The following is a 113383-nucleotide window of genomic DNA, read 5'->3' on the forward strand; positions in this document are numbered from 1 at the left end:
GACAGCGGTCCTGGAGGACCGCCGCCGGGCGAAGGACCGGGTCGAGGCCGAGCACGTACTGGAGGCGGTGTCGGAGCGGGCTTCCAGCGCCACGTAAACTTCCAGACATGGCGAGGAAGGAAAACGCAGACACTGCTGCGAACCCGGGGCGACTGAAGCAGATCGCCCTTACCTACAAGATGACCCGACGGGCCGACTCCAAGGTCGGACTTGTCCTCGCGGGTGTGGGAATCGTCACCTTCGGTGTCTTCCTCGCGATCGGCTTCTGGCTCGGCCACCCCGTGTACCTGGGCATCCTGGGCTTCATCCTGGCGTTCCTCGCGATGGCGATCGTCTTCGGCCGCCGCGCCGAGCGCGCCGCCTTCGGGCAGATGGAGGGCCAGCCGGGCGCGGCGGCGGCCGTGCTGGAGAACGTGGGCCGGGGCTGGACCACCACCCCGGCGGTGGCCATGAACCGCAGCCAGGACGTCGTCCACCGGGCCGTCGGCAAGGCCGGCATCGTGCTGGTGGCGGAGGGCAACCCGAACCGCGTGAAGAGCCTGCTGGCGGCCGAGAAGAAGAAGATGGCGCGCATCGTGGTGGACGTGCCGGTGCACGACATCATCGTGGGCGACGGCGAGGGCCAGGTGCCGTTGAAGAAGGTCCGCACCACCATGCTGAAGCTGCCGCGGGTGCTGGCGGGCCCGCAGGTGACGGCGGCGAACGACCGGCTGCGGGCGATGGGCGACCTGATGAGCAACATGCCGCTGCCCAAGGGGCCGATGCCGAAGGGGATGCGCATGCCGCGCGGCGGAAAGATGCGCTGAGGCCCGGAGGACGGCGCCGTCACGAGCGCTTGGACACGAACGGCTGAGGGGCGGCGGGATCTCTTCCCGCCGCCCCTCAGCCGTTCGCCCAGGTCCACTGTCCAAACCGTTCACCGGCAACAGCCGTACACGGGGGTACCGGCACCGTGCACCGGCTCGGCTTCCCTCAGCCGCGCACCTGCACGGCACGGGCGAGCCGGTCGTGAAGGCCGCGTCCGTCGCGGTCCCAGACCAGGGCGGGCAGGGCCAGGCAGAGCAGGACCGTACGGACGAGGACGCGGACGGGGCCGAGCCTGCCGCCCTCCTCGGCGACGACGCGCAGCCCGAACAGCCGCTTGCCGGGAGTGAAACCGGCCGTACCGACGGTGAGCAGGCTCATGACGAACAGTACGCCGAGGGCCCAGTTGCCCGACGCCTGCCAGTCACGCCCCGCGAGCAGCCCGTATGCGATCAGCATGCAGATGGCCCAGTCGACGAAGAGGGCCCCGAAGCGCCGGCCGAGCGGGGCGACGGAGCCGGGGCCGTGTTGGGGCAGACCGAGGCGTTCACCCCGGTAGCCGAAGTCCACGCCCATGTTCTCGGCGGCGGCACGCGGCCCCGAGAGCCACGATCCGATTGCTTCCCTGTTGTCCACCCGTCCACGGTACTGCGCACCGCTTTGCCCGTCGGGCACGGGGTGCGAGCCTGGAGGGAAGGGGCACGGCGGAGGCGGCGGAACCGGCGCCCCCGCTCAACCCGTGGGGCCCCGTGGGCCCCCGTGGAGGCCCCCCGGAGGGAACCGGGCACGGCTGCGCGCCCCGGCGCGCGCCCGGGTCGGTTAACTTCGGCGAAACAAATGGGTCATGCTTGAGAAATCCCCGGTCCCTATGGTCGGCTCCAGCGTGTGCCACCGCACTGGCCGCACGACCGAGCGACAACCCCCGCCCCTCCCCGGGTCGGGAGGAGGAGGAGCTGGATGTTCCAGAACGCCGACGAAGCCAAGAAGTTCATCGCGGACGAGGACGTCAAGTTCGTCGACGTCCGCTTCTGCGACCTCCCGGGCGTGATGCAGCACTTCACGATCCCGGCCAAGGCGTTCGACCCGGCCGACGAGCTGGCCTTCGACGGCTCGTCGATCCGTGGTTTCCAGGCCATTCACGAGTCGGACATGGCGCTGCGCGCGGACCTGTCGACCGCGAGGGTCGACCCCTTCCGCCGTGACAAGACGCTGAACATCAACTTCTTCATCCACGACCCGATCACGGGCGAGCAGTACAGCCGTGACCCGCGCAACATCGCCAAGAAGGCCGAGGCGTACCTGGCCTCCACCGGCATCGCGGACACGGCGTTCTTCGGCCCGGAGGCCGAGTTCTACGTCTTCGACAGCGTGCGCTTCAACACCACCGCGAACGAGGGCTTCTACCACATCGACTCCGAGGCCGGCGCCTGGAACACCGGTGCTCTGGAGGACAACCGGGGCTACAAGGTCCGCTACAAGGGCGGCTACTTCCCGGCCCCGCCGGTCGACCACTTCGCCGACCTGCGCGCGGAGATCTCCCTGGAGCTGGAGAAGTCGGGCCTCGAGGTCGAGCGCCAGCACCACGAGGTCGGCACGGCCGGCCAGGCGGAGATCAACTACAAGTTCAACACGCTGCTCGCCGCGGCCGACGACCTGATGCTGTTCAAGTACATCGTGAAGAACGTCGCCTGGCGCAACGGCAAGACCGCGACCTTCATGCCCAAGCCGATCTTCGGTGACAACGGCTCCGGCATGCACGTCCACCAGTCCCTGTGGCAGGGCGGTTCCCCGCTCTTCTACGACGAGCAGGGCTACGCGGGCCTCTCCGACACCGCCCGCTACTACATCGGCGGCATCCTCAAGCACGCCCCGTCGCTGCTGGCCTTCACCAACCCGACGGTGAACTCCTACCACCGCCTGGTCCCCGGCTTCGAGGCCCCGGTCAACCTGGTGTACTCGCAGCGCAACCGCTCGGCCGCGATGCGTATCCCGATCACGGGCTCGAACCCGAAGGCGAAGCGCGTCGAGTTCCGCGCCCCCGACCCGTCCTCGAACCCGTACCTGGCCTTCTCGGCGCTCCTGCTGGCCGGCCTGGACGGCATCAAGAACAAGATCGAGCCGGCCGAGCCGATCGACAAGGACCTCTACGAGCTCGCCCCGGAGGAGCACGCGGGCGTCCCCCAGGTCCCGACCTCCCTCCCGGCCGTCCTGGACGCCCTGGAGGCGGACAACGAGTACCTCCAGGCGGGCGGCGTCTTCACGGCCGACCTGATCGAGACCTGGATCGACTACAAGCGCACGAAGGAAATCGCCCCGATCCAGCTCCGCCCGCACCCGCACGAGTTCGAGCTGTACTTCGACATCTAAAAGGCGAGGTCGGGCGACCTGGGCCGCGGCCCTGGACGTCGGGTATGTCCGACCAGATGCCTGGTGGTGTCGGAATCAGCGGCGAGGGCCGCTGCCCCGGATCGGGGCAGCGGCCCTCGCGGTCGTGAACCGTCCGCGCAGGGCCTCCGTAAGCGGCCGCGTTCCCCCTCACCCCGGCGCCGTCGCCGCGTCGGCGACGAGTCGGCCCCCGGACATCGGGACGCGCTCCCAGGGGGACGAGCTTCGGACAGGACCGTGCGATTCAGCCAGAATTCGGTTGCACCGTTTACCAGACCTTTAATTACAGGGCAGAATCTGGCACATGCCGAGCAGGCATAAGTCCATCAAATATCCGGGGGGATTGATGAGGCATCGTAAAATTCTGGCTCGTTCTGCCGTCGTTGCCGGAGCGTTCGGCTTGACGATAGCGGGCGCCGGGCAGGCCCAGGCACTCGCCTACGACGGCACTGACCCTTCTGCAACCGGCTGCTCCTCCAGCAGTCGCACCGTGGCTTCCGCCCCGCTGAAGAATCGCGTCACCGGTAGCACCGTCGCCACGATCGAACTGCGCTTCAGTTCTTCGTGCAAGACCGCATGGGCAAGACTGACGCTCGTCAGCGGATCACAGTGGGACTGCGGCGACCCGGCCGCCGGCTACGCGTGTTCCAAGGCGAAGATCGTTCGCAACAACGACGGCCGGACCTACAACTGCACCATTTACGAGGGCCAAACTCAGTGCTACACACCGCAGGTCTACGACTACGACCCGAACACCTCGTACGCACAGGGTGAACTGGACCTGGTGACCGGCGGCGTGGTCGTGCGCACCGCCTCTTACTGAGGCATACGCACCTTTGCGTTGCGGCGCCCCCTCCAGCGAACGATTTCAACGTTCTCACTTCCAGACCCGGGAAGCCATGTCGTGATAAGACGCAATCGGATTCTGAGTCGTCTGGCAATTGTCGGGGGTTCAATCGCCCTGCTTTTCGCCCATTCCGGATCGGCGCAAGCTCACGCTTATGACGGGACGGACCCGTCTGCAACCGGCTGCTCCTCCAGCGGTCGCACCGTCGCCTCCGCGGCCTTGACCAACCGCCCCGGCAACAGCCTCGGCACGATCGAGTTGCGCTTCAGTTCTTCCTGCAAGACCGCGTGGGCGCGTATCACGCTGCGGCTGCAGCAGTGGGACTGCGGCAGCGCCGCAGGCCTTGCGTGTTCCAAGGCGTGGGTAGTACGCAACAACGACGGCCGCACATACAGTTGCACCGTTTACACGGGCCAAACTCAGTGCTACACACCACAGGTCTACGACTACGACCCGAACACCTCGTACGCACGGGGCCTGTCCGATGCGGCAACGGGCGTGGCGGACGTTCGGACCTCGTCCTACTGAAGCTTGCCCCCACAGAGCGCCGTCGGCCGCGCTGTTCCCCTCCGGGAAGGCGCGGCCGACGGCCGTTCATATGCGCCGCGCGTTCAGCTCGTGGCGTGGCGCACTGGAAGGGGTACGGAAGGGCGCTGGCGCGTCGGCGGGGCGGCGGTCTACTTGGACTCGATCCGTCCGAGCGCGTCGGGGCCGGTCGTCAGCGCGGCGGACGTCTCCTTCCAGGCGGGATCACCGGGGTAGAGCTCGGTGCGGAGGTACGCCCAGGTGAGCCGCTGGACCGCGGACACCCGCTCGGGGCTCTCGTCGGTGGTCTCGGCCACGTCGTATCCCGAGACGCCGCCGAGCCCGTGCTCCGCGTCGAACAGGGTGAGCAGCGACTTGGGGCCCGGGGAGAGGACGTACGGATCGGTGTGCCACTCCCAGCCGTTGACCGACAGGTGAGCGGAATCGTCCTTGTCGCCGGCGACCACGAGCGTGGGCGTCGTCATCTCCGAGAAGTCCGTGGTCAGGAAGAAGGGGAAGCTCTCGGCGGTGGAGCTGTTGAGGGCGTCGCCGCCTCGGCCGGGCGCGGCGAGCAGGACGCCCGCCCTGATCCGGGGCTCGGCCAGGTTCACTTCCGTTCCGTCGTCCGGGTCGGTGAGCCGGGCGCCCAGCAGCAGGCTCGCGGTGTGCCCGCCCATCGAGTGCCCGGCCACGGCCACCCTGCTCCGGTCCAGACGCCCGAGGAGCTGTGGGACGGCGGCCTCGATGGCGTCGAGGCGGTCCAGGACGTGCGTCATGTCCTCGGCCCGTGATCGCCAGTGCAGGGGTCCGCCGGGGGTGCCGGGGGCCAGGCTCAGCGTCCTCGAACTCAGGTGGGTGGGCTGGATCACGACGAAGCCGTGGGCCGCCCAGAAGTGGGCGAGGGGGGCGTAACCGTTCAGCGAGGAGAGGTGGTTCGAGTAGCCCTGGCCGTGGGAGAGGAGAATGACCGGGAGATCACTGCCGGTCACGGGCGCGGAGACGCGTACCTCCAGGTCCACGGCTCGGCCGGGAACCGACAGCACCACCGGGCTGACGGAGAGGACGGGGGCGGGCGAGGCGAAGAGGTCGGCGGGGCATGTCGGGGTCGATTCACTCATGTTGCGAAGTCCATTCACTGGCCCTCTGCCGGCGGTCTCGTGCGTGCCGAGGGCGGGGCAGGCCGTCAGTAGCGTCCGGCTCCGGCTAAGCTTCAAGCGGAGCGTCGTTCCGATTAATATACGGAGCACTGTTCCGCTTTGTCAACGGTCATCGGAAGGAGAGCGTGGTGCCCACGACAAGCAGCTCCGGGGAGGGGCGGCCGGCCCGGAGCACCCGGACCAAGCGGGCCGACGCGCAGCGCAACCAGCAGGCACTGCTCACCGCCGCCGCCGCGGTGTTCGTCACGTCCGGCGTCGACGCGCCGATCCGGGAGATCGCGGCCAGAGCGGGGGTCGGAATGGGGACGATCTACCGCCACTTCCCGACGCGGGCGGATCTCGTCGTCGCCGTCTACCGCCACCAGGTCGAGGCCTGCGCCGAGGCCGGTCCGGCCCTGCTGGCCGACGCCGGCTCCCCGCTCGCGGCACTCCGGCAGTGGGTCGACCTCTTCGTCGACTTCCTGGTCACGAAGCACGGACTCGCCAACGCGATGCAGTCGGACAGCAGCGGCTTCGAGGCGCTGCACACCTACTTCCTCGACCGCTTGGTGCCCGTCTGCGCGCAACTGCTCGATGCCGCGGCCGAGGCCGGCGAGATCACGGCCGGTACGCGGCCCTACGAACTGATGCGCGGCATCGGCAACCTCTGTATCGGACGGGACAGCGATCCCCGCTACGATCCCCGCCGACTGGTCGAGTTGCTCCTCCAGGGGCTGCGGCAACCGCGGTCGTCCTGACGCCGGGGAGCGGGAAGCAGCTCGGGCCCGAACCGGCGAACCGGTTCGGGCCCAATGAGCTGTGCCTTGCGTGATCAGGCGAGGTCGAACCGGTCGAGGTTCATCACCTTGTCCCACGCCGCGACGAAGTCGTGCGCGAACTTCTCCTTCGCGTCATCGCTCGCGTAGACCTCCGCGAGCGCGCGCAGCTCGGAGTTCGAGCCGAAGAGGAGGTCGATCCGGCTGCCGGTCCACTTGACCTCGCCCGTCGAGGCGTCGGTGCCCTCGAACGTGTTCGCGTCCCCGGGCGTGGCCCGCCATGTCGTGCCCAGGTCCAGCAGGTTGACGAAGAAGTCGTTGGTCAGCACGCCGGGCGTCTCGGTGAAGACGCCGAGCGGCGTCTTCTGGTGGTTCGCGCCCAGCACGCGCAGGCCACCGACCAGAACGGTCATCTCGGGAGCGCTCAGGGTCAGCAGGTTCGCCCGGTCGAGCAGCAGGTACTCGGCCGGGAGCCGGTTGCCCTTCCCGAGGTAGTTGCGGAACCCGTCGGCGGTCGGTTCGAGCGCGGCGAACGACTCCGCGTCGGTCTCCTCCTGCGAGGCGTCCACGCGTCCCGGCGCGAACGGCACCTCGAGGTCGAACCCGGCTTCCCCGGCGGCCTTCTCGATCGCCGCGCCTCCGGCGAGCACGATCAGGTCGGCGAGGGAGATCCGCTTGCCGTCCGTCCGGCCGGCGTTGAAGGACTCCTGGACGCCCTCCAGGGTGCGCAGCACCGCCGCCAGCTCGTCGGGCTCGTTGACCTCCCAGCCGCGCTGCGGTTCGAGGCGGATACGAGCGCCGTTGGCGCCCCCGCGCTTGTCGCTGCCGCGGAACGACGAGGCCGAGGCCCACGCGGTGGACACGAGCTGGGACACCGACAGGCCCGAGGTGAGGATCCGCTCCTTGAGGGAGGCGATGTCCTCGGCGTCGACGAGCTCATGGCTCCGCTCGGGCAGCGGGTCCTGCCACAGCAGCACCTCGTCCGGGACCTCCGGGCCGAGGTAGCGCGCGACCGGGCCCATGTCGCGGTGGGTCAGCTTGAACCACGCGCGCGCGAAGGCGTCCGCGAACTCGTCCTGGTTCTCCGCGAAGCGCCGCGAGATCCGCTCGTAGACCGGGTCGAACCGGAGCGCGAGGTCGGTCGTCAGCATGGTGGGGGCGTGGCTCTTGGCCGGGTCGTGTGCGTCGGGGACGGTGCCCGCCCCGGCGCCGTCCTTCGGCCGCCACTGGTGTGCGCCGGCCGGGCTCTTGAACAGTTCCCACTCGTAGCCGAACAGGATCTGGAAGAAGCTGTTGTCCCAGGTCGTCGGCGTGTTGGTCCAGATGCCCTCGAGGCCGCTGGTGATCGCGTCGCCGCCCTTGCCGGTGCCGTAGGAGCTGCTCCAGCCGAGCCCCTGCCGCTCGAGCGGGGCGGCCTCCGGGTCGGGGCCCACGTGGTCCGCGGGGCCCGCGCCGTGGGTCTTGCCGAAGGTGTGACCGCCCGCGACCAGGGCGACCGTCTCCTCGTCGTTCATCGCCATCCGGCGGAAGGTCTCGCGGATGTCGCGCGCCGCGGCGAGCGGGTCCGGGGTGCCGTTCGGGCCCTCCGGGTTGACGTAGATGAGCCCCATCTGGACGGCGCCGAGCGGACTTTCCAGTTCCCGGTCGCCGGTGTAGCGCTCGTCGCCCAGCCACGTCCGCTCGGGACCCCAGTAGACGTCCTCCTCGGGCTCCCAGACGTCCTCACGGCCGCCGGCGTACCCGAAGGTCTCGAACCCCATCGACTCCAGGGCGACGTTGCCGGCGAGAACCAGCAGGTCGGCCCACGAGAGCCGCTGTCCGTACTTCTTCTTGACCGGCCACAGCAGCCGACGGGCCTTGTCGAGGTTCGCGTTGTCCGGCCAGCTGTTGAGCGGGGCGAAGCGCTGCTGGCCGGCCCCGGCGCCGCCGCGGCCGTCGCTGATCCGGTAGGTCCCCGCGCTGTGCCACGCCATCCGGATGATGAACGGGCCGTAGTGGCCGAAGTCGGCCGGCCACCAGTCCTGCGAGGTGGTCAGCACCTCCGCGATGTCCCGCTTCACGGCCGGGAGGTCGAGGGTCTTGAACGCCTCGGCGTAGTCGAACTCCTCGCCGAGCGGATTGGCCACAGCGGGGTTCTTGGCGAGGATCTTCAGGTTCAGCCGCTCGGGCCACCACTGCTGGTTCCCGCCGCCCTGAGTCGGGTGTGCGGCGCGCCCGTGCGCCACCGGGCAGCCGCCCGCGTCCTCCGTCTTCGCGTCTACGACGATCGCCTCATGGTTCTCAGACATGGGATCCTTCCGGACTCGGCGCGGAGCACGGACCAGGAACCACACCCAACGTGGCTTTTCTCCCGCTGCGTCCTGCCCGTGTCCTGCCCCTTGGCTGTAACTGGAGCCGATACTACGATGGACGAAGTCCAAGTCAATACGACAACCACCTCCGGAATTTCTTTCGCAGGGGACTGTCGGACGATGGTGAAGGCTGGTGGCCATGAGTGACCTGCTGGCACGGCTTCGCGACCGTGGCTGGCGGCTGACCGCCCAGCGCCGGGTCGTCGCCGAGGTGCTCGACGGCGAGCACGTCCACCTCACCGCGGACGACGTGCTCGAGCGCGCCACCGCCCGGCTGCCGGAGATCTCCCGCGCGACCGTCTACAACACGCTGGGCGAACTGGTCCTGCTCGGCGAGGTGATCGAGGTGGCCACCGACGGCCGCGCCAAGCGCTACGACCCGAACGCCCACCGGCCGCACCACCACCTGGTGTGCTCCCGCTGCGGCACCATCCGTGACGTGCGTCCGGACGGCGACCCGCTGGCCGATCTGCCCGCCGGCGAGCGGTTCGGCTTCACCCTCTCCGGCGTCGAGATGACGTACCGGGGCGTGTGTCCCGACTGCGCGGGCGGCTGACCCGGAGGCGGCGGCCGGGTGTCTTCCGGCCCGTACCCCTGACGCGAGCCGGACTCGAGCGGGACGAGAGACGCTCCCTGTATGGTCAGCAAGAGTGGCGAGTCCCCGACAGTCGATGTCAGCCGGAACGCGGACAGTCTCAAGCGAGAGATCACCACCCTCCAGGCACTGGGCATTTCGTTCCACCAGATCGTGGGTGGTGGTGTGGTCACGCTCACCGGGGTCGCCATCGCGATCACCGGCGGCGGTGTGCCGATCGCCTATCTGCTCGCCGCGTTCGCGATCCTTCTCGTCTCGGTCCCGATGGCGACGCTCGGCGCCACGATGCCGGTGCTGGGCGGCAACTACACGTATGCGACGCGGCTGATACATCCGCTCGTCGGGTTCGCGAACCTGTGGCTGTTCCTGTTGAACATCACGACGATGAGTCTGTACGGCCTCTCCGCCGGCATCTATCTGCAGAGCCTCGACCCCTGGTTCGACCCGACCGTCGTCGCGATCACGATGATCACCGTCTTCGCCGTCGCGAACTTCTTCGGCGCGGCGTTCTCCTCCCGGGTCGGCATCCTCCTGGCGGTCGTCATGCTGGTCGCGTTCGGCGCCTTCATCGTGATGGGGCTGGCCGACGTGCGATGGGACGACCTGCCGCCGGCGCTTCCGGACGGCCTGTCCGGTCTCCTCCAGGCGGCGGCGCTCCTCACGTTCGCCACGGGGGGCGCGAGCGTCGTGGCCGAGCTGGGCCGCGAGATGAAGACCCCCGGCCGGTCCATCCCGATCGCCGTGATCGGCGGCACGCTCTTCGCCGGCGTGCTGTACGTGCTCATCGCCGTTCCGGCCGTCGGCGTGCTGCCGATCGACGATGTCGCCGGGCAGCCGCTGTCGATCGTCGCCAAGACGTTCATGCCGGGCGGCTGGTGGCACTTCTTCCTCGTCGGCGGGGCCGTGCTCGCGGTCGTCGGCACCATGAACGCGTCGTTGCTGTGGGGCTCGAAGGGCATTCTCGCGGCGGTCGACGACGGATGGTTCCCCCGGGGCGTCGGCGCGGTCAACAAGCGCTTCGGCACCCCGCACTGGCTGCTGCTGATCCTCTACGTCCTCGGCGTGGTGCCGGCCTTCGCCGGCATCGAGATGAGTGTGATCGCGTCGGCCGCGTCCTTCATCGGCCAGGCCGCGCTCATCGTCACCGTGATCGCGTCCGTCCGGGTCCGATACCTGCGCCCCGACCTGTACGCGGTCTCGCCGTTCAGGGTCGCGGCCTGGCTGCACTGGACGCTCGCGGTCGTCGGTGTCGGGTTCCTCCTGTACCAGATGTATCTCCTCCAGCAGAACTTCACCCGGGGCGTGTGGATCGCGGCCATCACCTGGATCGCCGCGGGCGCGGCGTGGGGGCTGGTCCGGTACGGGAAGGTGAAACGCGTCGCCGCCGCACGGGCCGCGGGACGGGCACTCGACGGCCCGGAGGCCGCGGGGGCGGGGCCCGCGGGGGCGGAGACCGCCGGAGCGGGGCTCGCCGTCGAGCCCGACGCGTCCCGCCGTCGGGTCTGAGGGACCGCCCGCCCGGCCCGACCCGCTCAGCATGCCCCGGGGGCGGCCCGCGGCATTTCTCCCGGGCTCCCGTGCTCCCGGGCTCCCGTGCCGTTCCAGGGCCTGCCGGCAGAACCGCTCAGGCCGGCGCGACGACGCCGAGCCAAGCGTTGCCCGGTGGAGGTACGAAGAAGTATCCGCCCCCGGTGGTGAGCATGTACGGGGCCATGGCCTCACCCGCGAGCCGCTTCTGCACCGCCTCGAAGCCCGTGGCCAAGTCGCGTTGGAAGCAGGAGAAGACCAGTCCGGTGTCACCGTCGCCCCGGTCGTAGCTGTAGCCGCGCCGTACGAGGGGCGGCGGGTTGCGCCGGTCGGGGGCGGCGAGGCGTACGTGCGAGTCGAGCGGCGTGAGGCGGCCTTGGGGGTCGACCGCGAAGTTCGGTTGCTCGTCCTTCGGCGTCCCGTCGAGCCAGCGCCCGTCACGGCGGCGGCCGATGATGCGCTCCTGTTCCTGCACGGAGTCTTTGTCCCACAGTTCGGTGGCGAGTCGGATGATCCGCACGACCTGATAACTCCCGCCCACGGCCCACTCAGGCTCCCCCTGTCCGGCCCGCACGAGGGCGCGATCGGCTGTCCGGCGTTCGTCCGGCGGGTTGCCGAAGCCTTCGGTGAAATGGAACGGATTACGAGCCAGCCCCCGGCCGTCCTCGACCCGGTTGTCGCCCCGGAACCCTTCGATCCGCCACCGCACACGCCACCCGCGCACGTCGGACACGAGTCTGTCGGCCGCCGCCCGCACCTGCTCGGCCCGTTCCCCGGAGACCTGCACCAGCACATCACCGTGCGACTGGGCCGGGTCCAGCAGATCCCCCGCGAACGAGGGCATCGGCCCGAGTTGCGCCGGCCGCACGGTGGAGTTCACGAACACCCCCGCGCCCAGCCCCACCGCCGCGCTCACCCCACCACCCCTCACTCGGCCGACCGCTCCCATCAGCTCCCGAAGCCGGGTCCCGGCCGACCCTGCTTGTACGGCCCGGTCAACCGCGACCATGACAACCCGCCCCGCAGGCACCGCGCCGTGCAAGGGCTCAGGTAAGCGAGCGCGTTCCGGCGCGGCACGCCGCTTCTCACGGGTGCCCATCGTATAGACGACACCGCCGGCCCCCAACACGGCCGTCGAGGAAGCAATGAAGACAGTCCTACGCCCTATGCCCTCTTTACCCATCATCCACCAAAGGCCCGTTCGATTTACAGGAAGCCCTGTGACCGTAATCCAATCTCTCCAGGGCGATCAAGCTCTGCGACTGCACCTCACGAAGGTCTGAGATATCTCCCAACATTGCGCCAATAACATGGGCAGCCTGATCGCGGTCAAAACCTGGCGATAACTCTGCCACCTGCCAGCGTGTTCCCAGGCGATTCACCGGCGTCCCATCTAAGCCAAAGAACAGACTTAAGGACCGCGAGAATTACCCACGTCGGCGTTACGCGATCCCAGATCCCGAACTCCGCACTCGTATGGCCACGCCTTCGGCGGCCAAGACGACGACTGACGGCCCATCTGCCGCAGCCGTCGTCTGCTGACGTTGCCGTCAGCCTTCCGTCAAACCTCAACTGGGCTCCTCCAGAATATATTTGGAGGAGCCCAGACTTTCTGTGTCAGGAATCGCCATCAGAAAGGATCACCGCGGCGAGAACACTCTCGCCGCCAGCCTCACCATAAAGCATCACATCCATTTTTCCAGCCTGCACATGACTCAGCTCAAGCTCACTTGACTGTGCGCCATTGAAGGCAGACAGCAAGTCTGCCACAAGCCGAGTCACCTCACGGTCATCACGAGCCTCTGCCCTTCTGAGGCGATTCTCGAAGATGCGAATCAACTGCGCCCTGGAAGCGGTGCTCTCATGCAGGATGATTACACCGTACTCATCAACCGCTGCGGCAAGATGAACCATTCCCAGCCTGGTCGCCTCAGCGGAGATAAAGCTCTCATTCATCGACCTGCTCCAGGTAGGTGCCACGAGCCCCTGTTGATGCTGATTTCAGCACCCTCGATAATCCCTTCCACTAAAAGCTCACTCTCACCGTAAATATCCTGCGGACCCTTAATTAGACGATCCTGTATGTACGCGCGGCGATGGCGCATAACAATCCCCGGGCCATTGCCTAGTTCGGCGGCATCCAAGGCCACGCCTTCGTAATCGTCCGTCCAGGATGTGAAAGGGCTATCAAGGTTGCCACCATTGTGCGACGCGGCATCAGCGTCTCCACCGCGCGGCACAGCTCGCCCTTCGAGAGCATCGTCATACTTGGAATGCCCCCAATCTATTCCGCGATAGACGTACTCCCCGGCCTCTTCGCCACAGTTGTGAGCGAGAATCGATGTAGCCCCCGCCAGCACATAGTACGTGTGCAGACCGTCAACAGTTAGGTTGTTGACTGAGGCCGCCCCGGTACGGTGACCAATCGCAGTGATCTGCGTCCAGGTCCCGGCGCTGGTGCGGAGCCATTGGCCTGGCTGGAGTTTTCCGGCCTCGACCCATTCGCCGAGGTCGGGAACCCAGAAAGGGTGCCCTTCCGTTGCGGTGATCTTCGCGGGTTTTCCGCCTTGGTCTGTGTCAAGGGCGATGTCGACCAGGGCTTTCTCGCCGGTGCCCTTGATGAGGGCGGTGACCGCGCGCGGACCGCTCTCGCCCGTTTCCGGGTCGGTCGCCGCGACCTTGTGACCGACACGGACGTCCTTGATGGGCTTCCGGGTGCCGTCGGCCATCAGGACGGGGGTGTCAGCGGTGAAGCTGTTGGTGACCCTGCACATCGGTGCCCGAGCCCCGAGGGCTCCTTCGAGGCAGCCCATCAGTGCCGCGCCGCCGACCTGGCCCCAGTTGACCTTTCGTCCGGACAGACGCTGGCTGCCCCAGTCGATCAGGCCGCCCAGACCACCGCCGACCGCGCAGCCGATCAGCATCGGGTTCGTACCGGCCGGGTCGGTGTACGTCGTCGGTGAACTCAGCGCGTACTCATACAGGTTGGCGCCACCCGCGTAGCCGATCGGGTCCTGGGAGATGAAGCGGCCCGTCTCCGGGTCGTAGTAGCGGCTGCGGTAGTAGAGCAGACCCGTGCCGTCGTTCTCGCGGCCCGTGAAGGTGTACTGGTTCGACGACTCCACACCCGAAGCGGTCGGGGCACCGTACGGGTCATAGGTGTAGCGGGTGGCGATGCTGCCGTCCGGGTCCGCCAGGCCCACCACCGTGCCGAGCGCGTCGGTCAGGTAGACCTGGGTCTTGCCGTTCTCCGTGCGGGTCAGGTACTGGTCCAGGCCCGACGTGGCGACCGTCGCCGTCGTCTCGCCCGCACCGGACTGTTCCACCAGTGGGTTCGAGCCGTCGGTGAGGAACTTCCGTGTCTGTCCCCTCAGCGTGGTCGCGCTACGCGTGCCCAGCGGGTCGTAGGTGAAGGTCCCGCTCCCGCCTCCGGTCCCGCCGCCGGCCGTCTCGGTCAGGCCCTTCAGCCGGCCACGCGCATCCCAGTCATAGGTCCGCCGGCCGTCGGAGGTCAGCTGCCCCTCGTCGTCGTAGGTGAAGGAGCGGCCGTTGAAAGAGGTCAGGCGGTTGTCCTTGTCGTAGACCGCACCGTCCTCGGCTCCCGGGAGGGCAACGCTCGCGAGGCTGCCCGACAGGCCGGTCTGCAAGCCGCGTTCATCGCGTGTGTACGACAGGTCCCCGACCGCTGCACCGGAGCGGGTGAAGACAATGCCCTTGGTCGTCCCCGTCTTGTCGTAGTCGGTGGTGCGGGTGAAGCCGCCGGGCAGCGACGCGGTCTTCTCCCGGCCCACCTCGTCCAGGCCGAAGGTGACCGCCCGGCCGTCGGCGGTGATGGAGGTGAGGACGCCGGAGGTGTCGTAGCCGTACACCGTCGTCGTCCCGGCCGCCGTCATTTCCTTACGGCGGTCCGCCGCGTCGTAGTCGTAGCCGATCGTGCCGGTCGGTCCCGCGACCGTGCGGATGCGGTCGTAGGAGTCGTACGTGAAGGACTGTGTGCCCGACGTCGTGTCACTCAGACTCTTGAGCAGGTCCACGGCGTCGTACGTGTACGTGGTGACGGACTCGGCCTGGCCCGCCAGGTCGACACCGAATTTCGCGTTCTTCGCCCTGCCCAGCAGGTCGTACTCGGACGTCGCGACCTGTCCGGACCGGCTGGTCACCTTCGTCAACCGCCCTGCCGGGTCATATCCGAACATCGCCTTGGCACCCAGCGGATCAGTGGCCGATGCGGGGCGGTCCGCGTTGTCGTAGGCCCATGTGGTGGTGTTACCGCGGGCGTCGGTGAGTGCGGTGACGTTGCCGTTGGGGTCGTGTTCCACCGTCAGTGTCCGGCCCAGAGGGTCGGTCACCTCTCGTGTCTGGTTGAGGCGGTCGTATGCGACGGTTGTCCGTGCGCCCGCCTCGTCCGTCATGACTGTCGGCCGACCCGCCGCGTCGAGGAACTGTTCGCTCGTTCCGCCCTCGGCGTCCCTGACCTCGGTCGGCTCCCCGTGCTCGTAGGTGAAGGACGTCACCGCACCCGACGCGTCCGTGACCGTATCGACCTGCCCGTCATCGGTGTGCGTGAGCGTGGTGACCCGGCCCTCAGGATCCGTCACCATACTCAGATCGCCGTCGGCGTCATAGCGGAGCGTGGTGGCCTTACCCATGGGGTCGGTCAGCGCGGTCGGCTGATCGTAGGGGCCGTCGTAGACGACCGTGCCGGTCGAGCGAGCCTGTGCGGTGCCCGCGAGTTCCTTCGCCGACGTCACGTAACCGTGGGTGTCGTACGTCAACTCAGTACGGCGGCGGTACGGATCGGTGACGGCGTCGATACGGTGATAGGGCCCGCGCTGGTAGACCGTCTTGCGCGCCAGGCTCGTGCCGTACGCCTGCGTGTCGGACGTCCCGTAGCCGTCCGCGTCGAACTCGACCCGCCGTACCGAACCGCCCGGCTGGGTGACGTTCACCGCCGTGACCCTGCCCTTGCCGGAACCGGTCAGCGCGTAGTCGAAGGCGTACGTCGCGCCCTCGGTGAGCTTCTGATCCTTGACCCGACCGTTGGCGTCGAAGGTATTCGACATGTATGTGATGCCACGCGCGTCGACCGCTGTGCTGACCCGGTTGGATGTGCCGTCATAGGTGTACCGGCTCACCTTGCCCATCGGGTCCGTCACGGTCGCGAGCCGTCCAGCGGTGTCATACGTGTACGACGTGGTCCGGCCGGCGTTGTCCCGAGCGGATATGACGCGGTGCTCGGTGTCGTACCCCAACGCGATCCACCGCCCGCCCGGCGTGCTGATCCGGGTGATCTCCCCGCGTTTGCCTTCCAGACGGGTGAGCTTGACGGTGTTGCCGTGCCGGTCGCGGATCTCCTTGAGCGGGGAGTACTGGGGGAAAACCCACACCGTTCCGTCACGGAAGGTCATTTCCCAGCCGCCGCTGAACCCCTTCCACACGATCTTCGCGCCGCGGAAGGCAGTGGGGGTGTCGAGGGGTTCGAAGACGGCGTCCGTGTAACCCTTGCCCGCCGAGGTGCGCACGAAGTGCGTCCTGCCGCCACCCGGCAAGTACAGGTCGACTTCCTCCCAGTTCTTCTTCGAATGCAGGAAGGCGTTGTAGGACAGATCGCGACCGATGCCGAACGCCCGCTTCTGCGAGTCGCCCTGCCAGTAGGTGCGGGTGATGTCGGCCGAGCCGCGAGAGTCCTCGACCGCCAGGTCGGTACGCGAGTCCGTCAGCATCCCCGTCGTCAGCTCGACGGGATCACCGGACAGCCAGTCGATGGCGTCCTTTGAGCCAGGAGTCGTCCCAGGGCAGCATGTCGTCGATGTTGAACATCGCGCCGTGGAAGGCCCAGACGCGTGTCTTGGCGTCCGGCACGACCTGCCGACCGTCCGCCGACACCTGGCCGTGCCCGTAGACGTACCAGCCCTTGTCCTTCGGGTCGTAGTCCATGAACTGCACACGCGTGCCCGGGGCTTCGCGCGTGTAGTTCGGGTAGATGATCCGGGCACCCCTGGGGAACACGTACGTCCCACCGGGCTGCACGGTGAAGAACACCGGCACGACACCGTCGTCAGGCAGCGGGAACGGCGAGCGGTCGAGCGGGATCGCGGTAATGCCCAGCTCGGTGACCGGTCGGCCCTTGTCGTCGCGAACAACCGACCCCTTGGGAATGCGCACCTCCAGCCCAGGAATCTTCGGCGTTTTCAGCACCACCTCCGTCTTCGTGGGGGCGCCGAAACGCACGGTGTGCCGGGTGTCCAGCGGGGTCATCCACACGGGGAAGCCGAGGTCGACCGTCCGGCCCGCCCTTGGGTGGACGCGGATATCGAACCGCCCGTACCGCCGCCGCTCCGTGTCAGCACTGGCGCCGTCCACCACGAGGGTGGTCGCAGTGACCGGTATGCCGCTGAGCAGGAACCTGCCTCGCGCGTCGGTGCGAGCCGACTTCACACCCACGGAGACGGTGACTCGGGGCAGCGGCCGGCCGTCGAGCTTGAGGACCCGTCCGGTGAGCGCGGTGGTCCCGGGCGGTGCGCGCAGCGCGGGCGGGGCCTTGGGGGCAGGGCCCCGTCGAGTGAGCCAGTCGTGGCCGGACAGGCTTCCCCGGTCGGGCTGCCAGGCGTCGGGGCCGGTCGGTACGGCGCCGGGGGCCGCGGGCGACGCCTTTGGGGAGTGCTTCTCCGCACTCGCCCTGTCCGCCGATTCGTCCGCGGTCGTCGGTGCCCTGTCCGCCGCCGTCTTCGCCCCTCGTGCCGGCACCGTCGGTGTCAGGTCCAGACTGTACGTCCCGGTCTTCAGTGAGTTGGGATCGACCGTGAGGGTGTATGTGCCGTCCGCGGGAAGTACGGCCAGGGCGTACGAGACCGCGGTCGCGCTCATCGTGCGACCGTCGACCAGCCACTTGCTGTCCGGGCCGAACACGGACAACTGCCAGGCGGCCGGGGGCTTTTCCAGGCCGAGGGTGAGCTTCTGGCCCTTGGTGCCGGTGAACGTGTAGTGCGCGTTCTGGCCGGCCGTGGCGATCGTGACGCTCTTACGGATGCCGCTCGTCGTCAGTGCGCCGCCGTTCACGTCCGGGAGGAGCGTGGCCCTGGTCGTGCCGGTGACGGGTTCCTTGGGGCGTACCAGCAGGCGGTGGGCGCCCGCGGCCAGGGGCGCGCGCAGGTCGGCGTCGAAGGCCGACTTGCTCAGCGAACCGAGGTCTTCCTCCGTACCGCCGGGCGCTTGGTGGATCACGTCCGACGACTTGGCGAAGGTTGTCCCGTCGAAGACGACGGCCGCGCCGGAGCCCGCCGCGGCGTTGACCGTGAACTCCAGTTGCTGCCCGGGGCGGGTGATCTTGCCGGTGACGGACGGCGTGCTCGCCGACAACGCGCCGGCGTTCACCGGCTTCGACAGCCACAGCATCAGAGCGCCCGTCGCGGCCTTGGACGGTTCGAGGACGAGTGTGTAACGCGCACCGACCGTCAGGCCCGTCAGGTAGTACGACTCCGTCGACTTGGCCGACGCTCGGCCGACGAGCGTTCCGGTGTCGCTGTCCTTCCCGTCCGGTCCGATCAGCCGGATCTCCGTCGACTCGGTGACCGTGTTCGCGGTCAACGCCAGCCCGAGCGTGGCGCTGTCCGGCGCGGTGAACCGGGCCCGTACCCGCTGTCCCGCGCGGGCCGGCGTCACCGCCTGCTCGGCGCCGTCGACCGTCACAGTGGGCTGGATGTCGGCGGACAGGGTCAGGTTCAGCGTGCCCACCGCCCCCCGGTAGGCGTCCAGGACGACCGTGTACGTGCCGGTCTCCGGCAGGGCGGCCAGCGGGACCGTGGCCGAGGCGCCCGACGAGACGTTCGCCCCGTCCACGACCTTCGCACCGGACGGCGCGGTCACGGTCACGTCGATGAACTCGGTGAACGTGTTGCCGGTGAAGCCGAGGGAGAGGTTGGCCCCCGCCTGTGCCTGGAAGCCGGTCTCCGCGTTCTGTCCGGCCCGGGTGACCGTGACGGCCGTCGGGGCGGCGCTGGTGGTCAGCGGGGCAAGTGCTACGGGTCCGGCCAGAGTGAGGGCCATCGTGCCGGTGGCGTTGCCGTCGCCGGGGCGCACGACGAGTGTGTACGTGCCGGTGGCGGGCAGGGTCGGGCCGTCCCATTGCGCGGACTCGGACAACGGAGCGCTGAAAGAGTCGAGGAGAGCGCCGTCCGGCTTACGGACCTCGATCCGGGTCGACGTACCGAGGCCGCTCGCCGTGGCGCTGAGGGACACCCGCTGCCCGGCCTGGCCCTCGAAACGGGCCCGGCCGTCCTGCCCCGGTCTGCTGAGGGCCAGTTCAGCCGTGGGGCCGGTCGTGGTGAGCGCTCCGGCGTCGGCGTAGTGCGAACCGGTCACCTTCACGGCACCGAGGGCCGCGTTGTCCGGATCGAGTTCCAGGGTGTACTCGCCGGATTGTGTGAGGGCGTCGATGTCCAGCCCGTTCGCCTTCCCTGCCCCCACCCGGACCGTGTCGACCTTGGCACCGCTCGGGTCATAGAGGCGGGCGTAGACCGCGTCGGGCAGCGCCGCCGCGTCAATGCCCAGGCTCAGCGAATCGCCCAGCGTTCCCGGGAAGGTGAACACGTGGTCCTGCCCCACCCGGGTGATGCGTGCCTCGGCCGTCGGACCCATGAGGTCCAGCGCCGCGACAGTCGGATTCGACACGGTCACCTTCACCGAGCCGATGTTGCCGCTCCCTGGGTCGATGATCAGTGCGTACTGGCCGCTGACCGGTACGTCCGCCACTTCCCAGTCGGCCAAGGCACCGCTGAAGGCGCCGGAGAACAGGCGTTTTCCCTGCGGGTCCATCAGTCGTGCGGTCGCCTGCGCGTTGAACGTCGACTCGGTGAAACCGAAGGTGAGGTCGTCCCCCGCGTCCGCCTCGAAAAGAACCTGTGCCTGGTTGCCCGGTGTGGTGACCGAGACCGTCGGCGGGGTCTCGTCCGTCACGGACGTCTCCTCGGACGTCTCGATCACGCCGTCCCCGGTCCCGGCGCGCACCTGGAAGCTCGCATCCGACGTGGCGCGACCATCCGATGTGCTCACCTCGACGGGCCCGGACACCGCCCCGGCCGGGACTTGGACGGTCAGCGCGGTGGCCGACCGCGCGACGACCTCCGCCACGATCCCACCGCCGAACCGTACAGCGTTGTCAGCGGAGGCGGCGCCAAAGCCGGAACCGGCAGGAACGAGTGAGAGGACCGACAGGTCGGTGGAGGGGAATCAGTCGACACCGAGCCGGTTGCCCGCCTCGTCGTAGCGGTAAGCAGCGACGGAAACGGCCTGTCCGGCCGGACGCCGCGTCCGGCCGGACAGGCCGTTTCCGTCGTGCGTGGGTTCCCGCCCCTGGGGTGCGCCGCGGGGAGAGTTCAGGCCGCCCGGGCAAGTTCGGCGCGGCCGAACAAGAGGGCGTAGCCCTGCGGGAGTTGAGCGAGGATGCGGGCCAGGAGGTCCGGACCGGCGAGGTCTCCGACCGGCGCGAGGACGGCTCCGACGTCCCAGCGGGTGGTCGCGAGTGTGCCGTCGGTGCGGGAGGCGAGGTCCTTCACGAAGGACCAGCCGGTGACGGGTTCGACGACCGGGATCTGGGCGGTGAGAACGAGCGCGGCCTCGACGGGGAGGCGGGCCGCGAGTTCGACCCGTTCGTCGCCGGTGAGCTGCCGGCCGAGCGCGGCCAGCACCGCGCGCACGGCCGTCTCGGCCCGTTCACGCGTGGGGTACGCGCCTTCGTACCGCACTTTCTCCAGCAGCTGCTCGAACGTCATGACCTGGAACGGCCTGGCCTCCGCGGAACGGCTCGGTGCGGGCTGGGTGACCATCGGTGACGCGATCGCCTTTCTCTTCCTGTCTTCGTTTGTTCCGGCACGGGTGCCGGCTCTTCTCTTGTTTCCGGCATGGGTGCCGACGCCCGTCCGGGCCCGGGGCGCCCCGGGCCCGGACCGGAGGTCAGGCCTTCAGCTGCTCGCGCCGGGGCTGCCCGCCGACGGCGATCTTGCGTGGCTTGGCGCGCTCGGCGACGGGGATGCGCAAGGTCAGGACTCCCGCGTCGTAGTCGGCACTGATGCGCTCCGTGTCCAGGGTGTCGGACAGCAGGAGCCGGCGCGAGAAGACACCCAGAGGCCGCTCCGAGACCTCATGCCGCACGTCGTCGGCCGTGGCGACCGGGCGGCGCTCGGCCTTGACCGTCAGCGCGTTCCGCTCGACGTCGATGTCGATCGCGTCCGGGGAGACGCCGGGCACATCGAGCACGATCACGTACTCCTCGCCCTCACGGTAGGCGTCCATCGGCATCGCGGCCGGCCGGGACCAGGTGCCCGTCGTGCCCATGAACTGGTGGGCGATCCGGTCGAACTCGCGGAAGGGATCGGTGCGCATCAGCATCGGGAAACACCTCCAGTGCGTCGGATTCAGGCAGTTGCTGCCTATGCGCTTCTCCTGAACACCGTTGTAACATGTCATCGAGGTGATGACAAGCGAGATGTCATTCGATGGATGACACGCCCCGGGCGCCGCGGTACTTTGGGGCGGCGTTTCGGGCGACACTCGGACGACACCTGACGGAGGAGGTTCCATGACCGGAGCGGACCAGCCGGCCCGGCCGCACAGGACCGGCCTCACCCCCGCGTCCTTCTTCGCGGCGGCGGCGGCCCTGAGCACCATCGACGACGCCGTGCGCACGGCCCAGAACGTGCGGGACGGCGAGCCCTTCGACGGGGACGCGGACGGGCACTCAGGTGCCGGCCCGGTCTCCGGTGGCGCGCCGGCCTCCCGTGCCCGGCTCTCCGGCCGCCGGGGCGACGGCCAGGACGGCCCGGACGGCGCCGGACGGACCAGTACCGAGCAGGCACTGGCCGCGCTGCTCCTGCTGCGCGAGGTACGGGACCAGCTCGCCGACTGGGAGCCGAGGCTGATCGAGGCGGCCCGCGACGCGGGCGCGAGCTGGGCGGAGCTCGCGCACCCGCTCGGCGTCGCCAGCCGCCAGGCCGCCGAGCGCCGCTATCTGCGCGTACGCCCCGGGTCCCCCGGCTCCACCGGCGAGGAGCGGGTGCGAGCCACCCGCGACCGTCGGGCCGCCGACCGTACCGTCTCGGCCTGGGCCCGGGGCAACGCCGCGGATCTGCGCCGGCTCGCCGGGCAGATCACCGCGCTCACCGACCTGCCTCCGGACGCCGAGGTTCCGCTGGCCCGTCTCACCCGCGCGCTCGGCGCCGACGACGCCGCCGGTCTCGTCGGGCCGCTGGCCGGCACGTACACGTACCTGGCGGCCCGCCATCCCGACCTCGCGAACCGCGTGGACACCGTCACCCGTCACACCGGCCGGCTGCGTGAGGGCGGCGCCAGGCGTACGACGGGGGGCACCGGCGGCGGGTGAGCGTGAGTGGGGCCGCCCTGCGCCGGGCCGGACGGGGCCGGGACCGGGGACGGTCAGATACGGCCGTGGGTGAGCCGGGTGAGGGGGCCGGTGAGCGGGCCGGCCTTCGCCTTGGCCGTGTGGCGGCCCGCCGCGAACGCCGCTCCCGCCACGCCCACCAGACCTGCTCCCGCCCCGGCCGCGATGGCCTTGCGGTGCTTGAGGACCGCCCAGGTGGCGCCGGCCGTGGTGGCGACCTTGCCGGTCGCGGCCACGGCGGCCTGGCGGCCGCTCTCGATGCCGACGGCCGCCGCCCGTCCCGCGCGCCTGGTCGCCGTGGAGGCCGACCGAGCGCCGGACTCGGCCGCCTCACGGGCGTCGTGCGCGGCCGACTCCGCCGCCGCCTTCTCCTCCTTGGCCGTGGACTGCGCCGTCCGAGCGGCCTGCCGCCCCTTGGCGGTCATCGCCCTGGAATCCGTCGTCTTCGCGTTCTTGCGCTCTTCAGTACTCATATTGATCGCCTTGCCTCTCGACTCTCCTCGAAACACCGCGTGTTCAGTCCGGCCAGCCGGATCAGTCCGAACGCGGCAACAGTGAACCCAGTGGCCCCAGGTCCAGATTGAGATCGTTCATCGTCAGTCCGTACCGCTCGCACAGTTCGGACATCCGGTCCTGGAGGATCATGAGCGTCATCCCGATCCGCTCTTCCTGATCCTCCGTCAGGTCGCCTTGGTCGACGCGGTGCAGGGCCGTGCGCTCCATGAGCTGGCGCAGCAGTTCCACAATGGTCAACACCAGCTTGATCAGGTCGCGTTCGACCGTGTCCGGGTCCGTCCTCAGCCGCCGCGCGACCTCGCTGTCGGGGCGCGGTTCGCCAGGACCGGCCGGTACCAGGTCGAAGGCCCGGGCCGCCGCCCGGGCCGCCTCGGCGAACGCCTCGGACGACTCCGGTGGTCCCGGCGGCTCCGACGGTGCCGGCGGCTCCGGGGAACCCGTCGGCCGGGGTGGCTCGTGTCGCGCGCTCACGTTCTTCCCGCTCCTTGTCCCTCTTCGTCCCTCTTCGTCCGTCCTCACCACGGCGCGGGGTCGTCCGGAGTGATCGAGTGGATGACCGCCCGCAGATTGATCCGCACCAGGTCCACGTCGGCCACGGACAGCACCAGGTCCCCGGTGAGGACCGCGCCGCCGGTCAGCAGGCGGTCCAGGATGTCGATGAGGGCGACCTGGCGACCCGCCAGGTCGCCCAGACCCGGCAGGGACTCCTCCCCGTCGCCGGTCGGCCACGGGTCGCGGGGCACCGTGGTGTCACGGGGCACCGTGGTGTCACGGGGCGACGGCTCGTCGCCGATCACGTCGTACCGCCCGAGTGGGGCGGCGTCGCGAAGGAGTACGGGACCCAGGGCCCCGTGATCTCCACGCGTACGCCCGGGGCCGCGTCGGACAGCCCGGCCAGGGCCCGGCGGAACGCCCGTACCCGCTCCGCGGGGACCAGATACGCGTCGTTGGCGATGTTCTCGCCGGCCCCGGAGGCCAGTTCGCCCTGCTGCGGGCGGTGCGCGACCCGGCCGCGTACGAGACCTGCGAGCCGTTCCGGCACCTGTGCCGCCACGGCACCGGCGGCCCGGTAGATGTCCCGCCGGTCACGCCGCTGGGTCCTGCGCCGTTGCAGGTACGCGCGTCCGGGGCCGGCCGCCGGATCCGCCGCCGCCACGTCGGGCTCGGGGCTCCGCGCGGTCGCCGCCGACGGGTCCGCGTACACCTTGACGCCCAGCTCGACCTGGCCTTCGAGGGACGAGAGCAGCGCGCCGAGATCGCCCGACCGTTCGCGGAGCATCTCCGCCACACGCGTGTCGTCCAGATACACCGTGGCCAGCCGCATGGGGAGCACGGTCGTGCTCGCGTACGCCGCCTCGACCGTCGCGTGGTGCGTACGAGCGAGGGCTTCCAGCTCCGCGAGGTCCTCCATCCGCGCCCTCATTCCGTCGGCGCCGTACGCGTCGGCCGGGAGGGAGGACACCAGAGCCGCGAGTCCGTCGGCGCCGACCGTACGGAGCGGGCTCCCCGCCTGCCCGACCAGCCGCCGGGCGGCCTCGTCGAGCGGGGTACCGGCCCGGCCGATGGCGTAGACGTAGGTGACGTGTCCCGGGTCGGCGGCCGGGTCCGTGGCGGGGGCGGCAGCCGGACCCGTGGCCGGATCGGCGGCCGGGCCCGTGACCGCATCGGTGTCGCTCATCACTCGGCCCCCTCCTCCTTCTTCCGGTCCCCGACGGATCCGCTCGGCAGCCCGGCCGCCGCCCGCAGTTCGGCGAGTTCGGCCCGGAGCCGCTCGTTCTCCTCCGCCAGCGTGCGGCCCCCGCCATTCGTGGTCGCGGTCGCGGACGGGGCCGCGGCCGGGGGCCGGGCACGGGAGGAGAGGGAGGGGTCGTGCTCCCACCAGTCGATGCCCATCTCCTTGGCCTTGTCGACGGACGCCACCAACAGACGGAGTTTGATCGTCAGAAGTTCGATGTCGAGCAGATTGATCTGGATGTCGCCCGCGATCACGACGCCCTTGTCGAGAACGCGCTCCAGGATGTCGGCGAGATTGGCCGAGGACCCCTGGCCGCCGCCGTACGGGGGCGGCGACGGCGCGGCGGTGGGGCCCATACGGCCGGCCAGTGAATCGGACACGTGATCAGCCTTCTCTGTGCGCGGAAGAGGTGCGGGGAAGCGGGACGCGGAAAGGGGGCGCGGAAGCGGCACGGGGAGCGGGGCGGGGCACAGAGCGTGCGGGCCGGGCCGATGCCCTACGCGTCAGCCACGGGCGGCGGCCGGTGTACGGCGACGGGGGCGGCGGGCCGTGTGCTCGTCGTCCGGTTCCACGTCTTCCGGTTCCACGTCTTCCGGTTCCACGTCGTCCGGTTCCACGTCGTCCGGTTCTTCGTCGGACGCGTCGTCGTCGACCACTTCGTCGTCGTCCACTTCGTCGTCGTCCAGTTCCTCGTCGACGGGTTCCTCGTCGGCCGCGTCGTATCGTTCGTCGTCCTCCGCGTCATACCGTTCCGGCTCGTCGTCCTCGTACCGGTCGTCCTCGTCCTCGTACCGGTCGTCTTCGTCGTCACGGGGAGGTTCGCGGTCCTCGGACCCGTCCCCGTCCCCCGGCCCGTGCTCGTCCTGGGACTCCTCCGCCACGGCGTCGTCGTGACCGACCACGACCTCGCCGTCCCTGATCTCGCCGCGCCAGCCGTCGGTGGCCTCGCCGCGCATCATGATGAACTTCCGGTAGAGCTTGAGATCCAGCCGGGCACGGCGGCCCTGGGCACGCCAGATGTTGCCCGTCTTCTCGAACAGGCCCTTGGGGAAGTATTCGAGGACCAGCAGCACCCGGGTCAGGTTGTCCGTAATGGCATGGAAGGTCACCACGCCCTTCACGGTGCCCTTGGCTCCCTCGGTGGTCCAGGAGATCCGCTCGTCCGGCACCTGCTCGGTTACGTTGGCCTGCCAGCTTCGGGTGGACTTGGCGACCTTCACCTTCCAGTTGCTGGTGGTGTCGTCGGCCGTCTCGACGCTGACGACTCCCTTGGCGAAGGTGCTGAACTCCTGGAACGCCGTCCACTGGTCGTACGCCTCCCGGACGGGCACGCCGACGTCGATGTCCTCGACGATCGTCACGCTCTTGGACTTGCCGCCGCCACCCTTGCGGCCCTTGCCGAACAGGCCCTTGACCGCGTCCGTGACCGAGTGTTTGGCCTTGTCCTTGACCGTGCCCACCACCTGGTCCTTGACGGTGTGCTTGAGCGTCCCCGCGATGTCCCCACCACCCCGGGAGGGATCACCGAGCTTGCTGACGCTCTCGCCGAGCTTGCCGCCGAGCGTGGTGACGGCGTGCTGGGCGCGGGCCTCGAGGTAGTTCCGCAGCTCCGTCTTGAGCCGCTCGGTGGCCGGGCTCCCGGCCACCTCGTCCTTCATCCTGCCGAGGGCCGACTCAGCCATGACCGCCTCCCTGTCGTGCCGTGCGCCGCGCTCCTGACGTCGCCTTCCGGGCCCCCGATGTGGCCTTGCCGGTGCCCGACGCCGCCTTCGCGGTGCCGGACTTCCTGCTCGCGGACCGTGGTTTCGACGCGGCCTTGGCCGGCGCCGCCTTGGCCGTGGACCTCTTGGGCGCCGACCTCGAAGATGCCTTGGCTCCTCGTTCACGCCTCGGCTCGGCCTCCGCCCCGACGTCGGTTTCCTCGACGTCGGTTTCCTCGACGTCGTCCTTCGAGCGGTCCGCCGCGCCGTCGCTGTCCTCCGCCGGCTCCTCGGAGTCCTCGGCGCCCTCGTCCTCTCCGCCCGTGGCCCGCCGCAGGCGCCGGCCCGGTTCGCCCAGGTCGAGCGTCCGCTCGTGCAGGGAGTCGGCCAGGCCGGACACGCGCCGGGTCAGCGCGGAGGTCGCGGCGGACTTCGTCGCGTCCACGAGTTCCCTGCGCGCCTGGTCGTTGAGCGAACTCAGGAACGGCGAGTCGGCCACCAGCCGCCCCAGCTGCCGCGGGTCCACGCTCAGCTTCCGGCCCGCGAGGAACATGCCCAGCCCGATGGCCAGCTTGGCCTTCTTCGTCCGGCCCAGGGCATAGCCGCCGACCAGGGCCACTCCTATCTTCGCGTTCGTCATCATCGGTCGTGCACCTCTCTCACACCTCATCGCTCAGATACTCGGGACCTCTTGGGGCCCGTGCTCACCCCCTGCGCGCTCACCCCCGCCGGCGCTGGTACTCCACACACCACTCCAGTCGGTCCAGCAGCTCGTCCTCGCGGCGGTCGAACTCTTCCCCGGTCACTCGCCCGTCCAGCAACTGCCGTTCCAGTTCGGCGAGTTCGGCACGTACGTGTTCGGGGTCATAGGCCTCACGCTCCGCGGTGGCGAGCACCTGGTCGAGCACCCACACCGTGCCCCGCACGGGTGCGAGCGGAAGGGTGAGGATCTGGGTGACGATGCCCATGGGAACTCTCCGTACGGATCGGCTCGGCGTCGGCCACGGTCCCGTCGGCCTCGACGCAGACGGCGGCGTCGACGTCGGCGCGGCGCACTCAGACGAAGCTGTACGGCGGCAGCGGACCGTGCAGCCGGACGGTGTAGGCATCACCGCGCCGCTCGGCCACCTCGTGCACCGCCTCCGAGAAGGCCGCGGCCTCCTCACGCTTGACGAGGAACGAGGCGTTCAGGAAGTGGTCCTTGGCCGGCTCGCCCACGGAAGTGCGCACCGCGGCCGGGGAGAGCGCGTTCACCAGCTCCTTGCCGTCGCTCTCCTGCCTCGCCAGGACCTCCTGCGAGATCAGCTCGCCGAGCGCCAGCTTCTCCTGCTGGGCGGCGGGGTTCCGGCGGGTCAGGTCGTTGAGCCTGCGGACCTCCGGGGACTCGGTCACGACCTCCCGCAGCAGGTCGTCCTCGTCGCGCGAGACCTTCAGGTTGTACTCGAGGCAGCCGCCCACCTCTTCGAGACGTGCGACGTAGAGGTCGCGGTGCTCCTCCAGGGCCGCGACCACCTGCTCGTCGTCGTGGCCCACCAGGCCGAACCGCATCGGCAGCGCGGCACCGTCGGCCAGCAGGCGTTCCTGCACGCTCTGGTGGGCGGCCACGTCCCGGCGCTTGGCCCGCAGGCCGGCGGGGGCCTCACTGACCACGGCGCTGAGTTCCTTGGAACTGACGGTACGCAGTTTCGCGGCGGGCTCCCCCACCCCGTGCACCCCGTCCAGGCGCAGCGGGTGATCGGCCGCGGTGATGGCGTAGACGTACGTGGGCATGGTGACTACTCCTCCCCGCGGCGTGCGGCGCGGCGACTGCTGGACGAAGAGGCCGAGGACGACGACTTGCGCGCCGGACGCTCCTGTTTCTCCTCGGAGTCCTCACGGCCCTTCTGCAAGGAGTCGGTGAACGCCTCGACGGCCCCCGTCAGGGCTCCTTTCGACTTTCCTTTGGCGCCGTTCTCCGTCACCTCTCCGACGATGTCGGTGAGTTGAGTCGGCGCCTTGCGGCCCGATTCCAGGTCCAGCCGGTTGCAGGCCTCCGCGAATCGCAGGTAGGTGTCGACGCTGGCGACGACGACCCGGACATCGATCTTGAGGATTTCGATGCCGACCAGGGAAACCCGAACAAAGGCATCGATGACGAGCCCCCTGTCGAGTATCAGTTCAAGGACGTCGTAGAGATTTCCCGAACCGCTTCCGCTGTTCGGCGCGTTGGACTGCTGAACGACACTCACGACCAGTCATTCCTTTCTTTTCGCGGCTCTTGGCCTCTCTTGAAACTTCTTTTGGACTGCTGCTCGGTTCTGGTCAACGACTCGGCCATCGGTTCACCGGTCGATCTGGCCCTTCGCGTACCGCCGCGTGCGCTCGTACCCCATGAGTTGCCCCCGCGGGTCGAGATCGACGTGGTAAGAGGCCATCACGCTCGCGGTGTCCGGGATCCGCTCGATCTCCACCACTTCCACGTCGGCCGTCCAGCCGTCGTCGGTGGCCCTGAGCGCCGATACGGCGCCGCGTTCGCTCCCGAGCAGTTCCGCGAGCTGTCCGGACGCGTGCCGCATGGCGGCTGCGGCGCTGATCCGCTCCGGCTCGGGCGTACCGTCCCCGCTCTCCTTGGTCGCCATTTCCGTCCCGTCACTCGCGTTTCGTGGAAAATTCCCGGCCAGACGTACGATTGGCATGCGTCACGCATGCGTACGCCTTCCGGCGCCTTTCGGCGGCTGAGGACCGAGTGCCCCTGTTGTCCGCACGTATGCGCGACACGTATGCGTAACGGTCGGCCTGCCGGAAGACGACCGAAAAGGGGCAGGCCACGCGCGTTCCGGAAGCGGAGGTGTTTCGTGCGCGCGAGCGCGGGAATGCGCGGCAATCACGGCAATCGACCGAAGATCGACCGAAGATCGACCGGAGACCGACAGCGACGAACGAGCGCCGGAACAACGTCGGCGATCGGCACCACAGTCGCGCGACCGTCGATAGGAGGCAGCCCGCCATGCAACTCTCACTCCTGCAACCGATCACCGACCGCCCGGGGCCGTGGGCGTCCGTGTACGCCGACGTCTCCCACACCACCGAGGACGCGGCCAAGCAGCGGGAGCTGTCGGCGAACGACATGGTCTCCAGGCTCACCGCGCTCGGTGCGGACCGCGCCACCCGCGACGCCGTCCACGAGGCCCTGGCCGCCGCGCCCCCGCGCGGTGAGCCGGGCGCGCGGGCGGGCCGCGCGCTGTTCGCCACGGACGGCGAGGTCGTCCTCGACGCCCCGCTCCCGGGGCCGCCCGCCGCACCGTTCGCCACCTGGTCACCGGTGGCCCGGGTGGCCCCGCTGGTCGAAGCGACCGGTGGCCGCTCCCCCTGCCTCGTCGCCTTCGTCGACCGCACCGGCGCGGACTTCACCCTGCGCGACGACACGGGCGGGGACCAGCCGGCCGGCGGCGTCGAGGGCGAGACCTGGCCGGTCCACCGCACCGCCACGGCCGACTGGTCCGAGCGGCACTTCCAGACCAAGGTCGAGAACACCTGGGAGCGCAACGCCGGCGAGATCGCGCGGGCCGCCCAGGAGGCGTACGAGAACAGCGGGGCGGCCGTGCTGCTCCTGGCGGGCGATCCCCGTGAACGCCGTTCCGTGTACGACAAGCTGCCCAAGCCGCTCCGCTCGGTGACGTACGAGAGCGAGCACGGCGGACGCGCGGCCGGCGCGGACAGCGTGCTCCTGGAGCGTGACATCGCGCAGGTCCGCGCCGTCCACGAGCGCGAGCGCACCGCCGAGGTCATGGGCCGCTTCCACGCCGGGGAGGGGCCGCGGACCGACGGCGGCGGTACGCCGTACGCCGCGTCCGGCGTACCGGCCCTGGTGGAGGCGGCGCGGGAACACCGTATCGACACGCTGCTCATCGCCCCGCACGCGGCGGACGCGAACCGGGAGGTCTGGGTCGGCCCCCGGGCGGACCAGGTGGCGTCGCGCAGTTCGGAGGTGCCGTACCTGGGTGAGGTCAGGCCCGCGTCGGCGCGCGCGGACGACGCGCTGCTGCGCGCGGCGGCGGCGTCCGGCGCGGAGACGGTGGTGGTACGCGATCCCGAGGACGCCCCGGCGGGCGGCCTCGGAGCGATCCTGCGCTGGAACCACTGACCTCTTGCCCTGCCGGCCGCCCTACCGCCCCTGGGTGTTCAGGGCCGGGAGCGGTGCAGCTCGAACCGCGCGATCCGGGTCCGCTCCCGCGTGGCGAGGACGCGCAGCCGCCAATGACGGGCCGTCACCGGTGCCGACAGCAGCAGGACCCGGCTCGCACCGATCGTCCCGGTCTCCGCGACACGCGTCCAGCCGCCGTCCGTCTCGGCCTCGACGACGGCCTGCTCCACCTGCTGCCCGTGGCGGATGTCCTCCGCGAGGCGGACACGGTCCACCGTGCGGGGCGTGCCCAGGTCCAGGGTCAGCGTCCCGCGCGCCCCCGTGACCGGGTCCGGAGCGGTCCACGAGGTGTCCGGGTCGCCGTCGACGGCCCGGCCCGGCCCGGCCACCGGCCGTCGCACCGGGCCGGGCGCCCCAGCGCCAGGTCCTCGGGCAGTTCGCGGCGCAGCCGGGCGTCGAAGGCGCTCAGCACGGCAACGTCGGCCTCGTGCAACAGGCGTCAGCGGGCGGCGGAACGTTTGCCGGGGCCACGGGGCTCCGAGCCCCACCCCTCGGCCGTGGTCGTGGCCCGCTTGATCGTCCAGACCGCCGGGGCGCGCTGGTCCGGCGGGTACTGGAGGAGCCGGCCGCTCTCGTCCAGGTGCACGGCCATGCGCGTGATGGCGTTGGTGAGGCGGTATCCGCCGGGGACCGTCGTCAGCTGCCAGCGCTGGAGCGTGTTCGCGGCCGAGCAGGTCTCCCACGTGACCGGACTCCCCGGTTCCAGCGGGGTGTTGAGAGTGAGCCGGCCGCTCCGGGTCTCCGCGCACCGGCCGGTGGCGGCGTCGGTGAGCGTGGCGTAGCCGTCGGCCGTACGGGCGATCCGCCAGTTCCCGGCGGGCAGCCGGCCCGCTGCGTCGCGCAGGGTGTACGTCCCGTCCGCCACCGGGACCCGGGTCAGGTCGCTCGCGCCCGGCGCCTGCCCCACGGCCCGCGCGCGGGCGGCGAAGCCGTCGTGATCCGGGTCGGGCCGCGGGGCGCCCCAGGTGGTCTGGGCGATGAAGCGGAGCGGCAGGAACATCGAGGCGGCGACCTCGTTCTCCGTCTCGCCCCGCCCGTTGTCGGGCCAGAGGCTGATCTTCGCCCCGGTGATGCCCTCCGTGGAGGTGAGCCGTTCCCCCTCGAAGACGCGCGGGTCCCAGCGCTGCTCGTACAGCGACCGGGTGTTCATGTGGAAGCCGCCGCGCACCAGGTAGAGGGAGTAGGCGGCGTTCATCACCGGGTAGCCCTGGGCGACGAGTTCACCGGGGCGGGTCGGCACGGACAGCCAGTGCTCGACGGTCGTACCCGCCGCGACGGGGAGGGTGTTGTCGCCGGTGAGACCGTCGTTCCAGATGCGCAGCCGCTTCCCGTTCCGCTCGGCGTAGGCGTGGACGCGGTTGACGAAGTCGATGAAGGCGTCCTGCGGGGTGGCGTCCGGACCGTACGTCCGGCGCGCGTACGCGAGGACGTGCGGGTACTTCGCGAAGTCCGAGCCGAGCATGTACTCGTCGGCACCCATGTGCCAGACCGGTGCGGTGAACACCTCGGCGTACTCGTCCATGAGGCTGGTGTAGTACGAGAGGGCCGCGGGGCTGGTGACGTCGAGGCGGGAGGGCTGGGGCACTCCGTCGGAGTCGGTGAGCTGGAGGTCCGGGCGGTCCTTGATCCAGGGGTCCATGTGGCCCGGCGAGTTGATCTCGGGAACGATCGTGACGTGGTACTTCTCGCCGAGCGCGACGAGCCGGCGGATCTCGTCCTTCGTGTAGTAGCCCCAGGTGTTGGCCTCCGGGTGCCGGTCGCTCTTCACCTTCAGCTCCAGCAGCAGCTGGTTGAGCTTGACGTAGGCCATGTCCCGTACGAGGTTCTCCAGCCACTCCGGGGTGATGTGGATGTAGCAGGCGCACACGCCCACGCCTCGCTCCGGGTAGGCGGGGACGTCCACGGTGCGGCCGGCGGGTATGACGCCGACGGCGGGCCGGGCGGTGCTCGGGGCGGTGCTCGGCGCGCCGGGAGGGGCGCCGGCAGGGGCGCCGGCAGGGGCAGCGCTCGGGGCGGTGGCCCCGTCGGCCGCGCGCAGCAGCTGGAGCAGGGTACGGGTGCCGTAGAACGCGCCGGTGGCGGTGGCCGCGGTGATACGGACCCGGTCGGTGACGCGCAGTTCGTACCCTTCGCGCCCGAGCGTCCCCGCGTGCTCGGAGACGGCACTCTCGGAGGCCGCACGCTCCGGGACGACACGCTCGGGGGCGGTGGCGAGCACGATGTCGCCCGGGCGGTCCGTGCCGCCGGTGCTCGATACGACGGGCACGGTGCCCCGGCCCTCGGCCAGCAGGTCACCGGCGAGGGTGACGGCGGTCCGCCGGGCGGTGGTGTCGCGCGCGCCGACGACGAGACGCGTGGCTCTGGTGAACGTGAAACCGTCTCCCTCCCCCGGCGTCCAGTTGGTCAGGGCCGGGACGGTGAGCGGGGCGGAGGACACCGACGCCGTTGACGCCGGGGCAACAGGCGGGGCAGGCGCGGCAGGCGCGGCAGGCGCGGCAGGCGCGTCGGACAGCGCCGGTGCTGCGGGTGCCGCCACCGCGACCAGGAGGAACGCCGCCGCCAGAGCCCCGAGCGCACGCCGTCTTCGCAGCGCCCCCGGTCCTCGGGCCTCTGCCCAGTGAGACATGAACACCGCACCGCGCCGCGTCACCCGGGCACCTCCAGAGGATCAAGTCATCCGATGGCTGTCCGGTAGGGAGCTTTCACCCCGGCGCGCGTTCCGAATCCGGCGGCGGCGAAAAGTCCATGCGCCCGTCGGAAAGTCCAGTCGTGGCAGGGCCGTTGACCCGTAACGCGTACGCGTTACGGGTCAACGGCGGCAACCGGTCAGAAACCCGCCAGGATCATCAGCGGCCGTACTTGATCAGGGCACGCACCATGCGGCAGGTCGTGTCGGACGGCGGGTGGATCCCGACCCGCGCCGCCGTGCTCCGTATCCGGCGGTTGTGCGCCCGCGCCGGGTCGTACACGCCCGAGTCCAGCAGGGCGATGGCGAGGCGCATGGCCTTCAGGCGGCGGTTGTGGGTCTCGTACCACTCGCGCGGCCGCCCGGCGGGCAGCGGACGGCGGGTGATGTGCGGATGCGTCTCGAAGGGCTTCGTCGTGATCGTGGCAACGGCCATCTGCGACCTCCCGGCATACTGGCTGGACTCTCACGAACTGCCTCCATTTTACTGCCCCGCACTGACAATCGCCCCTGGCCAGAGGCGCTTTTGGGGGATGTCGACGGCAGCCGGCGGAGGGCGTGGACGGTACGGTGGGCGACATGGAGATCTGGATCAATCCCGCGTGTTCCAAGTGCCGTGGCGCGCTGAGCCTGCTGGACGAGGAAGGCGCCTCATACACCGTCCGCCGGTACCTGGAGGACGTGCCGTCCGAGGACGAGATCCGCGCGGTCCTCGGCCGGCTCGGACTGGAGCCCTGGGACATCACACGGACCGGCGAGGCGGAGGCGAAGGAACTGGGGCTCAAGGGCTGGGCGCGGGACGCCGGTTCGCGGGACCGCTGGATCACCGCGCTGGCCGGCCACCCGAAGCTCATCCAGCGCCCGATCATCACGGCGGACGACGGCACGGCGGTCGTGGCACGCACGGACGACGCGGTACGGGACGCCCTCGGCCGGTCGTCGTGACGGACTCGGGGTCCCCGGCCTCGGGGGCGAGGCCCTGGGCGGACAACTCCCCTGTCCGGTCCGCAGATTGTGCCGCGTGGATTGAGCAGAAGCGCCGGGCGGCACGTATGGGACGGCACACGTAACCCAGCCGGCCCCGTCACCTACGAGGCCGGGGACAGGAGCCCCCCACACGTGTCCCGCAAGAAGACCCTCAGCCGCACGAAGATGTTCTCCCTGGTCGTGGGAGCCGCCGCACTGGCGGGAGCCACCGCGGTGGTGATGACCGGTACGAGCCAGGCGTCAGTGGCCTGCGACGGCCTGGCCACGGCGCTGGGCAACAACGAGGCGTTCATCGCGGACCAGCGCGCGAACCCGGACCCGCAGTCGGAGGCCCGGATCGCCAACCGGACGGCGGTCGTCGAGGAGATCAAACGGAAGCAGGCGGCGTCCGGCTGCGCGGTCGGCGAAGGAGCGGCGGCAGACGCCGGGGCGGGCACGGAGACCGGCGCCGGCTCCGGTGCCGAGGAGGCGGAAGCCGGAGCCGGGGACACGGGAGCCGGTACGGGACCCGGCAACGGAACCGGGGCCGACACCGGGACCGGCACCGGTGATGTCGTCTGCGCCGGTTCCACCGTCACCCTCTCCGGTGAGGCGGGCGCCCCCGCGGCGTCCAGTAACCAGTTGCCCATAGGCTCCACGATCCGTGTGACCAACCTCGACAACGACAAGTCGACGACGGTGAAGATCACATCGGTGTCCGGAAGTTGCACGCTGCTGAACGACGCCGCCTTCGAAGAGGTCCGCGAACCCGGCAAGTTCCTGATCCGTAACGCCAAGATCGAACAGATCCGGAGCGTCGACGGCTGATGTGCTCCCGGGACGGGCCGAGGTTGGGCGTCCCCCGCGGGACGGTTTCGTGTCCTGCGTTGCGATACGCGCGCCCGCGGACACGACAACGCATCCGGCCGCCCGCCTTCCAGCTCCCCCGTCACAGCGGCCACGCCGGCATGGCCCGGGCGGCGGCGGACCCGTGTACGCGGGCCGCGCCGCCGACCTCATGGGGCGGCTGCGCCGGCCGGCGTTTCCGGGCCGGTGGCCACCGCGGCCGTCTGCCGCTCCGCCTCCGCCAGGATCTCCGTCAGCCGCAGTCCGAACCGTACGTCGCACGCGTGCGGCCGGCCCGTGGCCGCCGACTCCAGCAGCGCGTCCACGGCGGCTCCGAAGGACGCGACCGGGTCCCCCCACCGCTCGGGCAGCACGGCGGTGCCCTGCTCGCCGCGGATCTCCAGTCCGGCCCCCGCGCCCGCCGGGGGCGTGCTCAGGCTCAGCGCCGCCGAGCTGGCCGCGCCGCCCTCGTGCCGCAGGACCAGGTGGGTGAGGTCGGAGCCGGTGCGCACGGCCGTCACCTCCGTCACCTCGCCGAGCAGCGGGATCAGCGCGGACAGGGCGTGCGGTCCGACGTCCCACAGCCCGCCCTTCTCCCGGCGCCAGGGCGACCCGGCGTACGCGCCGCCGTTCGCGCCCGGGCCGTACAGCGCCCCGAGCCAGTGCGCGTGGGCCGTGAACCAGCCGCCCCGGGTGGCGTGTTCCGTCACCCACTCCGCCGTCCCGGCGGCGAACCGCAGCGTGCAGAAGACCACCGACGCCACCCCGGCCCCGGCCGCCGCGTCCGCCACGGCGCGGGCGCCCGGCACGGTGGTGGCGACCGGCTTGTCCAGCAGCAGATGGCAGCCGGCCGCCGCGGCCCGTGCCGCCAGCGGCGCCTGGACGTCCGGCGGCAGGGCGAACGCCACGGCGTCGCACGCGGCGAACAACGCGTCCAGCCCGTCCTCGCCCGAGTGGGCGTCCGTGCCGTGGGCCGCGGCGAGCGCGGTGGCCGCCTCGGGCCTGCGCCCCCAGACGCCGCCGAATTCGATCCCGGGGTGCGCGGCGAGGGCGGGCGCCTGCGTGCGCTCCGCCCAGGGGCCGGTGCCGAGGAGTCCGATACGTGGCTTGGTCATGCGGATCAGTCTGCCCGGCCGTGTCGCCGATGAGACCCCGCGTACCAGAGGCAACCCGCCGGGCGTCCCGACGAGAAGGGCCTGCGAGGAGGTCCTGCGAGCAGCCCCGAGTAACACGTGGTTCACGGGCGGGCAATGGCGGGGAAACGGTGCGTTGGGAAGCTCGCACGCATATCTGCCGTACCCGCACCCCCGCACCCGCGGGAAAGCCCGCCGTACCCGCGACATGCTGCACCCACGAAGGATGAGGCCCCGTGACGTTCAAGGCTGAGTACATCTGGATCGACGGTACCGAGCCGACGGCCAAGCTGCGCTCGAAGACGAAGATCCTCAGTGCCGGGGCCGCACTGCCCATCTGGGGTTTCGACGGTTCCAGCACCAACCAGGCCGAGGGCCACGCCTCCGACCGCGTGCTCAAGCCCGTCTTCTCCTGTCCCGACCCGATCCGTGGCGGCGACGACGTCCTCGTCCTGTGCGAGGTCCTGAACATCGACATGACGCCGCACGCGTCCAACACGCGCGCCGCGCTCACCGAGGTGGCCGAGCGGTTCAAGGCCCAGGAGCCGGTCTTCGGGATCGAGCAGGAGTACACGTTCTTCAAGGGCAGCAGGCCGCTGGGCTTCCCGGAGGGCGGCTTCCCGGCGGCCCAGGGCGGCTACTACTGCGGTGTCGGCTCCGACGAGATCTTCGGCCGTGACGTCGTCGAGGCGCACCTGGAGAACTGCCTCCAGGCGGGTCTCGGCCTCTCCGGCATCAACGCCGAGGTCATGCCGGGCCAGTGGGAGTTCCAGGTCGGACCGCTGTCTCCGCTGGAGGTCGCGGACCAGCTGTGGGTCGCCCGCTGGCTGCTCTACCGCACGGCCGAGGACTTCGGCGTCTCCGCCACGCTCGACCCGAAGCCGGTGAAGGGCGACTGGAACGGCGCGGGCGCGCACACCAACTTCTCGACGAAGGCGATGCGCGAGGGGTACGAGGCGATCATCACCGCGTGCGAATCGCTGGGCGAGGGCTCGAAGCCGCTCGACCACGTCAAGAACTACGGCGCGGGCATCGACGACCGGCTGACCGGCCTGCACGAGACCGCCCCGTGGAACGAGTACAGCTACGGCGTCTCCGACCGCGGCGCGTCGGTCCGTATCCCGTGGCAGGTGGAGAAGGACGGCAAGGGCTACATCGAGGACCGCCGTCCGAACGCCAACGTCGACCCGTACGTCGTCACGCGGCTGATCGTCGACACCTGCTGCACCGCGCTGGAGAAGGCCGGCCAGGTCTGATCCGACACGGCCGGGCCCCGGGGGGCGGCACGAACGGGCCGGACCGCGTGTCCTCGAGGACTCGACGACCGGAGCTCCGCAGCTCCGCCGCCTGTCGCTCCGTTGTTCCAAGGCACCGAGGCTCCATGGCGAAGGGCGGCCACCGTTCGGTGGCCGCCCTTCGCCATGCCTCCCCGCCGTGATCCCCGGTCCACGCACACCGTGTCCGCTCGCGAGGGGCACCGTACCGACCGGCGAAAGGGTCTGCCCCGCCCATGGGTATCTGCTTCAATGGAGCCATGGTCGGCTTCCAGCACCCCACGACGGACCGCGGTCGCTTCGACCTCGAACCGTTCTGGCCGTCCCGGCAGGACCATGACTTCGACCGGGTGTGTCGCCGCGTGAGGAACGCGTCGGCCCTCTAAAGCCTCTCCGGCCTTCGGCCGCCGCGCATGACGTACGTCACGTCCTTCTGTCGACTCGACGACTCCTCCGCGCGAAAGAGCTGACCTCTCATGGTGAACACCCGTCCCTTCTCCGCCGCGACCGCCTCCACCGCGTCCGCGACCGCGACCTCGGTGAACCAGCAGGAAACCGGCGCGCCCGGCCGGCGCCAGCGACTCCGGGCCGTCGACCGCGACGAGACCGTGCCGGCTTCCGCCCCGGTCCCCGATCCGTCCGCCGTACCGGGTGGTGTCCCGGTCGGCCAGGTGGTGGACCTGCTGCCCCCGGGCGCCACGTGGCTGCCCGCACCGCAGCACACGCTGCCCTCCCTGCCGGGGCACCCGCCGATGGTGGGATACCTCGTGCTCGTACCGGCCGACCAGCACGCGGCGGTGCAGGCCGCCGCCGTACAGGCCACCGCCGTGCCGTATGTCACCGGCCCCGGCTCCCGAGCCGGGGGCGGCGCGGGGACCGGCCCCGGGGGCGGCACCGGTCCTGTACGGGTCGACGACGCACGGCGCACGGCCGCCGTGGGTGACCGGCAACTCGACCTCACCTACCTGGAGTTCGAACTGCTCTCGCACCTGGTGGCGCACCCCCACCGGGTGCACACCCGCGACCAGTTGGTGACCACGGTCTGGGGCTACGGTCACGTGGGCGACGGGCGGACCGTCGATGTGCATGTCGCCCGGCTGCGCCGCAAGCTGGGGGCCGAGCACCGGCACACGATCCGTACGGTGCGGCGGGTCGGATACAAGTACGTGCCCTGACCGGGCCGCCACCGGTTGTGTGCGGGGGTGCCGCTACGGCTCTACGCCGCCGGTGCCGCCTCCCGTACTGGTACCGGTACCGGCAGGGGCACCGGCCGTGGCAGCCGTACGGGCCGCCCGGGTGCGGGCGAGCAGGCCCGCCGCGCCGTCCAGGGCGAGGAACACGAGCAGGCTGACGCCCAGCAGCGGCAGGAACCAGCCGGTCAACGCCGTGGCCGCCGCGAGCGGGAGCAGGACCGTCAGCGGCACCCGCCGCCAGGCCCCGCGCGGTATCGCCCGGCCCGCGCCCAGCCTCCGCTCCTTGGTGGGCCTGCGCAGCCACCACATGCGGTAGCCCCAGACGATGATGAGGATCAGCGCGAGCGCGAGCGCGCCGAGGGCCACCTGGTTGGGCAGCCCCAGGAGGAGCCCCATGTGCGCGTCGATGCCGAAACGGGTCAGCTTCGCCAGCAACGGGTAGTCGGCGAAGCGCAGTTCGTCCATGATCATGCCACTGGCCGGATCCACGGAGACCGAGTCGAGCCGGACCGGGAACTGCTGGTCCGTCTGCGCGACGACATAGCCACTGTCCTTCTGGGGCATGGTCACCGCGATCGGCCCGTCCAGCCCGGCCTGCCGGGCGGCGACGACCACGAGGTCGATGCCGATGTCCTTGGCCTCCATGCCCTCCATATGGTCCATGCCGGGCATGTCCTCCATGCCGGTCATGCCTTCGTGCCCCTCGTGGCCGCCGCCACTTCCGGTCTCGCTGCCACTGTTGGTGTCACCGCCGCGCCCTTCGAGGGTGGCGGAGACGACCGGGGTGCCGCTGCCGAGCTGGTCCTTGATGGCGGTGACATTCTCGCCCGCGTACTTCGACCAGGTCAGCCCGGTGGCCGACAGCAGCACGAGCCCGGTCACCGCCCACATCCCGAGCGCGCCGTGCAGGGACAGCGTCCGGCGGCGGCCGGTGGCGCCGGACTCGGGGAGGAGCAGGGCACGTCTGGAGGCCCGCCTGCGCCCCAGCCAGAGCAGCAGCCCGCCGAGCGCCACCACCCAGAGCCAGCTCGCGGCGAGCTCGCTGTAGACCCGGCCCGGCTCGCCGAGGTGCAGATGGCGGTGCAGTTCGGACAGCCAGGTGCGCAGCGGGAGGGCGGCCGAGGTGCCGTAACTGGTGAGCGTGCCGCGCACCTCGGCGGTGTACGGGTCGACGAAGACGGCGAGCGACTTGCCCTCCTCGACGCCGGGGCCGCTCATCAGGACGCGGGTCGTCGCGGCGGCCTCGCCGGGTATGCGCACGGAGGTGATCGTGCCGTCCGGGAAGGCGGTTCTGGCGGCGTTGAGCTGGTCGCGGAGCGGGAGCGCGCGGTCGCCCACGGGTGCGCGCAGCTCGTGGCGGTAGACCACCTTCTCCGCCTGGAAGGAGAACGCGTAGAGGAAACCGCTGACGGCCGCCGTCAGGAGCAACGGTGCGATCAGCAGGCCGGCGTAGAAGTGGAGCCGCAGCACGAGCGGGCGAAGGGCCGCCCAGCCGGTGGCGCCGGTCGGGGAGCCGGTGGCGCCGGTCGCGGGCCCGGTCGTCCCGCGCGGGCTGGTTCGAGCGGGCTCGGCGGGCTCAGCGGGCTCAGCGGGCTCAGCGGGCGCGGCACGCTTCGCGGGCCCGGTGTCGGACGCGGTGTCGGACGCGGTGTCGGGCTCGGGTTCCTGTACGGGGTCGTCAATGGCCATGTCGTCTGTCCTAGGAGTCGGGTGGGCCGAAGGCATGAGGAGATCGACCCCTCGCCATCCGCCTCCTCCGGCCTCAGACGGCTGTGACGGCGACGGCTCCCGGGGCCGTGGCACGTGGGGTACGCCACGCGGGCGGACCGCGTCGCGACAGCGCGTGCGCGAGGACGACGCCACGGATGTGGTGCGCGGCGCCGACGGTCCCGCGGCCGGGCCGTGGCGAGGGGAACGCGACGGCCGGGCGCACGGCGGTGAACAGCAGCCGGAGCGGCGCGAAGGCGAGGGCGCCGACGGCCCTGGCGAGGGCGAGGAGCGCCGCCTCGCCCCGGGCGAGCCACCATGCGCAGACAACGGCGGCCAGGAGGTGCGCGACGACCATGCCTGTCGTGGCGGGCGAACCGCCGAGGACCGGCATCGCACCGGGAGCGGCCCCGCCGACGGCCTCGGCACCGCCCACGGTGGTGCCCGTGCCCGCTCCCGCCCCCGCTCCCATGAGCGCGTCGGCGTGCGGGCCGTGCCCCGGTGTGCTGCCGTTCGTGCCGCCGTACGGTCCGTACGGCGGCACGAACGGCAGCACACCGGAGAAGAGCACGTGCAGGGCGCCCTGGACCGTGAGCATCCCCGCACCGATGGACCAGGTGCCCCGGGGCCGACGGCCGGCGGACCACGCGGCGACGCCTGTCATTCCGAACGCCGCCCACAGGCTCGCCGCCGGGATCTCACCCCCGGATGTGTACGAATGCCCCAGAGCCGCCACGGTCACGCAGACCGCCGCGAAGGCCGCGGCCCGTAGGGCGCGCAACGGCGACCGGGCGTCTGTCATGGTCAGCACATGGTGCCATCGCGAGGGGGCCACTGGGCAGGTCCCTGAAGTTCCCGATTCTTCCGGCCGCGAATCCGGCTGTCCCCGCGGCCTTCCGGCGGGCAGAGTCGATCGCATGAAGCTCCTCATTCTCGGAGGTACGGAGTTCGTGGGCCGCGCGCTCACGGAAGCGGCGCTCGGACGTGGCTGGCAGGTGACTCTCTTCCACCGCGGCCGGCACGAGCCACCGGCCGGCGCGGCCGTGCTGCGCGGTGACCGCACCGCGCCGGACGGACTGGCGGCCCTCGCCGACGGCTCGTGGGACGCCGTGATCGACACCTGGTCGGCCGCGCCGGCCGCCGTGCACGCGGCGGCCCGGGCGCTGGCGGGGCGTGCCGGCGGCTACGCGTACATCTCCAGCCGCTCGGTCTACGCCTACCCGTCACCGGCCGGGCTTCCGGAGGACGGCCCGCTGGTGGCGGGCGCGTCGCCGGTGGCCGAGCAGGTCGACTACGCGATCGACAAGCGGGGCGGCGAGCTGGCCGCCGAGGGGGCCTTCGGAGACCGCGCGCTGCTGGTGCGCGCGGGCCTGATCCTCGGCCCCTGGGAGAACGTCGGCCGGCTGCCCTGGTGGCTGGGGCGGATCGCCCGGGGCGGCCCCGTGCCGGCACCGGGGCCGCGGGACAACCCGCTTCAGTACATCGACGTGCGGGATCTCGCGGAGTGGACCCTGGACGCGGTACGGGACGGCCTGGGCGGCCCGTACAACCTGGTGGGCCCGCCGGGGCACACGACGATGGAAGAGCTCCTCGACGCGTGCGTCCGCGCCACCGGGGCCGACGCGGAGCTGCGCTGGACGGACCCGGCCACGATCCTGGGCGCGGGCATCGAACCCTGGACGGACCTCCCGATCTGGCTGCCGCCGGGCGAGCTGCACGACGCCCTGTGCGGCGCGGACGTCTCCAAAGCCCTGGCCACGGGCCTGCGCTGCCGCCCGGTGGCGGACACGGTCGCGGACACGTGGGCCTGGCTCACCTCGATCGGCGGACAGGCCCCGCAGCGCCCGGACCGCCCGCCGCCGGGCCTGTCCCCCGAGTTGGAGGCGAGGGTCCTGGCGGAGTGACCGGCCCCGCGCCGTTGCCCACGGTCACCCACCGCGGGCAACGGCGCCCCGCCCGTTCTCCGTATCAGCCGTGGGACGGGCGGCCCTGCCTCGGTATCGCCGCTGTCACGGCGGCGAGCGGCGGCGCCAGGGCGGCCCGAAGCGTCGTCACTCCTCGCTGCCACACGCCGTTCCCGCCGTCCGCCTCCTCCCACAGCTCGCGCAGCTCGGACTCCTCCGCGACCACTCGGTCCAGCGCCCGTACCGCCAGGCTCCTCAGCTCCTCCGGGAAGCGCGGCAGCGGCTCGTCCGGTCCGTACACCGTCTCCACGGGTGGACCACCGGGGCACTGCTCGGCGACCAGCGCCGCCGCCGCGACCGCCACCTCCGCGATGTCGGCGTCGAGATACCCGGCCGCGCCGACGGCGGCCCCGGCCAGCGCCTCGCGCACCAGTTCCGTACGCCGCTCGGGCGTCGCCTCGTCCAGCTCCGCGGCGAAGTCCGCCGCCGTGTCGTTGTCGAAGTGGCCGGTGTCCCACGTACCCATGCCTGCCCCCTGCTCACACCGCGTCCCCGCGCGGACGCCGCGCCCTGCTCGTCGGTCGTCTCCGATCGTGCCAGGCACCACTGACAATCCACCGCGCGGCCTCATCGGGCGGCCCGCGGGGCGGCCTCACCGGCGGTGCGCCGCGGACCGCCGGAGCGCTCGGGGCGGCCGGCGGTGAGCGGGTGGTCTCGAAGCGGGCGATGCCGCCGATGCCGCCGATGCCACTGACACCCTCGATGGCATTCATGCGCGATATGGCCGGGAAAACGCCGGATGCGTGGGGCCGACCCGATTCGTCGATGGAGATTTCTATGAATTCCCCGAGCGGCTGAACACTCCGCGCGCGGGTCCCGTAAGGAACGGTGCGCTTCGCTTCTCCCCCTGCCGCGATTTTCCTGTAACCGGCAACGAAGCTTGAGGAGTTAGTTCCATGGCACGCACATCGAGAAAACGCTCAAAACTGGCAAACCGGGCGATCGCTGCCTCGGCTGCCTTGCTCCTGGGCGGGGGCGGACTGGTCGCGGCCAACGTCTACGCGTCCGCGGGCGAGGGCAAGTCGAACCAGGCAGGCACGAAGGCCCAGAACGTGGCGCAGGCGTCGACCATCGTCTGCCCGGACGTGGCCAACGAGAAGAAGCTGGAGAACGTCCCGGAGGCGGCCAGGGCCGAGGTCGACCGTGAGCTGGCGAAGATGGACAGCCAGATCACCGAGGCGTACAAGCGGTTCGCGGACGAGAAGAGGGCGATCGCCCTGGACTCCAGTTACGCGAACAACGCCATCCTCGGTCCGCTGAAGGACAGGCGGGTGGCCGCCCTGGACCGCATCTCGATCGCGATGGGCCGGGTCGGCGAGCGGCCGCGGGGCCTGGAGTCCCTCGCGCCCTGCAGAATGCAGAACGGCGACGTCCTGGACGGCGGCGGCCAGGGCAACGGCGGCAATGGCCAGAACGGCCAGAACGGCGGCCAGGGCAACGGTCAGAACGGCGGTCAGAATGGCGGTCAGGGCAACGGCCAGAACGGCGGCCAGGGTGACGGTCAGAACGGCGGCCAGAATGGTGGCCAGAATGGCGACGGACAGCAAGGCGGAGGCCAGGCCGGCAACGGCCCCGAAGCGAGCGACTTCGTGGACATCACGACCGTCCAGCCCAACGCCCAGCCCGCGAACACCGGAAAGGGCAACGGCGGTCAGCGCGGCCGGGGCAACGGCGGCGGTGGAAACGGTGGCGGCGGCAACGGCTCGGCCGGCACGTTCAGCTCCGACTGCGGCGTCAACGAGAACAGCCTGCACAACTCGGACAACGTCATCGTCGCCCCGGGTGTGACCAACGGCGCCCACCACATGCACGACTACATCGGCAACCAGTCCAACAACGCGTTCGCCAGCGACAACGATCTGGCGGGCGCGCAGACGTCCTGCCAGAACCAGGGCGACAAGTCCTCCTACTTCTGGCCCGTGATCCGTCTCCAGAACGGTGAGCAGGAGGCCGACGCCAACGCGGACGGCGGCGGCAAGGAAGGCAACGTCGGGCCGATCCAGCAGCCCACCGAGGTGACCAACGTCTTCGTCGGCAACCCGAACTCCAAGGTTGTCGCGATGCCCAAGCTCCTGCGCATCATCACCGGTGACGCCAAGGCCCTCACCAACGGCGACGCCAACGCCAACGCGTCGTGGAGCTGCACCGGGTTCGAGGACCGCCAGCTCAAGGACAAGTACCCGATCTGCCCCGAGGGCAGCCAGGTCGTGCGCACCTTCAAGTTCCAGAGCTGCTGGGACGGTCAGAACATCGACAGCGCCAACCACCGTACGCACGTGGCGTTCGCCGACAACAACGGCAACTGCGGCAACGGCTTCCAGGCCATCCCGCAGCTCCAGCAGCGGATCGTCTACGACGTCCCGCCGGGCCCCGGCTTCGCCGTGGACTCCTTCCCGGAGCAGCTGCACAAGCCCATCACCGACCACGGTGACTTCATCAACGTCTTCGACGAGAACGTGATGAACCAGATGGTGGAGTGCATCAACAACGGTCAGAAGTGCTGACGTACCGGCCGACCGACTGAGCCGGACGCACCAGGGGCCACACCCGCACCGCGCGGGTGTGGCCCTTCTCCATGGCCGCGCGGGCACGGCGTACGGAGAGGGACCACACCCGCATCGCGCGGCCGGCCCACGCGGCCGGCCCACGGGCTCGCGCGGTCAGCTTGCGGCGTGACCGGAGTGTCCCTTGCCGCCGTCCTTGTCGCTCCCGTCCCCGCCGCCCGGCGCCGCGGTGTGCGACGTGCCGTTCTCCACGTCCCCGCCGATCCGGCCGCGCAGGGTCGCGACCGTCGCGTCATCGCCCACCGCGACCCACTTCCGGCCGACCAGGTAGGTGCCGCCGTAGTCCTTGGCCCCGTTGATCCACTCGCGCTGGCCCCGGTCCGTGGCGAAGGTCACCAGCACATACCGCCCGTCCTTCGTCTTGCAGAGGGCCTGCCGCAGTTCCTCCTCGTCCGTCTGCATCTGCGGTTCGCACTTGGCCTGGGACGCTATCTCTTCGAGGCTGCCACTCGCCGTCTTCGGCATCTGAGGGGTCTTCTCCTCGCTCGCACAGCCCGCCGTCAGCGTGAGAGTCAGGGCGAGGGCCGCGGTGACCACGAGGGGTCGTTCGGTACGCATAGGGCCATCGTGCCGCGTGGGCAGGGTGGTTCGCCGGGGAACGGCGTGATACGGCAGGAGCACCCCCTGCGCTCTGTGAACGCCACCCGGCCCCCAGCCCCCGGCCCCCGGCCTTCCGACCTCCGAGGTGACCATCGGACCAATCGCTCGTTCTGCTCCATGTGCCCCCGGATCACGCCGTCCCCGCATCCACCGTCGCCCCGGCTGCCGCTTCGACCGCGCCGATCGGTGTCGAACAGGCCGAGGCCGCCCTGGTCGAGCACTATCCCCGGCTCACCCGGATCGCCTATCTCGTCCTGCCGCCGTCCCTGGGCCGCAACCGACGCGTCCTGACGGCGCACGCCATCGTCCAGCGTTCCCTGCCGCGCGGGCGTGCGGTGCCTTCGGCGGCCACCCTCGCCGCCACCCCACGCGACCACCAACCGCCCGACACCGCCTACGTCTTCGTACGGGAACGGGTCCTGCGCCGGGCACTGGCCGCCGGGCGGCCGGGGCACCGCCTCGCCCGACGGCTGCGCGTCGCCCCCTCGCCACCGCTCCCCCGGGTCCTGGGGCTGCGGCTGTTCCCCCGGTCGGGCGGAGCGGACGAACTCGCCCTGGACCGACGGCTGTCCGCGCTGTCCGGTCCGGCCCGCGCGGTGCTCGTCCTGCGTGTGCTGGAGGGTCTGTCCGACGCCGAGGTACGCCACGCCCTGGCGGCGGCCGACTCGGCCGTGGACGTGGCGACGGCGCTCGGTGAGGCGGACCGCGCCCGCCTCACCACCCCGGGCACCGCGGACGCTCCCGGCACCGCAGGCGCTCCCGGCACCGCGGACGCCGCCCGGGACGCCCCGGGGAACGGCGCCCCCCGTGCGGACATGGCCGTCCTGCTGCGGTCGTCCGAGTTCGACCCCTGTTCCCTCCAGGCCGGCCCCACCGACCTGATGAGCCGCCGCCGTCGCGCCAGGGCCACGGTGGCCGCCGCCGTGGCCCTCCTCCTGTGCGGGGCTTTCCTCGTACGGCCGGACGACGGCTGGGGCCCGGACGGCGCGGCGGCACCGGCGTACGCGCCGAACCCGGCGGCCCGCTCGGCGCTCGACCCGGCCGAGGTGCGGCGCGTCGCGCCCACGGCGTGGCGGACCGCGGTCCGTACCGACTTCTCCGTCTGGCCCGCCCGGGGGCGGCTGGCGGACGACCGCGCGCTGCTGCGGCGGGCGCTGGCGGTCTGGGCCGGGCCCGGCGCCTCGGTCCACGTCTCCACGGCCCCCGCGACACCGTCGGGGCCGCCGATGGGGCCGCCGCAACTGCTGTACGCGGGAACGGTCGACGCGGCCCGGGTGGTGCTCCTGTACGACGGGCTGCGGATCGTACGGTACGCCGAGGCCGCGGACGGGCGAGAGCTGGCGGCCCTGGACTTCGCCCGGGTCGACGGCGCGGGCGAGGCCGACTCGGCGGCGCTGATCGTGGCCCGCTCCGACAGCAACGTCCGGTATCTGACCGCGCCGTGGGTGAGCGCCACGTCCGTACGCGACCTCCTCGATCCGCGCGCCCCGGCGCGTGCGCTGCGCAGGGACGCGGACGGGGTGACCGATCCGCTGGCGAGCCCGGCGATGGCCCGGGACTGCCGGACCTGGGACACGCTGGAGGTGCGGGGCGGGAGCCGCGACGAACGCGCGGGGCGGACAGAGAAGACGGAGAAGACGGAAAAGGCGAAGACGCGGGAGGAGGCGGGGAAGGAGCCGACGGCGGGAAAGGCGGAGAGAGCGGAGAGCACTGCCCGGCTGTTCACGGATCTGGGTGAACTGACCCCGGCGAGGTTGACGTCGGGGCCGCCCTCGGCGCCCCAGGACCTACCGGGCGAGAAGGAGGCCGACGCGGACCGCGCCGCCTGGGCGCGGACCGCCTGTCTGCTGCCCGCCGTACGGATGCACGGCGTACGGTCCGTGAACTCCTGGCGGTACGCGACACAGCCCCTGCCCGAGGCCAACGGCACGGCCGACTGGCTGTGCACCCGCGCCGAGACCTGGCGGGGCCCGGGCGGCCGGGTCCTGGCCCAGTTCCAGGCCCCGGCGCGACGGCCCACCGAGCCGGGCGCGGTCGCGGCCCGGTCGGTGGACTCCCCGGCGTGCGGGCCCCGGGACGAGCGCGTGGTGGCCGGAGTGCTGTGGAAGTCACGCGGCGGCCGGTGGTACGTCCTGGCGGCGGGCGGCCCGGGCACGGCGGCGCTGGAGGTGTCGGGCGGTGTGACGGGCAGCGCGCGCGGCCGGCTGCTGGCCGTACCGGCGAAGGAGGGCGCGCACGCGGAACTGTACGGGCGCGCGGCGGACGGAACGAGACTGGATCCGCCGCGCTGACGTGCACGGGCGGGCCCCGCGATTCAGGGCAGCAGCCAGTCCGCCCCCAAGGTCGCGAGCAGGCCGGCGCCCAGGAGCCAGGTGCCCAGCCTGGTGCGGCCGTTCCGGCTCAGTTCGATCACCACACCGCACAGGATCATCGCCAGCCCGTACACGCCGACCACCAGGACCGAGGTCCGTTCCGCCAGCCGACAGGCCAGCAGCGCGGCCAGGGTGACCAGCAGCGCGGAGGCCATCGCGACCCGTATCAGGCGTGCTTGACGGGGCGTCAGTCCGGGTCCGGGATCCGGCTCGTCCGGCCCCTCCTCGACGCGTCCCGCCTCTTCCCCCTCAGCTGCGCTCATGGACCGGGAGCGTAACGGACATCTTCCACAAGCAGGCGGTTAGGCTGGTCATATGACCACCGGGGTTCGCCGCAGGATGGGTGTCGAGGAGCGGAGACAACAGCTGATCGGTGTGGCGCTGGAGCTGTTCAGCCGCCGGTCCCCCGACGATGTCTCGATCGACGAGATCGCGGCCGCCGCCGGGATCTCCCGGCCGCTCGTCTACCACTACTTCCCCGGCAAGCGGAGCCTGTACGAGGCGGCACTGCGGCGGGCCGCCGACGATCTCGCCACGCGCTTCGTGGAGCCCCGGGAGGGGCCGCTGGGCGCGCGGCTGCTCCGGGTCATGGCGCGGTACTTCGACTTCGTGGAGGAGCACGGCCCGGGATTCTTCGCGCTGATGCGGGGCGGCCCCGCGGCCGGGTCCTCGTCGTCCACCGCCCACGCGCTGATCGACGGGGTGCGGCAGGCCGCGTACGAGCAGCTCGTCGGCCATCTCGGGGTGGCCCGGCCGTCCGCGCGGCTCGAACTGGTCGTCCGCTCCTGGGTGTCGCTGGCCGAGTCGACGGCGCTGCTCTGGCTGGACGGACGGCGGGTGCCGCGCGCGGAACTTCAGGTGCGGCTGGTGCACGACTTCGGCGCGCTGACGGCCGTGAGCGCCGCGTACGACGAGGAGACGGCCGCGGTCCTGCGGCGGGTCCTTGCGGACGAGCCGGCCGACGGCCCGTTCGGGGACCTCGTCGGCCGGCTGGGCACCCTGCCGGCCCCGACGGCGGCCACCCCCGCGCCGACGGACGCGGACCGGGACGACGCGCCGCCCGCCCGGCCGATGCCGGTGCAGGTACAGGTGTAGGCGGACACCGGGCGGGTCCGCGCGGGGCCGGCGCCCGCTAGCCGTACACGACGCTCACCCGCGTGAAGCCGAGCGAGCGCAGCAGGCCCTGGAGCATGCTCGTGGTGTTCTTCTCCGCGCGCGAGGTCAGTTCGCTCTCCTCGGCCGCCTCCGCGATGTGCCGAGCGGCCAGCCTGTTCACCGCCCGTTCGTCCGCCGGGTTGTCCGAGAAGAGGTCACCGAGCCGGTCCAGCAGCCCACGCTCCTTGGACACCGCGTACGAACGCTCCGGATCGAGCGCCGCCCTGCCCAGCCGGGCGTGCGGCAGGCGAATCGACGCGGACGTCCGCGCCTCGTCGGTCGTCACGCTGTCCGGGCCGATCCCGGCGAAGTCGACGTACGCGCTCACGCTCCCCGCTCCGACATAGAGCGTCCGGGAGCCGCGGATCGCGTCGGGGAGCCACTTGGCGTCCTTCTCCAGGTCGACCACCACCTGGAAGTTGCCCGAGGCGGCCTCGTAGCGGTCCAGGTCCTGGATGGATTCGAGCAGGGCCGGGCCCGTACGGTCGTGGGTCTCCTCGCCGAGGAGATCGCCGAGCCCGGGCAGCGCGTCGAGCCGGCTGCCCAGGAAGAGCAGCGCGAACACGACGACCAGGGCCAGGGGCAGCTTGCCCCACCAGGGCAGGCGCGCCCTCCGTGCCTCTTTCCGGGGCTCCGCCTGCCGTGCGCCGTTCACGTCGGTGGACGTCATAGGGAACAGATGTCCAGCACCGGACGGTTCACACGGTCACGAGGGGAGCGGTTCGGAGCGACCTGCTCGCGACTGCCCTGCTCTGGCTCGCGGCCCTGGGGCATGAGCTCCCTCCGGCCCCTCCCCGGCCGGACGGGCTGGAGCCGCTGACGATGGTGGGCTCACTCCGCCTGAACTGCTCCCTGGGCCCACTGCTCAAAGGGCGTCGTCTCGATGCCCAGCGCGTGGGCCATTTCCGGGCGGGCCGGTGCCGGGTAGGTGTCCATCCGCCGCTGCGACTTCGCCAGTTCCGGCATGACCCCCCATTCGACAGCCTGCGCCGGGCTGCTGGGCAGCTCGATCGGCGTCGCCCGTACGGAGTTGAGTATCTCGACCCCGCGGCGGATGGGCAGTACGTCTCCCGCGAGTTCCAGCACGACCTCGTGGAAGCGTCGCGGGTCCGCAACCGCCGCGAGCGTGGCCGTACCGATGTCCTGGACGGCGACCCACGGTCGTGCGACGTCCAGGTCGTTGACGACCGTCAGTCGGTTCGAGGTCAAACCCGCGAACCAGATCGACGGCTGTCTCAGGTTCTCCATGAAGCCGGAGGGCCGCAGGATGGTCCGGGCGGGGAAAGCCCGCCTCGCGCACCACCCGCTCGGCCTCGATCTTGCTGCGCCAGTAGTGGCCCGTCTGCTGCGGATAGCCATCAGCGGAGTGGAACCACGGGCATAGTCCCGGCTTCGTGCGCACCTGCCCGTCATGGCGATGACGGGCAAGCTGTCAGGTCCACAGCCGACCGACTTCGAGTTCCATGGCGGCGCGGACGGAATCGACCGGAGCCGCGGACCGCACCATGGCGACCCGGCCGCCACCGCTCGCTGAACCAACTCCCGTGCGCGTGCCCTTTGTCGCCGCGGGGTTCGTCAGACGAGGCCACCGGCCGCCGCGATCGTCTGACCGGTGACCCAGCGCGCGTCGTCACCCGCGAGAAATGCCTGAGTCCGGTGGCCACTGCCAACTGGCGTTCGCCGGACCTCCGGCCCGCCGGCCGTACGATCCCGGCGTCCTACGGCGGTGTCCTCAGCTCGCCCGGTGGCAGACGCCCTTCCAGCACCCGGGCCAGCCCGCGCGTGCCGTCCCCCGCCAGCCCCCTGCGGAAGGCCTCCTCGTACGCCGGGTCCCCGGCCGCCGCGCGCGCCTGCCGTTCGCACTCCGAGCGGACAGCCGCCAGTTCGGGCGTGCCGCGCCGCGGGTGGCCGACCATGCGCCAGAACGCCTGGCCGGTGCCGTACGCGTACGCCGCCCGCTCCCCGTCCCCCTGCGCGGCGATCCCCGCCGCCAGCAGGTCGAGGCCGAGCGCGATCCCGAAGCTGTCCCGGACCAGCTCCTTGCCCGCGATCATGGAGCGGGCGTGCGCCTCCGCCTCGTACGGCCGGTCCTGGAGCAGGTGCACCAGCGCGAGCTGGTAGTCGGCGTAGGCGCGGGTCCACCGCTCGCCGTGGTCCAGGCACGCCCGGCGCAGCTCGCCGGCCTCCTCGCCGGCCTCGTCGAGCCGGTCGAGCGCGGTGAGCGCGAACACCCGGGCCAGTCGGCAGCGCAGCTGGGACGGCGAGTCGAAGGCATCGCCCGGGTGGGCGCGCAGGGCCCGGTCGGCGACGGTGTGGGCGGCCTGGGCGCGGCCCATCATCAGGCAGCTGAGGCTGAGGAGGTAGGCGGCGGACAGCATCGACTCCGGGTGCTGGTCGTGCCACGCGGCGACACCGCACCGCTCGCCCAGCCGGTGCGCGCCGCGGGCGTCCCCCTGGAGCAGGACGGTGACGCCGAGCGCCCAGATGGCGCGGGTCCGCTGCGGTCCCGCGGTGGGGTCGCCGTCGAGCGCGCGCTCCAGGTACCCGCGGGCCTCGTGCAGATGGCCGGAGCAGCTCCAGAAGAAGCCGACGCGCCCGGCCATCTCCAGGGCCGCCGGCGGGTCCGCGACGAGGAGGTGGTCCAGGGCCGCGCACAGGTCGGCGTGGGAGTCGGCGATCCGCGCGTACCAGGCGACCTGTTCCGGCCCCGCCCAGCCGTCGTGGGCCCGGCGTACGAGATCGGCGAAGCGGGCCGCGTGCCGGTCGGCGAGGGCCCGTGCCTCGCCGAGTTCGTCCAGCCACATGCCGCCGTACTCGCGCAGGGTGTCGAGCATTCGGTAGCGGGTTCCCTCCCGGCGCACGACGGACTGGCCGACGAGCCCGTTCAGCGCCGTGCCGACGGCGTCGGCGGAGAGCGGTCCGCCGGCGCAGACGGCCCGCGCGTCGGCCTCGTCGACCTCGCCGCGGAAGACGGAGAGGCGCGCCCACAGCAGTCGTTCCAGCGGCGCGCACAGTTCGTGGCTCCAGCCGACGGCGGTGCGCAGGGCGCGGTGCCGCTGGGGCCAGCGGGTCTCGTCGGTGAGCAGGTCGAGGCGGGGGGTGTCGGTGCGGCTGCCGGTGCGCGTGTCCGTCCGGGGGCCGGCGGGTGTGCCGTCGCGTGTATCGGTGGGGGAAGTGGTGTGAGTACCGGCGGGGGACGTGGTGTGAGTACCGGCGGGGGACGTGGTGTGGGAGGTGGTGCGGCTGCCGGTGGGGACACCGGTGTGAGCGCCGGGCCGGAGTGTGGCCGTGAGACCGTCGAGACGGGAGACGAGCCGGTCCGCGATCTCCTCCACGGAGTTGTCGGCCAGCCGGGCGCAGGCGAGTTCGACGGCGAGCGGGATGCCTTCGAGCTGATGGCAGATCCGCACGGCGGCGGCCGCGTGACGGGGGTCCTCCAGTGAGATCCGGGGCGCGGACCGGGCCGCGCGGTCACGGAAGAGCTGGAGCACCGCGTCGTCGTTGTCCAGGGGCAGCGGTCGCACTTCGACGACGTGTTCGCCCTTGGTGCCCAGCGGCTGCCGGCTGGTGGCGAGGACGGTCAGGCCGGGCGCGGCGGTGAGCAGTTCGCCGACCAGGTGCGCGCAGGCGGGCGCCAGCCGCTCGCAGGAGTCGAGGACGAGCAGGAGCCGCCGGGGCGCGAGCCATTCGCACAGGGCCTCGATGGGCATGCGCAGGGAGTGGTCGTACAGTCCGACGGCGTCGGAGACGGTGCTCAGCAGCAGCCGTTCGTCGTAGAGCGGGGAGAGGTCGGCCCACCAGGCGCCGTCGGGGTGGTGCAACCGCTCGCGACGGCCCGCCCACGCACCCGCGCCAGTGCCCGGACCGGCGCCCCGGCGGCCCGCGCCCGAACCCGTACTTCTGCTCGAACCGGCTCCCGGGTGGCCGGCGCCCGCCCCCGAGCCGGCTCCCTGGTGGGCCGCGCCCGTGCCGGTGTCCGCTCGGCCCGCGCGGGGCAGCGGGTCCGGCGGTCCGTCGGGCGGTCCCGCCGGCCGGCCGGCCGCGCGGCGGGCGGCGCGTTCGGCGGCGCGCAGCGCGAGCCGGCTCTTGCCCACCCCGCCGCCGCCCGTCAGGGTGACCAGCCGGTGCTCGGCCAACGCGCGTTCCAGCAGAATCAGTTCAGTCCTGCGTCCGACAAAACTTGTCGTCTCTTCGGGAATGTTCCCCACCACGGGGACAGTCTGGACCACTCGCGCCCCAGTCCTGACACCTGTGATTGGAAACAGTCAGAAACGACCGAGAGTGACTCCCGAACGGTCGTTTGCGACCATGCGGCCGCGCATGACACGCGCTGTCAGCCGCCTACGGCCGCCCCCGACCGCACCTCACACCACCTGGATGACATGTTTCCCACGGATCCCGCCGGCCTCCAGCGCTCCATGGGCGACGGCGACGTCCGCGAGAGGGTAAACGGTGTCGACCACGGGGCGGATGTCACCGTTTCGCACGTGGCGGGCCAGTTCGGCGAAGAGTCCGTGCGGCGGCGCGCCCGCGAAGAAGCGCACGCGCCGGGAGCCGTGCACGGCCGAGCCGAGGAGGTAGGACAGGCTCGCGAGCATGCGGTCCGTGTCGAAGGCGATGGCCACCATGCGCCCGCCGGGGGCCAGCAGCCGGCGGAAAGCCCGGTGCTGAGTGCCGACGGTGTCCATGATGACGTCGTACTCGCCCAGTTCGGAGGGGCGGACCGTCCGGTGGTCCAGGACCTCGTCCGCGCCCAGCCCGCGCACGAAGTCGTGGTTCTTCGCGCCGGCGAGTGCGGTGACGTGCGCACCGTAGAGCTTGCCGAACTGGACCGCGACGCTGCCGACTCCGCCGCTGCCGCCGCGCACCAGAAGGCGTTCCCCGGGCTCGACGCGGGCCTTGTGGCGCAGGGCGTTGATCGACGTCGTACCGCCCGCCAGCAGGGACACGGCCTCCACCGCGGTGAGGTTGTCCGGGGCGGGGCCCAACAGCCGGGGGCGGACGGCCACGTACTCCGCCGCGCTGCCGAGCGACGTCCCCAGCGTCCCCCACACCCGCTCACCCTCCCGCAGTCCGGTCACCGAGGAGCCGGTCCCGGCGATCTCGCCGACGAAGTCGATCCCGACGCGCTGCGGGAAGCGTCGCCCCGTCACGAGCCGCATCTTCCCGGCCCGGCCGGCCAGTTCGCCGCCGTTCACGCCGACCGCGTGGACGCGTACCAGCACCTCGCCGGGGCCCGCCTCCGGCACGGGCGCCCTGCCCTCGTACAGCACCTCCGGGGGGCCGTACCGGTCGTAGAGGGCCACGCGCATCTCGTTCATGGTCTGATCCTGTTCTCCGTCCGGGGAGCGGCGTACGGAAAAGGTCTTCGTGGAAGGCGTCCCCAGGAAGGGGGCTTCGCGGAGGGGGCTTTCGCGGAAGCGGCCTTCACCGCTCTCCCGACCACGCTAACGGCATAAACGGGCGACCCCTTCCGTTTACGCTAAAGTGAGAGACATGCCTGTTCAGCGCTCTCACAAGCCGGACCGGCCGGCCGATTCCGCCGACGGTCCCCGGCCGGTCGCCACGGCCACGGGACCACGCGCCGCCGCCGGGTTGCGCGCCGATGCCCGGCACAATCGCGACCGCATCCTGGAAGCCGCCCGCCAGGCCTTCACGACCCAGGGGATCGACGTCCCCCTCACCGCCGTCGCCCGCCGCGCCGGCGTCGGCGCCGCCACGCTCTACCGGCACTTCCCCACCCGCTCCTCGCTCGTCACCGAGACCTTCGCCGAACAGCTCGGCACCTGCGTCGCGGTCCTCGACGAGGCCCTGGAGGATCCCGATCCCTGGCGCGGGTTCCGCACCGTGGTCGAGAAGGTGTGCTCCATGCAGGCCGCCGACCGGGGCTTCACCGAGGCGTTCCTCTCCCGGTTCCCCGACGCCCTCGACCACGACCGCACTCGCGCCCGCGCGGAGGAGGGCCTCGCCCTGCTGATCCGGCGCGCCCAGGACGCCGGGCAGTTGCGGACCGACTTCGACCTGAGCGACATGACCCTCCTTTTCCTGGCCAACTGCGGCGTCGGCGGAGGGTCCGGGCAGGCCGCACAGGCCGCGTCGCGGCGCCTGGTCGGCTTCCTCCTCCAGTCGTTCAGGGCCGGGAACACCGAGCCCCTGCCACCGCCCGCCCCGCTGGGGCTGGACCAGCTCCCCCAGCCCGCGCCCCGCCGCTGAGGGCTGCCTCGCGCTGTCCCGTTCAGCCCCCGCCCGCTACCTGTTCCCAATCGCCGGACACAGCCCGCCACAAGGGGAGACCGCCGCCTGTGAGGCGGCGGCCCCCTTCGCACCGTTCCCGATCCGCGCGGGACACGCGCGCGCCTCGTCCGAGGATGGCACCACACCACCTGGTGGCCCGGGTGGCGACGGTGCGCAAGCGAATTCGGGCAGCCTGACGACCCCGCGCTGCCCGGAACCAGTATCCGGGCAGCGCGTCACGCCACTACAGGGCAGAGGTTCTCTGATGCGGCACTAACAGGTACGGGCTCCCGTGTGCAGGGCGACGGCGGTGTGCGCGCCGATCGTCGTCGTGAACCGGCCGGAGCCGTCGACCGTCACCGCCCTGCCGCTCTGCACGTCGCAGTAGGCACCGCCGGGCAGCGAGGTCTGGAAGGTCCGGCTCAGCGGGGAGCCCTCGTGGTTGATGGCGACGTAGCCCGTGGAACCGCGGCCGAAGGCGATCCGGTCTCCTCCGTCGTCCCACCAGTTGGTGACGGTCTGGCCCCGGGTGGCGTTGCGGAAGCCGACCATGGACGAGATCTCGCGCCAGGCGTGCTGGCACTTCCAGCCGTCGCTGTAGCAGGCGTTCACCGCGCCGCCGTTCGGCGGTCCCGCGTCCCGGTCGCTGAACTCGTAGCCGGAGTGCACGTCGGGCGAGCCGTACGGCCAGGCCAGCATGAAGACGTTGGCGAGGGTGTAGGTCGCGCCGTCCTTGTAGCTGAGGGTGTCGCCGCCGCGCTCGGTGTCGTGGTTGTCGACGAAGACGGCGGAACGGCCGGACTCCATGTAGCCCCAGCCTTCGCCGTAGTTCTTGAGGTACGCGAGGTTCTCGTTGTTGAAGACGCGCTTGAGGTCGCGGGCGTAGCGGAACTCCTGGACGTCGCCGGTGCCGAGGTACTCACTCGGCGAGACCGCCTCGCCCGCGCCGTGGATGGCCTCCTGCTTCCAGTAGGCCCCGGGGTCGCTCAGCCGCGACTTGATCGCGGCGAGGTCGGCCGCGGGCATGTGCTTGGCGGCGTCGATCCGGAAGCCGTCCACGCCGAGGGAGAGCAGGTCGTTCAGATACGTGGCGATCCGGCCGCGTACGTAGTCCTCACCGGTGTCCAGGTCGGCGAGGCCGACCAGTTCGCAGTTCTGGACGTTGGCGCGGTCGTTGTAGTTGCTGATCGTGGCGCGGCAGTCGTCCATGTCGGCACCGGAGTAGATGCCGGTGTAGGTGTACTTGGTGTACGAGGAGCCGCCCGTCCCGGTGCCGTCCCCGGCCGCCATGTGGTTGATGACGGCGTCGGCGACGACCTTGACGCCCGCGGAATGACAGGTGTTGACCATGCGGGAGAAGGCCGCGCGGTCACCGAGACGACCGGCGATCTTGTAGCTGACGGGCTGGTACGAGGTCCACCACTGGGCGCCCTGGATGTGTTCCTGGGGCGGGGAGACCTGGACGTACCCGTAGCCGGCGGGACCGAGCGTGTCCGTGCACGCCCTGGCCACGGAGTCGAACTTCCACTCGAACAGTACGGCGGTGACGTCCTTGCCTCCGGGCGGCGACTGCACGGCGGCGGTCGCGGTCCCGGCGGGGACCACGAGCGCGGCGGCCGCGCCGGCGGCGAGGGCCAGAGCGGCGGCCAGGGTTCTGGGGGCCATGGTTCCTCCTGCGCTGGTGGGGGTGGAGGGATGTGCGGGTACGCGTGGTGCCGGTAGGCGTGGTGCGGGTAGGCGTGGTGCGGGTCGCCGTACCACGTCACGTCACGTTCACGTCATACGGACCACCACGCCGTCGTGTCGCCGGGCAGCACCGTCTCCGTGCCGTCCGTCGTCACCGGGGCGCTCGACAGCAGCAGGGTGCCCCCGGCGGGGATCCGGACCGGCTCGGCGGTCGTGTTGACGGCGCAGACGAACCCCGGCCGGGCCAGGACCAGTACGCCGTCGGGGGCGTCCCGCCAGTCCACCGAGGAGCCCGCGCCCAGGCCCGGGTGGTCGCGCCGGATCCGCAGCGCCGCGCGGTACAGCTCCAGCGTGGAGTCCGGATCGCCCGTCTGCGCCTCGACGCTCAGCTCGCCCCAGGAAGCCGGCTGCGGCAGCCAGCTCCCGCCCGTACCGAAGCCGTACGAACTCCCCCGCCGCGTCCACGGGATGGGCACCCGGCAGCCGTCGCGGAAGCCGTCCTGGCCGTCCGCGCGGAAGTACGACGGGTCCTGCCTGACCTCGTCCGGCAGGTCCGTGACGTCCGGCAGCCCCAGCTCCTCCCCCTGGTACAGGTACGCCGAGCCGGGCAGCGCCAGCATGAGCAGCGTCGCCGCGCGCGCCCGGCGCAGGCCGAGCGCGCGGTCGCCGGGCTCACGGGTCTGGGTGCCGCCGGGCCGGCCCGCGAAGCGGGTGGTGTGCCGGGTCACGTCGTGGTTGGACAGCACCCAGGTGGCCGGCGCGCCGACCGGCCGCATCGCGTCGAGCGAGCGGTCGACGACCTCGCGCAGCGCGTCGGCGCGCCACGGGGTGCTCAGGTACTGGAAGTTGAACGCCTGGTGCAGTTCGTCGGGCCGTACGTAGTGCGCCGTGCGCTCCACCGTCGGCGTCCACGCCTCGGCGACCGCGATCCGGTCCCCCGGGTACTCGTCGAGGATCGTGCGCCACTGCCGGTAGATCTCGTGCACCCCGTCCTGGTCGAAGAACGGTGTGCCCCCGTCGCCGGTGCCCAGCAGCCGTACCCGGCCGGCGTCCCCGATGTCCGGCAGCCCCGCCGCCTTGACCAGGCCGTGCGCCACGTCGACCCGGAAGCCGTCCACCCCCATGTCGAGCCAGAAGCGGAGGATGGAGCGGAACTCGTCGGCGACGGCCGGGTGTTCCCAGTTGAAGTCCGGCTGTTCGGGGGCGAAGAGGTGCAGGTACCAGTCGCCGGGGGTGCCGTCGGGGTTCGTGGTCCTGGTCCAGGCGGGGCCGCCGAAGACGGACTCCCAGTCGTTGGGCGGGAGTTCGCCGTGCGCGCCCTTCCCGGGCCGGAAGTGGTAGCGCTCGCGCAGCGGCGATCCGGGCCCCTCCCGCAGGGCGCGCCTGAACCACTCGTGTTCGGCGGAGGAGTGGTTCGGTACGAGGTCCACGATGACGCGCAGCCCCAGGTCGTGGGCGTCGCGGAGCAGCGCGTCGGCGTCCAGCAGGGTGCCGAACATCGGGTCGACGGCCCGGTAGTCGGCGACGTCGTAGCCCGCGTCGGCCTGCGGCGAGGCGTAGAAGGGGCTGAGCCAGACGGCGTCGACACCCAGGTCCCGCAGGTGCGGCAGCCGGTGGCGTACGCCGTCCAGGTCGCCCATCCCGTCGCCGTTGCCGTCGGCGAAGCTGCGCGGGTAGACCTGGTAGATCACCGCGTCCTGCCACCAGCCGGAACGGTCGTGGCAGCGGGTGTCGTCGGAGGCGTGGCCGAGCGTGTCGTCGGACCTGTTGGTGGGCGGGTCAGCGAGGTGCTGGGTCATGTCGTCCCTGGTGGAGTGGGTGGTGAGGGGAGGAGGTGGCGACGCCGGTCCGGGCCCGGCCCCGGACGGCCCCCGTGGTACGGACGGGCCGTCCGGCGCCCCTGGCCGTACGGACGGGTCCGACGGCACGAACGGGTCCGGCGGCACGGCTGGATCCGACGGCACGGACGGATCCGACTGGTCCGGCAGCCCGGACGGATCCGGCGGCACGGACGGCGGTGGTGCGGGCAACGGAGCCTCAGCCCTTGACCGCGCCGGCGGACACGCCCGTGACCAGGTGGCGCTGGGCGAAGAGGAACACGATCGCGGCCGGGATGGCGATGAGCACGGACGCCGCGGTCATCGGGCCCCACTGCGCCCCGTACTGGTTGACGAACTTCTGGAGCCCGCCCGCCAGCGTCAGGTTCTCGTCACCGACCATGAAGGCGGAGGCGTAGGCCACTTCGCCCCAGGCGGTGATGAAGGAGTAGAAGGCGGTCACCGCGATCCCCGGCCGGGCCAGCGGCAGGACGAGCCGGAAGAACGTACCGAACGGGGTGAGCCCGTCGACCTGTCCGGACTCGTCGATCTCCCGCGGGACGGTGTCGAAGAAGCCCTTCATCATCCACGCGCAGAACGGCACGGCGATCGTCAGGTACGTGATGACGAGTCCCGCCGCCCGGTTGAGCAGCCCGAGCCCGGCCATGATGTTGTAGATCGGCACGATCAGCACGGCGACCGGGAACATCTGGGTGACCAGCAGCGTCCACATCAGCCCGCGTTTGCCGGGGAAGCGGAAGCGGCTGACGGCGTACCCGGTGGTGGCGGCCACGAACACGCCGAGCAGCGTGGTCAGCGCCGCGATGAGCAGCGAGTTGCCGAACCAGGTCAGGAACGGGGTGTCCCGCAGCAGGCCGGTGTAGTTCGCCAGGGTCGTCTCGCGGAAGAAGTCCGTGGTCGTGGCGTACCGCGCCGGTTTGAGCGAGGTGAGCAGGACCCACAGCACCGGGAACACGGCGATCACCGACGCCACGGTCAGGGTGGTGTGCAGGGCGACGGACGCGAGCGGCGACCGGCGCCGGTGCCGCGGTGCGGCGGAGCCGCTCGGTACGGCACCGGCACCGGCGCGCGAGCCTGCCGGACCGGCCGGGCCGGACGAGCCGGACGGGTCCGATGCGGTGGGCATGTCGGGTGCGGCCGCGGTGGTCACCAGGTGTCTCCCTGCTTGACGAGGACGCGCCGGTAGCCGGCGGCGAAGAGCATCAGGAGGACGAGGATCAGCACGCCCCAGGTGGAGGACTGCGCGAAGTCGCGCGGGCTGATCTCGAAGGAGAACTTGTACGCCTGGGTCACCAGGATCTGGGTCGCCTCGCCGGGCCCGCCCCGGGTGAGCAGGAAGATCACCGGGAACATGTTGAACGTCCAGATCGTGGAGAGCAGCACCACGGTCGTGCTGACCGCCCGCAGCCCCGGCATCGTGATGTGCCGGAACCGCTGCCAGGCGCCCGCGCCGTCCATCTCGGCCGCCTCGTACAGCTCGCCGGGGATGGACTGGAGCCCGCCGAGCAGCGCGACCATCATGAAGGGCACCCCGAGCCAGACGTTCACGGCGATGACCGAGAACTTGGCCCAGGTCGGGTCGTTGAGCCAGGGCACCGCGTCGATACCGCCGCCCGCGAGCAGCCGATTGAGGAAGCCGCGGTCCTCGTTGTAGAGGAAGCGCCAGGCGAAGACGGACACGAAGCCCGGCACCGCCCACGGCAGGATGAGCAGCATCCGGTAGACGGAACGGCCGGCGATGCGGCGGTTGAGCATGTTCGCCAGCCCGAGCCCGAGCGCGAAGGTCACCCCGACGCAGGAGACCGTCCACACCAGCGTCCAGCCGAGCGTCGACAGGAACTGGCTGCCCGTCAGAGCGTCGGCGTAGTTGTCGAGCCCGACGAACTCGTAGGTGGCCGGGAGGTGGTTGACGCCGATGCTGCGCTCGACGTTGCGCTCGTCGGCGTCGGTGAGCGACAGGTACACGCCGCGTACCAGGGGGTATCCGATGATCACCCCGATCACGGCCACCACCGGGGCGACCATGGCCCAGGCGTACCAGTGGGTGGTGACGGCCCGCCGGAGCCGCCCGGCCGGGGCGCCGGAGCCACGACCGGCGCCCTGCCCGGCGGAGCGCCCCGCGCCGCGCCCGCTCCCCCGGTCGGCCCCGGGCCCGCTCCCCCGGCCCGTATCGCGCCGGTTCCCCCGGTGCGTACCGCGCGCGGCGCTTCTCCCGGCGCCCGGGTCCGTGCCTCGTCCGGTGCCCCGGCGCCCGGCGCCGTCACCGGCCGCGTCCGGCCCCGGCGACCGGCTGGTGTGGACAGTCATCAGACGGCCTGCCTCCCTCTTCCGCTCACCTGTTCTCCGCGCCCCGCACCGTCCCGCCGGCCCGCTACTTCCAGTCCTTGAGCAGGTCGCGGTACGAGTCGCCGGTCGCCTCGGCGCCCTTCCGGGGTGTCGTCTGGCCGGTGAGGACCTTGGTGTACTCGGTGACCAGCGGCGCGAACAGGCTGCCGGTCTCCGGGATCCAGGGCCGCTCGACGGCCTTGTCGACCACGGGCTTGAAGAAGCCCACGATCTCGTTGTCCGCGACTTCCGGCCGCGCGTAGACGGAGTTCCGGGTCGGCAGCAGGCTCAGTTCCTTCGCGACGGTGGCCTGGCTCTCGGCGGAGGTCATGTACTCGGTGAACGCGTACGAGGCGTTCAGGTTCTTGGATCCCGCGTACACGGCCAGGTTGTGACCGCCCTGCGGCGCGCCCTGGGCGGCCGAGCCGGCGGGTACGGGCGCGATGCCCAGGTTGGCCTTGTCCTTGAACTGGGCGCCGGTGTACGTGTCGGCGACGGCCCACGGACCGTTGATGATCATGGCGACCTTGCCGTCCCGGAACGCCGCCTGCATGTTCTCCCAGCCGTCGGTGGCATCGGTGGTCGCCGCACCGGAGTCGACCAGGTCCTTGACGACGGTCATGGCCCTGACGCCGGCCGCGTCGTCCACGGTGACCTTCTTGGCCCCGGCGTCGACCAGGTCGCCGCCCTCCCCGTAGAGGAACGAGAGGAACCAGTAGGCGTCGTCCCCGCGCAGGTAGAGGCCGGTCTTTCCGGTCCTGTCCTTGATCTGCTTCGAGACGCTCTTCAACTCGCCGATGTTCTTGGGTACGTCGACCCCGGCGTCCTTGAAGATCTTCTTGTTGTAGAAGATGCCCATCGAGTCGATGACCTGCGGCACGGCGTAGGTCTTGTCGTCGTACTCCGTGGACGCGGCGGCCTGCGGCAGGAAGTCCGCGTCGTCCTTGAGCGCCGGGGTGCCGTCGAGCGGCGCGAGGTAGCCGAGGTCGGCGAACTCGGGGGTCCAGGCCACCTCGGAGCGGATGACGTCGGGGGCGCCGGAGCCGGACTGCGCGGCGTTCTTGAACTTGTTCTGCGCCTCCCCGAACGGCACGTTCACATAGTTGACCTTGACCTTCGGGTGCTGCTTCGTGAAGCCCTCGGCCAGCTTCTTGAAGACCTTGTCCTCACTGCCGACGGTCGAGGTGTCCCACCAGGTGACCGTCCCCGAGAGCTCGCCGCCCGCGCTCCCGCCGCCTCCTGAATCACCGTCACCGCCGCAGGCGGTCGCCGCGAGGGCCAGGGTCGCGGCCAGGGCGGTGGCCGTTATGCCACGTCGCATCGGAACTCCTTCAACTGCCGTACCGCTCCATCGCGGTGCCGGGTCGGACGTGAACGTAACAGCGATGCAAGAAGACCGAAAGACTTTGCGGAAGATTTCCACAAGAGGACCGGATCGTTACCGGCGCGTGTCCCGCTCACCGCCGAGCGCATCCTTGGCGTGCGGGGGGACACGCCCCTGTACGGCGATAACGGGTGCGGACGCGGCGCGAACACGGCGCAAACGTCCCGCACAGAACCCGCAGGAAGATTTCGCAAGTTCTTGCAGACCTCGGGGCGTGCGAGCGGCCCCGGGCGCGGTGGGCAATCCGACAGACGACCGGTACAGTCCCCTTCCATGACCGCACGGCTTGCCGATATCGCAACTCAGGCGGGGGTCAGCGAAGCGACGGTCAGCCGCGTGCTGAACGGCAAGCCGGGGGTGGCGGCGGCCACCCGCGAATCCGTCCTCGCCGCGCTCGACGTCCTCGGCTACGAACGTCCCGTCCGGCTCCGGCGCCGCAGCGCGGGGCTGGTCGGGCTGATCACCCCCGAGCTGGAGAACCCCATCTTCCCGGCACTGGCGCAGGTGATCGGCCAGGCGCTGACCCGGCAGGGCTACACCCCCGTCCTGGCCACCCAGACCCCCGGCGGATCCACCGAGGACGAGCTGACCGAGATGCTCGTCGAGCGGGACGTCGCCGGCATCATCTTCGTCTCCGGCCTGCACGCCGACACCTCCGCCGACATGAGCCGGTACGAGAAGCTGCGCGCCCAGGGCGTGCCGTTCGTGCTCGTGGACGGCTTCTCGCCAAAGGTCCGGGCGCCCTTCATCTCACCCGACGACCGGGCGGCGGTGCGGCTGGCGGTGACTCATCTGGTCGCCCTCGGCCACCAGCGGATCGGCCTGGCGGTGGGCCCCAAGCGCTTCGTGCCGGTACTGCGCAAGATCGAGGGCTTCCGGGCCACGGTGCGCGAGCTGCTGGACCTGACCGCCGGCGAGACGGAGGAGCTGATCCAGCAGTCACTTTTCACCCTGGAGGGCGGGCAGGCGGCGGCCTCCGCGCTGATCGAGCGCGGCTGTACGGCGGTGGTGTGCGCCAGCGACATGATGGCGCTCGGCGCGATCCGGGCCGCCCGGCAGCTCGGCCTCGAAGTGCCCGGGGACCTGTCGGTCGTCGGGTTCGACGACTCGCCCCTCATAGCGTTCACGGACCCGCCACTGACGACGATCCGCAAACCGGTGCCCTCGATGGGCCAGGCGGCGGTCCGCACACTCCTGGAGGAGATCGGGGGGACCCCGGCCCCGCACAGCGAGTTCGTCTTCATGCCCGAGCTGGTCGTACGGGGTTCAACCGCATCCGGACCGCGCCCGGCCCCGCAGAGGTACGACGCCCCTTAAGGATCTCGGCGCCGCGGCCTCGTCCGTGAGGCGTACCGCGTGCGGGAAGAACCCACCGGAGGGATGATCGGTCGGATGGCGGAAATCTGGCAGACTCTCGCGCTATGGGTGAATCGACCGTGAATCAAGAGAACCGCACGGCCACCCCGTCGACATCCCCCCTTCCCGAAGAGGCGGCCCAGGAGACGGGCCTGCCGCGGGCGAGGCCGACGGAGACGCCCTCGGGCCCACCCGCCGGGAGCGACCCGTCCGGCCGGCCCGGCCCGTTCGCCCGCCCGGAGCGTCCGCACCGGCTGCGGGCCCCCCGGCACCCCCGCCTCTGGTTCGAAATCCTGCTGATCGCGGTGAGTTACTGGACGTACTCCCTGATCCGCAACGCCGTACCCGAACAGCGGGCACAGGCACTGCGCAACGCCGACTGGATCTGGCGGGCGGAGCACGAGCTGGGCATCGCCGTCGAGCAGGCCGTCAACCATGCCGTGAACTCGGTTACTTGGCTGATCGTCGGCATGAACTACTACTACGCCACCCTGCACTTCGTCGTGACCATCGGCGTCCTGGTCTGGCTCTTCCGCAGCCATCCCGGGCGGTACGCGGCCGCCCGGCTGGGGCTCTTCGCCACGACAGCGGTCGCGCTGCTCGGTTACTACCTGTATCCTCTGGCGCCGCCCCGGCTGATGACCGGGGAGCGGTTCATCGACACGGTCGTACTGCACCAGACCTGGGGCTCGATGGCCTCGGGCAACCTGAAGAACATGTCCAACCAGTACGCGGCCATGCCCTCGATGCACATCGGCTGGTCGCTGTGGTGCGGAGTGATCATCTACAGCCTCGCCGCCGCGCCCTGGGCACGGATACTCGCGCTCCTCTACCCGGCCGTCACCCTGGTGGTGATCGTCGCCACCGCCAACCACTTCTGGCTGGACGCGGTGGGCGGCGTGGTCTGCGTGGCGTTCGGCTTCGCCGTCTCGTACGCCTGGTACGGCTCGCTGCCGTACCGGCTGCCACGCCGCGCGAAGGCGTCCGAGGTGACAGAGATGCCCGGGACCCCGGAGGTGTCCGAGGCATCCGTCGTCGGCTCGGCCCGAGCGCGTCGCCGCGCTCAGGCCCCGTAGAACAGCTCCTCCATCACGGCGCGCGCCCGGCGTGTCGTCCTGCGGTAGTCGTCCAGCATGCCGCCGCTGTACCCGCCGCCCGCCTGGCGGCCGTTCTGCGTCGTGGCGCAGCCCAGGTAGCGGGCCATCGCGCCCAGTTCGCGGCCGTCGGAGGGGAAGGTGTCGCCGGGCCTGCCCCGTACGAGCATCACCCCGTTGCGGACCCGGGTCGCCAGCACCCACGCCTCGTCCAGGATCTGCGCGTCCTCCGTCGAGATCAGGCCCGCGGCCCGCGCCGCCGCGAGCGCCTCGCGGGTCCGGGGGGTGCGCAGCCCCGGCTCCGCCCAGCCGTGCCGCATCTGGAGCAGCTGGACCGTCCACTCGACGTCCGACAGGCCGCCCCGGCCGAGCTTCGTGTGGAGCGTGGGGTCCGCGCCGCGCGGCAGCCGTTCGGACTCCATGCGCGCCTTGAGCCGGCGGATTTCCCGTACGGCGTCCTCGCCCAGTCCCTCCGCCGGGTACCGCAGCGGGTCGATCAGCTCGATGAACCGGCGGCCGAGGTCCTCGTCGCCCGCCATCGGGACGGCGCGCAGCAGCGCCTGGGCCTCCCAGACCCGGGACCACCGCCGGTAGTACGCCGCGTAGGAGGCGAGCGTACGGACCATCGGGCCGCTCTTGCCCTCCGGGCGCAGGTCGGCGTCGATCAGCAGCGGCGGGTCGGAGGTGGGCACTTCGAGGAGCCGCCGCATCTCGGTGACCACGGCGTTCGCCGCCCGGGCCGCCTCCTGCTCGTCGACGCCGTCGCGCGGCTCGTGGACGAAGAGGACATCGGCGTCGGAGCCGTAGTTCAGCTCCTGCCCGCCGAACCGGCCCATGCCGATGACCGCGAACCTGGTCGGCAGGGTGTCGCCCCACCGGTCGCGTACGACCGCCCGCAGCGCGCCCGCGAGCGTCGCCGCGTTCAGGTCGGTGAGCGCCTTGCCGACGGCGTCGACCAGGGCGCCGGGATCACGGGTCTCCGTACCGGAGGGGGCGGCGGACGCCCGGGAGCCGACGGGGGCCGAGGGGCCCGAGCCGGCGGGGCCCGAGCCGGCGGGGCCCGAGCCCGTGCCGTACGAGCCGATCAGGTCCGCCGCCGCCGTCCGGAACAGCTCCCGCCGCCGCACCCCGCGCGCCACCGTGACCGCCGCCGTGGCCGTCTCCGCGCGGCCGACCGCGGCCAGGATCTCCTGCTCCAGGTGGTCCCGGCCGCGCGCGGCCAGCCCGCCCGGGTCCCCGAGGATCGCGACCGCCTCCGGCGCGCGCAACAGCAGGTCGGGGGCGAGCCGCCCGGCCGAGAGCACCCGCGCCAGGTTCTCCGCCGCGGCTCCCTCGTCCCGCAGCAGCCGCAGGTACCAGGGCGTCTTGCCGAGCGCGTCGGACACCCGGCGGAAGCCGAGCAGCCCCGCGTCCGGGTCGGCGGAGTCCGCGAACCAGCCCAGCAGCACCGGCAGCAGCGTCCGCTGGATCGCCGCCTTGCGCGTCACCCCGGACGACAGCGCCTCCAGGTGGCGCAGGGCCGCGGCGGGGTCGGCGTACCCCAGCGCCTCCAGCCGCTGCCGGGCCGCCCGCGGGCTGAGCCGGATCTCACCGGGCGCGAGCTGTGCGACGGCGTCCAGCAGCGGCCGGTAGAAGAGCTTCTCGTGCAGCCGCTGGACGACCGAGGTGTGCCGCCGCCACTCCTTGTCGAGCTCGGCGACCGGATCGCCGCGCAGCCCGAGCGAGCGGCCGAGGCGGCGCAGGTCCGCCTCGGCCTCGGGAAGCAGGTGGGTGCGGCGCAGCCGGTAGAGCTGGAGGCGGTGTTCCATGTCGCGCAGGAATCGGTACGCCCCGCCCAGCTGCCGGGCGTCCGCACGGCCCACGTAGCCGCCCGCCGCGAGCGCGGCGAGCGCTTCCAGGGTGGAGCCGCTGTGCAGCGTGGCATCGCTGCGGCCGTGCACCAACTGCAGGAGCTGGACGGCGAACTCGACGTCCCGCAGTCCGCCGGGGCCGAGCTTCAGCTCGCGTTCGGCCTGCCCCACGGGAATGTTGTCGACGACCCGGCGGCGCATCTTCTGCACGTCGGGGACGAAGTGCTCGCGCTCGGCCGCCTGCCACACCAGCGGCGAGACGGCCTCCATGTACGCCGCGCCGAGCGCCGGGTCCCCGGCCACCGCGCGGGCCTTGAGCAGCGCCTGGAACTCCCAGGTCTTCGCCCAGCGCTGGTAGTAGGCGAGATGGCTGCTGAGCGTCCGTACGAGCGGCCCGTTGCGTCCTTCGGGCCGCAGGTTGGCGTCGACGGGCCAGATGGATCCCTCGACCGTCGACTCGGAGCAGATCCGCATCAGATGGGACGCCAGCCGGGTCGCCGCCCGGATGGCCCTGGTCTCGTGCGAGCCGCCGTCGTCGGCCGCGCCGGGGGAAGCGGCGGCGTCGGCCGGGGAGGCCGTGTCGGCCGAGGGGGACGCGCCCGGGGCGGCGGCCTCGCCCGGCGCGTCGGCCGGCTCCCCCACGAAGATCACGTCCACGTCGGAGACGTAGTTCAGCTCGTGTCCCCCGCACTTGCCCATCGCGATGACGGCGAGCCGGCAGGCGGCGGCGTCCTCGGGCGCGGCGGCCTTGGCGATGGCGAGGGCGGCGCGCAGGGTGGCGGTCGCGAGGTCGGCCAGTTCACCGGATGTCTCCGCCACGTCGGAGGTGCCGCAGACGTCCCGGGCCGCGATGGCGAGCAGACACCGCCGGTAGGCGATCCGCAGCGACACCGCGTCGGTGGCACCGGCCAGGGCGCGCTCGAACTCCTCCACGCCGGGGTTCAGGTCCGCGAGTTCGTAGGTGACCAGGGCGTGCCAGTCCTTGGGGTGGCGGGCCAGGTGGTCGCCGAGCGCCTCGGAAGCCCCGAGCACACCGAGCAGCCGGTCCCGCAGGGGTTTGGCGGTGACCAGGGTGTCCAGCAGGATGGCGCGTTCGTCGGGTTTCTGCGCCTCCACCAGCCGGACGAGCCCGCGCAGCGCGAGATCGGGGTCGGCGGTGGCGCCCAGCGCGTCGAGGAGCAGCGGATCGGACCGTACGGGCGCCATCTCGGGGGCGTTCAGCAGCCGCTCGGCGGCGGAGGGGTCCGTGAAGCCGTGCCGCACCAGGCGGATGAACGTACTGCTTCTGCGACCCGGCACCGTCATCTCGGCGTCTCCTCGTCCGTCCGTCCACCCGCGTCCCACGACCCACGTCCCGGCCGAGCCGGGCGGCCGGTTCCCCGGCCGGTCAAGCCTATTGTTCGAGCCTAGCGGGCGCCGGGGAACGGGACCGGGCACCCGGACGGACCGTGGCGGGAAGACCGGGGCGGGCGGGAGCGAGGAGTCGCGAGCGAGGCGGCCGAGCGGGATGACGGACGTGCGTGACGGAGCGCCCGGGTCGTCCGGTTTCGCGCTTGTCATTGACGAGAAGGCACAAGAATCGGCTCGTTTTTGTCACATGGGCAAGCTGGCGCCACGCGTCGGCGGGGCCGATGATGGAATGCCCGGGTCCGGTCCGGGGCGACGGCGGCGACGGGGGTGCTGCCGTGGTCGCGACCGGGCCCGTCGGTTTGGTGGCCGGTCCGGGTGGCCGGCTCGCCGGGACGCCCCGGCCCGGTTCGTCCTGGTCGGTCGGTCTCACCGGTCGGCCTGGTCGGTCTCACCGGTCGGCTCGCTCCTGTCTCGCCGATCCGGTCGCCGCGAATCGGTCAGCTCGCCGGATCGGTCATCTCACCGGATCGGTCAGCTCGCCCGGATCGGTCAGCTCGCCGGATCGGTCCGCCGGGGGCCGAGACGGCGGGCGAGGCTCCTGATCGTCGCCGGGCCCACCCGGCAGCAGCCGCCGATCAGCCGGGCGCCGGACCGCTCCCAGCGGCCGACCAGCTCCGGGGCGAACGACGGGTCGCCCCGCCACGCGCGCGCTTCCGCGTCCCAGGTCTCGCCGCTGTTCGGATAGACCACGACCGGTTTGCCGGTGACACGGGCCGCGATTCCCACCGCGTGGTCCACGTCCTCGGGCGCACAGCAGTTCACGCCCACCGCGATCACCTCCTCGGCCCCGGCGGCCAGGGCGAACGCCTCCGCCAGCGGCTGCCCCGCCCGCGTACGGTCACCGGCCACGCTGTACGACAGCCAGGCCGGCACCCCGAGGCCACGGACCGCGCGCAGCAGGGCGCGTGCCTCGTCCGTGTCCGGCACGGTCTCCAGGGCCAGTACGTCGGGCCCCGCGGCGGCCAGCACCTCCAGCCGGGGGCGGTGGAACGCGGCCAGCTCCGCCACGCTCAGCCCGTACCGGCCGCGGTACTCCGAGCCGTCGGCGAGCATCGCCCCGTATGGGCCGACGGAGGCCGCGACCCACCGGGGCCCGGGCGGCGACCCGGCCGCCGCGCGCCGGGCGGCTTCCCGCGCCGACTCGACGCTCAGGGCGAGCAGTTCGGCCGCCCGGCCCCGGCCGATGCCGTGCCGTGCGAAACCTTCGAAGGTGGCCTGGTAGCTGGCGGTGATCGCCACGGAGGCGCCCGCCTCGTAGTAGCCGAGGTGCGCCTCGACGATCGCCTCCGGCTGTTCGGCGAGCAGCCGCGCCGACCACAGGTCGTCGCTCAGGTCGTGCCCGGCGGACGCGAGCTGGTTGGAGAGCCCGCCGTCGAGGACGACGGTCCCGGCGGCCAGCGCTTCGGCGAGGGCGGGCCCGGCGGACGGGCCGGGCGGAGGGGCGGTGCCGGGGGTCATGACACCGACGCTAACCGACCGGGTGAGCCGCCCGCCCTTTTCCCTGCCCCTGCCCCTGCCCCTGCCCCTGCTCCCCGCCCCGGTGCCTGCCCGCGGCGTCCCGCCCGGTGGACACCGGCCACCCCCGGGGCGACTCTGGTACTGATGCGGACCGACGTGCACGCCCACCTGTGGACCGAGGACTACCTCACGCTCCTGGAGTCCTTCGGCCGCCAGGACACTGCCGTCCAGCACGGGATGGGAGCCACCGACAGCACCCATGACCTGCAGGCACGCTTCGCCATGAACGCGGCGGCGGGGATCGACCACCAGATTCTTTCCGTGTCGCCCCAGAGCCCGTACTTCCCGGACGCCGAGCAGGCCGTCCGCGCGGCGCGGCTCGCCAACGACCACTACGCCGATCTGATACGCGCCTGGCCCACCCGCCTCTCCGCCTTCGCCGCGCTCCCCCTGCCTCACCTGGACCAGTCGCTGGCGGAGCTGGCACGGGCGCTCGACGAGCTGGGCCTGGCCGGCGTCGCCGTCACCACGGACGTGCTCGGCCGCAGCATCGCCGATCCCGCCTTCACCGTCCTGTTCGAGGAGCTGGACCGGCGCGGCGGTGTGCTGTCCGTCCACCCCTCGGGCCACGACGCCGGTTCCCCGCTGATCGCGGCGACGGGGACCCGGTGGATGATCGGCGCGCCCGTGGAGGACACCGTCTGCGCGATGCACTTCATGATCGAGGGGATCCCGAACCGCTTCCCCCGACTGCGCGTCGTCCACTCGCACCTCGGCGGCGCGCTGCCGATGCTGCTCTCGCGCGCCGATGCCCTGATGCGGCGGGAGGCCCCGAGGATGACGGAGAAGCCCACCGTCACGGCGACCCGCATGTGGTACGACACGGTCGCCCACGGCCATGTCCCGGCGCTCCGCGCGGCGGCCGGCTCCTATGGCGCGGACCGGCTGGTGTTCGGCACGGACTTCCCGTACCAGAGCGGTGAGCGTCTGCGCCGGGCGGTGTCGTTCATCAAGGAGGCGCTGCCGCCGGACGAGGCGGAACAGGTCCTGACGGCGGGCACCCGCCTGCTCCACCCCCATCCGCACCCGCACGAGGGCGGGGGCGGAGGCGGAGGCGGATAGAAGCGGGCCGACGCTTTCCCGGCATCGGCCCGGCCTCCGTCAGGTGCTCCGCGGCGCACGAGCATGAGCTCTACAGCACCGGCAGGTTCTTCTTCAGCTCGAACGCGGTGACCTCGGAGCGGTACTCCTCCCACTCCTGCTTCTTGTTGCGCAGGAAGAAGTCGAAGACGTGTTCGCCGAGCGTCTCCGCGACCAGTTCGCTGCGCTCCATGAGGGAGATCGCCTCGCCCAGGTTCTGCGGCAGCGGTTCGATGCCCATCGCGCGGCGCTCGGCGTCCGAGAGGGCCCAGACGTCGTCGTCGGCGCCGGCCGGGAGTTCGTAGCCCTCCTCGATGCCCTTGAGGCCGGCCGCGAGGAGCACCGCGTACGCCAGGTAGGGGTTGGCGCCCGAGTCGAGGGAGCGGACCTCGACCCGGGCCGAGCCGGTCTTGCCCGGCTTGTACATGGGGACACGGATCAGCGCGGATCGGTTGTTGTGGCCCCAGCAGATGTACGAGGGCGCCTCGCCCCCGGAGCCGGCGGTGCGGGTCGAGCCGCCCCAGATCCGCTTGTAGGAGTTGACCCACTGGTTGGTGACGGCCGAGATCTCCGCCGCGTGCTTGAGCAGCCCGGCGATGAACGAGCGCCCGACCTTGGAGAGCTGGTACTCGGCGCCCGACTCGTAGAACGCGTTCCGGTCCCCCTCGAAGAGGGAGAGATGGGTGTGCATGCCCGAGCCCGGGTACTCGGAGAACGGCTTCGGCATGAACGTGGCCTGCACGCCCTGCTCCAGCGCGACCTGCTTCATGACGAGCCGGAACGTCATGATGTTGTCGGCCGTGGACAGCGCGTCCGCGTACCGCAGGTCGATCTCCTGCTGGCCCGGGGCGCCCTCGTGGTGGCTGAACTCGACCGAGATGCCCATCGACTCCAGCATCGTGATCGCCTGGCGGCGGAAGTCCATGCCCACGTGCTGCGGGGTGTGGTCGAAGTAGCCCGAGCTGTCGGCGGGGGTGGGGCGGCTGCCGTCGACCGGCCTGTCCTTGAGCAGGAAGAACTCGATCTCGGGGTGCGTGTAGAAGGTGAAGCCCAGGTCGGAGGTCCTGGCGAGGATCCGCTTGAGGACGAAGCGCGGGTCCGCGAAGGACGGCGACCCGTCGGGCATCAGGATGTCGCAGAACATCCGGGCCGTGCCCGGTGCCTCCGCGCGCCAGGGCAGGATCTGGAACGTGCCCGGATCGGGCTTGGCGATCATGTCGGACTCGTACACGCGGGCGAATCCCTCGATGGCCGAGCCGTCGAAGCCCATGCCTTCGTCAAATGCCTGTTCGAGCTCGGCGGGGGCGACGGCGACCGACTTCAGGAAGCCGAGCACGTCGGTGAACCAGAGGCGTACGAAGCGGATGTCGCGCTCCTCGAGCGTGCGGAGCACGAATTCCTGCTGCTTGTCCATATTAGCCGTCCTACCCATCCTTGCTGGTCAGGCCACCTGCTCCCATGCCGCGAAGCACGTTGAGGCACATGAGCATCCCACCACACCATTTCGGGCGCGTTGCGAACCGTTGGACAACGCTCCGCATCGCGTGTGTGTACGGGCCTCAGCCCACAGTGCCCATAGTGCCTGTAGCTTCCTCAGGTCTGCTGCCCAGGCGACCGGCGATCGCAATCCCAGACGGTGGAGATCATTCCGGTTCCTGTCAAACGAGGCCCTCACGGCGGCCGGGTGCGGGCGTTGACATGGGTGTGGGCGTTGACATGGGTGTGGGCGTGGACATGGGTGTGCGTGTCCGACCAGCCCAGCGGGTACGGCTCCGTGTCCTCCCCCGGGCGCGCGGGCGCCCCGCCGGCCTCGGTGAACGCGTTCAGGGCGCCGATCAGCGCGGCGCGCCGCTCGGGGGTCAGCCGTGCCACGATCGCGGCGACCTCCCGATGGCGTACGGCGGTGACCTCGTCGACCAGCGCCCGGCCCTCGGGCGTCAGCCGCAGCATCGTCTCGCGGCGGCTGGCCGGATTGGTGTGCCGGACGGCGAGCCCGGCCGCGATCAGCCGGTCGAGCATGCGCAGGGCGGTGGAGGGATTCACGCCGAGCCGCTCGGCGATCTCCACGAGCTTGGCGTCGCCGTGCCCGCCGAGGACGGCCAGCAGCCGGAACTGGGGCAGCGTGACCCGGTCGGCCACGGCGGCGAGGGAGCGGGCGGAGATGTCGACAAGGAGGCGGGAGGCGGTGAGGAGGGCGTGCGTGACGTCGTCCACGTCGTCGGCCGGCCGGTCGGCGCCGGGGGCGGAGGCGGGGGTGGGAGCGGGGGTGACTCGGGGCGGCTCTGCATGCTCGGCCATGCTCCTTTTTATCGCGCCGATGACCGATTCGTACCGTACCCATACGTAATCCCTGACCTTGTCTCGGCCGTTCCAGATCAATTCCAGATCGTTCCGTTCGCTCCTCTCTGCTCCGACGAGGGTGCTACGCACTACGATTTGCGGCCATGGGGGGTCAGCGCACACGCAACGCGCGTCCCGTGGCACTGATGAGTGCCGTGGCGACGCTGTGCGCGGCGTTCCTCTTCTGTCTGAGTCCCGGCTCCGGCGCCGTTCCCGGCCGGGCCGGGACGCATCACGACGCCGCCGGGATCCGCTCCGGCGCGAGCGAGTACGGAACGAGCGGGTCCGGCGCGAGCACGTACGCGGCCGACGGCTCCGGAACGACCAGGTCCGGTACGGACGGCTCCGTACCGGATGCCTCCTCGACCGTCCGGGCGGTGGCCGGCGACGGCGGCGGACGGTCGGCGAACGAGTCCCGGTACGTCTGCCCGTACGACCGGGGCGACTGCGGTCGCTTCGCGCACCTGAGCCCCGCCGTGCTCACCGTGCCGCCGCCCGCCGCGCCGCAGGCGGCCACCGTCACGCTGACGTACCTCGAACCGCCGTACCGCACCGGCCCGTTGCCCCGCTCCGGCGCGCTCGCCCGTGCGCCGGACCTCCACGTCCTCCAGGTGTTGCGGACGTGACAGGGGACGTAGGCCCTGTCCGGCCCCGGCCGGACCCGCTCGTTCACCGGGTTCCCGAAACACCCGAGCAGGACCGCGTTCGTATGTCATCCGTACCGTCATCGCAGAAGGACACAGGACACAGACCATGGCTTCCAAGACCCAGTCCGCCCAGCGCAAGGCCCGAATAGAGGAGATGCGCCGCGCCGAACGGGCCCGTGAGCGGCGCAACCGGATCATCACCATCACGGCGAGCGCCGTCGTGGTGGGCGCGCTGGTCGCCGGTGGCGCGTACCTCCTCAACAAGGAGTCGGAACAGAAGGAGCAGAAGGAGGCGGCGGCCAAGGCGCCCGTCACGGACGAGAAGTCCTGGGACGCGAAGAAGCTGGGCCGCAACCACGTCACCGAGAACGTCTCGTACCCGATGACCCCGCCGGTGGGCGGTGACCACCACCAGGTCTGGATGAACTGCGAGGGGGACGTCTACAAGGACCCGATCCCGAACGTGAACGCGGTGCACTCCCTGGAGCACGGCGCGGTCTGGGTCACGTACAACGAGAAGGCCGCCGACGACGACGTGAAGAAGCTCGGCGAGCGGGTGGAGAAGACGCCGTACTCACTGATGAGCCCGGTGAAGGAGCAGTCCGGCGCGCTCATGCTGAGCGCCTGGGGCAAGCAGGTGACGGTGGACAGCGCGACGGACCCGCGCGTGGAGCAGTTCTTCACGAAGTACGTGCAGGGTCCGCAGACTCCTGAGCCCGGCGCCGCGTGCACGGGCGGGATGGGCCCGCAGTGACCCCGCGGGACGAGGCGGCCCCGGACCCCGACGTTCCCTCCGCTCCCTCCGCTCCCTCCGACCTCGCGGTCGACACCGCCACCGGTGCCGGCACCGGCACCGGCCGCAGGGTGACCCGTACGCAGTGGGCGGCGATCACGGCCGTCGTCCTGGCGCTGCTCTTCGCGGGCACGTCGGCGGTCATCGCGGCCGGACGGGACGGCGCGGGCGACGACGGGGCGTCGCCCGCGCCGCCGACCGCGGGCTCGGCGGACGCGGGCTTCGCGCGTGACATGGCGGTCCACCACCAGCAGGCGGTGGAGATGTCGTTCATCGTGCGAGACGTCACGGACGACGAGGACGTGCGCAGGCTGGCGTACGACATCGCCAACACGCAGGCGAACCAGCGCGGCATGATGCTGGGCTGGCTGGACATGTGGGGCCTGCCGAAGGTCGAGGCCGGCCGGGAGCCGATGTCCTGGATGACGCAGGGCTCCGGGTCCGGGTCGGACTCCGGGTCCGGGCACCAGGGCATGGACATGGATCACGGCGGGAGCGGACACGGGGAGCACAGGGCGCGCGACGGTTCCCTGATGCCCGGCATGGCCACGAAGACGGAGCTGGCGCAGCTCCGCGCGGCGCGCGGCAAGCAGGCCGAGATCCTCTACCTCCAGCTGATGACCGACCACCACAAGGGCGGCGTCTCGATGGCCCAGGGCTGCGTACAAATGTGCGCGGTCGCGCCGGAGAAGGCGCTGGCCGAGGGGATGGTCGCGGCGCAGCAGTCCGAGATGGACCTGATGGCGGACTTGCTGGAGGCGCGCGGCGCGAAGCCCCGGCCGACGGGCTGACCGCGTCCGGCCGACGGCGTCCGGCCGACCGCCTCCGGCCGACCGCCTCCGGCCGACGGCGTCGGGTCGGCCGCGCCGGCCCCGGACGCCGCACAACCGAACACATCCGGACACGTCCGGCGCACCGGATGTGGCGGCGACCGGCCCCGGGGCCGGGGACCTCTCGTGGTTCCCCGGCCCCGGGGCCGCCGCGTTCCGCTGCGGTCGCGCCGTCCGAACGGGTGCAAGATGATGGTTCTGCTCGGGGGTGGACTCCATGAACACGGCCCTGATGAGGAGGCTCGATCTCCATGACCACCGCCAAAGACATCATGCACCCCGGCGCCCAGTGGCTCCCCGCGCACGAGACCCTCGACCGGGCCGCCCAGATGATGCGCGAGATGAACGTGGGCGCGCTCCCCATCGCCGACTCGAACGAACGGCTGATGGGCATACTCACCGACCGTGACATCGTGGTCGGCTGTGTGGCCATGGGCCACGACCCGGCGCAGACCACGGCCGGCGAGATGGCACACGGCACGCCCCGCTGGATCGACGCGAGCGCCGACATCGAGGAAGTGCTGCGGGAGATGCAGAGCCACCAGATACGCCGGCTGCCCGTGATCGAGAAGAAGCGTCTCATCGGCATGATCAGCGAGGCCGACCTGGCGCGCCACCTCTCCGAACCACAGCTCGCGACGTGGGTGGAGAAGGTCTACGCACACGGCTGAGGTCTGCTCACACATGACCGGGGCAGCATCGCGGGAGCAAGGCGTGAGCGCCGAGCGCGCGGCGGCCGGCCCGGCCGGGAGCCGCACGGTACGGCCCGGTGCGCCGACGTTCCCGGCGTTCGGGCGTTCCGGCGTTCCGGCGTTGCGACGTCCGGCAGGCCCCCGGCCAGGCACGGCCTTGTCGGCCTCGGCGCGATCGGTCGGTCTCGGGCCCCGCACGCCCCGTCGGACCCCGGCCGTAGGGCCCGGCGCCAGAGCGCCGGGCCCGGCCACGCCCGAGTGAAGCGCCCCACAGCTCCGCCCCGGTACATCGTGTCAGACAGACGATTACACTGGCCGGGTGCCTCAACTACGTCTCGCCCTGAATCAGATCGACTCGACCGTCGGTGATCTCACCGCGAACGCCGAGGCGATCGTCCACTGGACCCGGCACGCCGCCGCCCAGGGAGCGCATGTCGTCGCGTTCCCCGAGATGGCGCTGACCGGCTACCCCGTCGAGGATCTCGCGCTGCGGTCCTCCTTCGTCGAGGCGTCCCGGGCCGCCGTGCGCGCGCTCGCGGTACGGCTCGAACAGGAGGGGTTCGGGGAGCTGCCGGTCGTCGTCGGCTACCTCGACCGCGCGGAGAAGGCCGAGGACCGCGTCGGGCAGCCCGTCGGCGCCCCGCGCAACGCCGCGGCAGTCCTGCACCGCGGTGAGGTCGTCCTGAACTTCGCCAAGCACCACCTGCCGAACTACGGCGTCTTCGACGAGTTCCGCTACTTCGTCCCCGGCGACACCATGCCCGTCGTCCGCGTCCACGGCGTCGACATCGCCCTCGCCATCTGCGAGGACCTCTGGCAGGACGGCGGGCGGGTGCCCGCCGCCCGGTCCGCGGGGGCCGGGCTGCTGCTCTCCGTCAACGCCTCGCCGTACGAGCGTGAGAAGGACGACACCCGCCTGGAGCTGGTGCGCAAGCGTGCACAGGAGGCGGGCTGCACCACCGCGTATCTGGCGATGATCGGCGGGCAGGACGAGCTGGTCTTCGACGGCGACTCGATCGTGGTCGACAAGGACGGCGAGGTCGTGGCGCGGGCGCCGCAGTTCGCCGAGGGCTGTGTGGTCCTGGACCTGGACCTGCCCGCCGGCGAGCCCGCGCCGCCCGGTGCGCGCAGGGGCGCCGCCGACGGCCGGGTGGTGGACGACGGGCTGCGGATCGACCACGTCATCCTGTCCGAGGACCCGCTCCCGCCGTACGAGCCGGAGCTGTCCGGCGGCTACGCCGACCGCCTGGAGGACGACGAGGAGGTGTACTCGGCGCTGGTCGTCGGCCTGCGCGCGTACGCCGCGAAGAACGGTTTCCGCTCCGTCCTGATCGGGCTCTCCGGCGGTATCGACTCCGCGCTCGTCGCCGCCATCGCCTGCGACGCGCTGGGCGCGGCGAACGTGTACGGCGTGTCCATGCCGTCCAAGTACTCCTCGGAGCACTCCAAGGACGACGCGGCCGAGCTGGCCCGCCGCACCGGTCTGAACTTCCGTACGGTGTCGATCGAGCCGATGTTCGACGCGTATATGGGTTCGCTGGAGCTCACCGGGCTCTCCGAGGAGAACCTCCAGTCACGGCTGCGCGGCACGCTGCTGATGGCCATCTCCAACCAGGAGGGCCAGATCGTGCTGGCCCCCGGCAACAAGTCCGAGCTGGCGGTGGGCTATTCGACGCTGTACGGGGACTCCGTCGGCGCGTACGGACCGATCAAGGACGTCTACAAGACGTGGATCTTCCGGCTCGCCCGGTGGCGCAACCGCGCGGCCGAGGAGCGCGGCCAGACCCCGCCGATCCCGGAGAACTCGATCTCCAAGCCGCCGAGCGCCGAGCTGCGCCCGGGGCAGGTGGACACGGACTCGCTGCCCGACTACGACGTCCTGGACCGGATCCTGGAGCTGTACGTGGACCGCGACCAGGGCAAGGACGCGATCGTGGCGGCGGGCTACGACGACGAAACGGTCACGCGGACGCTGCGGATGGTGGACACGGCGGAGTACAAGCGGCGCCAGTACCCGCCGGGGACGAAGATCTCGGCGAAGGGCTTCGGCAAGGACCGTCGCCTGCCGATCACCAACCACTGGCGCGAGACGCCCCGCGGCTGACACGCCGGGCCCCGGGTGCGGGCCGGCCCGGGCCACCGCACCGGGCCACCGCACCGGACTGTCGCCCCCACGGGCCCGCCCAACGCGACCACTGACGCAAGAGACCGGGTGCAGCGGCCCCGCGCGTGGCCCGGCGGATCGCGGAGGCAGCCGGCCCGCCGGGGGCAAGGGCTCCGGGCCGACGCGCGGTCACGCCGCCCTCAGCAGCACCCCGCACGCGCCCGCGCTGCCCGCGACAGCGCCCCGGCGGTGCCCTCCGTCAACGCGTCCGCGTCGTCGACTCCGCCTCCGTCTCCGTGCCCGTCTCCGCCTGCGCGCTGCCCGAGGCGACGATGCGGGACTTCTCCGCCGTCGTGTCCCGCCGGTCCAACAGGCCCGCCGTCGCCGCGATCGACAGGCCGACCAGTGCCAGCACCGCGCCCACGAGGGCGGGGGACATCCAGCCCCAGCCCGCCGAGATCGCCACACCGCCGACCCACGCGCCACCCGCGTTGGCCAGGTTGAACGCCGAGTGGTTGGAGGCCGAGGCCAGCGTCGGGGCGTCCTTCGCCTTGCGCATGACCAGCATCTGGAGCGGGGTGGTGGTCATGAATCCGACCGCGCCCAGCACCACCACCGTCACCAGCGCCGCCCACTGCACGTGCACGGTGAAGCGGAAGGCGACCAGGACCACGGCGAGGGCGCCCAGCGACGCGTACAGCGTGGGCCGCAGCGCCCGGTCGGTCAGCGGGCCCGCGACCAGCGCGCCCAGCGTCATCCCGATCCCGAACAGCGCCAGGACCAGCGTGACGGACGACTCGCCGAAGCCCATCACCTCGGTGGTGATCGAGGCCAGGTAGGAGTACACGGCGAACACCCCGGCGAAGCCGAAGACCGCGGTCACCAGGCCGAGCAGCACCTGGCGGTGGCCCAGGGCGCGCATCTCGCGGCCGACGTTCTGGTGCGACTCGACGGGGACGTACGGCACGAGCCGGGCCAGCGACGCCAGCGCGGCCAGCCCGATCAGGGTCACGACCAGGAAGGTGGCCCGCCAGCCCAGGTGCTGGCCGAGCAGCGTGGCGGCCGGGACACCGACGATGTTGGCGACGGTCAGGCCGAGGAACATCGTCGCCACGGCCCGCGCCTGCCGGCCCTCGTTCACCAGCCGCGCGGCGACGACCGCGCCGACGCCGAAGAACGCGCCGTGCGGCAGGCCCGCCAGTACCCGCCCCGCCAGCAGCCAGCCGAAGCCGGGCGCGAGCGCGGAGGCGAGGTTGCCGACGATGAAGAGCCCCATCAGCGACAGGAGCATCTTCTTGCGCGGCACACGGGAGCCGACGGCGGTGAGCAGCGGGGCGCCGATGACGACGCCGATCGCGTAGGCGGAGACCAGATAGCCCGCGGTGGGTACGGACGTGCCCAGATCGTCGGCGACGTTGGGCAGCAGGCCCATCATCACGAACTCGGTGGTGCCGATGCCGAAGGCGCTCACAGCAAGCGCGAGCAGGGCCAGGGGCATGAAAACAGAACCTTTCCGCAGTAAGACTTCCGGGAGGACCGGGGAGGATCCGGAGAAGCCGGAGAGGAGGGGAACGAGTATGTACCTCCCCGGAACAAACCCTCTCAGGCGGATTGTTCCTGCGGGTTAACACGGGATTGCGACGGAGCTGTCGAACACGTCACATCCACCACGCGGCGATCTTCCTCCCCGCGGCCGGGGCCCGTGCCCGGCCGCGTCAGCCCAGTTCCACCCGTGCCGCTATCGGCAGATGGTCACTGTCGGTCTCCGGCAGCGTCCACGACGACTTCGGCTCGATGCCCTTCACCATGATCTGGTCGATCCGCGCCATCGGGAACGACGCCGGCCAGCTGAATCCGTGGCCGTGCCCCGCGGCGCCCTGCGTCGAGCGCATCTGGGCGGTGATCGCGGTGAGTGAACGGTCGTTCATCGTGCCGTTCAGGTCGCCGAGCAGGACCACCCGGCGCAGCCGCTCGTGACCGATCGCCTCGCCCAGCGCGTCGGCGCTCTTGTCCCGCTGGTTGGCGGTGAACCCGGCGTGCAGCTTGACCCGTACGGAGGGCAGGTGTGCCACGTAGACGGCGACCGGGCCCTTCGGGGTGGTGACCGTGGAGCGCATGGCGCGGACCCAGCCCAGCCGGATGTCCACCGGCTCGGTGCCGCTCAGCGGGTACTTGCTCCAGAGGCCGACCGTGCCCTGCACGGAGTGGTACCGGTACGTCCCGGCCAGCGCTTTCTCGTACGTCGGCACGGCACCGTTGGGCAGTTCCTGGAGCGCGACGACGTCCACGCCCGAGGCCGCGATCTCGCGCGCGGTACGGGTCGGGTCGGGGTTGTCCGCGTTGACGTTGTGCGTGGCGACGGTGAGGTCCCCGGCGCCCTTCGAGTCGTCGGTCTTGTCGGTCAGCAGCCCGCCGAAGGAATTCACCCAGACCACGGCGGGCAGCAGCAGCGCGATCAGGGCGGTGGCGGAGCGCCGTACGAGCCCCAGGATCAGGATCAGGGGGATGACCACCCCGAACCACGGCAGGAACGTCTCGACCAGACTGCCCAGGTTGCCGATGGTGTTCGGGATGCTCGCGTGCAGGAGCATCAACAGGCCGAACAGTACGGCGAACAGCGCGAGGACGATGCCGCGCCGCCAGATTCCCCGGCTTCGGCGCAGGCGGTCGAGCAGGGATCTGACGCGGGATCCGCCGGGAGGCTCCTCGCTGTCGGCCGTCACCGATCGTTCGGTGTATTCCTGCGTCATGTCCGCTGCCCTCACTGCCTTGCTCTGCACGCCCGCCCCTGACCCTAGGCGATGTTCGGGCCCCGCTCGCGCCGCTTCGGCGCGGCCGTACCGCGACGGAGACCACAGGTGCCGGTCGGAGAGCTCCGATCATGGACGACGGGCCCTGCGGTGTGACAGAACACGCACGGGGACGGCGGGAGTTTCGCTTCCCGTACTCCCCTACTTCCCGTACTTCCGTACTTCCCGTACTTCCGTACTTCCTGTATTCCCCGCGCCTCCCGTACTTCCCGACTTCCCGTACGGAAGCGAGGCCGGGGGTTCGGGCCGCCCTGGCCGCGTTCGGGTTCAGCCGCGCGGGCCCAGTCCTTGGAGTACCGCCGTGATGATCTGTTCGCCGAGATCCTCGTCCAGCGACCTGTCGGACCCGTGCAGGGTGCGCAGGAGCATGGGGCCGATCAGAAGGTCGCTCATCAGCTCCGCGTCGAGATCGTCACGGAGTTCGCCGGCGGCGACCGCGCGCCGGATCAGGTCGAGCGTGGCCGCGCGCCGAGGGCCGACGATCTTCGTGTGGTACTCCTCCCAGAGCTTCGGCCGGCTCTTCATCTGCACGATGACGTTGTGCAGCAGGGTGGAGGAGCGCTGGGCCACCCCGCGCCTGCGCATCCGCTCCAGCATGACGGCCAGGTCGCCGAGCGCCGAGACTCCCGGCAGGTCCGGCTCGGGAGGTTCCATCTCCCGCAGCACGTCCACGAAGAGCTCCTCCTTGCCCTGCCAGCGACGGTAGATGGTGGCCTTGCCGACCCCGGCCGTACGGGCGATGCGCTCGATGGAGAGGGAACCCAGCGGAACACCGTCCTCCAGCAGCTCGACGACCGCGTCCAGGATCGCCCGCTCGGCGGCCTCACTGCGCGGCCTGCCCCGCCGGTGCTCCGTGTCCCGCCCGCACTCGCGACGCTGATCCCGCACGTGTCCTCCGCCTCTCACCACGGCCGTTCGTCCCACGGCCGATTGTCGTACACGGCTCAGCCGCGCGTCCGGGGCCGCCGCACAGTGCCCGACCCTCCGTCCGCCCGGCCCGTCCGTCCGCCCGGCCCGTCCGTCGCCCGGCCCCTCCGTCTCGTACACGCCCGCCGGTCACGCACACCACGATCCGCCCACGCACGACAGCCGCCCGTACGGCCGTGTCATGGCCGTACGGGTGGCTGCGCCTTTCAGCGAGGCCGGGGGCCGCCGGGGCCAGGGGCCGCCGGGGCCGGGGGCCGCCGGGCCCGGCGCGCGTCAGCCCGTCGCGCGTCAGCCCCGGACCGCGGGCTCCCGGGTGGCCGCCGCGCCGTCCGCACCGCCGTCCGGAGTCCGCCGCGCGGCCCGCGGCCGGCCCGGCAGGAACAGCGCGACCACCACCGCGCCGATCAGCGCCACGCCGGCCGAGCAGAGGGCCGTCACGTGCATGGCGTCGAGGAACGCGTCGTACGCCGAGCCGATCAGCGGCCGGCCCGCCGGGCCGAGCTCCCGGGCGGCACCGAGGGTCGCCTCGATGGACTCCCCCGCCGCGTCCCGCGCGCCGGCCGGGACCGCGCCCAGGTGTCCCTCGATCCCGCCCCGGTACACCGCGGACAGCACGGAGCCCAGGACCGCGACCCCCAGCGCACCGCCCACCTGGCGGAAGGTGTTGTTGATCGCCGAGCCGGAGCCCGCCTTCTCGCGCGGCAGCGCCTGCATGACCGCGACGGTCACCGGCGGCATGATGTGGGCCATTCCCGTGCCCTGGACGAAGAAGACGACACACAGCACCCAGACGGGTGTGTCCCTGTCGAACAGGGCGAAGGCCGCCAGCCCGGCGCCCACCAGCACCAGTCCCGCCGTGCACACGGCCCGGGCCCCGAACCGCTCCACCACCAGCCTGGCCCGGGGCGCGAAGACCATCTGGGCCGCGGCGAGGGGCAGGATCAGCAGGCCGGCCTGGAGCGCGCTGTAACCGCGCACGCTCTGGAGGTAGAAGGCCGAGAAGAACGTCACCCCCATCAGCGCGAAGAAGACCAGCGCGACGGCGGCGACGGCGGCCGCGAAGGCGGGCTTCCTGAAATACGTGACGTCGAGGGCGGGATGGCTGCTGCGCTTCTCGTGCCGGACGAAGCCCGCCAGGACGGCCAGGCCGCCCAGCAGCGGTGCGAGCACGGTCACATCGGTGAAGTCGGCCAGTTCACCGCCGCGGATGATCCCGTACACGAGCAGGACGAGGCCGATGACGGAGAGCACGACACCGAACGGGTCGATGCGGCCCGGCGCGGGGTCCTTGGACTCCGGCACCAGCACCACCATCGCGATCAGCGCGACGACGACCACGGGGACGTTGACCAGGAAGATGGACCCCCACCAGAAGTGTTCGAGCAGCAGGCCGCCGGTGATGGGCCCGATGGCGATGCCGAGGCCGACGCTGCCGGCCCATACCCCTATGGCCTTGGGCTGTTCCCCGCGCTCGAAGACGTTCATCAGGACGGCCAGCGTGGCCGGCATCACGAAGGCCGCGCCGAAGCCCATCAGAGCGCGGTAACCGATCAGTTCGGCCGGCGATCCGGAGGCGGCGGCCAGCGCGGACGCGGCGCCGAAGACGAAGGTGCCGAAGAGCAGCACCTTCTTGCGCCCGATCCGGTCACCGAGGAGGCCGGAGGTGAACAGCAGACCGGCGAAGACGAGCGTGTAGGAGTTGATCGCCCACTCCAACTCGCTCTGGGTGGCACCGAGACCGGTGGGCGCGGGGGCGGCGATGGTCCTCACCGCGACGTTCAGGATCGAGTTGTCCAGCACCACGATGAGCAGGCTGAACATGAGCACGCCGAGGATGGCCCAGCGGCGGCGGTGGACGGCTTCGGGGACACGGGGCACGGCGGGGCGACCGTCGGCCGGGGGTGTGGCTGTGGACATGACGTAGAGACTAGAGGTGTTTCGATACGGAACCGTCTCGTATCGGAATGCCTTGCGAACCTTTTACCGTGCGGCGGGTCCGGGGGCCCGCGGCCGTGCGCGACGTGCGGGCCGGTCGGGCCGGTCGGGCCGGTCGGGGGCGTCAGGCTGGGCGGGCCGGTCAGGGCCCTTTCGCCGGTGGTGCGGGGATGCCACCATGGACGTGGTCCGGGGACGCCGACAGGGCGCCTCGAGATGACGAAAGGGCCACGGGCCATGACTCTTCAGGCTGCGACGAAGCCGCCCGCGGACGCGGAAACCCCGACGGACGCCACCCACGCCACCGACACCTCCGGCACGACGGAGACCGCGCGGACCACGGACACGGCCCGTACAGCCGGTACGGCCGGTACAGCTGACGCGGCGAGTGGCGTCGGTACGGCCGATACGGCCAAGGCGAGGAACCCCAAGGCGCTGTACGGCGGCAGGACTTCGCGCCGTATCACCGTCCACGACATCGCCGCCGCCAAGGAGCGCGGCGAGAAGTGGCCGATGCTCACCGCCTACGACGCGATGACGGCGTCCGTCTTCGACGAGGCCGGCATCCCCGTCATGCTCGTCGGCGACTCGATGGGCAACTGCCACCTCGGGTACGAGACGACCGTGCCCGTGACCCTCGACGAGATGGCCATGCTCGCCGCCGCCGTGGTACGGGGCACCGAACGCGCCCTGATCGTCGGCGACCTCCCCTTCGGCTCGTACCAGGAAGGCCCGGTGCAGGCCCTGCGCAGCGCCACACGGCTGGTCAAGGACGCGGGCGTGGGCGCCGTCAAGCTGGAGGGCGGCGAGCGCTCGCACGGGCAGATCGAGTTGCTGGTCCAGTCCGGTATCCCGGTCATGGCCCACATCGGGCTCACCCCGCAGTCGGTCAACGCGATGGGCTACCGGGTGCAGGGCCGGGGCGAGGAGGCCGCCCAGCAGCTGCTGCGCGACGCCAAGGCGGTCCAGGACGCGGGGGCGTTCGCGGTGGTGCTCGAACTGGTGCCGGCGGAGCTCGCCGCAGAGGTGACCCGCGTCCTGCACATCCCGACCGTCGGGATCGGTGCCGGTCCGCAGACGGACGCGCAGGTGCTCGTGTACACGGACATGGTGGGGCTCACCGGCGGCAAGGTGCCGCGCTTCACGAAGCAGTACGCGAACCTCCGGCGGACGCTGGGCGACGCGGCGAAGGCGTTCGCCGAGGAGGTCGTGGACGGAACGTTCCCGCAGGAGGAGCACACCTTCCACTAGTGCCGCGACCGGCAAGGTTTGCCCGTCAAGGAGCGGCGTCCGGTGCGTGTGATCGCAAGGCGGTCAGAAGTCCATGTAGCGGAGCTACCTGGGCTTTTGGCCAACGCGGCGAGCGCGCGTGCCGGGCGTCGCGACGGGGCAAACGTTGCCGGGAGGGGCACTAGGTCCTCACCCGTAACGCCCCCTCCCGGCACTGCGCCCGGCCGGGCGGCACTCGTCGACGAGCCCCGGGCCGTCGACGAGTCACGGCCGTCGAGCGGACACGGCCCTGCCGGGCGTCTGCCGCCGGGTTGTCCACAGGCTGTCGGTGACCTGTCGGCGGATTGTCAGTGGCGGATGCTGTGATGGGGCACATGACGCGAATCGACAAGAAACCGGACGGCGGCCGCACGGGCCGTGCCGTAGAGGTGCGGGGGCTGGTCAAGCAGTACGGCGGGCCCCAGGGCACCCGGGCGCTCGACGGGGTGGACCTCGACGTGCGCGAGGGCACGGTCCTCGGTGTGCTCGGTCCGAACGGCGCCGGCAAGACGACGCTCGTCCGCATCCTCTCCACGCTCGTCCAGCCCGACGCCGGTACGGCCAGGGTCGCGGGGTACGACGTGCTGCGCCAGCCCCGCCAGCTGCGGCGCGTGATCGGTCTCACCGGTCAGTACGCCTCGGTCGACGAGAAGCTCTCCGGCCGGGAGAACCTCTACATGATCGGGCGGCTGCTCGATCTCTCCCGCAAGGAGTCCCGCCGCCGGGCGGACGAGCTGCTGGAGCGCTTCTCGCTCACCGAAGCCGCCAGGAAGCCCGCGGCCCAGTACTCCGGCGGGATGCGGCGCCGGCTCGACCTCGCCGCATCGATGATCGGCCGCCCGGCGGTCCTCTACCTGGACGAGCCGACGACGGGTCTCGACCCCCGTACACGCAACGAGGTCTGGGACGAGGTGCGGAGCATGGTGGCGGAGGGGGCCACCGTGCTGCTCACCACCCAGTACATGGAAGAGGCCGAGCAGTTGGCGAGCGAGCTGACCGTCATCGACCGGGGAAGGATCATCGCGGGCGGTGGGGTGGACGAGCTGAAGGCCAAGGTCGGCGGCCGCACGCTCCAGATACGCCCGACCGACCCGGCCGACCTGCCCGCGATGGCCCGCGCGGTCACCGAAACGGGGCTCGACGGCCTGTCCGGTGCTCAAGCGGTGCCCGAAGAAGGGCTGTTGTACGTGCCGATCCTCAGCGACGAACAACTGACCGCCGTCATCGGCCTGCTGGGCGAGCGCGGCCTCTCCATCGCCCACATAGGCACCCATCTGCCCAGCCTGGACGAGGTGTTCCTGGCCATCACCGGCCAGAAGACGGCCTCCGTGTCAGACACCGCACCCGAGGAGATCGCGGCATGAGCACGACCACACCTCCTTCCACTCCCTTCACTCCCGCCGCCGCCCCGGAGCGGACTCCCGCTCCCGGCCCCGGTGGCGGCGCCGACCCCGCCCCTGTCGGCGAGGGCCGGATCGGCCTGCGGTCCAACCTCCGCCACATCGGCGCGCTGGTCCGGCGCAACGCTCTCCAGATCAAGGCGGATCCGGAGTCGATGTTCGACGTCCTGCTGATGCCGATCATCTTCACCCTGCTGTTCGTCTACGTCTTCGGCGGTTCCGTGGGCCAGAGTCTGGGCGGCAGCCGGGAGGACTACGTGAACTACGTGGTGCCCGGACTGATGGCGATGATGGGCATGAACATCTCCATGGCCGTCGGCACGGGCATGAACGACGACTTCCGCAAGGGCGTCATGGACCGGTTCCGCACGATGCCGATCGCCCGGTCGTCGGTCCTGATAGCCAAGATCGTGGTCGAGATAGGCCGCATGCTCGTCGCCACGGCGATCCTGCTCGGCATGGGCTTCCTGCTCGGCATGGAGATAAAGACGTCGGTGGCGGAGCTGCTCGGCGCAGTCGGTCTGTCGGTGGCGTTCGGCGCCTCGCTGATGTGGGTCTTCATCCTGCTGGGTCTCACCATGAAGACGGCACAGGCCGTCCAGGGAGTGGCCATGCTCGTCCTGATGCCGTTGCAGTTCGGCTCGTCGATCTTCGCACCGCCGACCACGATGCCCGGCTGGCTGCAGACGTTCACGGACTACAACCCGTTGTCGAACCTGGCGGACGCGGCCCGGAACATGATCAACGGCGGGCCGGTCGCGCACTCGGTGTGGATGACGCTGGCGTGGGCGGCGGGCATCACGCTGGTGACGGCGCCGCTGGCGGTGGGCAAGTTCCGCAAGAAGTCCTGAGCCCGGCGTGGTCCGGATCCGCCGGTCCGAGCAGGGCGGCGGCTTCCTCCAGGGTGAGGCCGCCGCCCTCGGCGCGCGCCGTTTCGAACGCCTCGTCACTGAGGACGGCCCGCACGGTCGCGACGGCCCGTTCCCTGACGTGCCGTTCCATGTAGGTGCGGACGTGGCCGGTGGGCAGCAGCGCCTCGTGGGCACCGACCAGCCGGGCGGCGTCCCGCGCCCGGTCGGCGTCGCGCGCCCGGCCGGCACTCCGCGCGGGGCCGGCACTCCGCGCAGGGGCGGCGTCGCGCGCTCGGTCGGCGTCGCGCCCTCGGGCAGGGTCCCGTCTTCCGCCGGCGTCCTGCCCTCCGTCAGCGTCGCGGTCCTCGCGGAGACCGTCGCGGTCCTCGCGGAGACCGTCGCGGTCCTCGCGGAGGCCGGGGGCGGGCCGGTCGGCTGCCAGGCCGCCCAGGGCCCACGCGGCCGTCATCAGCTGGCCGACGGCCAGTTCCGGGGCGATCATCCGCGACAGCGGCGCCCGTGCTTGCGCGAGCGCCTCGCGGACGCCGGCCAGCGCCGTCGCGTACTGCCCCTCCTCACAGTCCAGCCAGGCGACGTGCCCCTTCATCATGCCGACGAAGAGAGCCAGCGTCTCGCCTCTGAACACCTCCAGCAACGTCCGCACGTGCTGCCTCGCCTCGGCCACGCGTCCCGTGCAACCCAGCCAGACCGTCAGGAAGAGGCGGGCGACGAGCAGGCTCTGATGGGCCTCGTCCCCCTCCTCCTCCAGCAGTTCCCGGATGAGGCGTTCGCCCTCCTCGCCCCGGCCCCTTTCGAACAGGGTCCCCGCCACCCGCGTCCGCAACAGGATGACCTGGCTGCGCGCCCCGAGCCCGTCCGCATGGCCGATGGCCGCCGCGTAGTCCTCCGCGGCGAGGGCGTGGTCGCCGCCGCGCTCCCTGGCCTCGCCCCGGGCGGAGAGCGCCTCCGCCGCGCCCCAGGCGTCGCCGAGCCGCTCATAGATCTCCAAACTGCGATCGGCGTCGCGGCCCGCGTCGCCGACCCGCATACGCCGGTTCGCCAGCACGTTCGCCCGGGCCTGCAGCGCACCGGCGAGCTCCCACTCGTACCCCAGTTCGGCGCAGGCGCGCACGGTCTCGTCCATGACGTGCCGCAGCAGTTCGTCGTCGCCGGTGAGCATCACCGCGTAGAGCCAGAGGCTTCCGGGGAACCGGCAGGTCTGCGGCAGGCCGGGCCGGTAGACCAGGACGACCGTGCGCAGCCATGCCCGCCGGGCGGGCGTGGTCCAGCCGTCCTCCTGGTGGTTCATGGTGGCCACTTCGATCAGCCGCACCTGGCGCCGGGCCTCCTGGAGCACGTCGGGCGCCAGGGGCGGCGGCGCGTCCGTACAGCGCGCCTCGATCGGTGGCGCGGGCTCGGCGGGCGAGGTGAACGGATCGGGGCCGAGCGCGCTCACGGCCAGCGCCCACTGACGGGCGTCGGCGCGCAGGTCCAGCATCTGCCAGAACCAGCCGAGGGAGAGGACGAGGCACAGTCCCTCCTGCTCGTTGTGGGCGGCCACGGCGCGGCGCAGCGCGGTCCGCAGGTTCTCGTACTCCAGCTGCAACCTTGTGAGCGCGGCGCGCTGGCCCCGGCCGCGCAGCAACGGGTCGGTGGTACGGGCGAGTTCGCGGTAGTGCACCAGATGGCGGTGGGCGGCGGCGGCCCGTTCACCCGACTCGTCAAGGCGCTCGGCGGCGTACTCGGCGACGGTCTCCAGGAGCCGGTAGCGCATCTCGCCGCCCGCCGAGGGGGTGGCCACGACGAGGGACTTGTCGATGAGCGAGCCCAGGAGCGCGGCGACGTCACGGTAGTCGACGGGGTCCGCGGTGCCGGAGCCCGCGGTGCCGAGGGTGTCCGGGGCGCTGACGGGATACGTCGGTTCGACGGGGCTTCCGACGCCGACGACCTCACCGGCATCGCTGGCCTCACCGGCATCGCTGACCTCACCGACCTCGACGGCCGCCGCCCGGTTCTCGTACGGCGGCGGCTCCTCCTCCCGGGCACCCGGCCCGGGGCCGGCCGAAGTGCCCGCCCGGGAGTCCCCTGCCGGGCTCGGCCACGAGTCCGCGCAGATGTTCTCGGCCGCGGTGAGGTCACAGCCGCCCGCGACGACGGAGAGCCGCCGCAGTACGGCGCGTTCCCGCGCGTCGAGCAGGTCCCAGGACCAGTCCACGACGGCCCGCAGGGTCTGCTGACGCGGCAGAACGGTCCTGCTTCCGCTGGTCAGCAGCCGGAAGCGGTCGTCGAGACGGTCCGCTATCTGACGCGGCGTCAGCATACGGAGCCGGGCGGCGGCCAGTTCGATGGCCAGTGGCAGCCCGTCCAGCCGACGGCAGATCTCCTCGACCGCGCCCGGGTCCGCGGCGGGCTCGAACCCCGGCCGCGCCGCCCGGCCCCGCTCCCCGAACAGCCGGTGTGCCGGGTCCGGTGGCAGCGGCTCCACGGGGCGTACGGTCTCGCCGGGCACCCCCAGCGGTTCCCTGCTGGTCGCCAGGACGGTCAGCCCCGGGCAGTGCGTGAGCAGTTCCTGGACGAGGTCGGCGGCACCCTGTACGACGTGTTCGCAGTTGTCGAGCAGCAGGATCATGCGGCGGCGCGCACAGTGTTCGACAAGCCGTGCGAGCGGATCGGCGGCATGCGGATCAACGGCACGCAGTTCTCCGGCCCCCGCGCCGCGCAGCACGGTCTGCCGCGCGCCGAGCGCCGCCAGTACGGCCTCCGGCACGGTCGCCGGGTCCTCCACGGGCGCCAGTTCCGCGAGCCATACCCCGTCCGGCCACCCGTCCGCGACCCGCTCGGCGGCCTCCTGCGAGAGTCGCGTCTTCCCGGCACCGCCGGGGCCGAGCAGTGTGACGAGCCGGGACCGCCCCAGATCGTCCCGGATGGCGTCGATGTCCGCCTCCCGCCCGACGAAACTGGTCAGCCGGGCACGGAGATTGCCCGGTGGCGGTACGGCCCCGGGCCCGGGGCCGCCGACGCCCGTACCGTCCGGGGGCACGGCACCGTCCGAGTCCGGGGCGCCGTCCCTGGGCACGACGCCGCCCGCGTTCAGGGCACCGTCCCGGGACACGGCACCGCCGGAGTCCAGGACACCGTGCGTACGCTCGGCACCCTTCGAGTCCGGGGCGCCGTCCGGGGGCGGGCCTCCGTCCCGGGCGGACCGCCCGGGACGGCCGCCGGGACCGTTCCCGCGGTCGCCGCCGTGGAGCAGGTCGGCGTGCAGCGCGCGCAGTTCAGGGCCGGGGCCCGTGCCGAGCCGGTCGGCCAGGGAACGCCGGACCTCCTCGTACACGGCCAGGGCCTCCGCCGGGCGGGCGGCGTCGCGCAAGGCCCGTACGCGCAAGGCATGGAGCCGCTCGTCCAGCGGGAACTCGTCGCACAGCGCGGCCAGTTCGGGCAGCGCCTCGTCCGCCCGGCCCAGCGCCAGCGCGGCGGTGAGCAGGGAGCGGCGGGCCTCCCCGCGACGGGTCTCCCAGCGTGCCGCCTCCGCCCCGCGGTCCGGCAGGTCGGCCAGCGCGGGCCCGGCCCACAGCCCGAGTGCCTCGTCGAGCAGCGCGGCCGCCTTCGCCGGATCGCCCTCCTCCAGCGCCCGCGCGCCCTCACCCGCGAGCCTGCCGAAGCGGTGGAGATCCACCTCGTCCTCGTCCGCGCAGAGCCGGTAGCCGCCGTCCGCCGAGACCACGACCCCCGGGCCGAGCGCCCGGCGCAACCGTCCGACCAGCGCCTGGAGGGCGCCGACCGCGTCGGCGGGCGGCTCGTCGGCCCAGACCTCGGCGACGAGCACACCGACCGGCACCGCGCGCCCGGCGCGCAGGGCGAGCACGGCGAGCAGCGCACGCAGCCGGGCGCCCCCGACGGCGGCCGGGGTGCCGTCGTCACGCAGGGCGCGGGTGGTGCCGAGGACGCGGTAGCGCATCCGCCCATTGTCCCCGACGTCGGACACGTGTTCACGCCGCCCTGCCGGACGCCGGCCCCGGCGCGGAGACTTTCGCGGCGCGGGGCCTTCCCCGGCGCGGGACCTTCCGCCGACTCGGGGACTTCCCCGGCGCGCGGGGCGGCGGCCCCCTTGTGACCGCACCATCGGCCCCCTCGTGACCGCACCATCGGCGTCCGACGGAGCCTCTTCTATCCTCGACGCATGACCACCGCATCCCTCCGCGCCGACAACCGGCGGATCAGCCCCGTCTTCCTGGGGATCGCCGCCGTCACGGCGGTCGCCGGGTGGGCCGTGTGGACGGACTTCGCGGCGAACGCCGGGATCGCCGTCTTCCTCTTCGTCACGGGCGCCTGGATCGTCTCGCTCTGTCTGCACGAGTACGCGCACGCCCGCAGCGCGCTGCACAGCGGCGACATCTCCATCGGCGCGAAGGGTTACCTGACACTCAACCCGCTGAAGTACACGCATGCGCTGCTGAGCATCGTGCTGCCCGTGATCTTCATGATCATGGGCGGTATCGGCCTGCCGGGCGGCGCGGTCTTCATCGAGCGGCACCGGATCCGCGGCCGCTGGCGGCACAGCCTGATCTCGGCGGCCGGGCCGCTGACGAACGTCCTTTTCGCGCTCGTGTGCACCGCGCCGTTCTGGCTCGGCGCCCTGGACGGCGTGCCCGCCGGCTTCCGCTACGCGCTCGGTTTCCTCGCGCTGCTCCAGGTCACGGCGGCGATCCTGAACTTCCTCCCGGTGCCCGGCCTCGACGGCTACGGCGTGCTGGAGCCCTGGCTGTCGCACAAGATCCGCCGCCAGGTCGAACCGCTCGCGCCCTTCGGTCTGCTCCTCGTCTTCATCGTCCTGTTCATCCCGGAGGTGAACGCGGCCTTCTTCGACGCGATCGACGCGATCCTGAGCGCGCTGGGCGTCAGGGACGTGGACTCCTACTGCGGCCAGAACCTCTTCCGCTTCTGGACCGACCGGAACGAGTACTTCTGCGGCCCGGTCGGCTAGCCGGCCAGTCGGCCGGCCGGGCCGCGTCGTCGCGGGTGGCCGCAGCCTCCCCCGGCGCGGACGCGGCACCGGTCACGCAGGGGACGCGACTACCGCGAGGGGCCCGCGTTCAGCGGGGGTGACTTTTCCGGCGCGCCTCGCGCGTGGGCACGCACCAACGCAACGTCCGTCCCCCTGCCGGCAGACCCACGTGGGCCCGCGGCCGCGCCTGGTGCGCACCGCCCTCCAGGGGGTGCCCGTTGCCTCGGCCGGGGCAGGGCCGACGAACGCCGGCCCTGCCGACCACCGAGCCCGGCCTCGCGGCTGCGGATGGAGACCTACGAGGTCAGCTGCCCGCGTACGTGACGCCCTGAGCCGACCGGCCCGACGCCGGGTTCGGGAAGGTTGATCTCGGCCCACACCGCGTCGAGGGAGAGCCCGAGGACATCGGCGATCGCCGCGATGGTCGGGAAGGCGGGGGTGGCCACGCGGCCCGACTCGATCTTCCGGAGGGTCTCCGGTGAGACACGTGCGTCGAGCGCGATATCGAGCATCGAGCGCTCTCCCCTGGCCCGCCGGAGGAGGGCGCCGAGGCGCTGTCCGCGTTCGACCTCTGCGGGAGTGAGCGGCAACCTGACCATGGCCCGATTCTAGTACCGGTATAGTATGGCCGGTATAGTTATTGGAAGCTGGAGAAGGACGTCGCGTGATCGAGATCCTGAACCCCACCCTGCTGACCCGGGCGAAAGACACAGGCGCTCTGGTCGCCGGCATCCTGCGGACACTGAAGAGCCGGAGCACGGTCGGCACGAACCTGCTGGACATCGACCGGTGGGCCAAGACCATGATCGTCGAGGCGGGAGCGCAGTCCTGCTACGTCGACTACGCGCCGTCCTTCGGACGCGGACCGTTCGGCCACTACATCTGCACGGCCGTCAACGACGCCGTGCTCCACGGGCGTCCGCACGACTACACGCTCGCCGACGGCGATCTGCTGACGCTCGACCTCGCCGTCTCCAGAGGCGGAGTCGCCGCGGACGCGGCCATCAGCTTCATCGTGGGCGACGCGAAGCCCCCGGAGAGCGTCGCGATGATCAGTGCGACCGAACGCGCGCTGGCCGCGGGGATCGCCGCCGCCGGCCCCGGGGCCCGCGTCGGCGACATCTCCCATGCCATCGGTACGGTCCTCAGCGAGGCGGGGTACCCGATCAACACCGAGTTCGGGGGGCATGGCATCGGATCGACCATGCACCAGGACCCGCACGTGGCGAACACCGGACGGCCCGGCCGTGGATACAAACTGCGCCCCGGGCTGCTGCTCGCGCTGGAGCCGTGGGTCATGGCGGACACCGCCGAGCTCGTCACCGATGCCGACGGGTGGACGCTCCGAAGCGCGACAGGCTGCCGGACAGCCCACAGTGAGCACACGATCGCCATCACCGACGACGGAGCCGACATCCTCACCCTGCCGTAGCAGCCGCAGCGGCAGCCCCACGACCGGAGTCACACCTCGCTCCGTGCCGAGCGAAGGAGGGGCCGGCGCCCGGTGACGCGTCGGTCCGCGCGGGCACGCGTGTCCCGGGCGCCACCGCTCGCGGACGACGGCCGTCAGCCGGCGGCCCCGGCCCGCCGCTCGGACCGGGCCCGCCGCAGGTAGTACCAGGCCATGTTGGACGAGAGCCCGGTGAGCAGGACCCAGACGACGCCCAGCCAGTTGCTGCCCTGGACGAAGGAGACCACGGCCGCGACGGCGGCGAGGACGCAGACGGCGAAGGCGTACAGAGCGAGGCGCGGCAGGCGGGGCATGGGGGACGGCTCCTGTCGGGGGTGCCAGGGGGCGCGCCTGGGGGCGCTTCCCGGGCGGGGCGGACGTACGGTCCAGTGTCCCCCATGGCCCGTACCCGTCCGCACCCGCACTCGCCCGGACCGGGCGGCGTGCGGGAAACCCCTCAGACGTCCGTGACCCGCAGACCCGCGTGGGCCTTGTAACGCCGGTTCACCGAGATCAGGTTCGCCACCAGCGACTCCACCTGGTGCGCGTTGCGCAGCCGGCCGGCGAAGACCCCGCGCATCCCCGGGATGCGGGCCGCCAGCGCCTGCACGATGTCCGTATCGGCGCGGGCCTCGCCCAGCACCATCACATCGGTGTCGATCCGCTCGACGGCCGGGTCCTGGAGCAGCACCGCCGAGAGGTGGTGGAAGGCCGCGGTCACCCGCGACTCGGGCAGCAGCGCGGCCGCCTGTTCGGCGGCGCTGCCCTCCTCGGGGGTGATGGCGTACGCGCCCTTCTTGTCGAAGCCGAGCGGATTGACGCAGTCGACGACCAGCTTGCCCGCCAGTTCCCCCTTCAGGGCCTCGATGGTCTTGGCGTGCCCCTCCCACGGCACGGCGACGATGACCACGTCGCTGCTGCGCGCGCACTCGGCGTTCTCCAGTCCCTCGACGCCGTTGCCGAGTTCGGCCGCGGCCGTCCGCGCGCGCTCGGCGACCCGGGAACCGATGATCACTTTCTGTCCGGCCCTGGCCAGCCGGTAGGCGAGCCCTCGGCCCTGGTCGCCGGTACCGCCGAGGACGCCGACGACGAGCCCCGAGACGTCGGGGAGGTCCCAGGGGTCCTTGGCGGGAGCCTTCGCCGGAGCCTTCGCGGCGGTGTCAGGAGCGCCGGAAGCGGTGGGGGCGGTGCTGGGGGTGCTGTCCGCAGAAGTCATGGCCCGACCCTACGTCGCGGTGGCGCCGGACGGTCACGTACGGGTGAGCACGCCCCGGACCCGCCGCCGTCACGGGCCGGCCTGCGGCAGGATGCGGGCCCATGGATGCCGTACGCGTCGCGCTGCTGCGCGAGGTTCTGGCCGGGACGGAGTGGCCGGCGCTCACCCGCCGGTTCGCGGGGGTGCTGCGGTCCTCCGTCGTGCCGCAGGGGGGTGGCCTGCTGCTGGTGGGCACCCGGGAGTACGAGCCGTGGCACCTGGCCGCGCACCTGGTGGACGAGGCGGCGTGGTCGGGGCTGCCGGAGCTGAGCCCCACGCTGGTACGGCACCGGGTGCGCCCCGGGGACCCGGCGCACCTGGCCGTCGGACTCGGCCGGCTCGAAGGGGCGGGCCGTGGCGAGACGCTGCTCCTCGTGGCCCCGGACCGCCCGGACGGCGGCCTGCTGGAACGGGTGCACGACGCACGGCGCTCCGGGGCGCGGGTGCTGTCCCTGGACTGCGGGGACCCGGAGGTACGGGGGCTGGCGCACGAGGCGCTGTCGGTGACGCTGCCCGACAGAAACGATGTACGCGACGTACGCGATCTGCGCGACGAACACGACGGCGACAGCGGAGACGACAGCGGATACGTGAGCTACGGCACCGGGAGCTACGGCACCGACGCCGAGGGCGTGGACCTCGACACCGTGCAGCACCTGGTGAGCGCGGCGGCCGGAGAGAACAGCCTGCCCGGGGCACGGAGCCGCCGGCGCTTCCGCGACCGGCTGGCGCGGCTGGCGGATCAGCTGACGGCGCCGCCACCCGCACGCTGGTGACCGGGCCGGACCGGACCGGTCCCGGCAGGCCGGGGGGGCACGACTGGCGCGGCGAAACCCGGTTGCCCGGCCCACCCCGTCCGGAAATCATGGCTGGTCGTGGCTTCTCCTCTCGTCTCGCTCCTGCCGGACTTCTCCCCGTTCCGCTCCTCCCGGGACTTCCGGCTGCTCTGGGTGCAGGGGCTGGTGACGAACTTCGGCGGTTTCATGGCGATGATCGCCCTGCCGCTCCAGATCAAGGACCTCACCGGCTCCCCGCTCGCCGTCGGCGCGATGGGCGCGGTGGAGCTGGTGCCGCTGATCGTCTTCGGGCTGTACGGCGGCGCGCTCGCCGACGCCGTGGACCGGCGCAAGGTCATCCTGGGCACCGAGGCGGGGCTCGGGCTGCTCGCCGGCGTCCTGCTGCTGAACGCCCTGCTGCCGGAGCCGCTGCTCTGGCCGCTGTACCTCGTGGCCGCGGGGGTGTCCGCGCTCGCCGGGCTCCAGCGCCCGGCACTGGACTCGCTCATGGCCCGTATCGTGCCGCACGACCAGCTCACGGCCGCCGCCGCGCTGAACGCCGTGCGCTGGCAGATCGGCGCCATCGCGGGGCCCTCACTGGCGGGCGTGGTCGTCGCGTACGCCGGTCACGCGACCGCCTACGCGGTCACGATCCTCGGCTTCCTCGTCTCCGTACTGATGTGCCTGCGCCTGTCGGCCGCGCCCGCCGCGCACGACGCGGAGAAACCGTCACTGCGCTCCGTCGCCGAGGGCGCGCGGTACGCGTGGAGCAGACCGGTGCTGCTGGGGACGTACGCCGTCGACCTGGCCGCGATGTTCTTCGCCTTCCCGAACACGATCTTCCCGTTCCTCGCCGACGATCTGCACGCCGAGTGGGCGCTGGGGCTGATGTACGCGGCCGGGTCGGTCGGCTCGGTGGTCCTGAGCCTGACGAGTGGCTGGACCTCCCGGGTGCGGCGGCACGGCCTGCTCGTGGTGTTCGGCGCGGCGGGGTGGGGGCTGGCGATCACGGCCGCGGGGTGGTTCTCGGACGTCTGGGTCGTGCTGCTGTGCCTGGGGCTCGCGGGCGCCGGCGACATGCTGAGCGGTCTGGGCCGCTCCACCATCTGGAACCAGACCATCCCGGAGGAGCTGCGCGGCCGGCTCGCGGGCATCGAGGTGCTCTCGTACAGCGTCGGCCCCCAGCTCGGCCAGGTCCGCGCGGGCGCGGCGGCGGGCTGGACGGGCACCCGCCCGGCGATCTGGGGCGGGGGGCTGGCGTGCGTGGCGTCCGTGGGGCTGCTGGCGGCAATGCTGCCGAAGCTGCTGACGTACGACGCGACGACGGACGAGGACGCGCTGCGCCGCCGGGCCCAGCAGGAGGCCCGGAAGGAGGCGTCGACCCCGACGCCGTAGGCACGGCGCGTCCCAGCGCGCCCGGCCGACCCGGCCGGGCCCGGCGTCCCCCGGCCGGGCCCGGCCCGCCGCGTCCGGCCGACAGGCCCGGCCCGCGCCGCCGCCCGGCCCGGCCCCGCGTGTACCGGCCGGCCCGGCCCCGCGTACCGGCCGGCCCGGCCCCGCGTACCGGCCGGCCCGGGCCTTCCCGCCGCTCAGGCCGGACCCTCGCCCTCCCCCTTCGTCCCGTCGTCCCAGCGCGGGTCCGTCTCCCACTCCCTGTTGCGGTCCCGCGCCGTCTCCATCGCGTGGGACGCCTCCTCCCGGGTGGCGTACGGGCCGAAGCGGTCCGCCGCCCGGCATTCCGGGCCTTCCTCGACCGTCCGGTGCCGCAGGCAGTAGTACCACTCGCCCGGCTTGCCCACCGCGCGCTTCTTGAACAGGGCCATCGTCGGCTCCTCTCTCTCGCCGGTGCCTCTGGCGCCATCGTGCCCCACGGCGGCTGGTTAGACTCGCCGCATGTCTGGCCAGTCGCTGCTCGTACCGGGGAAGATCTCCCCCGCCCGTTCCGTACCCGCCAAGATCCGGCGCCCCGAATACGTCGGCAAACCCGGGCCCGCCCCGTACACCGGGCCGGAGGTCCAGTCCGCCGAGACGATCGAACTCATGCGGATCGCCGGGCGCATCGCCGCGCAGGCGATGGAGGAGGCCGCGAAGCACATCGCGCCGGGCGTGACCACGGACGAACTGGACCGGGTCGCGCACGAGTTCATGTGCGACCACGGGGCCTACCCCTCGACCCTCGGCTACCGCGGCTTCCCCAAGTCGCTGTGCACGTCCGTCAACGAGGTGATCTGCCACGGCATCCCGGACACCACGGTCCTGCGGGACGGCGACATCGTGAACCTCGACGTGACCGCCTACATCAACGGCGTCCACGGCGACAACAACGCCACCTACCTCTGCGGCGACGTGGACGAGGAGTCCCGACTCCTGGTGGAGCGGACCCGGGAGTCGCTGAACCGCGCCGTCAAGGCCGTCCGTCCCGGCCGCCAGATCAATGTCATCGGGCGCGTCATCGAGTCGTACGCCAAGCGCTTCGGCTACGGCGTCGTACGGGACTTCACCGGGCACGGCATCAACTCGTCGTTCCACTCCGGGCTGATCATCCCGCACTACGACAGCCCGCAGGCGACCACCGTCATGCGGCCCGGGATGACCTTCACCATCGAGCCCATGCTGACGCTCGGTACGTACGAACACGACATGTGGGACGACGGCTGGACCGTGGTGACCAAGGACCGCAAGCGCACGGCCCAGTTCGAACACACACTGGTGGTGACCGAGACGGGCGCGGACATCCTCACGCTGCCCTGACCGGGGTGTCTCGCGGGTCTCCCCGGACTCCTGGTTCGCTCGATTCCCCCGATTCCCCCGCTTCCCCGGTTGCCGCTGGGCGAGGCCCGGGTAGCGTTTTACCGACAGGACGTCGGGAACCATTGACTTAGGTAAGCCTAAGCCACGAGCATGAGTCCCGGTGGCAGCACCTGCCGCCGGGGCCGGGTTCGCCGTCGGCCCCCGTTCCCCTCGGCCCCCGGAGGCCCACCTTGGACGCCACAGCCGGCCCCGCCGCCACACCGTTCTCCACGCTCATCCGCGACGCCTCGCACGCGCAGCACACCGCGGCGGAGACCTCCCCGTTCATGAGCGACATGCTGCGCGGCCGGCTGGGGGTGGCCGCGTACACGCGCTACACCGAGCAGCTGTGGTTCGTCTACGACGCGCTGGAGAGCGCCGTCGACGCGCTGGCCGGGGATCCGGTGGCCGGGCCCTTCCTGCGGCCCGAGCTGGCCCGTACGCCCGAGCTGGCGCGCGACCTGGCCCATCTGCGCGGCCCCGACTGGCACGCGGGGCTCGAACCGCTGCCCGCGACCGCCGCGTACGCGGCACGGATCGAGGAGTGCGCGCGCACCTGGCCGGGCGGCTATGTGGCCCATCACTACACGCGCTACCTGGGCGACCTCTCCGGCGGCCAGATCATCCGCTCCACGGCGGAGAAGACCTGGGGCTTCGCGCGCAAGGGCGACGGGGTCCGCTTCTACGTCTTCGAGGGCATCGAGAATCCGGCGGCGTTCAAGCGGGACTACCGCGCACGGCTGGACGCGGTGGCGGCCGACGACTTGGAGAAGCAGCGGATCATCGACGAGTGCAAGCGGGCGTTCGACTTCAACGGGGCGGTCTTCCGCGAGCTGGGGTCACGGTTCCCGCTGAGCGCGTAACGCGTGCGACGTGCGCGATGTGCGCGATCCCGCGCACGGACGAGGTGCGGCCGGACCGGCGCGTGACCGACCGGACTCGGGAGCGCACGGCCCCCCTGTAAGCTGCTGACCATGGCGCCCACCACCTCTCCGCAGTCGGATCGTGGTGCACCCACCGCCCAGCGCGGACTCCTGACCGAACGCATCGCGCGCCAACTGGAGCACGACATCCGGTCCGGCGAGATCGCCGTCGGCACGAAACTGCCGTCCGAGCGTGAACTCGCCACCCGGTTCGGCGCCAGCCGGAACGTCGTGCGCGAGGTGCTGCGCCGCCTCGAGGCCCAGCACCTGATCGAGGTCGCCCCGGGCCGCGGGTCGTTCGTCCGGGAGCAGACGTCCGGGCAGGCGCGCAGCTACGACGCCCTGTACCGCGCCGGACGGCCCACTGTCCGGCAGCTCATCGAGGCACGCGTCCCGCTCGAGGTGGAGATCGTCCGGCTGGCGACGCAGCGCGCGACCCCGGCGGACATCTCGGCGATGCGGGCGGCCAGGGACGCCCTGGAAGCGGCCACCGACGTCGTCGCCAAGGCACAGGCGGACGTCGATTTCCACGAGGCCATCGCGGCGGCCAGCGGCAACCCCGTCCTGCGGATCATGCTGTCCTCGATCAGCGGCATGATGTTCGAGATGATGCTCCGCTCGAACTCCGATCCGTCGATCGGCGAGCCCGGCGTCCCGCACCACCCCGAGATCTTCGAGGCGATCGTGGCGCGCGACGTCGAGCTGGCCTGCGAGCGGATGCGGTCCCATCTGACGCTCGGGCTGCGCACCTACGGCGCCGATCTCGATGTCAGCGTGGACGCGATGGCGCGGCAGCACATCGAGGCGCTGCTCGGCGAGAACGGCGACCGGGGATAAGGCCGGAAAAGCCGGGGACGAAACCGGCGACGCACCGGGGATAGCGCCCTCCCATCACCCCGTGCCCCCGCACCCCCGTACCCCTCGCACCACCCCCGCGACCCGCACACCCTGCACCACCACGCTCAGTGACGCACCACCCGCCCCAGCGTCATACCGGTACCAAAGGGCTGTTCAGCGTGGGACTTCTGTTGCTACGGTCCCCCCTGCGGTCCCAACTGGTCCTACCAGTTGGACCGGATGGATCGGATGGATCGGGACGCATCACATCAGAAAGTCGAGGACAAGGATGTCCACGAGCAGCCAGTTCCTCAGCCGGCGCTCCTTCGGCAAGCTGGCCGCCGGCGTCGCCGCCGCCGCGGCGGGCACGGTGTCGCTCGGCGCCTGTTCGCCCGGGAGCGGCACCGCCTCCGCGAACGCGCCGCTGCGGATCATGGCGATCAACCATGTCTGGTCCCAGGCGATCAAGCGCCGCCTGAAGCGGTTCGAGGACCGCGTCGGACGCAGGGTCTCCATGACGCTGCTGACCGCTGACCAGCTTTCCAACAGCTACAACGTCAAGCTCAACGCCTCCGGCACGGACGTGGACGTCATGATGGTCCGCGCGCTCCAGGACCAGTTGCTCTTCGGGCGCAACGGCTGGCTCACCGACCTCACCGACCGGGTGAAGGCCGAAGCGGCGTACGACTGGCCGGACTTCCAGGACGCCCCGCGCGAGGTGTCCGTCACGGACGGCAAGGTGCTGAGCGTCCCCGTGGTGACGGAACGGCCGGCGCTCTACTACCGCAAGGACCTCGTCGAGGACCTGGGCGGGCCGCCCCGGACCCTCGACGACCTGATGGAGATGTCGCTCGAACTCGCCGGCCGGGGCCGGAACTTCTTCGGGTACGTCGGGCGCGGGCAGCGCAACGGCGCCGTCAGTCAGTGGTCGAGCTTCCTCTACTCCTTCGGCGGCGACTTCGTCGTCGACGGGAAATCCGGCATCGGCTCGCCGGAGGCGGTGGCCGCGTACGCCTACTACGGCGGCCTGCTGCAACGTACGGGCCCACCAGGGGCCACCAACATGAGCCTCGAACAGGCCATGCCGATCTTCGCCCAGGGCAAGGCGGCCTTCTACGTGGACGCGGACGCCATCTACAGCAACTTCCTCGACCCCAAGATCTCGACCGTGGGCAGGACCGTGGGGTTCGCGCCGTTCCCGGCCGGCCCGGCCGGGGCCCGGCCGCACAACATCCCCTCCTGGAGCCTGGGGATCAACCGCTTCTCCCTTCTGCGCGACGAGGCATGGGAGTTCGTCCGGTGGGCCTCCAGCCCGGAGATGGTGGCCGAACTGCAGGCGGCGGGTATCCCCGGCGCCCGTAAGTCGGCGTGGTCGGACGCGAAGACCCTGGCCGCCTTCCCGGCCGAACTCGCGGAGACCATGCGGATCAACGCGGAGCGCGGCATCGGCTACGACCGGCCGCAGGTCCTCCAGGTGGGCAGGTCACGCGACATCGTCGGCCGTCCGCTGGTGGCCGGGATCCTCGGCGAGACAGTGGCGCCGGTCGCCCGCGACGCGAACGCCGAGTTCGACGACTTCCTCGTCCGCGACAACCGCCACCGGGAGTCCTGATGCGTGACGCCAAGAACGCGACCACGAGCGCGACCGAAGCCCCGGCCGGCAACCCGGCCGGCGCCGCCACGGCGTCCGGCGGCCCGACGGCCCGCACGGCCGGCACCTCCCCCGGCGCGGCCGGACCCGGCTCCCGTGGCTCCCGCGGGCGCGCGCCCCGCACCTTCGAGCAGGCCAACCGGCGTCTGAAGTGGGCCATGCTCGCACCGGCGCTGGCCTTCGTCGGCCTGATGATCGTCTTTCCACTCGTCTTCACGCTCAACCTGTCGTTCACCGACGCGTTCGGCGCGGTGAACGCCGGCAAGAACTACGTCGGCGTACAGAACTTCCTCGACGCCCTCGGCGACTCCCGCCGCTTCTGGCCCGCCGTGCAGCGCACCGTGGTCTTCACCGTCGGTGCCGTGGTGCTGGAGACCGTGCTGGGCCTGGCCCTCGCGATGCTCATGCGCAAGCCGTTCCGCGGCATGCGCTGGGTGCGTACGGTCCTCATCGTTCCGCTGCTCACCACGCCGGTCGCGATCGGCATCCTGTGGCTGCTCATCCTCGACCCCAGCAACGGCATCGCGAACCACCTGCTCAGCTCCCTCGGGCTGCCCCCGCAGGAGTTCCTCGGCTCGGTGAGCCAGTCCCTGCCCACGCTGATGCTCATCGACGTCTGGCAGTGGACGCCGATGATGACGCTGCTCCTGCTCGCCGGGCTGACCACGCTCCCCGAGGAGCCCGAGGAGGCCGCCCTGGTCGACGGGGCGGGCGGCTGGCAGCGGTTCCGGTACGTCATCCTGCCGATGCTCGGCCCGACGCTCGCCACCGCCCTCGTCCTGCGGGCCGTGGACGCGCTCAAGACGTTCGACATCCTCTACGCGACGAAGGGCGCGGGCGGCGGCTCGGACTTCGAGGCCGAGACCCTCAACGTCTACGCCTACGGCCTCACCTTCGACTACCAGGAGTACGGGCTCGCTTCCGCGGTCCTGGCCCTGTTCACGCTCTTCATCATCGGCGTCGTGATCCTGCTCCGCCGCCGTACCGGAAGGAAGACCGCATGAGCCCCACCGTCTCCTCCGCCGTGCGGCGCCCCGATGCCGGGGGCCGCGCGGGTGCCGGCGCGGGTGCCAACGTCATCGTCCCGTCCCCGCGTCCCGGCGGGCGCCGGCGCGGGTACGGGGCCTGGCTGCGCGGCATCGCCATCGCGGCCGTGACCGTCGTCTTCGCGCTGCCCATCGTCTGGATGTTCGCCGCCGCCTTCAAGACGAACGTCCAGGTGACGGACCCGACCGTCGGCCTGTGGTTCTCCCCCACGCTGGACAACTTCCGGAGCATCCTCGAAACGGGGCAGATCCTCCGGCCGATGGGCAACTCGCTGCTCGTCGGCGTGGTCTCCACCGTGCTCTCCGCGATCATCGCCGTGCCGGCCGCCTGGGCCGTGGGGCGGTTCCGGATGCGCCGTACGGGATCCCTCATCCTGGTCGCGCGCATCGTCCCGGCGATCTCCCTGCTGGTGCCCTGGTACTACCTGTTCGCGCAGGCGGGCATGGTGGGCTCCTACACCGTGCTGGTGCTCAGCCACATGTTCGTCTCGGTGCCGCTGATCCTCTGGATCATGATCAGCTTCTTCGAGGGCCTGCCGGTCGAACTGGAGGAGGCCGCGCGTACGGACGGACTGTCCGCGTTCGGCGCCTTCTGGCGCATCACCCTGCCTCTGGCCGCCCCGGGCACCGCCACCGCGTCCCTGCTGGCCTTCGTCTTCAGCTGGAACAACTTCATGTTCGCGCTCATCTTCGCCGACGAACGCACCCAGACCGTGCCCGTGGCCCTGTTCAACTTCATCTCCTACGCGAGCACCGACTGGGGCGGTCTGATGGCCGCCTCCAGCCTCATCACGGTGCCGGTCCTCCTCGCCGCGGTCCTCGGACAGAAGTACCTCGTGGCGGGGCTGACGTCCGGCGCGTCGAAGGGCTGACTCCGAGGCCGCGCGGCGTTCACCGTTCACCGTTCGCCTTCTCGCACCGTTCCCCGTACCCCGTTCCTCGTTCACCGTCCGCCGTTACTCGTTCCTCGTCCGTACCGCACAGCTCAGAAAGAGCCCATTCATGAAGATCGTCGACGCGAAGGTCGTCGTCACCAGCCCCGGCCGCAACTTCGTCACGCTGAAGATCACCACCGACGAGGGGGTCACCGGCCTCGGGGACGCCACCCTCAACGGGCGGGAACTGGCCGTCGCCGCCTACCTGCGGGACCATGTGGCGCCCCTGCTCGTCGGCATCGACCCGCACCGCGTCGAGGACACCTGGCAGTCCCTGTACCGGGGCGCCTACTGGCGCCGCGGACCCGTCACGATGGCCGCGATCGCCGCGGTGGACGTGGCGCTGTGGGACATCAAGGCCAAGGCCGCCGGACTCCCGCTCTACCAGCTGCTCGGCGGCGCGAGCCGGGAGCGGGTGGGGACCTACGGGCACGCCGACGGCCGTGACATCCCCGAGCTGTTCGACTCGGTCCGCGCCCGCCTGGCCGAGGGCTACCCGGCGATCCGGATCCAGACCGGCATCCCCGGCCTGAAGACCGTGTACGGCGTGCACAGCAGCCCCGACAGCGCCGAGGCCGAACCGCACCAGCAGGCCCGCCCCGTGGTCGAGGACTGGGACACCGCCGCCTACCTGCGCCACATGCCCACGGTGTTCGAGGCCGTACGCAACGAGTTCGGGCCCGAACTGCCCCTCCTCCACGACGCGCACCACCGCCTCACTCCCGCGCAGGCGGCACAGCTCGGCAAGGACCTGGAGCCCTACCGCCTGTTCTGGCTGGAGGACTGCACACCGGCCGAGAACCAGGAGGCCCTTCGTCTGGTCCGCCGCCACACGACGACGCCCCTCGCGATCGGCGAGGTCTTCAACACCGTGTACGACTACCAGACGCTCATCACCGAGCAGCTGATCGACTACGTACGCTCGGCGGTCACCCACTTCGGCGGCGTCTCACCGCTGAGGAAGCTCTTCGACTTCGCCGCGCAGTACCAGATCAAGAGCGCCATCCACGGCCCGGAGGACATCTCGCCGGTCGGCATGGCGGCGGCGGTCCATCTCGACCTGGCCGTGCACAACTTCGGGATCCAGGAGTACGCGGGATACACCCCGCTGACCCACGAGGTGTTCCGGCACGCCTTCACCTTCACCGCCGGCCACCTCCACCCGGGCGAGGCCCCGGGCATCGGCGTGGAGCTGAACGAGGAACTGGCCGCGGCGCACCCGTACGAGGCCGCCTACCTGCCGGTCAACCGACTCCGGGACGGCTCCGTCCACGACTGGTGAAGCCCTCCCGGGTTACGTCCCTCGCCCGCTGAAGTCCGTTTTCTCCCGGGCCACTTGACCTTCGCGGAGCCGCCTCGGCCACGTACGGGGCGCCGGTTAAGGTTGCGTTCCGTACGGGTCGTACATGGCAGGCCCACGTACGACCAGGCAGCGACGTGAACACAGGAACAAGGGGCGGGACATGAGCGGCTCGGAAGAGGCGGACGGGGACGAGGAGAGGCGCGCGCTGAACACCCCGCGGGAGTGGCGCGACTTTCTCGACGCGTACGGCGAGCTGTATCGGGAAGGGGTGGACGACAACGACATCCGCGAGTTCGACGAAGAGCAGTTGGAGGAAGGCGGCTGGCTGGGGTCGGAACCGGCCACCGAGGAAGCCGTGGCGGCCGCCGAGCAGCGGCTCGGCCTGCGCTTTCCGCCCAGCTACCGCAGTTTCCTGCTGACCACGAACGGATGGACCGCGCTCCGCGACTGGATCGACGAGGTCCATCCCTGCGAAGAGGTCACCTGGATGCGCGACACCGGGCCGGGCAGAAGCCTCGTGCACCTCTACGACAACGAGTTCCCGGACGCCGACCTCGTGGCGCTGTTCCGGCGGTCACTGCAGGTCGCGAGCGGTGAGGACCTCTGGCTGCTCGACCCGACGGACGTCGGCCCGGACGGCGAGTGGGCGGCCCACCTCTTCACCCCGAAGTACGGGGACCTGGAGTCGCACACGAGCTTCGCCGGGCTGTTCCACGAGAGCAAGGACTCCTTGGAGTAGCGAGGTACGGCAACGACACGCGGCCGGGCGGTGATCCGCGCGGGACGCGGGCGGTCCGCGCGGAGGGCGCGGCAGGAGGCGAGGCACGGACCCGGGCCTCGCCGTCCTCCCTGCACGGGAACACCCGTGAGTCAGGCCCTGGCGATGTTCCTGCCCGGCATCGGCTCCGCGAGTGCTGTCCGCCATTCAGGCGCGCCGAAGGCGTCCGCGAAGTACTGCGTCTCGTGCACCACGTGCCCGTGGGCGAATTCCATGATGCTCACCGAGCGGACGGGCGCGCCGTCGTACGTGATGACACACTCGCTCACCCACAGATCCCCGCTGCCGACGATCCGCTGGACGATGAACCGACGGCGGGCAGGGTGCCCGCCGCGTTGCGCCGAAATCGTCGCGCGGCCCCGGAATCGTTCTCCTGACTGGGGGTAATCGAGGATCGCGTCCGAGGCGTAGATGGCGTGCTCGGCTTCGACGTCCCCTTGTTCCGACGCCCGCCAGTGTTCCTCGATCGCGGCCCTGGTCCGGACATCGGGATCCATCGCATCGTCCCTTCTGCGGGTGGCCGGAGCGATCCGGGGACCTGGGAACACCCCGAGGCCGCCTCCCGGGACGCCGGCCCGTCGAACGTGACGGGCAACGACGCGAGCGTAGACCGACCGACGCGGCGCCCCGGCTCACCACATCCGTACCGGGTCCCCCGACGGCACGCACGGTTCGCTGAACCGGCCCATCACACGGAAACGGTCGTCTTCCCGCCGCACGTCGTCGTCCCACCGCACGGGGAGGCCGGCGTCCCGCGCCGGGCCTACGGCCGCGAGACCTTCAGACAGCGGCGTGTGTACTGGGTCCCCGGTGCTTGGCGTGCAGCCGCACCCGGCCCCCGATCTCGATCGAACCGTCGGGGCCGGGGGCCGTGATCAGCTGCGACCCCCGCCCCTGGGTGATGTTCAGGGCACGCCCCAGCTCCGCCGTGAGCAGCAGCGCCGCCGCGCCGGTCGCCTCGTCCTCCACGATGCCGTCGTCCCGGCGCGGGAACGCCCGCGCCCTGACCCGGCCCGCCGCCTCGTCCAGCCAGGCCCAGGCGTAGAGCCACCCCTCCCCCGGCGGCGGGGCGGGCAGGGCGTCGACCTCGGCGGCGGTGGCGTACTGCCGGAGCGTACGGGGCGGCGCCCACTCGGGGCGGGCGGTGATCCAGGTGAACTCCCCGTCGTGGCGCACCCACACCTCCCCGGCGGGCGGGTTCACCGACTCCAGGTCCAGCAGCCAGGCCGCGCCGACGAGCGGATGCCCGGCGAACGGCAGGCGCAGGCCGGGGGTGTAGATGTCCACCACGCCGAGTTCGGGATCGTCCACGAACACGGTCTCGCTGTAACCGAGCCGCGCGGCCAGCGCCTGCCGGCCCGCCCGGTCCGGATGATGGCGTCCCTCGCGGACGACGCCCAGCGTGTTGCCGTGTCGGCCGTCGGCGGCGCAGAAGACGCTGAGTACGTCGATGTCATTCACCGGGGCATTCAAACATCAGGTGGCCTGCGCCTTTCAACCGCGCTTGGACCCGCTCGCCGTTCTCGCTCCCGCCGCGCCTCAGCCGCGCCCGATCGCGACGGCGAGCGCGAGGATCCCGACGACGGCCCCCAGGGTGACGGCCAGCGCTTCGAGGTGGTGCCTCGGTGCACGGTGGCGGTTACGACTGCGTGAGCGGGTACGCCGTCGCCTTCGTACGGGGGCGACGAGCGGCGACGCGGTCGACGGGGCGGTCGACGGGGCGGCCGTCACCTCGGTCGGCTGGGCCGTGAGGGTGTACCGGCCCGAATGATCGGCCGCGCCGACGGTGAACCGTTCCCCACGATCGAGCCGGCGCCGGGCCGCCTCCTGCTGCCGGTGGTCGTCGCACCAGGCCCGTAACGCCGAGGGCACGTCGGGCATGTGCGACCCCACGGGCACCAGCACCCGCCCGGCGTCCGCCACCCAGGCGGCACGCGGATGCGGATCGAGGCCGTCGGCGATCCGGTGCGCCTGCTGCCGCAACCGGTACAGGGCGCCGCCCGGTGTGTACGTCTCCCACGCGCCGCGCAGGACGCGCGCCGTGGTCCCGTTCACGGGTCCCTCGGCGACGACGGTCGCCTTGTACCTGTACTTCGTCCACGTCTCGTACGTCATCGGTGCCCGCAACGCGGCCACACCCGCTTGAGATGAGGGTGGGCGGCGATCTGCCGATCGCGCTCCTCGACCGTCGGCTCCCCGATCCCCCGCCGCGCGTTCTCCCGCCGCTTCTCCCACCAGTCGCACACGTCGCAGCCGGTAGGTGAAGGCCGTGATCGGGAACGTCAGGACCGGGCCCTGCGGGTTCTTGGAGTCCCGGACGGGGACGATGCCGGGTTCGTTCATCCAGGCCGTCCGGGCGGAAACCCTCACCCCCTGAACACCCCAACCCGAATCTCTTGCGTCGCCCGTTGCGAACAACGCCACGGGCGACGCCTGACGCCGACTCCGTAGCGGAGAGTGACCTGCCCTCGACGCCTGATGGTTTCCCTGTCGCCGGACCGCTGCGACAATCAGTCTGGTCGCAGGGGCACGCGCAGAGGGGGGCGGGTGGCTCAGTCAGAGATTCCGGTGGCGTTGATCGGCCTGGGCGGCGCGGTCGCGGGCGCGGCGGCGACCCTCGCGGTGGGCCGCGTCACAGGACGTGCGAGCGTCAGGGCGGCCACCGTGGCCAAGGTGGACACCTTGCAGGACGAACTGACCCGATTCTGCGCACCGTTCGTCGACGCGAGAACCCAGTTGCATCCGGCCCTCACCGGACGGACCCCCGACGTACCGTGGCGGGCACTGGCCCCGCAGATGTCCAGGGCGGCGCCACGCTGGACGTCGATGGCGGCGCACCCGCTGACGCTGTGGGAGATGCCCGGGGGCGTACGTCGTAAGGCCGCGTACGTGGACGGCGAAATACGCTCTCACCAGTCCCGGGACGATCAACTGCTCGTCGGTGACGTACACGCGGCCGTGCGTGAGCTGTACCAGGAAGCCGAGACGCTCATCAAGACGTATACGCGAGAGTTCCGCAGACTCGCCAAGCGCGGGCTGGGCGTGATGTGACGCGTACGGCGCGTGCCGCCGCAGTCGATTGGCGCTCGGCGACCGGCGTCGGTGGAGGAGTTCGCCCGCGTGCGCCCGCCTCCGAGCCGTGAGCAACCTGACAGACAAGTGCGCTCGTCTTCTCTCTCAGCTTCGGCGGCTCACCGTGCCGCCCACCGGACATTGGACTGACCCGTATGACATCCGCATCCCGCAACTCCTCCCCTTCGCGGCCCGCCCGCGACGCGGACCCCACGTTCGTGCTCGTGCACGGCTCCTGTTCCAGTTCGCTGATGTGGGCTCCCGTCCAGCGCGCACTGGCCCTGCTCGGCCGTCGCAGCTACGCCGTCGACCTGCCGGGCCACGGCTTCGACGCGCAGTACTCGTCCGCGTACCAGGCCCCGCAGGACCTCGAAGCCTGGGGGGTCGAACCGTCGAAACTGGCCGGGGTCACCCTTCAGGACAACATCGACATGGTGGTCGACGTCGTCCGGCGACTGGCCGAGCACGGGCCGGTGGTGCTGGTGGGCGCCAGCCTCGGCGGAACCACCGTCACCGGGGTGGGCAACACGGTCCCCGACCTGGTCAGCCGGCTCGTCTACATCTCCGCGTGGTCGTGCGTGCGGCGCGCGAACCCCATGGAGTACATGCAGGAACCCGAGTTCGGCGAGAACCTGCTCGCCCCACTGGCCGCGCTGAACGTCGGAAACCCCGCCGAACTCGGCGTCGGCCGGGCCAACTACCGCACCGCCGATCCGGACCTGATCGCCGCCGCCAAGGCGGCGATCATGGCGGACGGCACGGACGAGCAGTTCCGGGCCTTCCTCAACATCCTGCAGCCGGACGAGTCGCTCGCGGTGATCGCGGGCGACGCACGCGGCCACGCCGACACCTGGGGCACCATCCCCCGCACCTATATCCGCCTCGCCGACGACCGGTCGATTCCCGTGGCCATGCAGGACCGTTTGATCGCCGAAGGCGACGCTCTGACACCCGACAACCCGTACGACGTGCACACCCTGGCCACCAGCCACGTCGGATTTCTGCTCGAACCGGCGAAAGTGGCCGGCATCCTCGACCGACTGACCGTCTGACACCGGCCACGGACACCCGGTGAGGACGTCGTGGGGACGGCCGACCGGCTGCCCCCACGACGAGCCGACCTCCGGCCATCCCGATCCGGGAATCTTTCGCGTCGGCTGTTGCGCACAACGCGACGAACACCGGCCGAAGGCAGGTCCGTCGCGCACGACGCGCTGCCGGACGTCGTCGAACGGCGTTCCGCTCTTGTCAGCGCGGCATGCGCCGCCCCAGCTCACGTGCCCGCTCACGCAGTCCAGCGCTCCACGCCCCGCCTTCCGCCGGAGCGGCCGGCGGGAAGGCTCGTCCGGGTAGTGCGGACGATCTTTCGCTGAGTAGTGTGGCCCACCGGCGCCGCACCTCCGCGGAGTCCGGAAAGTGAGTGCAGACAGATGCAGCCGACGTTCGTACTGGTTCACGGAGCCTTCGCGAACTCCTTCTCCTTCGCACCTCTCCAGGCCGAACTCGGCCTCCTCGGGCACCGTTCGGTCGCCGTCGACCTACCGGGGCACGGGTTCGCCGCGACGTACCCGCGCGCCTATCAGGCGCCGCAGGACCTCGGAGGGCTCGCCACCGCGCCCGGGGCGATCAAGGGCGTCACACTCGCCGACAACGCCGCGCACCTGATCGGGATACTGGAGCGGGCCAAGCGGAACGGGCCCGTCATCCTCGTTTCCCACAGCCGCGGCGGCATGACGGCCACCGTCGCGGCCAACCAGCGGCCCGACCTGATCGACCGCATCGTCTACGTTTCCGCCTGGTGCCCCGTCGACCTCGACGTCAGCGCCTACTACGCCGAGCCCGAGATGGCCACGGTCGACTCCACCGGCCTGGCATCGGCGATGGTCGGGAACCCCGCCGAGCTCGGGCTGCTGCGCTCCAACTTCCGCATCGCCGATCCCGGCGTCCTCGCGGCCTTCAAGGCGGCCTTCCTCGCCGACGGGACGGACGAGGAGTTCATGGTCTTCCTCAACACCTTCCAGCCCGACGAGAACCTCGACGTCGGCACACCCGACGACCGGGCACAGGCCGACACCTGGGGGCGGATCCCCAAGACGTACGTCCGGCTGACCGAGGACACCAGCGTGCCGCTCGCCATGCAGGACCGGATGATCCGCGAGGGCGACGCGCTGACGCCGGAGAACCCCTACGACGTCCGTACGCTCACCAGCAGCCACCTGAAGTGGCTGGTCGACCCGGCGCCGGCGGCCCGGACCCTGGGCGAACTCGCCGCGCTCCTGCCCGGCACGTCGTGACGGAAGCCGGCTGACCGTCGCGGCCGAGGAGAGCGTCGGCGGGCGCCGGACGGCGGTCGTGCGATGCTGGTGCGGTGATGCTGTCGGACCTGGTTCGGCTCCGCCGGGCCCGTGACCTGATGGACCGCGACTACGCGGAGCCGCTCGACGTGCCCGCGTTGGCGCGCGCGGCCCACATGTCGCCCGGCCACTTCTCCCGCAGCTTCCGCGCCGCCTTCGGCGAGACCCCGTACAGCTACCTGATGACGCGCAGGATCGAGCGGGCCAAGGCCCTGCTGCGGCGCGGCGACCTGTCGGTGACGGAGGTCTGCTTCGCGGTGGGGTGTACGTCGCTGGGGTCGTTCAGCTCGCGGTTCACCGAACTGGTGGGAATGAGCCCGAGCGCGTACCGGGCGCGCCCGCACGAGCAGGGCGCGCCCATCCCGGCCTGCGTCGCCAAGATCTTCACGCGGCCGGTCAGGAACGCGGAGCCGGCCGCTGACGCCCAGGCGGTCAGGCGCGGGGAAGAACCGGTCAGAAACGGAGAAGCGAACCCCGGGGCCCACCCGTAGCGTGAGCCGCATGGACATCAGACTTTCGCAGTGTTTCATCGCCGTCGACGACCACGACAAGGCGCTCGCCTTCTACCGGGACGTACTCGGTCTGGAGGTGCTCAATGACGTCGGGTTCGAGGGGATGCGCTGGGTGACGGTCGGCGCGCCGTCGCAGCCCGGCGTGGAGATCGTGCTGGAACCGCCGCTCGCGAACCCGAACGCCTCGCAGGCCGACAAGCAGGCCATGGCGGAACTGCTGGCCAAGGGCATGCTGCGCGGCGTGATCTTCTCGACCGACGACTGCGACGCCACCTTCGAGCGCATCCGGACCTCGGGCGCCGAGGTGCTGCAGGAGCCGATCGACCAGCCGTACGGGGTCCGCGACTGCGCCTTCCGCGACCCCGCGGGCAACATGCTGCGCTTCACCCAGCGCCGCGGCTAGTGCCCCTCCCGGCAACGTTCGCCCGGTCGCGGCACTAGCTCAGGCAATGGTGAGACGCCGGCCGGCCATCGCGCCGGTCGGCGCTCCGGCTCGCGCCCCCGGCCCCCCTCGCCCCGACCCGCCCGTGCCCCGGCGCGGCCCCGCGAACCAGGCGTACCGCTCGAAGCTGGTTGAATCGAGCCCGGTGATGTCGGCGGAGACCGGGAAGGCGGCCCGGTCGGGCCGGTCCCGGTCGGCCGGCGCGCCCGGTTCCGGCCCGCCCCGGGCCCCGGCAGATCCCGGCAGATCCCGGCAGGTCCCGCCACCAGGCCCCCCGTCCGAGGTGGCCCGAACCCGACAGATGGAGACACAGTGAGCACAGCCACCAGGACGGACACGCAGTCGCCCGCGTCGCCCGCGTCGCACCCCGCCGACAGTCACGACTGGATCCGTGTGCACGGCGCGCGCGGGAACAACCTCAAGGACGTCAGCGTCGAGATACCGAAGCGCCGGCTGACGGTGTTCACCGGCGTCTCCGGCTCGGGCAAGAGCTCCCTCGTGTTCGGTACGGTCGCCGCGGAGTCGCAGCGGCTGATCAACGAGACCTACAGCGCGTTCGTACAGGGCTTCATGCCGACCCTGGCGCGGCCGGAGGTCGACGTCCTCGAAGGGCTGACGACCGCGATCATCGTCGACCAGCAGCGGATGGGCGCGGATCCCCGTTCCACGGTCGGCACCGCCACCGACGCCCACGCGATGCTGCGCGTCCTCTTCAGCCGGCTCGGGCAGCCGCACATCGGCTCGGCCCAGGCGTTCTCCTTCAACGTCGCCTCGATCAGCGGGTCGGGCGCGGTGACCGTGGAGCGCGCGGGTCAGACCGTGAAGGAGCGTCGCAGCTTCAGCGTCACCGGCGGCATGTGTCCGCGCTGCGAGGGCCGGGGCGAGGTCACCGACATCGACCTCACCCAGCTGTACGACGACGGCAAGTCGCTCAACGAGGGCGCGC

Annotated in this window: 100 protein-coding genes and 3 pseudogenes (2 of these 103 cut by a window edge); 48 read left to right on the top strand and 55 right to left on the bottom strand. The window is 71.6% G+C overall.

Annotated elements, in window-relative coordinates; genetic code table 11:
• Positions 1 to 97: pseudogene (locus tag ACU6P3_RS08580) on the top strand (SCO2195 family GlnR-regulated protein) (its annotated part extends 110 nt beyond the left edge of the window); the annotation flags it as partial.
• A gap of 10 nt (positions 98 to 107) precedes the next feature.
• Complete coding sequence (locus ACU6P3_RS08585; protein WP_344275794.1) at positions 108 to 806, top strand: DUF4191 domain-containing protein; 699 nt, start codon at positions 108 to 110, stop codon at positions 804 to 806.
• A 166-nt stretch (positions 807 to 972) separates the two neighbouring features.
• On the opposite strand, the gene ACU6P3_RS08590 is transcribed toward ACU6P3_RS08585, so the two are convergent.
• The gene (locus ACU6P3_RS08590) at positions 973 to 1440 is read right to left on the bottom strand and encodes an RDD family protein (protein ID WP_447196595.1); all 468 of its coding nucleotides are present in this window, start codon (positions 1438 to 1440) and stop codon (positions 973 to 975) included.
• Between the two features lie 321 nt (positions 1441 to 1761).
• On the opposite strand from ACU6P3_RS08590, the gene glnA reads away from it, so the two are divergent.
• From glnA to ACU6P3_RS08605, 3 genes are all read left to right on the top strand, one after another.
• Positions 1762 to 3171, top strand: coding sequence for a type I glutamate--ammonia ligase (gene glnA / locus ACU6P3_RS08595; protein ID WP_030746189.1), 1410 nt, complete (start codon positions 1762 to 1764; stop codon positions 3169 to 3171).
• Between the two features lie 322 nt (positions 3172 to 3493).
• Entirely contained in the window at positions 3494 to 4012 is a 519-nt protein-coding gene (locus ACU6P3_RS08600; protein WP_447196596.1) for a DUF2690 domain-containing protein, read from the top strand.
• 81 nt (positions 4013 to 4093) lie between these two features.
• Positions 4094 to 4564 carry a DUF2690 domain-containing protein gene (locus ACU6P3_RS08605; RefSeq protein WP_447196597.1) on the top strand — a complete coding sequence of 157 codons (471 nt, stop codon included), beginning with the start codon at positions 4094 to 4096 and terminating at the stop codon, positions 4562 to 4564.
• 149 nt (positions 4565 to 4713) lie between these two features.
• Here ACU6P3_RS08605 and ACU6P3_RS08610 read toward each other — a convergent pair whose 3' ends face one another.
• Positions 4714 to 5679: an alpha/beta hydrolase family protein gene (locus tag ACU6P3_RS08610; protein ID WP_447196598.1), complete on the bottom strand. Its 966-nt coding sequence runs from the start codon at positions 5677 to 5679 to the stop codon at positions 4714 to 4716.
• A gap of 167 nt (positions 5680 to 5846) precedes the next feature.
• Between ACU6P3_RS08610 and ACU6P3_RS08615 the strand changes: the two genes are divergently transcribed.
• Complete coding sequence (locus ACU6P3_RS08615; RefSeq protein ID WP_447196599.1) at positions 5847 to 6455, top strand: TetR/AcrR family transcriptional regulator; 609 nt, start codon at positions 5847 to 5849, stop codon at positions 6453 to 6455.
• 74 nt (positions 6456 to 6529) lie between these two features.
• Here ACU6P3_RS08615 and katG read toward each other — a convergent pair whose 3' ends face one another.
• Positions 6530 to 8761, bottom strand: coding sequence for a catalase/peroxidase HPI (katG, locus tag ACU6P3_RS08620; protein ID WP_447196600.1), 2232 nt, complete (start codon positions 8759 to 8761; stop codon positions 6530 to 6532).
• A gap of 202 nt (positions 8762 to 8963) precedes the next feature.
• On the opposite strand from katG, the gene ACU6P3_RS08625 reads away from it, so the two are divergent.
• Both ACU6P3_RS08625 and ACU6P3_RS08630 read left to right on the top strand, forming a co-directional pair.
• The gene (locus ACU6P3_RS08625; RefSeq protein WP_344275841.1) at positions 8964 to 9380 is read left to right on the top strand and encodes a Fur family transcriptional regulator; all 417 of its coding nucleotides are present in this window, start codon (positions 8964 to 8966) and stop codon (positions 9378 to 9380) included.
• A gap of 81 nt (positions 9381 to 9461) precedes the next feature.
• Positions 9462 to 10925: an APC family permease gene (locus ACU6P3_RS08630; RefSeq protein WP_447196601.1), complete on the top strand. Its 1464-nt coding sequence runs from the start codon at positions 9462 to 9464 to the stop codon at positions 10923 to 10925.
• Between the two features lie 118 nt (positions 10926 to 11043).
• Here the strand turns inward: ACU6P3_RS08630 and ACU6P3_RS08635 are convergent, their stop codons facing one another.
• The 6 genes from ACU6P3_RS08635 to ACU6P3_RS08660 all read right to left on the bottom strand — a co-directional run bounded on the left by ACU6P3_RS08635 (position 11044) and on the right by ACU6P3_RS08660 (position 21332).
• Positions 11044 to 12132, bottom strand: a complete 1089-nt coding sequence (locus ACU6P3_RS08635) for a Dyp-type peroxidase (protein ID WP_514414742.1) — start codon at positions 12130 to 12132, stop codon at positions 11044 to 11046.
• Positions 12133 to 12563: 431 nt separating this feature from the next.
• The gene (locus ACU6P3_RS08640; protein ID WP_447196603.1) at positions 12564 to 12902 is read right to left on the bottom strand and encodes a hypothetical protein; all 339 of its coding nucleotides are present in this window, start codon (positions 12900 to 12902) and stop codon (positions 12564 to 12566) included.
• Positions 12899 to 16669, bottom strand: a complete 3771-nt coding sequence (locus ACU6P3_RS08645) for an RHS repeat-associated core domain-containing protein (protein WP_447196604.1) — start codon at positions 16667 to 16669, stop codon at positions 12899 to 12901. The genes ACU6P3_RS08640 and ACU6P3_RS08645 overlap by 4 nt, the downstream gene beginning before the upstream one ends.
• 22 nt (positions 16670 to 16691) lie before the next feature.
• Positions 16692 to 20075 carry a carboxypeptidase-like regulatory domain-containing protein gene (locus tag ACU6P3_RS08650; protein ID WP_447196605.1) on the bottom strand — a complete coding sequence of 1128 codons (3384 nt, stop codon included), beginning with the start codon at positions 20073 to 20075 and terminating at the stop codon, positions 16692 to 16694.
• Between the two features lie 245 nt (positions 20076 to 20320).
• Positions 20321 to 20770, bottom strand: a complete 450-nt coding sequence (locus ACU6P3_RS08655; RefSeq protein ID WP_447196606.1) for a DUF2267 domain-containing protein — start codon at positions 20768 to 20770, stop codon at positions 20321 to 20323.
• A gap of 127 nt (positions 20771 to 20897) precedes the next feature.
• A complete protein-coding gene (locus ACU6P3_RS08660; RefSeq protein WP_447196607.1) occupies positions 20898 to 21332 on the bottom strand; it encodes an Hsp20/alpha crystallin family protein in 435 nt (144 codons plus the stop codon).
• Positions 21333 to 21522: 190 nt separating this feature from the next.
• Between ACU6P3_RS08660 and ACU6P3_RS08665 the strand changes: the two genes are divergently transcribed.
• Positions 21523 to 22323, top strand: a complete 801-nt coding sequence (locus ACU6P3_RS08665) for a type III effector protein (protein WP_447196608.1) — start codon at positions 21523 to 21525, stop codon at positions 22321 to 22323.
• Between the two features lie 53 nt (positions 22324 to 22376).
• On the opposite strand, the gene ACU6P3_RS08670 is transcribed toward ACU6P3_RS08665, so the two are convergent.
• The 11 genes from ACU6P3_RS08670 to ACU6P3_RS08720 form a co-directional block, all read right to left on the bottom strand.
• Positions 22377 to 22814: a hypothetical protein gene (locus ACU6P3_RS08670; protein WP_447196609.1), complete on the bottom strand. Its 438-nt coding sequence runs from the start codon at positions 22812 to 22814 to the stop codon at positions 22377 to 22379.
• Between the two features lie 61 nt (positions 22815 to 22875).
• Complete coding sequence (locus ACU6P3_RS08675) at positions 22876 to 23328, bottom strand: gas vesicle protein K (RefSeq protein WP_447196610.1); 453 nt, start codon at positions 23326 to 23328, stop codon at positions 22876 to 22878.
• 44 nt (positions 23329 to 23372) lie between these two features.
• Entirely contained in the window at positions 23373 to 23654 is a 282-nt protein-coding gene (locus ACU6P3_RS08680; RefSeq protein WP_447196611.1) for a gas vesicle protein, read from the bottom strand.
• Positions 23651 to 24535, bottom strand: a complete 885-nt coding sequence (locus ACU6P3_RS08685) for a GvpL/GvpF family gas vesicle protein (RefSeq protein WP_447196612.1) — start codon at positions 24533 to 24535, stop codon at positions 23651 to 23653. The genes ACU6P3_RS08680 and ACU6P3_RS08685 overlap by 4 nt, the downstream gene beginning before the upstream one ends.
• Positions 24535 to 24972 (bottom strand): gas vesicle protein, encoded by a 438-nt coding sequence (locus ACU6P3_RS08690; protein WP_447196613.1) that lies wholly within the window; start codon positions 24970 to 24972, stop codon positions 24535 to 24537. The genes ACU6P3_RS08685 and ACU6P3_RS08690 overlap by 1 nt, the downstream gene beginning before the upstream one ends.
• 123 nt (positions 24973 to 25095) lie before the next feature.
• Positions 25096 to 26274, bottom strand: coding sequence for an SRPBCC family protein (locus ACU6P3_RS08695; protein WP_447196614.1), 1179 nt, complete (start codon positions 26272 to 26274; stop codon positions 25096 to 25098).
• The gene (locus ACU6P3_RS08700) at positions 26267 to 26935 is read right to left on the bottom strand and encodes a hypothetical protein (protein ID WP_447196615.1); all 669 of its coding nucleotides are present in this window, start codon (positions 26933 to 26935) and stop codon (positions 26267 to 26269) included. The genes ACU6P3_RS08695 and ACU6P3_RS08700 overlap by 8 nt, the downstream gene beginning before the upstream one ends.
• A gap of 76 nt (positions 26936 to 27011) precedes the next feature.
• Positions 27012 to 27260, bottom strand: coding sequence for a gas vesicle protein GvpG (locus tag ACU6P3_RS08705; RefSeq protein ID WP_344275867.1), 249 nt, complete (start codon positions 27258 to 27260; stop codon positions 27012 to 27014).
• An 88-nt stretch (positions 27261 to 27348) separates the two neighbouring features.
• Positions 27349 to 28062 (bottom strand): GvpL/GvpF family gas vesicle protein, encoded by a 714-nt coding sequence (locus ACU6P3_RS08710; RefSeq protein WP_447196616.1) that lies wholly within the window; start codon positions 28060 to 28062, stop codon positions 27349 to 27351.
• Between the two features lie 5 nt (positions 28063 to 28067).
• A complete protein-coding gene (locus ACU6P3_RS08715) occupies positions 28068 to 28520 on the bottom strand; it encodes a gas vesicle structural protein GvpA (RefSeq protein ID WP_447196617.1) in 453 nt (150 codons plus the stop codon).
• A 93-nt stretch (positions 28521 to 28613) separates the two neighbouring features.
• Positions 28614 to 28910 carry a gas vesicle protein GvpO gene (locus ACU6P3_RS08720; RefSeq protein WP_447196618.1) on the bottom strand — a complete coding sequence of 99 codons (297 nt, stop codon included), beginning with the start codon at positions 28908 to 28910 and terminating at the stop codon, positions 28614 to 28616.
• A 368-nt stretch (positions 28911 to 29278) separates the two neighbouring features.
• Between ACU6P3_RS08720 and ACU6P3_RS08725 the strand changes: the two genes are divergently transcribed.
• Positions 29279 to 30415, top strand: coding sequence for a baeRF2 domain-containing protein (locus ACU6P3_RS08725; RefSeq protein WP_447196619.1), 1137 nt, complete (start codon positions 29279 to 29281; stop codon positions 30413 to 30415).
• A 38-nt stretch (positions 30416 to 30453) separates the two neighbouring features.
• Here the strand turns inward: ACU6P3_RS08725 and ACU6P3_RS08730 are convergent, their stop codons facing one another.
• The 3 genes from ACU6P3_RS08730 to ACU6P3_RS08740 form a co-directional block, all read right to left on the bottom strand.
• Positions 30454 to 30816 carry a discoidin domain-containing protein gene (locus ACU6P3_RS08730; protein WP_447196620.1) on the bottom strand — a complete coding sequence of 121 codons (363 nt, stop codon included), beginning with the start codon at positions 30814 to 30816 and terminating at the stop codon, positions 30454 to 30456.
• A 98-nt stretch (positions 30817 to 30914) separates the two neighbouring features.
• Complete coding sequence (locus tag ACU6P3_RS08735; protein WP_447196621.1) at positions 30915 to 33101, bottom strand: family 20 glycosylhydrolase; 2187 nt, start codon at positions 33099 to 33101, stop codon at positions 30915 to 30917.
• A 220-nt stretch (positions 33102 to 33321) separates the two neighbouring features.
• A complete protein-coding gene (locus ACU6P3_RS08740) occupies positions 33322 to 33597 on the bottom strand; it encodes a hypothetical protein (RefSeq protein ID WP_030746277.1) in 276 nt (91 codons plus the stop codon).
• A gap of 143 nt (positions 33598 to 33740) precedes the next feature.
• On the opposite strand from ACU6P3_RS08740, the gene ACU6P3_RS08745 reads away from it, so the two are divergent.
• Positions 33741 to 34106, top strand: a complete 366-nt coding sequence (locus ACU6P3_RS08745; RefSeq protein WP_447196622.1) for an arsenate reductase family protein — start codon at positions 33741 to 33743, stop codon at positions 34104 to 34106.
• 174 nt (positions 34107 to 34280) lie between these two features.
• Positions 34281 to 34955: an SCO2207 family protein gene (locus ACU6P3_RS08750; RefSeq protein WP_447196623.1), complete on the top strand. Its 675-nt coding sequence runs from the start codon at positions 34281 to 34283 to the stop codon at positions 34953 to 34955.
• A gap of 188 nt (positions 34956 to 35143) precedes the next feature.
• On the opposite strand, the gene ACU6P3_RS08755 is transcribed toward ACU6P3_RS08750, so the two are convergent.
• A complete protein-coding gene (locus ACU6P3_RS08755) occupies positions 35144 to 36088 on the bottom strand; it encodes a Gfo/Idh/MocA family oxidoreductase (protein ID WP_447196624.1) in 945 nt (314 codons plus the stop codon).
• A 254-nt stretch (positions 36089 to 36342) separates the two neighbouring features.
• On the opposite strand from ACU6P3_RS08755, the gene glnII reads away from it, so the two are divergent.
• Together glnII and ACU6P3_RS08765 are read left to right on the top strand one after the other, a co-directional pair.
• Positions 36343 to 37362: a glutamine synthetase gene (glnII, locus tag ACU6P3_RS08760; protein ID WP_447196625.1), complete on the top strand. Its 1020-nt coding sequence runs from the start codon at positions 36343 to 36345 to the stop codon at positions 37360 to 37362.
• 494 nt (positions 37363 to 37856) lie between these two features.
• A complete protein-coding gene (locus tag ACU6P3_RS08765) occupies positions 37857 to 38555 on the top strand; it encodes a winged helix-turn-helix domain-containing protein (protein WP_447196626.1) in 699 nt (232 codons plus the stop codon).
• Positions 38556 to 38588: 33 nt separating this feature from the next.
• On the opposite strand, the gene ACU6P3_RS08770 is transcribed toward ACU6P3_RS08765, so the two are convergent.
• Both ACU6P3_RS08770 and ACU6P3_RS08775 read right to left on the bottom strand, forming a co-directional pair.
• Entirely contained in the window at positions 38589 to 40262 is a 1674-nt protein-coding gene (locus ACU6P3_RS08770; RefSeq protein ID WP_447196627.1) for a PepSY-associated TM helix domain-containing protein, read from the bottom strand.
• Positions 40263 to 40335: 73 nt separating this feature from the next.
• A complete protein-coding gene (locus ACU6P3_RS08775) occupies positions 40336 to 41082 on the bottom strand; it encodes a hypothetical protein (protein WP_447196628.1) in 747 nt (248 codons plus the stop codon).
• Positions 41083 to 41197: 115 nt separating this feature from the next.
• On the opposite strand from ACU6P3_RS08775, the gene ACU6P3_RS08780 reads away from it, so the two are divergent.
• A complete protein-coding gene (locus ACU6P3_RS08780; RefSeq protein ID WP_447196629.1) occupies positions 41198 to 42184 on the top strand; it encodes an NAD-dependent epimerase/dehydratase family protein in 987 nt (328 codons plus the stop codon).
• Positions 42185 to 42248: 64 nt separating this feature from the next.
• On the opposite strand, the gene ACU6P3_RS08785 is transcribed toward ACU6P3_RS08780, so the two are convergent.
• Complete coding sequence (locus ACU6P3_RS08785) at positions 42249 to 42710, bottom strand: DUF4259 domain-containing protein (RefSeq protein ID WP_447196630.1); 462 nt, start codon at positions 42708 to 42710, stop codon at positions 42249 to 42251.
• A gap of 430 nt (positions 42711 to 43140) precedes the next feature.
• Here ACU6P3_RS08785 and ACU6P3_RS08790 point away from each other — a divergent pair, with 430 nt between their 5' ends.
• Positions 43141 to 44748: a DUF1996 domain-containing protein gene (locus ACU6P3_RS08790; RefSeq protein WP_447196631.1), complete on the top strand. Its 1608-nt coding sequence runs from the start codon at positions 43141 to 43143 to the stop codon at positions 44746 to 44748.
• Positions 44749 to 44904: 156 nt separating this feature from the next.
• Here the strand turns inward: ACU6P3_RS08790 and ACU6P3_RS08795 are convergent, their stop codons facing one another.
• The gene (locus ACU6P3_RS08795; protein WP_447196632.1) at positions 44905 to 45366 is read right to left on the bottom strand and encodes a hypothetical protein; all 462 of its coding nucleotides are present in this window, start codon (positions 45364 to 45366) and stop codon (positions 44905 to 44907) included.
• Positions 45367 to 45527: 161 nt separating this feature from the next.
• Here ACU6P3_RS08795 and ACU6P3_RS08800 point away from each other — a divergent pair, with 161 nt between their 5' ends.
• Positions 45528 to 47699: a hypothetical protein gene (locus ACU6P3_RS08800; RefSeq protein ID WP_447196633.1), complete on the top strand. Its 2172-nt coding sequence runs from the start codon at positions 45528 to 45530 to the stop codon at positions 47697 to 47699.
• Positions 47700 to 47722: 23 nt separating this feature from the next.
• Here the strand turns inward: ACU6P3_RS08800 and ACU6P3_RS08805 are convergent, their stop codons facing one another.
• The gene (locus ACU6P3_RS08805; protein WP_447196634.1) at positions 47723 to 48043 is read right to left on the bottom strand and encodes a hypothetical protein; all 321 of its coding nucleotides are present in this window, start codon (positions 48041 to 48043) and stop codon (positions 47723 to 47725) included.
• Positions 48044 to 48095: 52 nt separating this feature from the next.
• Here ACU6P3_RS08805 and ACU6P3_RS08810 point away from each other — a divergent pair, with 52 nt between their 5' ends.
• Positions 48096 to 48875 carry a TetR/AcrR family transcriptional regulator gene (locus ACU6P3_RS08810; RefSeq protein ID WP_447196635.1) on the top strand — a complete coding sequence of 260 codons (780 nt, stop codon included), beginning with the start codon at positions 48096 to 48098 and terminating at the stop codon, positions 48873 to 48875.
• A gap of 37 nt (positions 48876 to 48912) precedes the next feature.
• Here the strand turns inward: ACU6P3_RS08810 and ACU6P3_RS08815 are convergent, their stop codons facing one another.
• The 4 genes from ACU6P3_RS08815 to ACU6P3_RS08830 all read right to left on the bottom strand — a co-directional run bounded on the left by ACU6P3_RS08815 (position 48913) and on the right by ACU6P3_RS08830 (position 54256).
• Positions 48913 to 49605 (bottom strand): DUF4230 domain-containing protein, encoded by a 693-nt coding sequence (locus ACU6P3_RS08815; RefSeq protein ID WP_447196636.1) that lies wholly within the window; start codon positions 49603 to 49605, stop codon positions 48913 to 48915.
• A gap of 161 nt (positions 49606 to 49766) precedes the next feature.
• Entirely contained in the window at positions 49767 to 50183 is a 417-nt protein-coding gene (locus ACU6P3_RS08820) for a Rossmann-fold NAD(P)-binding domain-containing protein (protein ID WP_447196637.1), read from the bottom strand.
• 470 nt (positions 50184 to 50653) lie between these two features.
• A complete protein-coding gene (locus tag ACU6P3_RS08825; RefSeq protein WP_447196638.1) occupies positions 50654 to 53146 on the bottom strand; it encodes an ATP-binding protein in 2493 nt (830 codons plus the stop codon).
• A 153-nt stretch (positions 53147 to 53299) separates the two neighbouring features.
• A complete protein-coding gene (locus ACU6P3_RS08830; RefSeq protein ID WP_447196639.1) occupies positions 53300 to 54256 on the bottom strand; it encodes an NAD(P)-dependent alcohol dehydrogenase in 957 nt (318 codons plus the stop codon).
• Positions 54257 to 54431: 175 nt separating this feature from the next.
• On the opposite strand from ACU6P3_RS08830, the gene ACU6P3_RS08835 reads away from it, so the two are divergent.
• Entirely contained in the window at positions 54432 to 55148 is a 717-nt protein-coding gene (locus tag ACU6P3_RS08835) for a TetR/AcrR family transcriptional regulator (RefSeq protein WP_447196640.1), read from the top strand.
• Between the two features lie 297 nt (positions 55149 to 55445).
• On the opposite strand, the pseudogene ACU6P3_RS08840 reads toward ACU6P3_RS08835, so the two are convergent.
• The 5 genes and pseudogenes from ACU6P3_RS08840 to ACU6P3_RS08860 form a co-directional block, all read right to left on the bottom strand.
• Positions 55446 to 56834: pseudogene (locus tag ACU6P3_RS08840) on the bottom strand (alpha-amylase); the annotation flags it as partial.
• Between the two features lie 113 nt (positions 56835 to 56947).
• The gene (locus ACU6P3_RS08845) at positions 56948 to 58654 is read right to left on the bottom strand and encodes a glycoside hydrolase family 13 protein (RefSeq protein WP_447196641.1); all 1707 of its coding nucleotides are present in this window, start codon (positions 58652 to 58654) and stop codon (positions 56948 to 56950) included.
• Between the two features lie 238 nt (positions 58655 to 58892).
• Positions 58893 to 59924, bottom strand: coding sequence for a sugar ABC transporter permease (locus ACU6P3_RS08850; RefSeq protein WP_447197813.1), 1032 nt, complete (start codon positions 59922 to 59924; stop codon positions 58893 to 58895).
• Entirely contained in the window at positions 59840 to 61000 is a 1161-nt protein-coding gene (locus tag ACU6P3_RS08855) for a carbohydrate ABC transporter permease (protein ID WP_447196642.1), read from the bottom strand. The genes ACU6P3_RS08850 and ACU6P3_RS08855 overlap by 85 nt, the downstream gene beginning before the upstream one ends.
• Positions 61001 to 61064: 64 nt before the next feature.
• On the bottom strand, positions 61065 to 62339 hold the full coding sequence (locus ACU6P3_RS08860; protein WP_447196643.1) for an extracellular solute-binding protein: 1275 nt from the start codon (positions 62337 to 62339) through the stop codon (positions 61065 to 61067).
• A 336-nt stretch (positions 62340 to 62675) separates the two neighbouring features.
• Between ACU6P3_RS08860 and ACU6P3_RS08865 the strand changes: the two genes are divergently transcribed.
• Positions 62676 to 63719 carry a LacI family DNA-binding transcriptional regulator gene (locus ACU6P3_RS08865; protein ID WP_447196644.1) on the top strand — a complete coding sequence of 348 codons (1044 nt, stop codon included), beginning with the start codon at positions 62676 to 62678 and terminating at the stop codon, positions 63717 to 63719.
• A gap of 104 nt (positions 63720 to 63823) precedes the next feature.
• On the top strand, positions 63824 to 64834 hold the full coding sequence (locus ACU6P3_RS08870; RefSeq protein WP_447196645.1) for a phosphatase PAP2 family protein: 1011 nt from the start codon (positions 63824 to 63826) through the stop codon (positions 64832 to 64834).
• On the opposite strand, the gene ACU6P3_RS08875 is transcribed toward ACU6P3_RS08870, so the two are convergent.
• Positions 64822 to 68007, bottom strand: a complete 3186-nt coding sequence (locus tag ACU6P3_RS08875; RefSeq protein ID WP_447196646.1) for a bifunctional [glutamine synthetase] adenylyltransferase/[glutamine synthetase]-adenylyl-L-tyrosine phosphorylase — start codon at positions 68005 to 68007, stop codon at positions 64822 to 64824. The genes ACU6P3_RS08870 and ACU6P3_RS08875 overlap by 13 nt on opposite strands.
• A gap of 594 nt (positions 68008 to 68601) precedes the next feature.
• Positions 68602 to 69570 (bottom strand): homocysteine S-methyltransferase, encoded by a 969-nt coding sequence (gene mmuM / locus ACU6P3_RS08880; RefSeq protein WP_447196647.1) that lies wholly within the window; start codon positions 69568 to 69570, stop codon positions 68602 to 68604.
• 144 nt (positions 69571 to 69714) lie between these two features.
• Here mmuM and ACU6P3_RS08885 point away from each other — a divergent pair, with 144 nt between their 5' ends.
• A complete protein-coding gene (locus ACU6P3_RS08885) occupies positions 69715 to 70692 on the top strand; it encodes an amidohydrolase family protein (RefSeq protein ID WP_447196648.1) in 978 nt (325 codons plus the stop codon).
• Positions 70693 to 70762: 70 nt separating this feature from the next.
• Here the strand turns inward: ACU6P3_RS08885 and glnA2 are convergent, their stop codons facing one another.
• Positions 70763 to 72124: a gamma-glutamylpolyamine synthetase GlnA2 gene (glnA2, locus tag ACU6P3_RS08890; RefSeq protein ID WP_344275971.1), complete on the bottom strand. Its 1362-nt coding sequence runs from the start codon at positions 72122 to 72124 to the stop codon at positions 70763 to 70765.
• 257 nt (positions 72125 to 72381) lie between these two features.
• Entirely contained in the window at positions 72382 to 73008 is a 627-nt protein-coding gene (locus ACU6P3_RS08895) for a MarR family winged helix-turn-helix transcriptional regulator (RefSeq protein ID WP_447196649.1), read from the bottom strand.
• A gap of 146 nt (positions 73009 to 73154) precedes the next feature.
• Between ACU6P3_RS08895 and ACU6P3_RS08900 the strand changes: the two genes are divergently transcribed.
• The 5 genes from ACU6P3_RS08900 (at position 73155) to ACU6P3_RS08920 (ending at position 78116) form a co-directional block, all read left to right on the top strand.
• Positions 73155 to 73676, top strand: coding sequence for a hypothetical protein (locus ACU6P3_RS08900; protein ID WP_447196650.1), 522 nt, complete (start codon positions 73155 to 73157; stop codon positions 73674 to 73676).
• Between the two features lie 127 nt (positions 73677 to 73803).
• A complete protein-coding gene (locus tag ACU6P3_RS08905; protein WP_447196651.1) occupies positions 73804 to 74451 on the top strand; it encodes a thioredoxin-like domain-containing protein in 648 nt (215 codons plus the stop codon).
• 110 nt (positions 74452 to 74561) lie between these two features.
• Positions 74562 to 75281 (top strand): DUF305 domain-containing protein, encoded by a 720-nt coding sequence (locus tag ACU6P3_RS08910; RefSeq protein WP_447197814.1) that lies wholly within the window; start codon positions 74562 to 74564, stop codon positions 75279 to 75281.
• 290 nt (positions 75282 to 75571) lie between these two features.
• Positions 75572 to 75991 carry a CBS domain-containing protein gene (locus ACU6P3_RS08915; RefSeq protein ID WP_352087131.1) on the top strand — a complete coding sequence of 140 codons (420 nt, stop codon included), beginning with the start codon at positions 75572 to 75574 and terminating at the stop codon, positions 75989 to 75991.
• Between the two features lie 340 nt (positions 75992 to 76331).
• On the top strand, positions 76332 to 78116 hold the full coding sequence (locus ACU6P3_RS08920; RefSeq protein ID WP_447196652.1) for an NAD+ synthase: 1785 nt from the start codon (positions 76332 to 76334) through the stop codon (positions 78114 to 78116).
• A 259-nt stretch (positions 78117 to 78375) separates the two neighbouring features.
• Here the strand turns inward: ACU6P3_RS08920 and ACU6P3_RS08925 are convergent, their stop codons facing one another.
• From ACU6P3_RS08925 to ACU6P3_RS08940, 4 genes are all read right to left on the bottom strand, one after another.
• Positions 78376 to 79614, bottom strand: coding sequence for an MFS transporter (locus ACU6P3_RS08925; RefSeq protein ID WP_447196653.1), 1239 nt, complete (start codon positions 79612 to 79614; stop codon positions 78376 to 78378).
• Positions 79615 to 79831: 217 nt separating this feature from the next.
• Complete coding sequence (locus tag ACU6P3_RS08930) at positions 79832 to 80866, bottom strand: endonuclease/exonuclease/phosphatase family protein (protein ID WP_447196654.1); 1035 nt, start codon at positions 80864 to 80866, stop codon at positions 79832 to 79834.
• A 327-nt stretch (positions 80867 to 81193) separates the two neighbouring features.
• Positions 81194 to 81814 (bottom strand): TetR/AcrR family transcriptional regulator, encoded by a 621-nt coding sequence (locus ACU6P3_RS08935; protein ID WP_447196655.1) that lies wholly within the window; start codon positions 81812 to 81814, stop codon positions 81194 to 81196.
• 327 nt (positions 81815 to 82141) lie between these two features.
• Positions 82142 to 83770: an MFS transporter gene (locus ACU6P3_RS08940; protein WP_447196656.1), complete on the bottom strand. Its 1629-nt coding sequence runs from the start codon at positions 83768 to 83770 to the stop codon at positions 82142 to 82144.
• A 255-nt stretch (positions 83771 to 84025) separates the two neighbouring features.
• Between ACU6P3_RS08940 and panB the strand changes: the two genes are divergently transcribed.
• The 3 genes from panB to ACU6P3_RS08955 all read left to right on the top strand — a co-directional run bounded on the left by panB (position 84026) and on the right by ACU6P3_RS08955 (position 87308).
• On the top strand, positions 84026 to 85039 hold the full coding sequence (gene panB / locus ACU6P3_RS08945; protein WP_447196657.1) for a 3-methyl-2-oxobutanoate hydroxymethyltransferase: 1014 nt from the start codon (positions 84026 to 84028) through the stop codon (positions 85037 to 85039).
• A 344-nt stretch (positions 85040 to 85383) separates the two neighbouring features.
• On the top strand, positions 85384 to 86421 hold the full coding sequence (locus ACU6P3_RS08950; protein WP_447197815.1) for an efflux ABC transporter ATPase subunit, DrrA-related: 1038 nt from the start codon (positions 85384 to 85386) through the stop codon (positions 86419 to 86421).
• On the top strand, positions 86418 to 87308 hold the full coding sequence (locus ACU6P3_RS08955) for an ABC transporter permease (RefSeq protein ID WP_447196658.1): 891 nt from the start codon (positions 86418 to 86420) through the stop codon (positions 87306 to 87308). The genes ACU6P3_RS08950 and ACU6P3_RS08955 overlap by 4 nt, the downstream gene beginning before the upstream one ends.
• Here the strand turns inward: ACU6P3_RS08955 and ACU6P3_RS08960 are convergent.
• Positions 87256 to 91266: an AfsR/SARP family transcriptional regulator gene (locus ACU6P3_RS08960; protein WP_447196659.1), complete on the bottom strand. Its 4011-nt coding sequence runs from the start codon at positions 91264 to 91266 to the stop codon at positions 87256 to 87258. The two genes, ACU6P3_RS08955 and ACU6P3_RS08960, sit on opposite strands and share 53 nt — an antisense overlap.
• 222 nt (positions 91267 to 91488) lie before the next feature.
• Here ACU6P3_RS08960 and ACU6P3_RS08965 point away from each other — a divergent pair, with 222 nt between their 5' ends.
• Complete coding sequence (locus ACU6P3_RS08965) at positions 91489 to 92292, top strand: site-2 protease family protein (protein ID WP_447196660.1); 804 nt, start codon at positions 91489 to 91491, stop codon at positions 92290 to 92292.
• 317 nt (positions 92293 to 92609) lie between these two features.
• On the opposite strand, the gene ACU6P3_RS08970 is transcribed toward ACU6P3_RS08965, so the two are convergent.
• Positions 92610 to 92912 (bottom strand): helix-turn-helix domain-containing protein, encoded by a 303-nt coding sequence (locus ACU6P3_RS08970; RefSeq protein ID WP_447196661.1) that lies wholly within the window; start codon positions 92910 to 92912, stop codon positions 92610 to 92612.
• Positions 92913 to 92977: 65 nt separating this feature from the next.
• On the opposite strand from ACU6P3_RS08970, the gene map (ACU6P3_RS08975) reads away from it, so the two are divergent.
• Positions 92978 to 93745: a type I methionyl aminopeptidase gene (gene map / locus ACU6P3_RS08975; protein WP_447196662.1), complete on the top strand. Its 768-nt coding sequence runs from the start codon at positions 92978 to 92980 to the stop codon at positions 93743 to 93745.
• Positions 93746 to 93879: 134 nt separating this feature from the next.
• Here map (ACU6P3_RS08975) and ACU6P3_RS08980 read toward each other — a convergent pair whose 3' ends face one another.
• Together ACU6P3_RS08980 and npdG are read right to left on the bottom strand one after the other, a co-directional pair.
• The gene (locus tag ACU6P3_RS08980) at positions 93880 to 94077 is read right to left on the bottom strand and encodes a hypothetical protein (RefSeq protein ID WP_234314732.1); all 198 of its coding nucleotides are present in this window, start codon (positions 94075 to 94077) and stop codon (positions 93880 to 93882) included.
• 143 nt (positions 94078 to 94220) lie between these two features.
• Positions 94221 to 94979, bottom strand: a complete 759-nt coding sequence (gene npdG / locus ACU6P3_RS08985) for an NADPH-dependent F420 reductase (protein ID WP_447196663.1) — start codon at positions 94977 to 94979, stop codon at positions 94221 to 94223.
• Between the two features lie 101 nt (positions 94980 to 95080).
• On the opposite strand from npdG, the gene ACU6P3_RS08990 reads away from it, so the two are divergent.
• On the top strand, positions 95081 to 95794 hold the full coding sequence (locus ACU6P3_RS08990) for a hypothetical protein (RefSeq protein WP_447196664.1): 714 nt from the start codon (positions 95081 to 95083) through the stop codon (positions 95792 to 95794).
• Positions 95795 to 95893: 99 nt separating this feature from the next.
• A complete protein-coding gene (locus ACU6P3_RS08995) occupies positions 95894 to 97189 on the top strand; it encodes an MFS transporter (RefSeq protein ID WP_447196665.1) in 1296 nt (431 codons plus the stop codon).
• A 194-nt stretch (positions 97190 to 97383) separates the two neighbouring features.
• On the opposite strand, the gene ACU6P3_RS09000 is transcribed toward ACU6P3_RS08995, so the two are convergent.
• Entirely contained in the window at positions 97384 to 97617 is a 234-nt protein-coding gene (locus ACU6P3_RS09000) for a hypothetical protein (RefSeq protein ID WP_447196666.1), read from the bottom strand.
• Positions 97618 to 97687: 70 nt separating this feature from the next.
• Here ACU6P3_RS09000 and map (ACU6P3_RS09005) point away from each other — a divergent pair, with 70 nt between their 5' ends.
• The 8 genes from map (ACU6P3_RS09005) (at position 97688) to ACU6P3_RS09040 (ending at position 106018) form a co-directional block, all read left to right on the top strand.
• Positions 97688 to 98545 carry a type I methionyl aminopeptidase gene (gene map / locus ACU6P3_RS09005; RefSeq protein ID WP_030746406.1) on the top strand — a complete coding sequence of 286 codons (858 nt, stop codon included), beginning with the start codon at positions 97688 to 97690 and terminating at the stop codon, positions 98543 to 98545.
• Positions 98546 to 98775: 230 nt separating this feature from the next.
• Positions 98776 to 99447, top strand: coding sequence for a biliverdin-producing heme oxygenase (locus tag ACU6P3_RS09010; protein WP_447196667.1), 672 nt, complete (start codon positions 98776 to 98778; stop codon positions 99445 to 99447).
• 111 nt (positions 99448 to 99558) lie between these two features.
• On the top strand, positions 99559 to 100344 hold the full coding sequence (locus tag ACU6P3_RS09015; protein ID WP_447196668.1) for a FadR/GntR family transcriptional regulator: 786 nt from the start codon (positions 99559 to 99561) through the stop codon (positions 100342 to 100344).
• A 289-nt stretch (positions 100345 to 100633) separates the two neighbouring features.
• Complete coding sequence (locus tag ACU6P3_RS09020; RefSeq protein ID WP_447196669.1) at positions 100634 to 101956, top strand: ABC transporter substrate-binding protein; 1323 nt, start codon at positions 100634 to 100636, stop codon at positions 101954 to 101956.
• Positions 101956 to 102999 carry a carbohydrate ABC transporter permease gene (locus ACU6P3_RS09025; RefSeq protein WP_447196670.1) on the top strand — a complete coding sequence of 348 codons (1044 nt, stop codon included), beginning with the start codon at positions 101956 to 101958 and terminating at the stop codon, positions 102997 to 102999. The genes ACU6P3_RS09020 and ACU6P3_RS09025 overlap by 1 nt, the downstream gene beginning before the upstream one ends.
• Positions 102996 to 103913 (top strand): carbohydrate ABC transporter permease, encoded by a 918-nt coding sequence (locus tag ACU6P3_RS09030; protein WP_447196671.1) that lies wholly within the window; start codon positions 102996 to 102998, stop codon positions 103911 to 103913. The genes ACU6P3_RS09025 and ACU6P3_RS09030 overlap by 4 nt, the downstream gene beginning before the upstream one ends.
• A gap of 130 nt (positions 103914 to 104043) precedes the next feature.
• A complete protein-coding gene (gene manD, locus ACU6P3_RS09035) occupies positions 104044 to 105258 on the top strand; it encodes a D-mannonate dehydratase ManD (protein WP_447196672.1) in 1215 nt (404 codons plus the stop codon).
• 181 nt (positions 105259 to 105439) lie between these two features.
• Positions 105440 to 106018 carry an SMI1/KNR4 family protein gene (locus ACU6P3_RS09040; protein WP_447196673.1) on the top strand — a complete coding sequence of 193 codons (579 nt, stop codon included), beginning with the start codon at positions 105440 to 105442 and terminating at the stop codon, positions 106016 to 106018.
• A gap of 131 nt (positions 106019 to 106149) precedes the next feature.
• Here ACU6P3_RS09040 and ACU6P3_RS09045 read toward each other — a convergent pair whose 3' ends face one another.
• The 4 genes and pseudogenes from ACU6P3_RS09045 to ACU6P3_RS09060 form a co-directional block, all read right to left on the bottom strand.
• On the bottom strand, positions 106150 to 106554 hold the full coding sequence (locus tag ACU6P3_RS09045) for a nuclear transport factor 2 family protein (protein WP_447196674.1): 405 nt from the start codon (positions 106552 to 106554) through the stop codon (positions 106150 to 106152).
• A 283-nt stretch (positions 106555 to 106837) separates the two neighbouring features.
• Positions 106838 to 107518 (bottom strand): PhzF family phenazine biosynthesis protein, encoded by a 681-nt coding sequence (locus ACU6P3_RS09050; RefSeq protein ID WP_447196675.1) that lies wholly within the window; start codon positions 107516 to 107518, stop codon positions 106838 to 106840.
• A gap of 78 nt (positions 107519 to 107596) precedes the next feature.
• Positions 107597 to 108172 carry a hypothetical protein gene (locus ACU6P3_RS09055; protein ID WP_447198203.1) on the bottom strand — a complete coding sequence of 192 codons (576 nt, stop codon included), beginning with the start codon at positions 108170 to 108172 and terminating at the stop codon, positions 107597 to 107599.
• A 150-nt stretch (positions 108173 to 108322) separates the two neighbouring features.
• Positions 108323 to 108481, bottom strand: a pseudogene (locus ACU6P3_RS09060) (DUF397 domain-containing protein); the annotation flags it as partial.
• 123 nt (positions 108482 to 108604) lie between these two features.
• On the opposite strand from ACU6P3_RS09060, the gene ACU6P3_RS09065 reads away from it, so the two are divergent.
• The 6 genes from ACU6P3_RS09065 to ACU6P3_RS09090 form a co-directional block, all read left to right on the top strand.
• On the top strand, positions 108605 to 109108 hold the full coding sequence (locus ACU6P3_RS09065; RefSeq protein ID WP_447196676.1) for a hypothetical protein: 504 nt from the start codon (positions 108605 to 108607) through the stop codon (positions 109106 to 109108).
• A gap of 176 nt (positions 109109 to 109284) precedes the next feature.
• Positions 109285 to 110181: an alpha/beta fold hydrolase gene (locus ACU6P3_RS09070; RefSeq protein ID WP_447196677.1), complete on the top strand. Its 897-nt coding sequence runs from the start codon at positions 109285 to 109287 to the stop codon at positions 110179 to 110181.
• A gap of 378 nt (positions 110182 to 110559) precedes the next feature.
• The gene (locus tag ACU6P3_RS09075; RefSeq protein ID WP_447196678.1) at positions 110560 to 111423 is read left to right on the top strand and encodes an alpha/beta fold hydrolase; all 864 of its coding nucleotides are present in this window, start codon (positions 110560 to 110562) and stop codon (positions 111421 to 111423) included.
• Between the two features lie 77 nt (positions 111424 to 111500).
• Positions 111501 to 111974, top strand: coding sequence for a helix-turn-helix domain-containing protein (locus ACU6P3_RS09080; RefSeq protein WP_447197816.1), 474 nt, complete (start codon positions 111501 to 111503; stop codon positions 111972 to 111974).
• A 10-nt stretch (positions 111975 to 111984) separates the two neighbouring features.
• Complete coding sequence (locus tag ACU6P3_RS09085; RefSeq protein ID WP_447196679.1) at positions 111985 to 112398, top strand: VOC family protein; 414 nt, start codon at positions 111985 to 111987, stop codon at positions 112396 to 112398.
• A 351-nt stretch (positions 112399 to 112749) separates the two neighbouring features.
• On the top strand, positions 112750 to 113383 hold the 5' portion of the coding sequence (locus ACU6P3_RS09090) for an excinuclease ABC subunit UvrA (protein WP_447196680.1). 1775 nt of this gene lie beyond the right edge of the window; only the first 634 of its 2409 coding nucleotides appear in the window; the start codon lies at positions 112750 to 112752; the stop codon falls past the right edge of the window.

This window comes from Streptomyces hebeiensis, from assembly GCF_052983195.1.

Bases quoted from the DNA above. Each gene is read 5' to 3' on its own strand.
- ACU6P3_RS08585 (WP_344275794.1), top strand. From the start codon at position 108: ATGGCGAGGAAGGAAAACGCAGACACTGCTGCGAACCCGGGGCGACTG.
- glnA (WP_030746189.1), top strand. From the start codon at position 1,762: ATGTTCCAGAACGCCGACGAAGCCAAGAAGTTCATCGCGGACGAGGAC.
- ACU6P3_RS08600 (WP_447196596.1), top strand. From the start codon at position 3,494: ATGCCGAGCAGGCATAAGTCCATCAAATATCCGGGGGGATTGATGAGG.
- ACU6P3_RS08610 (WP_447196598.1), bottom strand. From the start codon at position 5,679: ATGAGTGAATCGACCCCGACATGCCCCGCCGACCTCTTCGCCTCGCCC.
- katG (WP_447196600.1), bottom strand. From the start codon at position 8,761: ATGTCTGAGAACCATGAGGCGATCGTCGTAGACGCGAAGACGGAGGAC.
- ACU6P3_RS08625 (WP_344275841.1), top strand. From the start codon at position 8,964: ATGAGTGACCTGCTGGCACGGCTTCGCGACCGTGGCTGGCGGCTGACC.
- ACU6P3_RS08630 (WP_447196601.1), top strand. From the start codon at position 9,462: ATGGTCAGCAAGAGTGGCGAGTCCCCGACAGTCGATGTCAGCCGGAAC.
- ACU6P3_RS08635 (WP_514414742.1), bottom strand. From the start codon at position 12,132: ATGATGGGTAAAGAGGGCATAGGGCGTAGGACTGTCTTCATTGCTTCC.
- ACU6P3_RS08640 (WP_447196603.1), bottom strand. From the start codon at position 12,902: ATGAATGAGAGCTTTATCTCCGCTGAGGCGACCAGGCTGGGAATGGTT.
- ACU6P3_RS08645 (WP_447196604.1), bottom strand. From the start codon at position 16,669: ATGCTGACGGACTCGCGTACCGACCTGGCGGTCGAGGACTCTCGCGGC.
- ACU6P3_RS08655 (WP_447196606.1), bottom strand. From the start codon at position 20,770: ATGGTCACCCAGCCCGCACCGAGCCGTTCCGCGGAGGCCAGGCCGTTC.
- ACU6P3_RS08660 (WP_447196607.1), bottom strand. From the start codon at position 21,332: ATGCTGATGCGCACCGATCCCTTCCGCGAGTTCGACCGGATCGCCCAC.
- ACU6P3_RS08665 (WP_447196608.1), top strand. From the start codon at position 21,523: ATGACCGGAGCGGACCAGCCGGCCCGGCCGCACAGGACCGGCCTCACC.
- ACU6P3_RS08670 (WP_447196609.1), bottom strand. From the start codon at position 22,814: ATGAGTACTGAAGAGCGCAAGAACGCGAAGACGACGGATTCCAGGGCG.
- ACU6P3_RS08685 (WP_447196612.1), bottom strand. From the start codon at position 24,535: ATGAGCGACACCGATGCGGTCACGGGCCCGGCCGCCGATCCGGCCACG.
- ACU6P3_RS08695 (WP_447196614.1), bottom strand. From the start codon at position 26,274: ATGGCTGAGTCGGCCCTCGGCAGGATGAAGGACGAGGTGGCCGGGAGC.
- ACU6P3_RS08700 (WP_447196615.1), bottom strand. From the start codon at position 26,935: ATGATGACGAACGCGAAGATAGGAGTGGCCCTGGTCGGCGGCTATGCC.
- ACU6P3_RS08705 (WP_344275867.1), bottom strand. From the start codon at position 27,260: ATGGGCATCGTCACCCAGATCCTCACCCTTCCGCTCGCACCCGTGCGG.
- ACU6P3_RS08710 (WP_447196616.1), bottom strand. From the start codon at position 28,062: ATGCCCACGTACGTCTACGCCATCACCGCGGCCGATCACCCGCTGCGC.
- ACU6P3_RS08720 (WP_447196618.1), bottom strand. From the start codon at position 28,910: ATGGCGACCAAGGAGAGCGGGGACGGTACGCCCGAGCCGGAGCGGATC.
- ACU6P3_RS08725 (WP_447196619.1), top strand. From the start codon at position 29,279: ATGCAACTCTCACTCCTGCAACCGATCACCGACCGCCCGGGGCCGTGG.
- ACU6P3_RS08735 (WP_447196621.1), bottom strand. From the start codon at position 33,101: ATGTCTCACTGGGCAGAGGCCCGAGGACCGGGGGCGCTGCGAAGACGG.
- ACU6P3_RS08740 (WP_030746277.1), bottom strand. From the start codon at position 33,597: ATGGCCGTTGCCACGATCACGACGAAGCCCTTCGAGACGCATCCGCAC.
- ACU6P3_RS08745 (WP_447196622.1), top strand. From the start codon at position 33,741: ATGGAGATCTGGATCAATCCCGCGTGTTCCAAGTGCCGTGGCGCGCTG.
- ACU6P3_RS08755 (WP_447196624.1), bottom strand. From the start codon at position 36,088: ATGACCAAGCCACGTATCGGACTCCTCGGCACCGGCCCCTGGGCGGAG.
- ACU6P3_RS08765 (WP_447196626.1), top strand. From the start codon at position 37,857: ATGGTGAACACCCGTCCCTTCTCCGCCGCGACCGCCTCCACCGCGTCC.
- ACU6P3_RS08770 (WP_447196627.1), bottom strand. From the start codon at position 40,262: ATGGCCATTGACGACCCCGTACAGGAACCCGAGCCCGACACCGCGTCC.
- ACU6P3_RS08775 (WP_447196628.1), bottom strand. From the start codon at position 41,082: ATGACAGACGCCCGGTCGCCGTTGCGCGCCCTACGGGCCGCGGCCTTC.
- ACU6P3_RS08780 (WP_447196629.1), top strand. From the start codon at position 41,198: ATGAAGCTCCTCATTCTCGGAGGTACGGAGTTCGTGGGCCGCGCGCTC.
- ACU6P3_RS08785 (WP_447196630.1), bottom strand. From the start codon at position 42,710: ATGGGTACGTGGGACACCGGCCACTTCGACAACGACACGGCGGCGGAC.
- ACU6P3_RS08790 (WP_447196631.1), top strand. From the start codon at position 43,141: ATGGCACGCACATCGAGAAAACGCTCAAAACTGGCAAACCGGGCGATC.
- ACU6P3_RS08795 (WP_447196632.1), bottom strand. From the start codon at position 45,366: ATGCGTACCGAACGACCCCTCGTGGTCACCGCGGCCCTCGCCCTGACT.
- ACU6P3_RS08805 (WP_447196634.1), bottom strand. From the start codon at position 48,043: ATGAGCGCAGCTGAGGGGGAAGAGGCGGGACGCGTCGAGGAGGGGCCG.
- ACU6P3_RS08810 (WP_447196635.1), top strand. From the start codon at position 48,096: ATGACCACCGGGGTTCGCCGCAGGATGGGTGTCGAGGAGCGGAGACAA.
- ACU6P3_RS08815 (WP_447196636.1), bottom strand. From the start codon at position 49,605: ATGACGTCCACCGACGTGAACGGCGCACGGCAGGCGGAGCCCCGGAAA.
- ACU6P3_RS08820 (WP_447196637.1), bottom strand. From the start codon at position 50,183: ATGGAGAACCTGAGACAGCCGTCGATCTGGTTCGCGGGTTTGACCTCG.
- ACU6P3_RS08830 (WP_447196639.1), bottom strand. From the start codon at position 54,256: ATGAACGAGATGCGCGTGGCCCTCTACGACCGGTACGGCCCCCCGGAG.
- ACU6P3_RS08835 (WP_447196640.1), top strand. From the start codon at position 54,432: ATGCCTGTTCAGCGCTCTCACAAGCCGGACCGGCCGGCCGATTCCGCC.
- ACU6P3_RS08845 (WP_447196641.1), bottom strand. From the start codon at position 58,654: ATGACCCAGCACCTCGCTGACCCGCCCACCAACAGGTCCGACGACACG.
- ACU6P3_RS08855 (WP_447196642.1), bottom strand. From the start codon at position 61,000: ATGACTGTCCACACCAGCCGGTCGCCGGGGCCGGACGCGGCCGGTGAC.
- ACU6P3_RS08860 (WP_447196643.1), bottom strand. From the start codon at position 62,339: ATGCGACGTGGCATAACGGCCACCGCCCTGGCCGCGACCCTGGCCCTC.
- ACU6P3_RS08865 (WP_447196644.1), top strand. From the start codon at position 62,676: ATGACCGCACGGCTTGCCGATATCGCAACTCAGGCGGGGGTCAGCGAA.
- ACU6P3_RS08870 (WP_447196645.1), top strand. From the start codon at position 63,824: ATGGGTGAATCGACCGTGAATCAAGAGAACCGCACGGCCACCCCGTCG.
- ACU6P3_RS08875 (WP_447196646.1), bottom strand. From the start codon at position 68,007: ATGACGGTGCCGGGTCGCAGAAGCAGTACGTTCATCCGCCTGGTGCGG.
- mmuM (WP_447196647.1), bottom strand. From the start codon at position 69,570: ATGACCCCCGGCACCGCCCCTCCGCCCGGCCCGTCCGCCGGGCCCGCC.
- ACU6P3_RS08885 (WP_447196648.1), top strand. From the start codon at position 69,715: ATGCGGACCGACGTGCACGCCCACCTGTGGACCGAGGACTACCTCACG.
- glnA2 (WP_344275971.1), bottom strand. From the start codon at position 72,124: ATGGACAAGCAGCAGGAATTCGTGCTCCGCACGCTCGAGGAGCGCGAC.
- ACU6P3_RS08895 (WP_447196649.1), bottom strand. From the start codon at position 73,008: ATGGCCGAGCATGCAGAGCCGCCCCGAGTCACCCCCGCTCCCACCCCC.
- ACU6P3_RS08900 (WP_447196650.1), top strand. From the start codon at position 73,155: ATGGGGGGTCAGCGCACACGCAACGCGCGTCCCGTGGCACTGATGAGT.
- ACU6P3_RS08905 (WP_447196651.1), top strand. From the start codon at position 73,804: ATGGCTTCCAAGACCCAGTCCGCCCAGCGCAAGGCCCGAATAGAGGAG.
- ACU6P3_RS08915 (WP_352087131.1), top strand. From the start codon at position 75,572: ATGACCACCGCCAAAGACATCATGCACCCCGGCGCCCAGTGGCTCCCC.
- ACU6P3_RS08925 (WP_447196653.1), bottom strand. From the start codon at position 79,614: ATGCCCCTGGCCCTGCTCGCGCTTGCTGTGAGCGCCTTCGGCATCGGC.
- ACU6P3_RS08930 (WP_447196654.1), bottom strand. From the start codon at position 80,866: ATGACGCAGGAATACACCGAACGATCGGTGACGGCCGACAGCGAGGAG.
- ACU6P3_RS08940 (WP_447196656.1), bottom strand. From the start codon at position 83,770: ATGTCCACAGCCACACCCCCGGCCGACGGTCGCCCCGCCGTGCCCCGT.
- panB (WP_447196657.1), top strand. From the start codon at position 84,026: ATGACTCTTCAGGCTGCGACGAAGCCGCCCGCGGACGCGGAAACCCCG.
- ACU6P3_RS08950 (WP_447197815.1), top strand. From the start codon at position 85,384: ATGGGGCACATGACGCGAATCGACAAGAAACCGGACGGCGGCCGCACG.
- ACU6P3_RS08955 (WP_447196658.1), top strand. From the start codon at position 86,418: ATGAGCACGACCACACCTCCTTCCACTCCCTTCACTCCCGCCGCCGCC.
- ACU6P3_RS08960 (WP_447196659.1), bottom strand. From the start codon at position 91,266: ATGCGCTACCGCGTCCTCGGCACCACCCGCGCCCTGCGTGACGACGGC.
- ACU6P3_RS08965 (WP_447196660.1), top strand. From the start codon at position 91,489: ATGACCACCGCATCCCTCCGCGCCGACAACCGGCGGATCAGCCCCGTC.
- ACU6P3_RS08970 (WP_447196661.1), bottom strand. From the start codon at position 92,912: ATGGTCAGGTTGCCGCTCACTCCCGCAGAGGTCGAACGCGGACAGCGC.
- ACU6P3_RS08980 (WP_234314732.1), bottom strand. From the start codon at position 94,077: ATGCCCCGCCTGCCGCGCCTCGCTCTGTACGCCTTCGCCGTCTGCGTC.
- npdG (WP_447196663.1), bottom strand. From the start codon at position 94,979: ATGACTTCTGCGGACAGCACCCCCAGCACCGCCCCCACCGCTTCCGGC.
- ACU6P3_RS08990 (WP_447196664.1), top strand. From the start codon at position 95,081: ATGGATGCCGTACGCGTCGCGCTGCTGCGCGAGGTTCTGGCCGGGACG.
- ACU6P3_RS09000 (WP_447196666.1), bottom strand. From the start codon at position 97,617: ATGGCCCTGTTCAAGAAGCGCGCGGTGGGCAAGCCGGGCGAGTGGTAC.
- map (WP_030746406.1), top strand. From the start codon at position 97,688: ATGTCTGGCCAGTCGCTGCTCGTACCGGGGAAGATCTCCCCCGCCCGT.
- ACU6P3_RS09015 (WP_447196668.1), top strand. From the start codon at position 99,559: ATGGCGCCCACCACCTCTCCGCAGTCGGATCGTGGTGCACCCACCGCC.
- ACU6P3_RS09020 (WP_447196669.1), top strand. From the start codon at position 100,634: ATGTCCACGAGCAGCCAGTTCCTCAGCCGGCGCTCCTTCGGCAAGCTG.
- ACU6P3_RS09025 (WP_447196670.1), top strand. From the start codon at position 101,956: ATGCGTGACGCCAAGAACGCGACCACGAGCGCGACCGAAGCCCCGGCC.
- ACU6P3_RS09030 (WP_447196671.1), top strand. From the start codon at position 102,996: ATGAGCCCCACCGTCTCCTCCGCCGTGCGGCGCCCCGATGCCGGGGGC.
- manD (WP_447196672.1), top strand. From the start codon at position 104,044: ATGAAGATCGTCGACGCGAAGGTCGTCGTCACCAGCCCCGGCCGCAAC.
- ACU6P3_RS09040 (WP_447196673.1), top strand. From the start codon at position 105,440: ATGAGCGGCTCGGAAGAGGCGGACGGGGACGAGGAGAGGCGCGCGCTG.
- ACU6P3_RS09045 (WP_447196674.1), bottom strand. From the start codon at position 106,554: ATGGATCCCGATGTCCGGACCAGGGCCGCGATCGAGGAACACTGGCGG.
- ACU6P3_RS09055 (WP_447198203.1), bottom strand. From the start codon at position 108,172: ATGACGTACGAGACGTGGACGAAGTACAGGTACAAGGCGACCGTCGTC.
- ACU6P3_RS09070 (WP_447196677.1), top strand. From the start codon at position 109,285: ATGACATCCGCATCCCGCAACTCCTCCCCTTCGCGGCCCGCCCGCGAC.
- ACU6P3_RS09075 (WP_447196678.1), top strand. From the start codon at position 110,560: ATGCAGCCGACGTTCGTACTGGTTCACGGAGCCTTCGCGAACTCCTTC.
- ACU6P3_RS09080 (WP_447197816.1), top strand. From the start codon at position 111,501: ATGCTGTCGGACCTGGTTCGGCTCCGCCGGGCCCGTGACCTGATGGAC.
- ACU6P3_RS09085 (WP_447196679.1), top strand. From the start codon at position 111,985: ATGGACATCAGACTTTCGCAGTGTTTCATCGCCGTCGACGACCACGAC.